The 112,283-nt window shown below is 61.4% G+C and carries 105 protein-coding genes and 1 riboswitch (2 of these 106 running past the window's edge); of the genes, 41 read left to right on the plus strand and 64 right to left on the minus strand.

Going from position 1 to position 112,283, the window contains the following annotated elements; all coding sequences use genetic code 11:
• From recJ to Q9295_RS04970, 7 genes are all read right to left on the minus strand, one after another.
• On the minus strand, positions 1–1,045 hold the 5' portion of the coding sequence (recJ, locus tag Q9295_RS04940) for a single-stranded-DNA-specific exonuclease RecJ (RefSeq protein ID WP_306679400.1). 716 nt of this gene lie to the left of the window's left edge; 1,045 of the gene's 1,761 nt are visible here — the first part of the coding sequence; its start codon is at positions 1,043–1,045; the stop codon falls past the left edge of the window.
• A 377-nt stretch (positions 1,046–1,422) separates the two neighbouring features.
• Positions 1,423–2,388 (minus strand): class II fructose-bisphosphatase, encoded by a 966-nt coding sequence (glpX, locus tag Q9295_RS04945; protein WP_306679401.1) that lies wholly within the window; start codon positions 2,386–2,388, stop codon positions 1,423–1,425.
• A 171-nt stretch (positions 2,389–2,559) separates the two neighbouring features.
• Positions 2,560–3,849, minus strand: a complete 1,290-nt coding sequence (locus Q9295_RS04950; RefSeq protein ID WP_306679402.1) for a homoserine dehydrogenase — start codon at positions 3,847–3,849, stop codon at positions 2,560–2,562.
• Between the two features lie 132 nt (positions 3,850–3,981).
• The gene (locus Q9295_RS04955) at positions 3,982–4,221 is read right to left on the minus strand and encodes a hypothetical protein (protein WP_306679403.1); all 240 of its coding nucleotides are present in this window, start codon (positions 4,219–4,221) and stop codon (positions 3,982–3,984) included.
• A 162-nt stretch (positions 4,222–4,383) separates the two neighbouring features.
• Complete coding sequence (locus Q9295_RS04960; protein WP_306679404.1) at positions 4,384–4,968, minus strand: TadE/TadG family type IV pilus assembly protein; 585 nt, start codon at positions 4,966–4,968, stop codon at positions 4,384–4,386.
• A 24-nt stretch (positions 4,969–4,992) separates the two neighbouring features.
• Positions 4,993–5,541: a TadE/TadG family type IV pilus assembly protein gene (locus Q9295_RS04965; RefSeq protein ID WP_306679405.1), complete on the minus strand. Its 549-nt coding sequence runs from the start codon at positions 5,539–5,541 to the stop codon at positions 4,993–4,995.
• Positions 5,538–7,328, minus strand: coding sequence for a TadE/TadG family type IV pilus assembly protein (locus Q9295_RS04970; protein ID WP_306679406.1), 1,791 nt, complete (start codon positions 7,326–7,328; stop codon positions 5,538–5,540). Before Q9295_RS04970 ends, Q9295_RS04965 begins: the two co-directional genes overlap by 4 nt.
• 397 nt (positions 7,329–7,725) lie before the next feature.
• Between Q9295_RS04970 and Q9295_RS04975 the strand changes: the two genes are divergently transcribed.
• From Q9295_RS04975 to Q9295_RS05000, 6 genes are all read left to right on the plus strand, one after another.
• The gene (locus Q9295_RS04975) at positions 7,726–9,159 is read left to right on the plus strand and encodes a Glu/Leu/Phe/Val family dehydrogenase (protein WP_306679407.1); all 1,434 of its coding nucleotides are present in this window, start codon (positions 7,726–7,728) and stop codon (positions 9,157–9,159) included.
• 283 nt (positions 9,160–9,442) lie between these two features.
• Positions 9,443–10,693, plus strand: a complete 1,251-nt coding sequence (locus tag Q9295_RS04980; RefSeq protein WP_306679408.1) for a sarcosine oxidase subunit beta family protein — start codon at positions 9,443–9,445, stop codon at positions 10,691–10,693.
• 191 nt (positions 10,694–10,884) lie between these two features.
• Positions 10,885–11,169 (plus strand): sarcosine oxidase subunit delta, encoded by a 285-nt coding sequence (locus tag Q9295_RS04985; protein ID WP_306679409.1) that lies wholly within the window; start codon positions 10,885–10,887, stop codon positions 11,167–11,169.
• Positions 11,166–14,078 (plus strand): sarcosine oxidase subunit alpha family protein, encoded by a 2,913-nt coding sequence (locus Q9295_RS04990; RefSeq protein WP_306679410.1) that lies wholly within the window; start codon positions 11,166–11,168, stop codon positions 14,076–14,078. Before Q9295_RS04985 ends, Q9295_RS04990 begins: the two co-directional genes overlap by 4 nt.
• On the plus strand, positions 14,071–14,616 hold the full coding sequence (locus Q9295_RS04995; RefSeq protein WP_306679411.1) for a sarcosine oxidase subunit gamma: 546 nt from the start codon (positions 14,071–14,073) through the stop codon (positions 14,614–14,616). Before Q9295_RS04990 ends, Q9295_RS04995 begins: the two co-directional genes overlap by 8 nt.
• Positions 14,617–14,792: 176 nt before the next feature.
• Positions 14,793–15,980, plus strand: coding sequence for a DegT/DnrJ/EryC1/StrS family aminotransferase (locus tag Q9295_RS05000; RefSeq protein ID WP_306679412.1), 1,188 nt, complete (start codon positions 14,793–14,795; stop codon positions 15,978–15,980).
• On the opposite strand, the gene Q9295_RS05005 is transcribed toward Q9295_RS05000, so the two are convergent.
• From Q9295_RS05005 to phaC, 4 genes are all read right to left on the minus strand, one after another.
• Positions 15,977–16,915, minus strand: coding sequence for a LysR family transcriptional regulator (locus tag Q9295_RS05005; RefSeq protein ID WP_306679413.1), 939 nt, complete (start codon positions 16,913–16,915; stop codon positions 15,977–15,979). The genes Q9295_RS05000 and Q9295_RS05005 overlap by 4 nt on opposite strands.
• A 3-nt stretch (positions 16,916–16,918) precedes the next feature.
• Complete coding sequence (gene phaR / locus Q9295_RS05010; protein WP_306679414.1) at positions 16,919–17,482, minus strand: polyhydroxyalkanoate synthesis repressor PhaR; 564 nt, start codon at positions 17,480–17,482, stop codon at positions 16,919–16,921.
• Positions 17,483–17,655: 173 nt separating this feature from the next.
• Complete coding sequence (locus Q9295_RS05015) at positions 17,656–18,084, minus strand: phasin family protein (RefSeq protein WP_306679415.1); 429 nt, start codon at positions 18,082–18,084, stop codon at positions 17,656–17,658.
• Positions 18,085–18,409: 325 nt separating this feature from the next.
• Positions 18,410–20,215 carry a class I poly(R)-hydroxyalkanoic acid synthase gene (gene phaC, locus Q9295_RS05020; RefSeq protein ID WP_306679416.1) on the minus strand — a complete coding sequence of 602 codons (1,806 nt, stop codon included), beginning with the start codon at positions 20,213–20,215 and terminating at the stop codon, positions 18,410–18,412.
• Between the two features lie 98 nt (positions 20,216–20,313).
• Here phaC and phaZ point away from each other — a divergent pair, with 98 nt between their 5' ends.
• The gene (gene phaZ / locus Q9295_RS05025) at positions 20,314–21,594 is read left to right on the plus strand and encodes a polyhydroxyalkanoate depolymerase (protein WP_306679417.1); all 1,281 of its coding nucleotides are present in this window, start codon (positions 20,314–20,316) and stop codon (positions 21,592–21,594) included.
• Positions 21,595–21,651: 57 nt separating this feature from the next.
• Here the strand turns inward: phaZ and Q9295_RS05030 are convergent, their stop codons facing one another.
• A complete protein-coding gene (locus Q9295_RS05030) occupies positions 21,652–22,410 on the minus strand; it encodes an alpha/beta hydrolase (RefSeq protein ID WP_306679418.1) in 759 nt (252 codons plus the stop codon).
• 194 nt (positions 22,411–22,604) lie between these two features.
• Here Q9295_RS05030 and thrS point away from each other — a divergent pair, with 194 nt between their 5' ends.
• The gene (gene thrS, locus Q9295_RS05035) at positions 22,605–24,551 is read left to right on the plus strand and encodes a threonine--tRNA ligase (RefSeq protein ID WP_306679419.1); all 1,947 of its coding nucleotides are present in this window, start codon (positions 22,605–22,607) and stop codon (positions 24,549–24,551) included.
• 302 nt (positions 24,552–24,853) lie between these two features.
• Positions 24,854–25,060, plus strand: a complete 207-nt coding sequence (locus Q9295_RS05040; protein ID WP_306679420.1) for a cold-shock protein — start codon at positions 24,854–24,856, stop codon at positions 25,058–25,060.
• Positions 25,061–25,159: 99 nt separating this feature from the next.
• On the opposite strand, the gene Q9295_RS05045 is transcribed toward Q9295_RS05040, so the two are convergent.
• Together Q9295_RS05045 and thyX are read right to left on the minus strand one after the other, a co-directional pair.
• Positions 25,160–25,480: an arsenate reductase family protein gene (locus Q9295_RS05045; protein WP_306679421.1), complete on the minus strand. Its 321-nt coding sequence runs from the start codon at positions 25,478–25,480 to the stop codon at positions 25,160–25,162.
• Between the two features lie 153 nt (positions 25,481–25,633).
• Positions 25,634–26,554 (minus strand): FAD-dependent thymidylate synthase, encoded by a 921-nt coding sequence (thyX, locus tag Q9295_RS05050; protein WP_306679422.1) that lies wholly within the window; start codon positions 26,552–26,554, stop codon positions 25,634–25,636.
• A 190-nt stretch (positions 26,555–26,744) separates the two neighbouring features.
• Here thyX and Q9295_RS05055 point away from each other — a divergent pair, with 190 nt between their 5' ends.
• The 3 genes from Q9295_RS05055 to Q9295_RS05065 all read left to right on the plus strand — a co-directional run bounded on the left by Q9295_RS05055 (position 26,745) and on the right by Q9295_RS05065 (position 29,499).
• Positions 26,745–27,617 (plus strand): hypothetical protein, encoded by an 873-nt coding sequence (locus Q9295_RS05055; protein ID WP_306679423.1) that lies wholly within the window; start codon positions 26,745–26,747, stop codon positions 27,615–27,617.
• 53 nt (positions 27,618–27,670) lie between these two features.
• Positions 27,671–28,996: a surface lipoprotein assembly modifier gene (locus Q9295_RS05060; protein ID WP_306679598.1), complete on the plus strand. Its 1,326-nt coding sequence runs from the start codon at positions 27,671–27,673 to the stop codon at positions 28,994–28,996.
• 74 nt (positions 28,997–29,070) lie between these two features.
• On the plus strand, positions 29,071–29,499 hold the full coding sequence (locus tag Q9295_RS05065) for a VOC family protein (protein WP_306679424.1): 429 nt from the start codon (positions 29,071–29,073) through the stop codon (positions 29,497–29,499).
• A gap of 114 nt (positions 29,500–29,613) precedes the next feature.
• On the opposite strand, the gene ribD is transcribed toward Q9295_RS05065, so the two are convergent.
• From ribD to rlmJ, 19 genes are all read right to left on the minus strand, one after another.
• Positions 29,614–30,699 (minus strand): bifunctional diaminohydroxyphosphoribosylaminopyrimidine deaminase/5-amino-6-(5-phosphoribosylamino)uracil reductase RibD, encoded by a 1,086-nt coding sequence (ribD, locus tag Q9295_RS05070; RefSeq protein WP_373457426.1) that lies wholly within the window; start codon positions 30,697–30,699, stop codon positions 29,614–29,616.
• Positions 30,696–31,163 (minus strand): transcriptional regulator NrdR, encoded by a 468-nt coding sequence (gene nrdR / locus Q9295_RS05075; RefSeq protein WP_306679425.1) that lies wholly within the window; start codon positions 31,161–31,163, stop codon positions 30,696–30,698. The genes ribD and nrdR overlap by 4 nt, the downstream gene beginning before the upstream one ends.
• 180 nt (positions 31,164–31,343) lie before the next feature.
• Positions 31,344–31,829 carry a hypothetical protein gene (locus tag Q9295_RS05080; protein WP_306679426.1) on the minus strand — a complete coding sequence of 162 codons (486 nt, stop codon included), beginning with the start codon at positions 31,827–31,829 and terminating at the stop codon, positions 31,344–31,346.
• Between the two features lie 69 nt (positions 31,830–31,898).
• Complete coding sequence (locus Q9295_RS05085; protein WP_306679427.1) at positions 31,899–32,168, minus strand: HlyU family transcriptional regulator; 270 nt, start codon at positions 32,166–32,168, stop codon at positions 31,899–31,901.
• Between the two features lie 8 nt (positions 32,169–32,176).
• Positions 32,177–32,536, minus strand: a complete 360-nt coding sequence (locus Q9295_RS05090) for a hypothetical protein (RefSeq protein WP_306679428.1) — start codon at positions 32,534–32,536, stop codon at positions 32,177–32,179.
• A gap of 8 nt (positions 32,537–32,544) precedes the next feature.
• Positions 32,545–34,545 (minus strand): RNA polymerase sigma factor RpoD, encoded by a 2,001-nt coding sequence (gene rpoD / locus Q9295_RS05095; RefSeq protein ID WP_306679429.1) that lies wholly within the window; start codon positions 34,543–34,545, stop codon positions 32,545–32,547.
• A 136-nt stretch (positions 34,546–34,681) separates the two neighbouring features.
• Positions 34,682–36,871, minus strand: a complete 2,190-nt coding sequence (gene dnaG, locus Q9295_RS05100; protein ID WP_306679430.1) for a DNA primase — start codon at positions 36,869–36,871, stop codon at positions 34,682–34,684.
• A gap of 230 nt (positions 36,872–37,101) precedes the next feature.
• Complete coding sequence (locus Q9295_RS05105) at positions 37,102–38,406, minus strand: NAD(P)/FAD-dependent oxidoreductase (RefSeq protein WP_306679600.1); 1,305 nt, start codon at positions 38,404–38,406, stop codon at positions 37,102–37,104.
• Positions 38,407–38,411: 5 nt separating this feature from the next.
• A complete protein-coding gene (locus Q9295_RS05110; protein WP_306679431.1) occupies positions 38,412–39,767 on the minus strand; it encodes a glutamine synthetase family protein in 1,356 nt (451 codons plus the stop codon).
• Between the two features lie 47 nt (positions 39,768–39,814).
• A complete protein-coding gene (locus tag Q9295_RS05115; protein WP_306679432.1) occupies positions 39,815–40,504 on the minus strand; it encodes a type 1 glutamine amidotransferase in 690 nt (229 codons plus the stop codon).
• 109 nt (positions 40,505–40,613) lie between these two features.
• Complete coding sequence (locus Q9295_RS05120; RefSeq protein ID WP_306679433.1) at positions 40,614–41,948, minus strand: glutamine synthetase family protein; 1,335 nt, start codon at positions 41,946–41,948, stop codon at positions 40,614–40,616.
• 188 nt (positions 41,949–42,136) lie between these two features.
• Positions 42,137–42,964: an ABC transporter permease gene (locus tag Q9295_RS05125; RefSeq protein WP_306679434.1), complete on the minus strand. Its 828-nt coding sequence runs from the start codon at positions 42,962–42,964 to the stop codon at positions 42,137–42,139.
• Positions 42,961–43,851, minus strand: a complete 891-nt coding sequence (locus tag Q9295_RS05130; protein WP_306679435.1) for an ABC transporter permease — start codon at positions 43,849–43,851, stop codon at positions 42,961–42,963. Before Q9295_RS05130 ends, Q9295_RS05125 begins: the two co-directional genes overlap by 4 nt.
• A gap of 44 nt (positions 43,852–43,895) precedes the next feature.
• Complete coding sequence (locus Q9295_RS05135; protein WP_306679436.1) at positions 43,896–44,627, minus strand: transporter substrate-binding domain-containing protein; 732 nt, start codon at positions 44,625–44,627, stop codon at positions 43,896–43,898.
• 55 nt (positions 44,628–44,682) lie between these two features.
• Entirely contained in the window at positions 44,683–45,393 is a 711-nt protein-coding gene (locus Q9295_RS05140) for an ABC transporter substrate-binding protein (RefSeq protein WP_306679437.1), read from the minus strand.
• A 9-nt stretch (positions 45,394–45,402) separates the two neighbouring features.
• Positions 45,403–46,173 carry an ABC transporter ATP-binding protein gene (locus Q9295_RS05145; RefSeq protein WP_306679438.1) on the minus strand — a complete coding sequence of 257 codons (771 nt, stop codon included), beginning with the start codon at positions 46,171–46,173 and terminating at the stop codon, positions 45,403–45,405.
• Between the two features lie 138 nt (positions 46,174–46,311).
• Positions 46,312–47,082 carry a phosphate/phosphite/phosphonate ABC transporter substrate-binding protein gene (locus tag Q9295_RS05150; RefSeq protein WP_306679439.1) on the minus strand — a complete coding sequence of 257 codons (771 nt, stop codon included), beginning with the start codon at positions 47,080–47,082 and terminating at the stop codon, positions 46,312–46,314.
• Complete coding sequence (locus Q9295_RS05155) at positions 47,079–47,528, minus strand: tellurite resistance TerB family protein (RefSeq protein WP_306679440.1); 450 nt, start codon at positions 47,526–47,528, stop codon at positions 47,079–47,081. The genes Q9295_RS05150 and Q9295_RS05155 overlap by 4 nt, the downstream gene beginning before the upstream one ends.
• A 107-nt stretch (positions 47,529–47,635) precedes the next feature.
• On the minus strand, positions 47,636–48,415 hold the full coding sequence (gene rlmJ / locus Q9295_RS05160; protein WP_306679441.1) for a 23S rRNA (adenine(2030)-N(6))-methyltransferase RlmJ: 780 nt from the start codon (positions 48,413–48,415) through the stop codon (positions 47,636–47,638).
• A gap of 148 nt (positions 48,416–48,563) precedes the next feature.
• On the opposite strand from rlmJ, the gene Q9295_RS05165 reads away from it, so the two are divergent.
• The gene (locus Q9295_RS05165) at positions 48,564–49,658 is read left to right on the plus strand and encodes a M24 family metallopeptidase (protein ID WP_306679442.1); all 1,095 of its coding nucleotides are present in this window, start codon (positions 48,564–48,566) and stop codon (positions 49,656–49,658) included.
• 72 nt (positions 49,659–49,730) lie between these two features.
• On the opposite strand, the gene Q9295_RS05170 is transcribed toward Q9295_RS05165, so the two are convergent.
• The 3 genes from Q9295_RS05170 to secG all read right to left on the minus strand — a co-directional run bounded on the left by Q9295_RS05170 (position 49,731) and on the right by secG (position 53,079).
• Entirely contained in the window at positions 49,731–50,690 is a 960-nt protein-coding gene (locus Q9295_RS05170; RefSeq protein WP_306679443.1) for a hypothetical protein, read from the minus strand.
• Between the two features lie 196 nt (positions 50,691–50,886).
• Entirely contained in the window at positions 50,887–52,530 is a 1,644-nt protein-coding gene (gene pyrG / locus Q9295_RS05175; protein ID WP_306679444.1) for a CTP synthase, read from the minus strand.
• A 153-nt stretch (positions 52,531–52,683) separates the two neighbouring features.
• Positions 52,684–53,079 (minus strand): preprotein translocase subunit SecG, encoded by a 396-nt coding sequence (gene secG / locus Q9295_RS05180; protein WP_306679445.1) that lies wholly within the window; start codon positions 53,077–53,079, stop codon positions 52,684–52,686.
• 342 nt (positions 53,080–53,421) lie between these two features.
• On the opposite strand from secG, the gene Q9295_RS05185 reads away from it, so the two are divergent.
• Complete coding sequence (locus Q9295_RS05185; RefSeq protein ID WP_306679446.1) at positions 53,422–54,414, plus strand: DMT family transporter; 993 nt, start codon at positions 53,422–53,424, stop codon at positions 54,412–54,414.
• Here Q9295_RS05185 and Q9295_RS05190 read toward each other — a convergent pair.
• Positions 54,350–55,057, minus strand: a complete 708-nt coding sequence (locus Q9295_RS05190) for a thiamine diphosphokinase (RefSeq protein ID WP_306679447.1) — start codon at positions 55,055–55,057, stop codon at positions 54,350–54,352. The two genes, Q9295_RS05185 and Q9295_RS05190, sit on opposite strands and share 65 nt — an antisense overlap.
• Before the next feature lie 138 nt (positions 55,058–55,195).
• On the opposite strand from Q9295_RS05190, the gene Q9295_RS05195 reads away from it, so the two are divergent.
• Positions 55,196–57,703 carry a hypothetical protein gene (locus Q9295_RS05195; RefSeq protein WP_306679448.1) on the plus strand — a complete coding sequence of 836 codons (2,508 nt, stop codon included), beginning with the start codon at positions 55,196–55,198 and terminating at the stop codon, positions 57,701–57,703.
• 57 nt (positions 57,704–57,760) lie between these two features.
• Here the strand turns inward: Q9295_RS05195 and Q9295_RS05200 are convergent, their stop codons facing one another.
• From Q9295_RS05200 to Q9295_RS05215, 4 genes are all read right to left on the minus strand, one after another.
• Positions 57,761–58,000: a DUF2842 domain-containing protein gene (locus Q9295_RS05200; protein ID WP_306679449.1), complete on the minus strand. Its 240-nt coding sequence runs from the start codon at positions 57,998–58,000 to the stop codon at positions 57,761–57,763.
• Positions 58,001–58,004: 4 nt separating this feature from the next.
• Complete coding sequence (locus Q9295_RS05205; protein WP_306679450.1) at positions 58,005–59,297, minus strand: adenylosuccinate synthase; 1,293 nt, start codon at positions 59,295–59,297, stop codon at positions 58,005–58,007.
• A 358-nt stretch (positions 59,298–59,655) separates the two neighbouring features.
• Positions 59,656–60,153, minus strand: coding sequence for a MarR family winged helix-turn-helix transcriptional regulator (locus Q9295_RS05210; RefSeq protein ID WP_306679451.1), 498 nt, complete (start codon positions 60,151–60,153; stop codon positions 59,656–59,658).
• Positions 60,154–60,271: 118 nt separating this feature from the next.
• A complete protein-coding gene (locus Q9295_RS05215) occupies positions 60,272–60,541 on the minus strand; it encodes an FAD assembly factor SdhE (RefSeq protein WP_306679452.1) in 270 nt (89 codons plus the stop codon).
• 87 nt (positions 60,542–60,628) lie between these two features.
• Between Q9295_RS05215 and Q9295_RS05220 the strand changes: the two genes are divergently transcribed.
• Positions 60,629–61,831: a pyridoxal phosphate-dependent aminotransferase gene (locus tag Q9295_RS05220; RefSeq protein WP_306679453.1), complete on the plus strand. Its 1,203-nt coding sequence runs from the start codon at positions 60,629–60,631 to the stop codon at positions 61,829–61,831.
• A gap of 77 nt (positions 61,832–61,908) precedes the next feature.
• Entirely contained in the window at positions 61,909–62,322 is a 414-nt protein-coding gene (locus Q9295_RS05225; protein WP_306679454.1) for a hypothetical protein, read from the plus strand.
• Positions 62,323–62,487: 165 nt separating this feature from the next.
• Here the strand turns inward: Q9295_RS05225 and Q9295_RS05230 are convergent, their stop codons facing one another.
• Complete coding sequence (locus Q9295_RS05230) at positions 62,488–62,811, minus strand: 2Fe-2S iron-sulfur cluster-binding protein (protein WP_306679455.1); 324 nt, start codon at positions 62,809–62,811, stop codon at positions 62,488–62,490.
• Positions 62,812–63,066: 255 nt separating this feature from the next.
• Between Q9295_RS05230 and Q9295_RS05235 the strand changes: the two genes are divergently transcribed.
• Positions 63,067–63,597 carry a peptidoglycan-binding domain-containing protein gene (locus Q9295_RS05235; protein WP_306679456.1) on the plus strand — a complete coding sequence of 177 codons (531 nt, stop codon included), beginning with the start codon at positions 63,067–63,069 and terminating at the stop codon, positions 63,595–63,597.
• Positions 63,594–64,235 (plus strand): HD domain-containing protein, encoded by a 642-nt coding sequence (locus tag Q9295_RS05240; RefSeq protein WP_306679457.1) that lies wholly within the window; start codon positions 63,594–63,596, stop codon positions 64,233–64,235. The genes Q9295_RS05235 and Q9295_RS05240 overlap by 4 nt, the downstream gene beginning before the upstream one ends.
• A gap of 91 nt (positions 64,236–64,326) precedes the next feature.
• Here Q9295_RS05240 and Q9295_RS05245 read toward each other — a convergent pair whose 3' ends face one another.
• Positions 64,327–65,781 carry a Do family serine endopeptidase gene (locus Q9295_RS05245; RefSeq protein WP_306679458.1) on the minus strand — a complete coding sequence of 485 codons (1,455 nt, stop codon included), beginning with the start codon at positions 65,779–65,781 and terminating at the stop codon, positions 64,327–64,329.
• A gap of 261 nt (positions 65,782–66,042) precedes the next feature.
• On the opposite strand from Q9295_RS05245, the gene Q9295_RS05250 reads away from it, so the two are divergent.
• The gene (locus tag Q9295_RS05250; protein WP_306679601.1) at positions 66,043–66,465 is read left to right on the plus strand and encodes a GFA family protein; all 423 of its coding nucleotides are present in this window, start codon (positions 66,043–66,045) and stop codon (positions 66,463–66,465) included.
• Positions 66,466–66,517: 52 nt separating this feature from the next.
• Here the strand turns inward: Q9295_RS05250 and Q9295_RS05255 are convergent, their stop codons facing one another.
• From Q9295_RS05255 to rpiA, 7 genes are all read right to left on the minus strand, one after another.
• On the minus strand, positions 66,518–66,718 hold the full coding sequence (locus Q9295_RS05255; protein WP_306679459.1) for a DUF2065 domain-containing protein: 201 nt from the start codon (positions 66,716–66,718) through the stop codon (positions 66,518–66,520).
• On the minus strand, positions 66,715–67,611 hold the full coding sequence (hflC, locus tag Q9295_RS05260; RefSeq protein ID WP_306679602.1) for a protease modulator HflC: 897 nt from the start codon (positions 67,609–67,611) through the stop codon (positions 66,715–66,717). Before hflC ends, Q9295_RS05255 begins: the two co-directional genes overlap by 4 nt.
• Positions 67,608–68,777, minus strand: coding sequence for an FtsH protease activity modulator HflK (hflK, locus tag Q9295_RS05265; protein WP_306679460.1), 1,170 nt, complete (start codon positions 68,775–68,777; stop codon positions 67,608–67,610). The genes hflC and hflK overlap by 4 nt, the downstream gene beginning before the upstream one ends.
• Positions 68,778–69,001: 224 nt before the next feature.
• Entirely contained in the window at positions 69,002–70,354 is a 1,353-nt protein-coding gene (gene gor, locus Q9295_RS05270) for a glutathione-disulfide reductase (protein WP_306679461.1), read from the minus strand.
• 105 nt (positions 70,355–70,459) lie between these two features.
• A complete protein-coding gene (locus Q9295_RS05275; protein ID WP_306679462.1) occupies positions 70,460–70,711 on the minus strand; it encodes a hypothetical protein in 252 nt (83 codons plus the stop codon).
• Positions 70,712–70,859: 148 nt separating this feature from the next.
• On the minus strand, positions 70,860–71,555 hold the full coding sequence (locus tag Q9295_RS05280) for an outer membrane protein (RefSeq protein ID WP_306679463.1): 696 nt from the start codon (positions 71,553–71,555) through the stop codon (positions 70,860–70,862).
• 236 nt (positions 71,556–71,791) lie between these two features.
• Positions 71,792–72,577 (minus strand): ribose-5-phosphate isomerase RpiA, encoded by a 786-nt coding sequence (rpiA, locus tag Q9295_RS05285; RefSeq protein ID WP_306679464.1) that lies wholly within the window; start codon positions 72,575–72,577, stop codon positions 71,792–71,794.
• A gap of 248 nt (positions 72,578–72,825) precedes the next feature.
• Between rpiA and Q9295_RS05290 the strand changes: the two genes are divergently transcribed.
• On the plus strand, positions 72,826–73,494 hold the full coding sequence (locus tag Q9295_RS05290) for a glutathione S-transferase family protein (protein ID WP_306679465.1): 669 nt from the start codon (positions 72,826–72,828) through the stop codon (positions 73,492–73,494).
• A 13-nt stretch (positions 73,495–73,507) separates the two neighbouring features.
• Positions 73,508–74,887 carry an L-serine ammonia-lyase gene (locus Q9295_RS05295; protein WP_306679466.1) on the plus strand — a complete coding sequence of 460 codons (1,380 nt, stop codon included), beginning with the start codon at positions 73,508–73,510 and terminating at the stop codon, positions 74,885–74,887.
• A 192-nt stretch (positions 74,888–75,079) separates the two neighbouring features.
• On the opposite strand, the gene Q9295_RS05300 is transcribed toward Q9295_RS05295, so the two are convergent.
• A complete protein-coding gene (locus Q9295_RS05300; RefSeq protein WP_306679467.1) occupies positions 75,080–75,532 on the minus strand; it encodes a DUF1178 family protein in 453 nt (150 codons plus the stop codon).
• A 126-nt stretch (positions 75,533–75,658) separates the two neighbouring features.
• Positions 75,659–76,087 carry an NUDIX hydrolase gene (locus Q9295_RS05305; RefSeq protein WP_306679468.1) on the minus strand — a complete coding sequence of 143 codons (429 nt, stop codon included), beginning with the start codon at positions 76,085–76,087 and terminating at the stop codon, positions 75,659–75,661.
• 312 nt (positions 76,088–76,399) lie between these two features.
• Here Q9295_RS05305 and Q9295_RS05310 point away from each other — a divergent pair, with 312 nt between their 5' ends.
• Together Q9295_RS05310 and Q9295_RS05315 are read left to right on the plus strand one after the other, a co-directional pair.
• Positions 76,400–77,440, plus strand: coding sequence for an N-acetylneuraminate synthase family protein (locus Q9295_RS05310; protein ID WP_306679469.1), 1,041 nt, complete (start codon positions 76,400–76,402; stop codon positions 77,438–77,440).
• Between the two features lie 366 nt (positions 77,441–77,806).
• Positions 77,807–78,580, plus strand: a complete 774-nt coding sequence (locus tag Q9295_RS05315; RefSeq protein ID WP_306679470.1) for a glycosyltransferase family protein — start codon at positions 77,807–77,809, stop codon at positions 78,578–78,580.
• Positions 78,581–78,844: 264 nt separating this feature from the next.
• Here Q9295_RS05315 and Q9295_RS05320 read toward each other — a convergent pair whose 3' ends face one another.
• Complete coding sequence (locus Q9295_RS05320) at positions 78,845–80,320, minus strand: sulfatase-like hydrolase/transferase (RefSeq protein WP_306679471.1); 1,476 nt, start codon at positions 80,318–80,320, stop codon at positions 78,845–78,847.
• Between the two features lie 304 nt (positions 80,321–80,624).
• Between Q9295_RS05320 and neuC the strand changes: the two genes are divergently transcribed.
• Genes neuC through Q9295_RS05335 form a run of 3 tightly spaced genes read left to right on the plus strand, consistent with a single transcriptional unit; the run spans position 80,625 to position 84,294 of the window.
• On the plus strand, positions 80,625–81,746 hold the full coding sequence (neuC, locus tag Q9295_RS05325) for a UDP-N-acetylglucosamine 2-epimerase (RefSeq protein ID WP_306679472.1): 1,122 nt from the start codon (positions 80,625–80,627) through the stop codon (positions 81,744–81,746).
• The gene (locus tag Q9295_RS05330; protein WP_306679473.1) at positions 81,746–83,002 is read left to right on the plus strand and encodes a 3-deoxy-D-manno-octulosonic acid transferase; all 1,257 of its coding nucleotides are present in this window, start codon (positions 81,746–81,748) and stop codon (positions 83,000–83,002) included. The genes neuC and Q9295_RS05330 overlap by 1 nt, the downstream gene beginning before the upstream one ends.
• On the plus strand, positions 82,999–84,294 hold the full coding sequence (locus Q9295_RS05335) for a 3-deoxy-D-manno-octulosonic acid transferase (RefSeq protein ID WP_306679474.1): 1,296 nt from the start codon (positions 82,999–83,001) through the stop codon (positions 84,292–84,294). Before Q9295_RS05330 ends, Q9295_RS05335 begins: the two co-directional genes overlap by 4 nt.
• Here Q9295_RS05335 and Q9295_RS05340 read toward each other — a convergent pair.
• The 9 genes from Q9295_RS05340 to Q9295_RS05380 form a co-directional block, all read right to left on the minus strand.
• Entirely contained in the window at positions 84,281–85,072 is a 792-nt protein-coding gene (locus Q9295_RS05340) for an SDR family NAD(P)-dependent oxidoreductase (RefSeq protein WP_306679475.1), read from the minus strand. The genes Q9295_RS05335 and Q9295_RS05340 overlap by 14 nt on opposite strands.
• The gene (locus Q9295_RS05345; protein WP_306679476.1) at positions 85,065–85,772 is read right to left on the minus strand and encodes an acylneuraminate cytidylyltransferase family protein; all 708 of its coding nucleotides are present in this window, start codon (positions 85,770–85,772) and stop codon (positions 85,065–85,067) included. The genes Q9295_RS05340 and Q9295_RS05345 overlap by 8 nt, the downstream gene beginning before the upstream one ends.
• Entirely contained in the window at positions 85,769–86,704 is a 936-nt protein-coding gene (locus Q9295_RS05350) for a Gfo/Idh/MocA family protein (protein ID WP_306679478.1), read from the minus strand. The genes Q9295_RS05345 and Q9295_RS05350 overlap by 4 nt, the downstream gene beginning before the upstream one ends.
• Before the next feature lie 22 nt (positions 86,705–86,726).
• Positions 86,727–88,163 carry an amidase gene (locus Q9295_RS05355; RefSeq protein ID WP_306679479.1) on the minus strand — a complete coding sequence of 479 codons (1,437 nt, stop codon included), beginning with the start codon at positions 88,161–88,163 and terminating at the stop codon, positions 86,727–86,729.
• A 108-nt stretch (positions 88,164–88,271) separates the two neighbouring features.
• Entirely contained in the window at positions 88,272–89,297 is a 1,026-nt protein-coding gene (locus tag Q9295_RS05360) for an extracellular solute-binding protein (RefSeq protein WP_306679480.1), read from the minus strand.
• Between the two features lie 48 nt (positions 89,298–89,345).
• Positions 89,346–90,149 carry an ABC transporter permease gene (locus Q9295_RS05365; RefSeq protein WP_306679481.1) on the minus strand — a complete coding sequence of 268 codons (804 nt, stop codon included), beginning with the start codon at positions 90,147–90,149 and terminating at the stop codon, positions 89,346–89,348.
• Positions 90,142–91,056: an ABC transporter permease gene (locus tag Q9295_RS05370; protein WP_306679482.1), complete on the minus strand. Its 915-nt coding sequence runs from the start codon at positions 91,054–91,056 to the stop codon at positions 90,142–90,144. The genes Q9295_RS05365 and Q9295_RS05370 overlap by 8 nt, the downstream gene beginning before the upstream one ends.
• Before the next feature lies 1 nt (position 91,057).
• Positions 91,058–92,125: an ABC transporter ATP-binding protein gene (locus tag Q9295_RS05375; protein WP_306679483.1), complete on the minus strand. Its 1,068-nt coding sequence runs from the start codon at positions 92,123–92,125 to the stop codon at positions 91,058–91,060.
• Between the two features lie 95 nt (positions 92,126–92,220).
• Entirely contained in the window at positions 92,221–93,729 is a 1,509-nt protein-coding gene (locus Q9295_RS05380; protein WP_306679484.1) for an amidase, read from the minus strand.
• Between the two features lie 161 nt (positions 93,730–93,890).
• Positions 93,891–94,076, plus strand: a riboswitch (cobalamin riboswitch).
• 113 nt (positions 94,077–94,189) lie between these two features.
• Between Q9295_RS05380 and Q9295_RS05385 the strand changes: the two genes are divergently transcribed.
• The 5 genes from Q9295_RS05385 (at position 94,190) to Q9295_RS05405 (ending at position 99,419) form a co-directional block, all read left to right on the plus strand.
• A complete protein-coding gene (locus tag Q9295_RS05385; RefSeq protein ID WP_306679485.1) occupies positions 94,190–96,076 on the plus strand; it encodes a TonB-dependent receptor plug domain-containing protein in 1,887 nt (628 codons plus the stop codon).
• Positions 96,077–96,227: 151 nt separating this feature from the next.
• Positions 96,228–97,055 carry an ABC transporter substrate-binding protein gene (locus tag Q9295_RS05390; protein ID WP_373457430.1) on the plus strand — a complete coding sequence of 276 codons (828 nt, stop codon included), beginning with the start codon at positions 96,228–96,230 and terminating at the stop codon, positions 97,053–97,055.
• Positions 97,052–98,035, plus strand: coding sequence for a FecCD family ABC transporter permease (locus Q9295_RS05395; RefSeq protein ID WP_306679487.1), 984 nt, complete (start codon positions 97,052–97,054; stop codon positions 98,033–98,035). The genes Q9295_RS05390 and Q9295_RS05395 overlap by 4 nt, the downstream gene beginning before the upstream one ends.
• The gene (locus Q9295_RS05400) at positions 98,032–98,766 is read left to right on the plus strand and encodes an ABC transporter ATP-binding protein (protein ID WP_306679488.1); all 735 of its coding nucleotides are present in this window, start codon (positions 98,032–98,034) and stop codon (positions 98,764–98,766) included. Before Q9295_RS05395 ends, Q9295_RS05400 begins: the two co-directional genes overlap by 4 nt.
• A complete protein-coding gene (locus Q9295_RS05405; protein WP_306679489.1) occupies positions 98,763–99,419 on the plus strand; it encodes an adenosylcobinamide amidohydrolase in 657 nt (218 codons plus the stop codon). The genes Q9295_RS05400 and Q9295_RS05405 overlap by 4 nt, the downstream gene beginning before the upstream one ends.
• Before the next feature lie 25 nt (positions 99,420–99,444).
• On the opposite strand, the gene Q9295_RS05410 is transcribed toward Q9295_RS05405, so the two are convergent.
• Positions 99,445–99,798 (minus strand): DUF6476 family protein, encoded by a 354-nt coding sequence (locus Q9295_RS05410; RefSeq protein ID WP_306679490.1) that lies wholly within the window; start codon positions 99,796–99,798, stop codon positions 99,445–99,447.
• On the opposite strand from Q9295_RS05410, the gene Q9295_RS05415 reads away from it, so the two are divergent.
• From Q9295_RS05415 to Q9295_RS05440, 6 genes are all read left to right on the plus strand, one after another.
• Positions 99,797–100,879, plus strand: a complete 1,083-nt coding sequence (locus Q9295_RS05415; protein ID WP_306679491.1) for an RluA family pseudouridine synthase — start codon at positions 99,797–99,799, stop codon at positions 100,877–100,879. The genes Q9295_RS05410 and Q9295_RS05415 overlap by 2 nt on opposite strands.
• A 362-nt stretch (positions 100,880–101,241) precedes the next feature.
• Positions 101,242–103,221: a potassium transporter Kup gene (locus Q9295_RS05420; protein ID WP_306679492.1), complete on the plus strand. Its 1,980-nt coding sequence runs from the start codon at positions 101,242–101,244 to the stop codon at positions 103,219–103,221.
• 232 nt (positions 103,222–103,453) lie between these two features.
• Positions 103,454–104,347 carry an RNA polymerase sigma factor RpoH gene (gene rpoH / locus Q9295_RS05425; RefSeq protein WP_306679493.1) on the plus strand — a complete coding sequence of 298 codons (894 nt, stop codon included), beginning with the start codon at positions 103,454–103,456 and terminating at the stop codon, positions 104,345–104,347.
• A gap of 169 nt (positions 104,348–104,516) precedes the next feature.
• Positions 104,517–105,209 (plus strand): phosphatidylserine decarboxylase, encoded by a 693-nt coding sequence (locus Q9295_RS05430; RefSeq protein ID WP_306679494.1) that lies wholly within the window; start codon positions 104,517–104,519, stop codon positions 105,207–105,209.
• Positions 105,209–105,988 carry a CDP-diacylglycerol--serine O-phosphatidyltransferase gene (pssA, locus tag Q9295_RS05435; protein WP_306679495.1) on the plus strand — a complete coding sequence of 260 codons (780 nt, stop codon included), beginning with the start codon at positions 105,209–105,211 and terminating at the stop codon, positions 105,986–105,988. Before Q9295_RS05430 ends, pssA begins: the two co-directional genes overlap by 1 nt.
• 62 nt (positions 105,989–106,050) lie before the next feature.
• A complete protein-coding gene (locus Q9295_RS05440) occupies positions 106,051–107,037 on the plus strand; it encodes a Gfo/Idh/MocA family protein (RefSeq protein WP_306679496.1) in 987 nt (328 codons plus the stop codon).
• 76 nt (positions 107,038–107,113) lie between these two features.
• Here Q9295_RS05440 and Q9295_RS05445 read toward each other — a convergent pair whose 3' ends face one another.
• Positions 107,114–108,946, minus strand: a complete 1,833-nt coding sequence (locus Q9295_RS05445) for a M3 family oligoendopeptidase (protein ID WP_306679497.1) — start codon at positions 108,944–108,946, stop codon at positions 107,114–107,116.
• Positions 108,947–109,366: 420 nt separating this feature from the next.
• On the opposite strand from Q9295_RS05445, the gene Q9295_RS05450 reads away from it, so the two are divergent.
• The 3 genes from Q9295_RS05450 to Q9295_RS05460 all read left to right on the plus strand — a co-directional run.
• On the plus strand, positions 109,367–110,761 hold the full coding sequence (locus Q9295_RS05450; RefSeq protein WP_306679603.1) for a circularly permuted type 2 ATP-grasp protein: 1,395 nt from the start codon (positions 109,367–109,369) through the stop codon (positions 110,759–110,761).
• A 76-nt stretch (positions 110,762–110,837) separates the two neighbouring features.
• Entirely contained in the window at positions 110,838–111,788 is a 951-nt protein-coding gene (locus Q9295_RS05455; RefSeq protein WP_306679498.1) for an alpha-E domain-containing protein, read from the plus strand.
• Positions 111,788–112,283: the 5' portion of a transglutaminase family protein gene (locus tag Q9295_RS05460; RefSeq protein ID WP_306679604.1), read on the plus strand. It continues 314 nt past the right edge of the window; 496 of the gene's 810 nt are visible here — the first part of the coding sequence; it begins with the start codon at positions 111,788–111,790; the stop codon falls past the right edge of the window. The genes Q9295_RS05455 and Q9295_RS05460 overlap by 1 nt, the downstream gene beginning before the upstream one ends.

Raw genomic sequence — 112,283 nt, forward strand, 5'->3', positions numbered from 1 at the left:
GGACGCGCTCGGTGATCTCCCGGCGTTCGGTGTTCAACTGATCAAGCCGTTGGGCCAGCTCTTGCGCTTCGCGGTCATCGGCGGTGGCAAGGAGGCGCGCGCCGAGGTCGGCTTGACCGATGCGGCCTCCGGCGTTGACGCGCGGGCCCAGGAGGAAGCCAAGCGCATAAGAGGTTGGGGCGGCATCCATGCGCGAGACATCTGCAAGCGCCCGCAATCCGGGGCGTTCGCGGCGGGCCATCACCTTTAGCCCTTGGCGCACAAGCGCGCGGTTGACGCCGATAAGGGGCGCCACATCGGCGACGGTGGCCAAAGCCACGAGATCCAAAAGCGCCATAAGATCAGGGGTTTGCTGGCGGTCTTCGCGCAACTGGCGGTTGGCCTCGACCAGCATCAGAAAGACCACCGAGGCCGCGCAAAGATGCGCCAGAGCGCCATCCTCATCCTGCCGATTGGGGTTCACCACGGCATGGGCCGCAGGCAGGGTCTCAAGCGCCAAATGGTGATCAAGGATGATCACATCGGCCGGGGTGGCCGCGGCGATCGGCTCATGCGAAAGCGTGCCACAATCGACGCAAATGATCAGTGAATGGGTTGCTGCAAGTGATTGAATTGCTAGGACATTTGGGCCGTAACCCTCATCTATACGGTCGGGGATATAAAGCGTTGCTTGCCGCCCCATCGCGCGGAGCCAGATGATCAAAAGCGCAGCTGATGAGCCGCCGTCCACGTCATAATCTGCGAAAATGGCGATCTTTTCATGGTTCGCCACGGCCCGCAGGAAGCGGCGCGCAGCCTTTTCCATATCATGCAGGCTGCGGGGATCGGGCAGCAGGTCCTTTAGCGTCGGTGCCAAAAAACTTGCGGCATCCAAAGGGGTTACGCCGCGCTGCGCCAGAATGCGGCACAGCGGCAAAGGCAGCCGAGCCGCCTGCGCAATCGCTTCGGCCAGACGGATCTGCGCCTCATCCGGACCCACCCAGCGGCGACCGGTGAGGGAGGCTTCAACGTTCAAGAAGGCGGGGGGCAGGGGGGCGCTGGTCATCTGTTAGGGGTGCCAGAGGTGGGCGCGTGTCGCAAGAGGTCGATTTTGGCTGGACCTCGGTCGAGCGGATAAGGCCCTGAAATGGCGAAAAAAAACGGGTATGGACAACATATGGTTTTCGTATGGCTGACGTATGGTTCACGTCATGACGCTGGACGAAGAGGTTTTAGGGGGGGCGCGCAGTTGAGCGGCCGGTTCTGCGTTAAGCTTTCGGGAAGGACTGCACGTTAAAGTTCTGATCAACCTTGGCCGGTTTTCGGGGGAGGGATCAGACGCTGAACACTTTTGTGATATGGTTGCTAAACGCAATGAGACGCCGATTTCCCGGCGTCTCACGTCATTCGGTGCGAATGCTCGCCTCGCGTCGCCTTCAGGGCCTATTTCACCGGGCTGCGATAGCTCATCCGGCGGACGGAGCCGGTTTTGGACCGCATCAGCAGGGTTTCGGTGGTGATCCAGCCTGGTTCACTTTTGATGCCGGCCAGAAGCGAGCCCGAGGTGACCCCGGTGGCAGCGAAGATCACATCGCCGCGCACAAGATCGTCACGGGTATAAACGCGGTCGAAATTGGTGATGCCGGCCTTGGCGGCGCGGCCACGCTCATCGTCGTTGCGGAAGAGGAGCTTGCCGAAGAATTCACCGCCCATGCATTTCAGCGCAGCCGCGGCCAAAACGCCCTCGGGCGCGCCGCCCGAACCCATATACATGTCGATCCCGGTGACTTCGGGCTCGGCGCAATGCATCACGCCGGCCACATCGCCGTCGGTGATCAGTCGGATCGCGGCGCCGGTCGAGCGGATCTCGCGGATCATCTCTTCATGGCGCAGGCGTTCCAGCACGCAAACGGTGATGTCCTTGGTCGAGACGCCCTTTGCGGCGGCAAGCGCCGAGACGCGCTCGGAGGGCGTCATGTTCATGGTGACGGTGCCGGGCTTGTAGCCGGGGCCGATCGCCAGCTTTTCCATATAGACATCAGGCGCATGCAGAAGCGTGCCGCGCGGCGCCATCGCAATCACGGTCAGCGCATTGGGCATGTCCTTGGCGGTAAGCGTGGTGCCCTCAAGCGGGTCCAGCGCGATATCGACGGCGGGGCCATTACCGGTGCCAACTTCTTCGCCGATGTAAAGCATCGGGGCTTCGTCGCGCTCGCCCTCGCCGATCACCACCACACCGGCGATGTCGAGCAGATTGAGCTGTTCGCGCATGGCGTTGACGGCGGCCTGATCGGCGGCCTTTTCATCACCGCGCCCGACGAGCCGGGCCGAGGCGAGTGCGGCGGCCTCGGACACGCGGGCAAGGCCCAGCGAAAGCAGGCGGTCCTGGAATTCCTTGGCATCGGCCATGATCTGTCCCCTCATTTTGGCTTTGGGAGACGCTTAGCGAGGCGGGGAATGCGCTGCAAGGATGGTGGCGCTAGCAGTAGGGCGCGCGGCGCTGATTTGCTTTGCGGTAAGGGGGCGGGCTGCATTTGCGGCCCGCCTGAGCCGAGGCTTGGGGCCAGACCGACGCCGGGTTTAGACCTCTTCGACGCGAATTGCCACGGGCTTGCCCACCAGCACGCCGGTGGTGGTGAAGCGGCTCAGCGCGTTCGTCAAATCATCGGGCGTGGCCTTGTGGGTGACGATCAGCACCTGGGCTTGGCCGTCGGGATGGCCGTATTGCCGCATTTGGTCGATGGAGACACCAGCCTCGCCCAAGCAGGTGGCGATTTTGGCCAGCGCGCCGGGCTTATCCAGCAGCGTCATGCGCAAGTAATAGGGGGCCGGAGTGGCGGCGCGGGCGGATTGGCAGGTCACCAGCTGGGCCGCCGGGATGCCAAACGTCGGCAAGCGGAAGCCGCGCGCGATGTCGATCACATCGCCCATGACCGCGCTGGCGGTCGGGCCCATGCCAGCGCCGGGACCGCGCAGCACGATTTGGCCGACAGAATCGCCCTCAAGCACCACCATATTGGTGCCGCCTTGCAGCTGGCCCAGCGGGCTGTCGGCGGGGACCAAGCAGGGGGTCATGCGCTGCTCAAGACCGCGGCCGGTCATTTGCGCAACGCCGAGAAGCTTGATGCGGTAGCCCATATCCTCGGCCAAGCGGATGTCGTCGATCGAGACATTGCCGATGCCCTCAAGCTCAACTTGATCAAAGGCGACCCGGGTGCCGAAGGCGATAGAAGCCAGGAGCGAGAGTTTGTGGCCAGCGTCAATGCCGCCGACATCAAGGTTGGGATCGGCTTCAAGGTAGCCCAGTGCGCGGGCCTCTTCGAAGACCGCTTCATAGGAGAGGTTGGCGGCTTGCATCCGGGTGAGGATGTAATTGCAGCTGCCGTTCATCACGCCCATCACCCGCTTGATGCGGTTGCCGGCCAGGCCCTCGGTCAGGGCTTTGATCACCGGGATGCCACCGGCGACGGCGGCTTCAAACCGCAAGGCAAGTCCATTGGCCTCGGCGGTCTCGGCCAAAGACTGGCCAGAATGGGCAAGGAGGGCCTTGTTGGCGGTGACGACATGCTTGCCGGCGGCGAGTGCGGCTTCGGTTGCGGCTTTTGCGGCGCCTTCATGGCCGCCCATCACCTCGACGAAAACGTCGATGTCGTCGCGTTGGGCCAAGGCGACGGGATCACTTTCCCAAGCATAGCCCGAGAGATCGGCATCGCGATTCTTCGAAGGATCACGGGCGGATACGGCGGTAATCACCACCGGGCGGCCGGCGCGGGCGGCGATCAACTCGGCCTCGGTTTGCATGATCCGCACCACGCCAATGCCCACGGTGCCAAGACCGGCCAGACCAAGACGAAGGGGAGCGACGGACATATGCGAGACCTTTCGGGGAGCGGCATTCGGCAGCGGTGTTAGCCCGAACCGACGCGTCTGGCAATGTCGGTGCGGGGGCTGGATGGCACCTTGCTGGAACGTAGGGGGAGTGAGAAGCGGCAGGCCTGCGGCTTAGCGCGGATCGGCGCTGGCGTTGCGCAGGGCGGCGGCGCGGCGCTGCAAAGCAGCAGCGCGGGCTGCAAGTGCTTCATTCTGCGCGGCCGAAGTGGAGGCAGCTTGGGACAAAAGCTGATCCAGCGGCAAAAGGTGCGGTGGGCTGCCCGCCGCGACGGGGGCGGGGGGCAGATCAGGCAGGGCGGTGCAGGCGCTAATCCCCAAAAGGATCGGCAGAAGGGGAAAACGAGACAGCATCAGCCGGAAAGCTCCTGTGGCGCGGAGCGGTAGGATAGACGCGAGGCCGCTCGGGCGAAAGGGCCGGCGAGGGCCAGTTGGCGAAAGGGGCGGCCCGAGCGCAAAGCGGGGCCGCAGCCGGTTCGCGATGTCAGAGGTGCGCGATGTCAGGGGTGCGCGATGTCAGAGTCGCACGATCGAGGGGCAGGAGACGCCGGTAAAGCAGACTTGCCTTTGTTCAAGTCGCGGACGCGTCACGATGAAATTCCTGAAATTCGTCAGAGGGATGCCGACATCAAAGGCTGGCTGGTAGCGCACCGATGTCTCTACGACGACAACGCTGTCTTGGTCGGCCATGATCGGGATCTTGGCCTTGAAAGCACTGTTGTTCACGGTGGTGTTGGTCAGCTGTGCCATCCGATTGCCGGGCGAGCGCGAAAAGAGCACGGCATAACGCTCGCTGTTCTCGTCATATTTCAACGAGGTGATGCGCATTTCAACATTGGTTGAGTTCTGCACCAGATAGGTCAGCAGGGTCTGCATGCCATTGATATAAGTGGTGTTCACCTCGCGTTGACGCGACAGCGTATCGGCAATCGCGTAAGAGCCCTTTTGCGCGTGGTTGAGCGTGCGGAAAGTGTCCCAATAGATAAACATGGCCATAAAGGTCCAGATCAGCAGCGGCAGCACGATCAGGAATTCGGTCATGACCAGACCATCTTCGCTGTCTTTGAAGCGGCGGATCTGGCGGGTGAGGGGGCGCATCATGGCAATACCTTGGTTCTCAAGCTCTTAGCGTGGCTCGTTCACGAAAATGGAGTTGGAGACCATCTGATAGCCACCGCCGCTGGCCGGCCGCAGCCGCAAGCCAAGCCCGGTCGAGGGGAAAATCGGATCCTGCACCACGCAAATGCGCACGATGATGATCTCATGCGCGCCGCCGGGCGTAAAAGTGGTCAGCGCCTCGGTCTCTTCGCCGCGATCGATACAGGTGGCCGGCATGGTCGGTAAAGCGAAAGTGGCGGTCGAGACAGGACGCATCTCGACCTTGAGCAGGCTGTTACAATCCACCAAAACCACGGTGCGCGCGCAGATCAAGCGGCGCAGTTCATTGTGGTCAAAGGTGCCAAGCCGACCCAGACGCACGTCGCGCATCACCAGATCCAAGCCGCGCTCCATCATCACATGGCGAACCATGTAAAGCCCGGCCTCAACCGAGGCCATGAAGATGGTGCACAGGATCGGCACAACGAAAATAAATTCGATCGTGGCGGTGCCTTCCTCATCGCGCGCCCGGTCTCGGGCGCGATGGAAGAGTTTTGACAGCAGGCGGCGCATCATTGGGTTAGCCTCAACTGACTGAGGTTCGAGGCAATGGCGCGGAAGGCGGTGCGGATCTCAAGGCCGCTTGCGTCGAAGTAATAGGTGCCTTCTTCCGCCGATTGGCCCTCACGGCCGGTGGCGCATCTGCGGATGGCGGTTGCGCCCCCCTGCGGCGCCTCAAAGGCGATGCCATAGATCCAGACGCCCTGAGCCTTGGCGGCAGAGCACATTTGGTTCAGGCGTGTGTTCATCTCAGCGGGCTGGGTGAAGCTGCGGAAGTTGGCTTTCCAAGTGTTGTAATGACTGGTGCGCGAACTGGAGCTGGTGCCGCCCAAAGCGCGGCCGTAAAGCTGCCATGCGACCCAATCCGAACGCGCCTCGGCCCAGACATCTTGCCAATTGAGCCGGTTGGCCCCGATCCGCGCTCTGGTGGCGAGATCGCTGGTGTCGGCGGTGCTGGTCGAGACCTGATAGCATTCCGAATTTGCCGGCGTGGTGCCGTTATAGGGCCGCGAATGCCAAGCGTTCAGGCTAGGCACATAATAGGGTTTGCTGCGGCACAGGTCGTCTGCGTCATCGTTCACACCGTTGTTCACCCGGCTGGCATGGAAGACGGACCAAGGGTTGCCGCGCGAGGTGCTGCGCCAGATCGGCGAAGGACCTGCGCGATAAAGATCGTTGGTCTCTTCCTTTTGGAAGTTTTCACCATCGGTCATCAGCACGATGATTTTCAGCGTCTCGGGGTCGCGGAATTGGGCCGGACGATCGGCGAAATAGGTCGGCACCGGGCCACCACCGCGCGCCATTTCTTCGGTGATCGAGCGGCTGCTGGGGTCAAGAAACAGCATGCCCCATTTCATGCCAAGGTCGATCGAGGTCGCGCCCACGGCGATCAAATTATTGATATGGGCTTTGAGCTTGGCGGGGTCATTCTCATGCACCATCACATAGGTGGCGGCATTGGGTTGGCACCACATATTAACATAGAGCCCGTCGTCATCCGGCTCGGGCTTGACGGCATCGGTGCTGCTATTGGGGCGATCAACGGAGCTCCAATGGTCGACAAAGGGGGTCTGTGGCAGCGGCGTTGTGCGCGACAGCTCGGTCGTGGCGAAGGTAGAGCTGGGCAGGTCAAGGCAATAGGAATTGGCACGGGTGCCAGTATTGCCGTGTCTTGCGACAACATTGAATTTGGAAAACAGCGTCGGGCCGATATTCACTTGACCATTATAAGGCACGATGGAGATCGAGATCTTATTTTCGTTGTCATTGGCCAAAACCGTGTCGATGAACTCGGAGGCGGCAGATTTCAGGTTGGCAATTTTGCTGCCCGTGTCCATCGAGCCGGAAATGTCCAAAACCAGCGAAATTTCGACATTGGTAATGCGCTGTTCCGCTTCAGAGCGGTTGTTGGCGTCAAGATGCGGGGTTTCCATCATCGACATGAAGTAGTTTTTCGACCGCACGGAGGCGCGGGCCTCAACGATGCGGGCGTTCATTGCGGTGACGACACGGACGTTGTCGAGCACGCCATCGACGCCAGAAGTGTCCATATAGCTGCGCACGACATCTTCGGGAGCCAAGGAGTTCTCAAGGCTGGCCGCAGCGAGGGTGGCGCGGTCCATCGTTTGCTGCAACGCGACGCGTTTGGTCTCAAACCGCATAAGGTCAACGGCGAGGCCGCCGATCAGCAGCATCAAGAAGAAAAAAACCAGCATAAGCGGCGCAACAACGCCGCTTTCATCGCGTGTGAAGGACTGGACCCGGCTTGCGCAGGTCGCTCTTAGGGTCTGGCGGTCGCTCATGTCTAAGGCCCTTTGTCGTGAAGTGGTTCGGCTGCTGCCTTACAGGGTTTCCCAAAGGGCAGATAGCCGGTCGCATCAGGCGGAATTGTGGCACCTTGTGGTCAGAGGCGGGAAATTAAGGGGGCAAGGAAACGGCGGCCGGTTTGGCGCAAGGATTGTTGCTAATTTATGAACGCAAGTTGCGGGGTTTTGCCGCAGCCTGGCGCCATCGGTTTTGCCCTGCGAATCGGGGTGGCAGTGCAGGGGCCGGCAGATTGCCGGAGGTTTCGTTAATAAATTGCTGATAACGGCTGTGTGTCCAGTCAAATCTAGCGGTGGCAAACGGGGGCGGACGGACTAGACTGTGGCTGCGCCGTGACCGGGGTTCACCTGGCGCGGGCGTTTGGAGGGATAGTGTATGCAAACCGCCGGCGAACCCAGCTTTCGGGATTCTGTAGATTTGATGTTCAATCGGGCGGTGCGCCTGATGGATCTGAGCCCCGGGCTTGAAGAGAAAATCCGCGTCTGCAACTCGACCTATACGGTGCGTTTCGGCGTACGGCTGCGCGGCAAGATGCAGACCTTCACCGGCTACCGCTCGGTGCATTCGGAACATATGGAGCCTGTGAAGGGCGGTATCCGCTATGCGATGAACGTCGATCAAGACGAGGTTGAGGCGCTGGCGGCGCTGATGACCTATAAATGCGCCTTGGTGGAGACGCCGTTTGGCGGCTCGAAAGGCGGGCTTTGCATCGATCCTCGGCAATGGGAAGAGCATGAGCTGGAGCTGATCACCCGCCGCTTCGCCTATGAGCTGATCAAGCGCGACCTGATCCATCCGGCGCAAAACGTGCCGGCGCCAGATATGGGCACCGGTGAGCGTGAGATGGCTTGGATCGCCGATCAATATGCGCGGATGAACACCACCGATATCAACGCCAAGGCTTGCGTCACCGGCAAGCCGCCGCATGCGGGGGGCATCCAAGGCCGGGTCGAGGCCACCGGGCGCGGCGTGCAATATGCGTTGCGCGAGTTTTTCCGCCATCCCGAAGATGTGGCGATCGCCAATCTTTCCGGCGGGCTTGCGGGCAAGCGCATCATCGTCCAAGGCCTTGGCAATGTGGGCTATCACGCCGCCAAATTCTTGGCCGAGGAAGATGGCGCCAAGATCATCGCGGTGATCGAGCGCGATGGCGCGGTGGTCAATCCCGATGGCGTGGATATTGACGATCTGAAGCAATGGCTTGTCGGCCATGACGGGCTGAGCGCGGGCTACCCGAACGGTACGCATGTGCCCGATGGCGCCTCGGTGCTGGAAGCGGAATGCGACATCCTGATCCCGGCGGCGATGGAAGGCGTGATCCACAAGGGCAATGCCGATCGGATCAAGGCGCCCTTGATCATCGAGGCGGCGAATGGCCCGGTCACCTATAGCGCCGATGAGATCCTGCGCAAAAAGGGCGTGGTGATCATCCCCGACATGTATGCCAATGCGGGCGGCGTGACGGTGTCTTACTTCGAATGGGTGAAGAACCTCAGCCATATCCGCTTTGGCCGAATGCAGCGGCGGGCCGAGGAATCGCGCTCGCGGCTTTTGGTCGAAGAGTTGGAGCGGCTGTCGGCAGATCGCGGCCTTGGCTGGACGCTGGCCGATGATTTCAAGCAGCGCTTCTTGCAAGGCTCGGATGAATTGGCGCTGGTGCGCTCGGGCCTCGATGACACGATGCGCACGGCGTATCAGTCGATGCGGGCCGTCTGGCACAGCCGCGACGATGTCGAGGATCTGCGGATGGCGGCCTATCTGGTGGCGATCGGCCGGGTGGCGCAAAGCTACCGCTCGAAAGGCTTGTAACAGGGGCTGCGCCCCCCATTTGCGGGGGCGCGCCCTATCGCCTGTGACTTGGGGCAGGGCGGGGCCTTGCCTTTCGTTCCTTAGGGTTGAGGCGCCGCTTGGCGGACCTTGCGTCAGGTTGCGCGCCTGAAGATTGAGCATTGCGACAATTTTTGTCGTCGCTGGGCATGGTTTTGCCGCGAAACCCTTGATAAGGGCTGCGAACCGGATCAGATGGGATCCCAGTAGCTGCGGGCGGCATGGGCTTTGTCCGCGGCGTAACAGGCCCAAAACGAGGCAGGCGATGCGTTATTCTGGCTTGAAGGTAATCACCGAAGGGCTGTTCGGGAACAAGGGTTGGAAGCCGGCATGGCGCAACCCCGCTCCCAAGGCCGAATATGATGCGATTATCATCGGCGGCGGCGGTCATGGTCTTTCGACCGCCTATTATTTGGCCAAGAACCACGGGATGACCAATATCGCCGTGCTGGAGAAGGGCTATCTCGGCGGCGGCAACGTCGGGCGCAACACCACGATCGTGCGCGCCAACTACTTCCTGCCGGGCAATACGGAATTCTACAGCCACAGCCTGAAGCTTTGGGAAGGGCTGGAATCCGAGTTGAATTACAACGTAATGCATTCGCAGCGCGGCTTGATCAACCTTTTCCACTCGGACGGTCAGCGCGACGCTTTCGCGCGGCGCGGCAATGCGATGATCAACCACGGCGATGATGCGGTGCTGTTGGACCGCGACGGCGTGCGCGAAATGCTGCCTTATCTCGATTTCGAGCAGACCCGCTTCCCGATCTATGGCGGGCTTTTGCACGCCCGTGGCGGCTCGGCCCGGCATGATGCGGTGGCTTGGGGCTATGCGCGCGGCGCCGATATGCGCGGCGTGGATTTGATCCAGAACTGCGAAGTTACTGGAATCGATATCGAAAACGGCAAGGTCGTGGGGGTGCAAACCACCCGCGGCGCGATCAAGGCCAAGAAGGTTGGCATGATCGCTGCGGGCCGTTCGGGCCAAGTGGCGGCGATGGCTGGGATGCGGCTGCCGATCGAAAGCCATGTCTTGCAAGCCTTCGTGACCGAGGGTCTGAAGCCGGTGATCGACCATGTGATCAGCTTCGGCATGGGCCATTTCTACATCAGCCAATCCGACAAGGGCGGCTTGGTCTTTGGTGGCGATCTCGATTTCTACGCCTCCTATGCGGCGCGCGGCAACCTGCCGATGGTCGAGCATGTGATGGAAGCCGGCATGACGCTGATGCCGATGATCGGCCGCGCCAAGGTTCTGCGCAGCTGGGGCGGCATCATGGATATGACGCCCGATGGCTCTCCGATCATCGATAAGACCCATATCGAAGGGCTCTATATCGACTGCGGTTGGAACTATGGCGGCTTCAAAGCCGTGCCGGCCTCGGGCTGGTGCATGTCGCATCTGATGGCGACCGACACCACACATGAGCTGGCCAAGCGCTTCCGTCTGGACCGTTTCGCCACCGGCCATCTTCTCGATGAAGAGGGCACCGGCTCTCAGCACAACCAGCATTGATGTGGCTGCACTGATATGTCGCTGATGCTGCGCAACTTTTGCCCCGCCGTGCCACCCTCGGCTACTGGCGGGGAGAGCTTCAGACCGATGATACGCTCTGCGTTATTTTCTGTCGTCAAATATCCCGGGGTGAGGCCGCAGGCCGAGGGGCAGCGCCCCTTCGCCTCCCCCGCCGAGAAGGAGACCGCCCGATGCGTCTGACTTGCCCCCTTTGCGGATCCCGCGACCGGCGCGAATTTTATTATTACGGCGCCGACACTTACCTTAACCGCCCCGCACCCGATGCGCCGATGGCGGCTTGGGATGATTACCTCCACTTGCGCGACAACCCCGCCGGGGTGACGCGCGATTTGTGGTATCACGAACAGGGCTGCGCTCAGTGGCTGAAGGTCACACGCAACACCGTCACGCATGAGATTTCGGCTGTTGAGCTGGTGGCGGGTCCGGCAGCTGGCGGGAAAGGAGCCTCGGAATGAGGATCGACGGCAAAGGCATTATCGACCGCACGCGCCCGGTCAGCTTCCGCTTCGATGGCCGCGAATATGGCGGCTATAAGGGCGACACTTTGGCCTCGGCACTGCTGGCCAATGACGTGCGTCTGGTCGGCCGCAGCTTCAAATATCACCGCCCGCGCGGGATTTTGACCGCTGGTTCGGAAGAGCCGAATGCGATGGTGGAAATCCACGGCCGCACCAACCAGACCCCGAACGTCCGCGCCACGGTGCAAGAGATCTTCGACGGGATGGACGCACGCAGCCAAAACCGCATGGGCACATTGCGCCATGACCTGTTGGCGGTGAACGATTATGTCTCGCCCTTCCTGTCGGCGGGCTTCTATTACAAGACCTTCATGTGGCCGCGCGCCTTCTGGGAGCGGGTCTATGAGCCGATCATCCGCCGTGCGGCGGGGCTTGGCAGCCTTTCGGGCAAGCATGATGATGGCAGCTATGAGAAGGCCTTTGCCTTCTGCGATCTGTTGGTCATCGGCGCTGGGCCGACGGGCCTGATGGCCGCTTTGGTTGCAGCGCGCTCGGGCGCGGATGTGATCTTGGCGGAAGAAAACCCGCATCTGGGCGGGCGTTTGATCGATGACGCGGGCCAGATCGATGGCGAGCCGGCGGCGCTTTGGGTGGCACGGGTCGAGGCCGAGCTGCGGTCCTTGCCGAATGTGCGGATCATGACCCGCACCGCGGTGACCGGCGCTTATGACAATGGCACCTTTGGTGCTTTGGAGCGGGTGGGCCTGCACAAGTCGGCGCGTCCGAACCTGCCGCGCGAATGCTTCTGGCGCATCGTCGCCAAACGCTCGGTGCTGGCGGCAGGCGCTTTGGAGCGGCCGATTGCCTTCCCGATGAACGACCGTCCGGGCATCATGATGGCAAGCGCCGTGCGCAGCTATATGAACCGTTACGGCGTCGTGCCGGGCAAGCGCGTGACGCTCTTTGCCAATACCGATGCTGCCCGCGACACCGCGCGCCAGCTGATTGCGGCAGGCGTTTCGGTGGCCGCGATCATCGATCCGCGCGCCGATGCCTCCAGCGTCGAAGACTGCCCGGTCTATACCGGGGCCGAGGTGATCGACACCCGTGGCCGTCTTGGCCTGCGCGAAATCACCATCCGTCAGGGCGGTGAAGAGAAGCGGATCGAAACCGATTGCCTGGCGATGTCAGGCGGTTGGAACCCGACGATCCACCTCACCTGCCATATGAATGGCCGCCCGCAATGGAACGAAGAGCTTGCCGCCTTCGTGCCGGTTGAGGGCGCTGTGCCGGGGCTCAGCGCTGCCGGTGCGGCCAATGGCACCATGTCCACCCACGGCGCCTTGGCCGCGGGCAAGGCAGCGGCCGAGGCGGCCTTGCGTCATCTGGAGCGCAACGTCGCTGAGGTGGCTGTGCCGGGGGCGGAAGATGCACCCTATGCGGTCCGCGCGACTTGGGCCGTGGAGGGCAAGGGCCGGGCTTGGCTCGACTTCGCCAATGACGTGACCGTCAAGGACGTGCGCCTTGCCGCGCATGAAAACTATGCCTCGGTCGAGCATATGAAGCGCTACACCACGCAAGGGATGGCGCCGGATCAAGGCAAAAACTCGAACGTTGGCGCTTTGGCCGTGCTGGCCGATGCGACGGGGCGCGGCATCCCGGAGACCGGGACCACCACCTTCCGTCCGCCTTATGTGCCGGTTTCGATCGCTTCGATGGGCGCTGGTGGGCGTGGCATGGGCTTTGCGCCGCAGCGCTTCCTGACCTCGGACCAAGCCAGCCGCGACCGCGGCGCGCCGATGGTTGAGGCGGGGCTTTGGTATCGCCCGAGCTACTTCCCCAAACCGGGTGAGACCACCTGGAAGGAAGCTTGCGACCGCGAGACCACGATGGTGCGGACCTCGGTCGGCGTTTGCGACGTGTCGACTTTGGGCAAAGTGGATATTCAAGGCAAGGATGCCGCGCGCTTCCTCGACTTCGTTTATACCAATATGTTCAGCACCTTGGGTCTTGGTAAGGTCCGCTACGGTCTGATGCTGCGCGAAGATGGAACTGTCTTGGACGATGGCACCACCGCGCGTCTGGGCGAGAACCACTATCTGATGACCACCACCACCGCCGGGGCTGGCGTGGTGATGCGGCACCTTGATTTCGTGCAGCAAGCCTTCTGTGCCGATTGGGATGTGCGGTTCATCTCGGTGACCGAATCTTGGGCGCAGTTTGCGGTTGCGGGGCCAATGGCGCGGCAATTGTTGGCGGGCTACCTTGGCCAGCCGGTGGAGCTGCCGTTCATGGGCGTTGCTCCGGTGCAAATCGGTGATGTGCAGGGACGTCTTTTCCGGATCTCGTTCTCGGGCGAAGAAGGCTACGAGATTGCAGTGCCGACCCGCTATGGTGAAGCGCTCTTCCGTGACCTGCTGGCGCGGGCCGAGACGATGGGCGGCGGTGCTTACGGTATGGAAGCGCTGAACGTGCTGCGGATCGAGAAAGGGTTCATCACCCATGCCGAGATCCACGGCCGCACCAATGCTTTCGACATTGGCATGGTCAAAATGATCTCGGCCAAGAAAGATTGCATCGGCAAAGCGGCAGCGCAGCGCCCGGGCCTGCTGGGGCCAGAGCGTGAGCAACTGGTCGGTCTGCGCGCAGCTGCGCCGATCACCGCTGGCGCGCATCTCTTCCGCCCGAATGACAAGGTCGAGCTGAAGAATGACCAAGGCTATGTCACCAGCGTGGGCTATTCGCCGACGCTCTCGGCTTGGCTGGGGATGGGCTTTGTGGTGAACGGGCGTGCCCGCCACGGCGAGACCATTCGCTTGGTCGATCATTTGCGCGGCATCGATGTGCTGTGTGAAATCTGTGACCCGGTCTTCTTTGACCCGGAGGGAGGGAAGCTCCGTGCCTGAACTGATTGCAAAATCCGCGATTGATGCTGGTCCTGTGACCAAGGGCGGGGCCAGCTTGGCCCTCATGGAGCCGGGCCCGATCTCCTCGATTGCGCTTTATGCGCATGGGGCGGAAGCGGGGGCTAAGGGTTTGGAAACGCTTGGCCTGTCCTTCCCTGCTCCGGGCCAGTCGCAAGAAAATGGCGCGGCACGCATCCTGTGGACGGGCCGCGATCAGGCCTTTCTGATCGGGGCCGAGGCGCCTGCAATGGAAGGCGCTGCCATCACCGATCAAAGCGATGGTTGGGCTGCCTTCAGCCTCTCGGGCGCTGGGGTCGAGGATGTGCTGTCGCGACTGGTCGCCGTCGATGTACGGCTGTCGGCCTTCGCGCCGGGGCAGGTTGTCCGCACCGGGCTGAACCACATGCCGATGATCCTGCGCCGCGCTTCGGCTGAGGCGTTTGAGATTTACACCTTCCGCTCGATGGCGCGCAGCGCTTGGCATGAGTTGGAAGAGGTGATGGGCCAACTGGCCGCACGCGGGACGCTGAAAAGCTAAGGCCAGCGCTGCCAAAACTCAGCAGATAAAGTGGATCCTGTGGCGAAAGTCACAGGATCTTGTCATTTTACGCAACGAAAACCGGCGGATTTCTGTCTAGAGAATATTTTACCACTGGAACGGGAGCAAAGGGAAGATTACACCCTTCCTGAAGCATAGTTTCAGGAAAGCTGAATATGGCACCCGATGGTCAGGTTCTTGCCCCCAATCTCCACGAGTCTGAATCCATCCCCGAAGCCGCAAGGGCCGAGATTGATCGGCTGCTAAGCTCGGGCGATTTGTTCCGTTACACCGCGCCTTCGGATGCGCCGGTGGCCTTGTTGGAAAAAGAGTTCGCCGAACTTTTGGGCGCGCGCTTTGCGCTGGCGGTTTCGTCCTGCTCGGCGGCTTTGTTCTTGTGTCTCAAGGCTTTGGATCTGCCGAAAGGCGCCAAAGTGCTGATCCCGGCCTTCACCTTTGCCGCGGTGCCGTCCTCGGTTGTCCATGCGGAATGTGAGCCGGTCTTGGTTGAGGTTGGTGCGAATTACCGCGTGGATATGGCTGATTTTGCAGCGAAATTGCCGCAAGCCTCGGCCGTTTTGATCAGCCATATGCGCGGCCATACCTCGGATATGGATGCGATCATGGCGCTTTGCGATGCTGCTGGCGTGCCGGTGATCGAAGATGCGGCGCATTCTTTGGGCACGTTGTGGAGCGGTCGCCAGATCGGCACGATCGGCAAGGCGGGCTGTTTCAGCTTCCAATCCTATAAGCTGGTGAATGCCGGTGAGGGCGGGATCATGGTCACCGATGATCCTGAGATCGCGGCGCGGGCCATCATCATGTCCGGCGCTTATGAGGAAAACTGGAAGAAACATCCGGGGCTTAGCAATTCCTGCGCGCATTGGCAGAATAAGCTGCCGCTTTATAATTTGCGGATGCAGAACCTTTCGGCGGCGGTGATCCGGCCGCAGCTGCCCTTGGTGGCGGACCGCGTGACCAAGGGCCGGGCGAATTACGACCATGTCGCGGCGCAGCTGAATGATTGCCCGCATCTGGTGGTGCCGCCGGCCTTGCCGGGCGAAGAGCGCGCGCCGGATTCGATCCAGTTCAACCTGAAGGGCGAATGGAGCGATGATGAGGCGCGGGCGTTGCAGGCGGCGGCCAAGGCGCGTGGCGTGACGGTGCAGGTCTTTGGCCTCAGCGACGGCAATGCGCGGGCGTTTTGGAACTGGCAGTTCCTTGGCGATGTGCCCGAGCTGCCGCAGACCCGTGCGATGCTGATGCGGGCTTGCGATGTGCGGCTGCCGACGCGGCTTTCGCAAGCCGAGCTCGACTTTGTGGCAGGGGTGATCTTGGACGCTGTGGCCGAAGTTAAGGGCTAAAGCACCCGCAGCTCGGACCCAAGGAAGGGCAGAGCTGCGCACATCGGGTCGATCACGTCGCTTTGGATAAGTCCCTTGAGGCGTTGCGAAATCTGCGCGGGAACCCCGCGCAGAACCCCATTGCGCGCTGAAAGTGACAGCGTGCGCGACATCGGCGCGAAGGGCAGGGGGGTGACCTCAACCTCGGCCCGGAAGCGGCGGGCTTGATGCAAAGCCAGCGGCGTCAGGATCGCCCAACCCTCTCCAGCCGCGACCATGGCAAGGATGGCGTGATAGCTGTCGAGTTCGAACCGCGAGGCGGGGTTCAGGCCAAGCTGCGCCAGATGCGCGGCGATTTGGCGGCCCATCAGATGGCGCGCGGTGTAGCGGATCAGCGGTAGATCGGCGGGCGTACGGCCCTTGGGGCAGACGGCAAGGAAGGGCTCACGCAGGATCGGATGCAGCTCACGCCCTTCGCCTTCGCTGCCGCTGTCGGCGGCGACGACCACGTCTAAGGCACGGGAATCCAGAAGGTCGAGCAGGCGATGCGAGGGGCCGGTTTCCAGAAGGAAGCGGCAGGATTTCAGCTCTTGCGACAAAGCCGAGAGCAGCCGCGGCGTCACGTCCGCGTCAAAATCCTCAATCATTCCAAGGCGTAGCGTAGTGAGGCCCGCAAGGTCGGCCTGAGCCAGCTCGGCCCGCGCCTCTTCTGCGGCATTAAGCATGGTCTGGGCATGACGACGGAACATCGCCCCCGCTGGCGTGATCGCCATCGGCCTTGTGCTGCGGTCCAGCAAAGCCGCGCCAAGGGCCTGCTCCAGCCCGCTTAATTGCTGCGAGACGGCCGAGGGGCTGACGCCCAGACGCCGCGCCGCAGCAGAGATTGCGCCCTCTTCTGCAGCGGCGAGAAAGATCTCAATGCCCCAAAGAGTGACGCGGCCCTCCGGCTCGGGCATGGCTTAAAGCTTCGACAGTTTGGACTGCAATTCAGCCAACTGACGCTTGATATCGGCGATATCATCTTCCTTTGCCGGGGCTTCGCCCTCAGGCTCTGCCGCAGTGCCGGGCCAGCCGGGCATTGCACCGGCACCGCCCATCATCGACTTTAGGAAGGCTTCTTGCTGCTTGCGCAGCGCCTCAAACCCCGGGATCGACGCCATCGGGTTTTGGATTTTCGTGAGGTTTTCCATAACCTTGGACTGTTTGCCGCGCAGCATCTCAAAAGAGGCTGCAAGGAATTGCGGCATCACCGACTGCATGCCGGACGCATAGCTGCGCACAAGATCGGTGAGCACATCGACGGGCAGAACGTTCTCGCCCTTCGATTCATGTTCCGCCACGATCTGCAACAGATATTGGCGCGTCAGGTCATCGCCGGTCTTGAGGTCGATGATCTGCACCTCACGCCCCTGACGGATGAAACCGGCAATATCCTCAAGCGTGACGTAATCCGAGGTCTCGGTGTTGTAGAGCCGCCGACTGGCGTAGCGCTTGATCAAAAGCGGCTTGTCGGTCTCAGCCATCGCGGGTCCCCCAGAGCATTATGCGCATGCAGAGAAGCTTAGGGCGGGTGGGGGCCAAAAAGCAAGGGCGGGCCGCAATGGACCCGCCCGCCAGATGATATTCTTTGGTCTACTTGCCGGGATGCGGCATAAAAGACCTTGATCGCAAAGGCTTACTTCGCGGCCGAAGCGGCTTACTTGGCGGCAGCGGTCACCTCGGCGGTGGCTTTCTGCACAACAGCGGAAGCGTCTTGCGAGGCTTCTTTGCCAGCAGCCAACATCAGCTCAACCGTTTCAGCTTGGACTTTTTTCGCAACTTCAGCGAAGGCGGCAAAGTTCTCAGCGGCGATTTCGGCCGAGGCGGAAGCGAAGTCGCTCACCGATTTCGAATAATCGGTCGGCTCGGTCTTGGCTTTGGCAACATCGCCCAAACGTGCCAGAGCGTCTTTGGCCCATTTGGCGCTGATCTCGGTCGATTTTTCAGCGGCATCCAGAGCAACTTTGGCCAGCTTCTCGCCAAAAGCAGCTTGGGTTTTGAAGGCGGTTTGCAGCGCCGAGGAGTCAACCGGGAACTGAGCCAGCATGTCCTGGAAGACCTTGGTGTAGTCCTGAGTCTTGTTCATGTCATCATCTCCTGTGTCCGGGTGCCATCGGTCCAGCCGCGGGGCCCGTTTCATGAACAGAGATATAGATGCTGCAGTGCAGCAATGCAAGGCTCTTTCTGCATTGCAGCAATCGTCTGGGTGCATGGCTGGCGCTAACGCACACGTCACGGGGGAGTTGGGGCGCGACTAAGAACCGATTGATCTGCTTCACGAAAGCTGCGGGTCGGGGTGGATTTGGCGGTGTTGCGGGCCAAATCCACCGATCAACCTCGCTGCAATGGCAGCGAGGTTATTTGGGCTTCTTGGGGGAAGGCGCCGAATCGCTGCGCTGCGGCGGAGGCGTTTAGCTGGCCTCGTTTTGCAGCTGCAGCGGCAGCACATAGGTGCCAGGGGCTGGGGCAAGTGTGCCGTCTTTGCCGCCGGGCGGACGTGCCTTCACCATGCCGCCTGACCGCTCGGCCAGCCAAGCGCCCCAGCGCGGCCACCAGCTGGCATGGGTTTTCTCGGCCCCAGCGCGCCAGTCTTCAGGACTGCCCTCGATGGGGGCAGGGCTGCTGTAATGGCCGTATTTGCCCTTGGAGGGCGGGTTGATGATCCCGGCGATATGGCCAGATTCGGCAAGGATAAAGGTTTTATCCTTTGATCCCATTTGCTTGATGCCGTTGAACGAGCCTTTCCAATGGGCGATGTGGTCGGTCTCGCAAGCCACGGCGCAGAGCGGCAGTTGGATGTCCGCAAGCGAGACCGGCTCACCGAAGACCGGGAATTGGCCGGTGGCGAAGCCATTTTTTTGGCACAGGGCACGCAGATATTCGACGGCCATCGCGGCGGGCAGGTTGGTGCCGTCGCCGTTCCAATAGAGCAGATCGAAGGCGGGCGGGCGCTCTCCCATCATATAGCTTTTGATCGCCGGGGCGTAGATCAGGTCGTTTGAACGCAGGAAAGAGAAGGTGCGCGACATGAAAAAGGAGGAGAGAATCCCGTCTTGCGCGGTCTGACGCTCGATCCCGTCGACGAAGTCGTTGGCAAGAAAGACGCCCACCTCGCCCGGGTCGGAGAAATCGGTGAGGGTGGTGAAGAAGGTCGCGCTTTTGGCCGAGGTATCTCCCGCTTTTTGCAGATGCGCGAGGGTGAGGCCCAAGGTGGTGCCGGCGATGCAATAGCCAACGACGTTGATCTGTTTCTCGCCGGTGATGCGGCGCGTTTCGGCCATCGCGCGGATGAAACCGTCGCGGATATAATCATCCATGCCGACGCCCGCGTAAGAAGCATCGGGGTTGACCCAAGAGACCACGAAGACGGTGAAGCCCTGATCCACGATCCATTTGATCAGGGAATTCTGCGGCTTAAGGTCCATGATGTAGAATTTGTTGATCCAAGGCGGGAAGATCAGCAGCGGGGTTTTGTGCACCTTTTCGGTGCTGGGCGCATATTGGATAAGCTCCAACATACGGTTGCGGTAGACGACCGCGCCGGGGGTGGTGGCGAGGTTGCGCCCGACTTGGAAGGCAGATTTATCGGCAAGGTTGACCAGAAGATCGCCCTGATTTGCCTCAATATCGCGGATCAGGTTCTCAAGGCCTTGGACCAAGCTTTCGCCATCGGTCTGCATCGCCTTTTCCAAAGCATCGGGGTTGGTGCCAAGAAAATTGGTGGGGGCGAAGAGGTCGATGATTTGACGGATGAAGTAATCGGCGCGGCGGTGGTCCACCGGATCAAGGCCTTCCTGTCCGGCGACTGCCGTCGTCAAAGCCTCGGAGTTAAAGAGGTATTGCTGCTTTAAGTAGTTGAAGAACGGGTGGTTGTCCCAAAGCGGATTGGCAAAGCGGCGGTCAGTGGGGCCTTTGTCGGCGGGGGCTTCAAAGGTTCCCTTGGCCAAGGTGGCTTGGGCATCGGCGTAATGTTTCAGCGTTTTGCCCCAATAACCGACCTGCTGCTCAATCACCTTGCCGGGATTTTGCATCATTTCCGCAAGATAGGCGGCGGTGGCTTTGACGTAGACCTCTTGGCTGGGGCCGGCGAGGGCGGGGTCGGAGGTGCGGCGGTTGGCAAGGGCTGTGGTCAGGCGGGTCGAAAGCTCTTCCATACGGGCCAAATTGGCGCTGAGGCGGTCTTGCCGGGCGGTGATTTCGTCGGATTCTGTTGCCATGCTTCTCGATCCCCCCTATCTTTGCTGCTGTGCAGCATAAGTCGCCGACCTTGGGAGGGGTCGCGGCACCGATGCCAGACCCTTCCTTAGGAGACGTCATGAAGTATATGGCCACCTACGACCTTATGGAAAGTGCGCGAAACACCCATGAATGGTTGGGAGCCTCGGCCCGAGCTTTTGCGAGTTATCCGCTTTTTGCAATGTCTATGAACCCGATGCTGCCGATGATGGCGGCTTGGGGCGATGTGGCAGAGCGCAGTTTCAGCCGGATGATTGCCAAGCCCGATTGGGGCATCCGCTCGATCGCGATGCCGGATGGGCAGGACCATTTGGTTGATGAAAAGATCGTGGTGGAACGGCCCTTTGGCAATCTGGTGCAGTTCTTCGTGCGCCGCCGGGCGCCGATGGCGCGGCGGGTGCTGCTGGTGGCGCCGATGTCGGGGCATTATGCGACATTGCTGCGCTCGACTGTGGCGAGCTTGCTGCCGGATGCTGATGTTTTCGTCACCGATTGGCACAATGCGCGCGACATTCCGGTGAGTGCCGGCAAGTTCGACGTGGAAGATTACACGCTTTATCTTGTTGATTTTATGCGGGAGCTCGGGCCGGACACCCATGTGATCGCCATTTGCCAGCCGGTGCCTTTGGCGCTTGCCGCAACGGCCTATCTCGCGGCGGAAGCGCCCGAAGCGCAGCCTCGGTCTTTGACCTTGATCGGTGGCCCGGTCGATCCCGATGCCGCCCCGACCGAGGTGACGGATTTTGGCCACCGGGTCACCATGGGCCAGCTGGAGCATATGGCGATCCAGCGCGTCGGCTTTAAGCACAAGGGCGCGGGGCGGTTGGTCTATCCGGGCCTGCTGCAACTCGCCGGCTTCATCTCGATGAATGCCGAGCGGCATTCGCGGGCTTTTGCCGAGCAAATTCTGCGCGTCGCCCAAGGTGAGGCGGGCGATCATGATGCGCATAATCGCTTCTATGATGAATATTTGGCCGTGATGGATATGACGGCCGAGTTCTATCTGACCACGGTCGAGCGGATTTTTAAGAATCGCGAGATTGCGCGCAATGTCTTCACCGTGGCGGGCAAGCGGGTGGATATTGGCGCGATCAGTGATGTTGCGGTGATGGTGGTCGAGGGCGAGAAGGATGACATCTCGGCCCCTGGGCAATGTATCGCGGCTTTGGATCTTTTGACCGGGGTGGATGAGGGCAAGAAGGCCAGCCATCTGGAGCCCGGCGCGGGGCATTACGGGATTTTCGCGGGCAAGAGCTGGCGGTTGAACATTCGGCCCTTGGTGCTGAACTTCATCGATGCCAATGCGGGCGGGCCGAAGGCGGGCAAAAAGCCTGCAGTGCGGTTGGCGGCCTCGAAATAAGGTTTTGGCTTTGTGCGAGCGGCCCCCTTTTCCGGGGGCCGTTTGCATTTCAAGGGGTTAGGATGCGGATTGGCGCTGCAGAACCTCATCAATCGCGGTGGCGATGAGGGCAAGGCAATCGGGCGTTGAGAAGCGGTGATCGGCGCCTTTGACCAAGGTCAGACGGATGTCGGACCCGCTGGCATGGTTGAGGAGCCGGGTCGCCACCTGCGGCAGCACATCTTTGTCAGCGGTGCCTTGCAGAAGGCGGGTCGGCATCGGCAGCGGCAGGGGCTGGTCGAAGACCCGCTGCTTGGCCCCATCATCGAAAAGCTTCTCGGTGAAGATATAGGGGTTATCGGCATATTCCGAAGGGATCTCAACCCGGCCCTTGGCGCGAACCTCGGTGCGCTGCGCCTCGGTCAGTTCTTCGTCCCAAGTGGTGGTGGTGAAATCAGGCGCGGCGGCAATGGTGACAAGGCCCGCGACACGCTGGGGCATTTCACGCGCAAGAAGAAGCGAGATCCAGCCGCCCATGGAAGAGCCGACCAGCACTTGCGGGCCTGTGGTCAAAGCGGTGATGACAGCGCGGGCATCGTCGCGCCAATCGCCGATGGAGCCGTCTTCGAAGGCGCCGTCCGAGACGCCATGACCGGAATAATCAAAGCGCAGGAAGCTGAGGCCTTTGCCGCGCGCCCAGTCCTCCAAGAACAGGGCCTTTGAGCCCTGCATGTCGGATTTAAAGCCGCCAAGGAAGACGACGCCGGGCGCTCCGGCTTGGGGGCTATGGTTATAGGCCAGACGGCGGCCCTGCGGCGAGGTGAGGTATTGGGTCATGGCTGGTTTCCTCTCTTGGTCCAAACCTAGCGGGGCGCGCTGCATTCTACCAGCGGGCAAGACTGGGGGCGCAGCGGGCGAGGTTTACCAAGCAGGGCAGGGGCTTGACGGCGCGTTACAGGCATCGCAAGACAGGTGCACATAACCCGCAACCGGGCGTTCAGTGGGCGCCAAACCGACGAGGATCCAGGCATATGGCCCAGATTTCCCTTACATTCCCCGATGGTAATATCCGCCACTATGAGGCGGGCGTCACCGCTGCTGAGGTGGCCGCTTCCATCGCGCCCTCTTTGGCCAAAGCCGCGATCTCGGCCCAGTTGAATGGCCAGCATTACGATCTGCAATGGCCGATCACGGCGGATGCCACGCTGTCGATCAATACGATGAAAGACGAAGGCCCGGCTTTGGAGCTGATCCGGCATGACTGCGCCCATATCATGGCGCGCGCCGTGCAAGAGATTTGGCCGGACGTGAAAGTCACCATCGGGCCGGTGCGCGATTACGGCTGGTTTTATGACTTTGACCGGGCGGAGCCTTTCACCCCGGAAGACCTTGGCCAGATTGAAGCCAAGATGAAGCAGATCATCAATGCCCGTGACCCGGTCCGCACCGAGGTTTGGGACCGCGCCCGCGCCATCGCCTATTACGAAGAGCGCGGCGAGCCCTATAAGGTTGAGCTGATCAACAAGATCCCCGAGGGCGAGGATCTGCGGATGTATTGGCATGGCGACTGGCAAGACCTTTGCCGGGGCCCGCATTTCCAGCACACCGGGCAAGTGCCGGCAGATGGGTTCAAGCTGACCCATGTCGCCGGGGCCTATTGGCTGGGCGATGCCTCGCGTCCGATGTTGCAACGGATCTATGGTCTGGCCTTCAAGAACCGCGAGGATCTTAAGGCGCATATGCATATGCTGGAAGAGGCCGCCAAGCGCGACCACCGCAGGCTGGGCCGGGAGATGAACCTCTTCCATATGCAAGAAGAGGCGCCGGGCCAGATCTTCTGGCATCCGAATGGCTGGACCATCTACACCACGCTGCAAGACTATATGCGCCGTCGCCAGCGCGCCGACGGCTATGTTGAGGTCAATACGCCTCAGGTGGTGAACCGGGTGCTGTGGGAGAAATCCGGGCATTGGGACAACTACCAAGACCATATGTTCATCGTCGAAGTGGATGAGGAGCATGCCCGCGAGAAGACGGTTAACGCGCTGAAGCCGATGAACTGCCCCTGCCATGTGCAGGTCTTCAACGTCGGCCTGAAGTCTTATCGCGATCTGCCGCTGCGGATGGCCGAGTTCGGCTCGTGCAGCCGTTATGAGCCTTCGGGCGCGCTGCATGGCATCATGCGGGTGCGCGGCTTCACGCAAGATGACGCGCATATCTTCTGCACCGAGGCGCAGATTGAGGCGGAATCGCTGAAGTTCATCACCTTCCTGTCGAAGGTCTATGCCGATCTGGGCTTCACCAAATGGCGCATCAAGCTTTCGACCCGGCCGGAAAAGCGGATCGGCAGCGATGAGTCTTGGGATTATGTCGAGGCCGCTTTGGCCAAGGCCGTCACGGCGGCGGGGCATAGCTATGAGATCTTCGAAGGCGAGGGCGCATTCTACGGGCCGAAGCTTGAGTTCGTGCTGACGGATGCGATCGGCCGGGATTGGCAATGCGGCACCTTGCAGGTGGACCCCAACCTGCCGGAGCGTCTCGACGCAAGTTACATCGGCGAGGATGGTGCCAAGCACCGCCCGGTCATGCTGCACCGCGCCTGCCTTGGCTCGTTTGAGCGCTTCATCGGCATCTTGATCGAAGATCACGCCGGCAAGCTGCCCTTCTGGCTGGCCCCGCGTCAGGTTGTGGTCGCCTCGATCGTCTCGGACGCTGATCCCTTCGTGGAAGAAGTGGTGACCGCGCTGACGCTGGCGGGCGTGCGGGCCGAGGCCGATATGCGCAACGAGAAGATCAACTACAAAGTGCGCGAGCATTCGGTCGGCAAAGTGCCGGTGATCTTGGCGATCGGCATGAAGGAAGTTGAAGAGCGCACGGTTTCCGTCCGTCGTCTGGGCGAGACCCGCACCGAGACGATGACTTTGGAGCAAGCCGTGGCCGAGTTTGGCCAATTGGCGCTGGCGCCTGATCTGGCCTAAGCTTTGGCGACGAAAGGTTAAGGATTGGCCGGGAAGGGTTTACCCTCTCCCGGCCTTTCTATGGAAACTTCTTTGAAGCCCGGGCGTTTGGCGCGAATTTTCTTCTGTGCTGTAGGGCTGGATAGGGCGTTTTGGGCGTTTTTCTCCAAACATCTTGATTTTGTTCTACGTTGCGGCATCATCTGTGGGTGAACCAGAGCTTAAAGCGGTGCCTTTCCTTGATCCGAAAGGCCCTGACCGGCCTGGGGGCTTTGACCTTGCGGTATGGTGCGGCAAGGCGTTCGGATGAGGGAGAAGGCGGAATGCCAACGGGCACCGTGAAGTGGTTCAACGCGACCAAAGGCTTTGGCTTTATTGCGCCGGATGACGGCGGCAACGATATCTTCGTGCATATCTCGGCGGTTGAGCGGGCCGGGCTGAAAGGCCTGAACGACAATCAGAAAATCAAATATGAGCTGTTGTCGGGCCGCGATGGTCGATCTTCGGCGGGTGATTTGGTGCTGCTTTAACCTTATACGCCCTTTGGCTGGCCATTGGGCAACAGGATAAGCAAACGGCGCGCAAGGGTTTTGCGCGCCGTTTTTCATTGGGGATCTGGGGGAGGGGCCTTAGCTGAGCGCTGCCTCGACCGAGGCGTCCCAGCCGAGATACCAGCGATCCGCCTTGATCACCGGGCGCTTCATCACGGTGGGCTGCGCCTTGATCTGATCCTCGGGGTCCGAGGCTTTCAGGAAATCACTGAAGGCGCGATAGGTGGTGGATTGCTTGTTCACGGCCTTGTCGCCGAATTCGCCGACGATCTCGGCAATCTCCGCCTCGGAGAGCGGATCTTTGCGGATGTCACGGAAGGTAACCTCCTTGCCCGCCGCCTCAAGGGTTTTGAGCGCACGCTTGCAGGTGTCACAGGTGGGGATGCCGTAGAGGATCATAGGTTTACTCGTGCTCTTGCAATTAACTTTGAGATCGCTTGCCCGTTCCGGACGTGTAATCGCGATTGATCAGTTCATCAGTTGAACGTGCATCAACAACGGTTCCCGCTGCACAATCTTAGATACGCTTGTATCCAAGGTTTGGGCCAACCATCAGCCCCATATCCCCTCAAATTCCCGCCATTCCCCTTTGGACATGCCGGAATCTTCCTGAGACACGGTCTCACCTTTAAGGCGACGCTTCAGCACTGCAATCGCCTTGGCCGAAAGCGTGGTGCCGCCCATGCGGTAATCCTCGAAGGCGGCAAAGGCCAAAGGCACCCAATCTTTCACCGTCGCCGCAATCGCATCGGCATAGACGCGGATTTCATATTGGGCATGGGCATCGGCGCGCAGGCGCAGGAAATGGAAGAGGTTGTGCAGATCGGTCTTCCAATACCATTGGGTGTAAATATTCATCGGCAGGTTCATTCGCGCCAATTCGCGCGCAAGCCCTTGTTGCGGCTCACCATCCGGGCCCTCTTGGCCCAGCATTTGCGCGTAATTGTCGTAAGAACTCGCCGCATCACGTTTGAGGGTTTCCAGCACCCGCGCCGCCTCGGCGCCTTCCAGCACCGCGCCGCGGCCTTGGTTGTTTACCGTGGATTGCGCGGCAAGCTGCGCCGGTTCGGGGATGTAGAACTCGCGATCAAGGATCGAATAGCGCGCGGAATATTCGTTCACATTGGCGGTGCGGTGGCGGATCCATTGCCGCGCCACGAAGACCGGGAGTTTGACGTGGAGCTTGACCTCGCACATCTCGAACGGGGTCGAGTGCCAGTGCCGCATCAGGTAGCGGATGAGGCCCTCGTCGTTCGACACATGTTTGGTGCCAGCGCCGTAAGAGACGCGGGCGGCCTGCACGATGGCGCTGTCGTCGCCCATATAGTCGATGACCCGGATGAAGCCGTGGTCGAGCACCGGATGGGCGCGGTAGAGATGTGCTTCCATGCCGGGCGAGGTGGCGCGCAGGGTTTGGCGCGGGTTGGCGCGGGCGGCCTCGATCTCGGCCAGCTGGTCAGGGGTAAGGGACATGGGCTTGGCCTTTCGATGGAACACGAGTCGGAGGCGACTGTATATGGGGGGAGCGGTTAGGGAAACCAGGTGGTGATGCCGACGGGGCACGCAGCGGCAAGGAAAATTGTAAACGCCTTCTTACCTTTGACTTTTGCTGCGCCGCGCCGCAAGTTTTGCCGACATTCAATTGATCGGGTGAGGATTTCTCGTGCACCGCATTTTATCTGCTATCTTTTGCGCGGGCCTGCTGGCTGGATGTGGCGGTAATCCTCTGGCCGATGGCGGCGGCGGTGGAGGCGGTGGTGGGGGCGGCGGTACCTCAACTATCCCGTTGGCGATCCGTGGCAATCTGCAAAGCGTGAACTATGATCCGGCGGGCGGTGGAGGTGCTGGGACGCTGACTGCGGTGATCGTGCCCTTGGACGCCAGCCCGATCACGGCGACTTTCACCCGTAATCCAAGTTTAGATACTCCCGGATTTAGGGCTTTTACATTCCGTGAGACCACTGCAAATCGCTATTTCGTCGCACTGCTGGCGCGTTCCGTTGATGGCGGGACGACTGCAGGGGTGGTCGGAAGCGCACAGTTCGCTGAGGTGGTCTGGGGCGCTAACTACACGGGCAGCAACTTCACGAAGCCCGTCAGCGGTGGACTTGCGACCTACCACGGCAATTACGCAGGCGTTCTGAATAAAGGTGTGGTGGCACCCGGTGGTGGCGGGGGCCAATTTGATGCAGTTCAAAATGACCGCGTGCAGGGCAAAGTCGTCGTGAACGCGGATTTCACCGACAACGCACTGGAAGGCGCGATCTACGAGCGGCAAAATGTCGATACGGGTGACACATATAATGACCTGTTGATGACAATCACAACGATCAAAGCGGACGGCACCTTCGAGGGTGATCTTGTTCATGAGCCAAGGGGACCCAATTTAGGCAGTTTTGCAGGTGCATTCGGGGGAGCAGGCGGATCGTCGGTAGCTGGTGGCGTTGACGCTAGTCTCGGTCCTGACTTGATAGAACGGGGTGTCTTCTTGGCTGAGAAATGCGTCATGGGCGATCCGCTGCCCTGTCCGCAGTGATCCGCCGGTTTCTTCGCGCCGCAGCTTTCGCCTGCCTTTGTCAGCCGTTGCCGGTGTTTCCGGCGGCGGCTGAGGCGCGAAGTGGGGCGGGTGAGCGGGCCGCTTTAGCGGCGGAGGCGGAGGCGGCTCTAGCGGCCGGTGAGATTGAGCTGGCACGGCTTTTGGCGCTGGCCGTGGTCGAGGATGAACCGAGAAACAGCCGCGCCTTAGCCGTCTTGGCAGCGGTTGGTCTGAGCCAGCAAGAGGCTGAGGCCGCGCGGGTTGTGGCCAAGCGCGCCTTCCGCTTTGGCAAAACCGAGCTGGAGCGCTTCACCGCGGCGCGGCTTGCGGCTAAGGCTTCGGCGGATCTCGACCAGTTTACCGCCTCGAAATATTGGCTCCGCCGGGCGCTGCACCTGGTCCCGAGTGAAGAGGCGCGCTCCGCCACCTTGCGCGATTATCAGACCTTGCGGCAAGGGAGCCGGGTGGTCGTCGATCTGGGCTTTAGCATCAAACCCTCGAGCAATGTGAACAGCGGGGCCGAGGATGCGCTTTTGACCGTGGATGGCGTGCCGACTTGGTTCTATTTCGACCGCAGTTCGATGGCTTTGTCGGGGGGCGAAGCGACGGCTAAGGTCGCGCTGCGCTACCGCTTGAAAGAGAGTGCCACGGCGCTGACCACGCTTGGCTTCAGCATCAGCGCCCGTGGGGTGGTTTTGTCGGATGAGGCGCGGGCGGCGGCCCCCGCGGCGCGCGGTTTGGATTTCGCGCATATGGCGGTGGATGGGCTTTTGACCCAGCAATGGCGGCTGGATGAGGGACAAGTGTTGAGCGCGGGCCTTACGGCCGGATCCATCTGGTTCGGAGGTGAGCCCTATGCCGACCGGCTGCGCGCGGAATTGGCGCTCTCGTCGCAGCATGGGCCTGCATTGCAGTCACGCATCGGCTTTTCTGTCGAGCAACAATGGCGTGCCTCGGGCGGTGCCGCCGATCGCGCCTTGGCGCTGGATCTGGGGCTGCAGAAGGCCTTGGCCTCGGGCGATGCGGTGGCATTGCGTTTGGAGCTTGGCCGGACCCTCTCGGAGGATCCCAATCAGCAAAGCCGGATGCTGGGCGCGAGCCTGCGCTATCGCCGGGGCGAGCCGGTCGCCGGGATGCGGCTTTCGGGCGGGCTGGATCTGAAGACGCGGGACTATCCGGTGTTTTTCAACGCGATCTTCAATGACAGCGGGCGGCAGGACCGCTCGGTCTCAGTCTCGGCGGATCTGGCGCTGCCGAAATGGGAGGTCTTTGGCTTTGAGCCGGTGCTTTCCTTGCAAGCAAGCCGGACGAAATCCAACGTCAGCCGCTACTCCGGTGATGGGGTCGGGATCGGTTTCGGGATCCAATCCTCTTTCTGAGGCTTTGTTACCATGGGCGGCGGCTTTCCCTTGTCGGGTTGGCAGGCTAGTCAGGGCAAAAAAGGAGTTCGCACATGACTTTACGCTATTTGCACACGATGGTTCGGGTGAAGGATCTGGAGGCCTCGATGGCCTTTTATCGGCTCTTGGGTTTGGAAGAGACCCGGCGGATGGACAATGAGAAGGGGCGATTTTCGCTGATCTTTATGGCGCCTCCCGGGCAGCCGGACTGCCCGGTTGAGTTGACCTATAACTGGGATGGCGATGATAAATTGCCGAGCGACAGCCGGCATTTTGGCCATTTGGCCTATGAGGTCGATGACATATACGCGGTTTGCGCGCATTTGCAGGCCAATGGCGTGGTGATCAACCGCCCGCCGCGCGACGGCTATATGGCTTTTGTGCGCTCTCCCGACAATGTCTCGATTGAGCTGTTGCAAAAGGGTGAGACTTTGGCACCGGCGGAGCCTTGGGCTTCGATGGAAAACACCGGGCATTGGTGAGGTAAGCGGCTGCTCTCGATGGGAGCAGCTCTCAACTGACAAGGAGGCCGGGGGGCAGCCCCCCGGACCCCCCGGAGTATTTGCCTCAAGATGAAAGGGGACGGGTGCTTTGGGTTAGAGCGACCAGAGAGTGAATTGGTCGGGGCCGAGGCTTTGGGTTTCGAGCCGCTTTAGTCTTGGGGCCTCGGATAGGGCGGTAAGGCCGAGGCGGCCCAGCGCTGCGGTGCCTTCGGCGCCGATCAGGCAACCGGCTTGGTAGAGAGCCAGTTCATCAACGAGATTGAGTGCGATGAGGCGGGCGGCGAGGGTGCCGCCGCCTTCGCAGAGGATACGGGTGACGCCTTCGGCGGCAAGGCGACGCAGCGCCTCGGTCAGGTTGAGATGGCCGTCAGCCTCGGGGCATTCGATCAGGCGGGCACCGGTGTCTGCCCAAGATTTGCGGGCAGCGTCAGGGGCTTGTGGGCCATGCAGCAGCCAGACGGGGTGGTCTTTGGCGCTGCGGCCAAGGCGGCTGTCGGCATTGTGGCGCAACTGGCTGTCGATCAGCAGGCGCAACGGCTGGTGGCGGGCGCCAAGGCCGCGGATGGTGAGGTCAGGGTCATCGGCGCAAGCGGTGCCGGAGCCCACGAGCACCGCATCATGCGTCATCCGCAGCATATGCACATGGGCGCGGGCCAGCGGGCCGGTAATCCAGCGGGAGTCGCCGGTGGCGGTGGCGATGCGGCCATCAAGCGTGGTGGCGAGCTTCAGCGTGACCAAGGGCAGGCCTTGGGTGACGCGTTTCAAAAAGCCCGCGTTAAGGCGTTGGGCTTCGGCGCTCAGGACGCCTTCGGCGACAGTGATCCCGGCGGCGCGCAACATGGCATGGCCGCGGCCGGCGACGCGCGCGTCAGGATCGGTGAGGGCGGTGACAACGCGGGCGACGCGGGCGCCGATCAAGCCTTTGGCGCAAGGAGGGGTTTTGCCGTGATGGGCGCAGGGCTCCAGCGTGACATAGGCGGTGGCGCCGCTCGCGTCTCCGGCTTGCGCCAAGGCCATGCGTTCGGCATGTGGGCGGCCGCCTTTTTGGGTGGTGCCACGGCCCAAAATCTGGCCGTCCTTCACGATCACGCAGCCCACCGAAGGGTTGGGCCAAGTCGTGCCCAAGCCCCGCGCGGCAAGGCGCAGGGCATGGGCCATATGGGTGATGTCGTCGCTCACTCTTCCGGCTTTTCCCCGGGGCGCAGCTCACTCACAAAGCGGTCAAAATCGTCGGCCGCCTGGAAGTTCTTGTAAACGCTAGCAAAGCGCACATAGGCCACGGTGTCGATCCGCGCGAGGCTTTCCATCACGATATCGCCGATTTGCTTCGAGGGGATATCGGTCTCGCCCAAGGATTCCAGCCGGCGCACGATGCCAGAGATCATCTGGTCGATCCGCTCGGGGTCAATCGGGCGTTTTTGCATGGCGATGCGAATGGCGCGCTCCAGCTTGTCGCGGTCAAAATCTTCGCGCTTGTTGGAGGATTTGATCACGACGAGATCGCGCAGTTGGACCCGTTCGTAGGTGGTGAAGCGTCCCCCGCAGGCCGGGCAGAAGCGCCGGCGCCGAATGGAGACATGATCCTCGGCCGGCCGAGAATCCTTCACCTGGGTGTCGATGTTGCCACAAAATGGGCAGCGCATTCGCCCCCTCCTCGCTTGTTGTAATTGGCCTGCCTCTAAGTCCGGGTGTGCCCCCGGTTCTTTGCACTGACTATAGAGGCGTGACAAGGATATGGGGAAGAAGGAAGTTGAGCCCCCAGCATATAGAGGCACAACTGTGGCGATAGAGACTCACGCCTGAGGGGGAGAGGGCCTTGCAGCCTAGTCGCAGCTCCAGGCCCAGGCTTGGTCAGCAAAGCTCCAGCATTGCCCATAAGCAACTTTGACGTCGTAGATAACGTCCAAAGATTGGCTGGCGCTGCCGGGATTGCAGGTGAGCGTGGTGAGCGTGGTCTCGCCCTGCCGCACGGTGACGCCAGCGGAAAGACCGCTTTGATCTTCGGGGTCGCGTTGGACCGAGGTCCAGACCTCGTAGCTGTGGCCATCATTGTAGAAGGTGACGTTCTCCCAAATCGCGCTGCCGACGCCGGGCCAGGGCTGGAAGTCCAGATCGGGGGTCGTCTCCCAAAGCGACAGGTCGGGTTTGCCTTTGCGGCCAAAGGTATAGGCAAAGACATCCGCGCGGTCATCGAAGCAGATTTGCAGCTGCTTTTTGCCGATCTGGCAGCTGAAAATCTCGGTATCGGCGCCGCAATCGGCAAGGGCGGCCGAGGGGAGAAGGGCCAAGGTCAGAAGCAAGGCGCGCATAAAAATGCCTGATATTCGAAGAAATGTTGAAAAAGGCCGCCCACGAGAGGCGGCCTTTGAAATGCGGATCTAGCCGAAGAGGCGGTCGCCCTGCTCGTCGATGAGCTGCTTGGCTTTGGATTGCGAGATTGCGACGGCTTGATTCAAAGAGGCCATCGTGTCGGCGCGGATCAGCTCGTGGGTTTTGCCGTCTTTTTCGATCTTGGCGGCGACGCGGAAATGGCCGCCTTCCTTGATTGGGTTCGGGGTGATGGAAAAGTCTTTGTAGGTCTCGGCCGCTGTGGCAGGGGCCGAAGCCGCAGAGGATTTTGAACCGAAAAGCCATGAAAACAGAGACATGCGGCCTCCTATGTCTCTTGCAGAACGAAAGCCAACCAGCGGTCGGCCATGTCGGCGTCGCTCAGGCGCAGGGTGACTTCGCCCGCTTTGGTCAGGCGGGCTTGGGCGAATTCTGCCATCGCAGCTTCCACGGTCAGCTTGCCGCGGCGCAGCTCGGGCTTGCGGATATAGGCCAGCACCCATTCGTCATTCGGCACGGCCGCGAAGCAGAACTCCTCACCGCGCAGAATGCGCAGGCTGTTGAGAAAGCCCTGCTCATGGGCGAGCAGCTCATAATCGGGATGGGCAGAGAAACGTTCGACCAAAACATCGAAGGCCGCTTGGGCCTTCGATGAAATGATTTCGTCACGCAATTCAGCGATTTGCATGGCCACGCTTACTGATCAAGGAAGCTGCGCAGCTTGCGCGAGCGGGACGGGTGTTTGAGCTTGCGCAAAGCCTTGGCTTCGATCTGGCGGATCCGTTCGCGGGTGACCGAGAACTGCTGGCCGACTTCTTCCAAAGTGTGATCGGTGTTCATGCCGATGCCGAAACGCATCCGCAGAACCCGCTCTTCGCGCGGCGTCAGCGAGGCCAGAACGCGGGTCGTGGTTTCCTTCAGGTTCTCCTGAATGGCGGAATCCAGCGGCAGGATCGCGTTTTTGTCTTCGATGAAGTCGCCGAGTTGGCTGTCTTCTTCGTCGCCGATCGGAGTTTCCAGCGAGATCGGTTCCTTGGCGATCTTCATCACCTTGCGAACCTTCTCCAGCGGCATTTGCAGCTTTTCGGCCAGTTCTTCCGGGGTCGGCTCGCGGCCGATCTCGTGCAGCATCTGGCGACCGGTACGCACCAGCTTGTTGATCGTCTCGATCATATGCACCGGAATCCGGATGGTGCGGGCCTGATCGGCGATCGAGCGGGTGATGGCCTGACGGATCCACCATGTTGCATAAGTGCTAAACTTATAGCCGCGACGATATTCGAACTTATCCACGGCCTTCATCAGGCCGATGTTACCTTCCTGAATAAGATCAAGGAATTGCAGGCCGCGGTTCGTGTATTTCTTGGCGATGGAGATCACGAGCCGGAGGTTCGCTTCTACCATTTCCTTCTTGGCCTGACGGGCTTCTTTCTCGCCCTTCTGGACCTGATTCACGATGCGGCGGAATTCGCCGATATCCACGCCGATATATTGGCCGACCTGCGCCATCTCATTGCGCAGCTCTTCAATCGCGGGGCGCGATTTTTCCATCAGCACTTGCCAGCCGCGGCCCGATTTATCGGCCATACGGTCCAGCCAGGACGGATCCAGCTCATAGCCCTGATAGGCGTCGATGAATTCGCGGCGGTTGATGCGGGCGTTATCGGCCAGCTTCACCATGCCCGAGTTGATCGACATGATCCGCTTGTTGATGCCGTAGAGCTGGTCGATCAGCGCCTCGATCCGGCTGTTGTTCAGGTGCAACTCGTTCACCAGCAACACGATTTCCGAACGCAGCTTTTGGTAAGCCGCCTCTTCCGTGGTGCTGAACCGGCTGGACGAAGACAAAGCGGCATTCATCCGGCTTTGCTGCATCTCGGCCAGATTGGCATAGTCGCGCGCGATGATTTCCAAGGTTTCCAGAACCTTGGGCTTCAGCGCCGCTTCCATCGCAGCCAGCGACATGTTCGAGGCTTCATCATCCTCGTCATCGCTTTCTTCGCGCATCAAAGGATTGCCGTCGGCATCCATCTCCGGCTCATCGCCGCTGGACGAGGGCCGCGGGGCAGGGCCGCCCACTGCCATCTCGTCGAGATTGGGGCCGTCCATATCTTCTTCGCCGTCCAAGGAGCGGCCGAAGGTCGCTTCCAAGTCGATGACGTCGCGCAGAAGGATGTCTTCCGACAAAAGTTCGTCGCGCCAAATGGTGATGGCTTGGAAGGTCAGCGGGCTTTCGCAAAGCCCGGCGATCATCGTATTGCGGCCGGCCTCGATCCGCTTGGCGATGGCGATCTCGCCCTCGCGGCTGAGAAGCTCAACCGAGCCCATCTCACGCAGATACATCCGCACCGGGTCATCGGTGCGGTCGAGCGTCTCGGTCGTGGCGCCAGCCAATGCGACCTCACGAGAGCCAGAGCCGGTCTCGACCAGATCGCCGGTCAGAGCGGGTTCACCCTCTTCGACCTCTTCGTCTTCGATGACGTTGATGCCCATTTCCGAGAGCATCGACATGACATCCTCGATCTGTTCCGAGGACACCTGTTCAGGCGGCATATGCTGGTTCAGCTGGTCGTAAGTGATGTAGCCGCGCTCTTTGGCGTCGGCGATCATCTTCTTAACGGCTGCCTGGCTCATATCCAGCGAGACATCCGCTTCGTCGGTGTCAGGCTTGGAATCGTCGGCGTCCTTGAGGGCCATGCTTGCTCCTGCAGGTGCGAATCAGTTCGGGCTTTGGGATCAATACCGCGAATCATGGACGAGGGCATCCCGAATCACCCCCGATTACGCGGCATTCTGTTGGCTAAATGACGGAAAACTCGCGAATCATACGTTCTCAGTCCCTTGAGCGGCCTCCGCGGGTGAAGTCGATCTCCGCGTCCATCTTGCGTTTGCGTTCCAACTCTTCACGATCCAGCTCAATTCCATTGGAGGCGAGAATCGCCTCGGTCTTTTGTTCCTGCGGGCCGCGGGCGGCCGAGAGGCGTGCTTCGGCGGCCTTGCCAAGGCGCCAAGTCAGGCCCTCATCGACCAGACCTTCTACGTCTTTTTCGGCCTCGGCCAGTTCGGCCTGATGCGCGCGATCAGCTTGCAGCCGCGCCAGCGCCTCTTCGACGCAGGCGGCGGCGAATTCTTCATCGGCCTGGGGGTCCGGGCGCGGTCGCAAGGCGGGGCTGATCCGGACATGGGGATTTTGCAAGAGCCGGTCAAGGGCCTCTGGACTGTCGGCACGCACAAGGTCCGAGCAATCAGGGGCATGGCCGTGGGTCAAAACAAGGCTCAGCAGACGGTTGCGGTCGTCCGAGCTGAATTCGATCCGCTCAAGGGCGGTCTCAAAACGGGGGATCAGCTGCGGCAAGCGCAAAAGCGTGGCCAGAATGACCGCCTCGCGCAGGGCATTGGCGGGCTCGGTGGCGGTGGTGATGTAAGAGGCGCGGGCACTTTCGGTGGGCATCGGCTCGGGCGCCGCGCGCTTTTGGCCCGGCTTCCAAGGGCGCTCTTGCCGCGGCGGGCGGGCCGGGCGCTCTTGCCGCGCGGGGCGTGCAGGCTTTGCCGGCTCAAAGGACGGCATCTCAATTTCGATGTCGCGCGGATCATAGCCCCAGTCTGGGCCTTCGGCCTGCCATGCGCGGTCGTCTTCAGGATAGCTGGACGGTGGCGGCGCCCAGTCGCGATCGTCCATCGGGGCGCTGTATGGCGCATTGCGCGGAGCGGCTTGCCCCCAGCGCGGCGCATCGCCACGACGGCCAATCGTCTGATCGAGCAGGGTGGAAAGCTCGTCTGCGTAATAGCCGCGGATGACCGGATCCTTGATCTTGTCGATCGATTGGCCAAGGGCGACTTCCAAAGCCGCCTTCCGCTCGGGGCTGTCGAAGACCTTGGCTTCGGTCTCGCGCTGCCAAATCAGCCGCACCATCGGCTGTGCGGCATCCAAGACCTGCTGCATGGCGGCGGGGCCTTGGGCTTGCAAAAGGTCATCTGGGTCTTGGCCGTCGGGCAGCAAAGCAAAGCGCAAAGCCTTGCCGGCTTCAAGCAGCGGCAGGGCCAGATCGACCACGCGGAGCCCGGCGCGAATACCGGCCTTATCGCCGTCCAAAGCGATCACGGGTTCATTCGAGATCCGCCAAATCAGCCGCAGCTGATCTTCCGTGACGGCCGTGCCCAAAGGCGCGACGGCGGCGGTGAAACCGGCCTCGGAAAGCGCGATCACATCCATATAGCCTTCGGCCACGATGAGCCGCTGGCCCTTGCCCGCCGCTTCCCGCGCGGGGGAGAGGTTAAAGAGGTTGCGGCCCTTGTCGAAAAGCTCGGTCTCGGGGCCGTTGAGGTATTTCGCCCGGGCATTGGGATCGAGACTGCGGCCGCCAAGGCTGATCGCCCGGCCCCGCGCATCGCGGATCGGAAAGATGATGCGGCTGTGGAAGCGGTCGTAAAACCGGCCAGAGTCGGTCTTGGCCACGACGCCCGAGGCGACCATGAGCTCATGGCTGATCCCCTTTGCCGCCAAAGCCTCGATCACCGCTTGTGCGTTGTCCGGGGCCCAGCCAATGCCCCAACGCTCCCAAGCGGGCTCGCCCAAGCGGCGTTTTTCGGTCAGGTATTTTCGCGCTGCCGCCCCGGCACCGGTCTTCAGCTGGAGGCGGTAGAATTTGATCGCCTCTTCGACGACCTCGGCCAGCTGCGTGCGCCGATCGGCTTTTTCCGCCGCGCGCGGATCGCGGGCGGGCATGGTCATGCCAGCCTCACGGGCCAGCTCTTCCACGGCCTCCATGAAGGAAAGGTTGCCGTTTTCCTTGATGAAGGTCAGCGCATCGCCTTTGGCCTGACAGCCAAAACAATAGTAAAACCCCTTGCGGTCATCGACATGGAAAGAGGCGGATTTTTCCTGATGGAACGGGCAGGGTGACCACCAATCGCCTTTGGCCATATTGGATTTGCGCATGTCCCACGTGACCTTCCGACCAACAACGGCGGAAAGCGAAACGCGGCTGCGCAGCTCGTCAAGGAATCCCGGTGGCAAAGACATGGGTCAGATATGGGCTTTTGCGGCGCCTCTGTCGAGAGTTGACGCAAGGGGCCGTGAAGGTGGTGGCTGTGGATAGTTATGAGATGAAAGATGAGTATTTAGATCAAGATGAAGGGGCTTTCATCTTGACCCAAATACTCCGGGGGGCGTCCATTGAGTTCGCCATTGGTTCGAGAACCAATGGACGACGGGGCTGGCCCCCGCTCTTCGTTCCGGCCCTCGCCCCTTGCTTAAAAACCAAGCCGGTCGCGCATGGAATACCAGCTCATCGCGGCGACGAGGAGCGGCCAGCGCAAGAGGGCGCCGCCGGGGAAGCGGCTTTGCGGCAGTTGTGCCATCACATCGAACCCGGCCGAGCGGCCAGCGGCGGCTTCGGCCATCAGCTTGCCGGCAAGGCTTGCCAGCGCCACGCCGTGCCCCGAATAGCCCGAGGCGGAAAGCACATTGGGCTGAGGGCTGGTGAAGCAGGGCATGCGGTTCAGCGTGATCGCCAAAGTGCCGCCCCAAGCATAGTCGATCTTGGTGTCTTTGAGTTGAGGATAGACCTCAAGCATCGGTTTCGACACGGTTTTCACCAAGTCAGGGAAGCGGTAGCCATAGCTTTCGCCGCCGCCGAAAAGGAGGCGATTGTCGGAAGAGAGCCGCCAGTAATTCACCACGAATTTGGTGTCATGCACCGCGATCGGGCGGGACAGCACATCTTTCGCGCGATCCCCCAAAGGCTCGGTCGCAAGGATGAAGTTGTTGATCGGCATGACATTTGCCGCGATCTTCGGCTCTAGCCCGCCGAGATAGCCATTGCCCGCCAAAAGCACGGTGCCGCAGGTGACCACGCCCGAGGCGGTGACGACTTGCGGCTTTGGACCTTGGCGGATCTCGAGCACCTCACTGCCTTCATGGAGCCGCGCGCCCGCGGCGCTGGCCGCTTTGGCAAGGCCGATCGCATAGTTCAGCGGATGGATATGGGCCCCGCCGTGATCGATCTCGCCGCCTTTGTAGACGGGCGAGCCGATCAGGGCGCGGATGCCGTTTTGATCCAAAGGCTCAATCTGGTCATAGCCGTAATCACGCTGAAGTTTCTCAGCATAATCATGGGTATGGCGGACCTCGGCCTCACTCCAGCAGGCATGCGCGATGCCGGGTTTCCAATCGGTGCCGGGCATAGCGTGGCGCTGGATAAGGTCATGCACCAAGGCTTTGGCGTCTTGCGCAAGGGTCCAAAGCTGCTGCGCCGCCTCGCGCCCCACGGCCTTTTCGACCCAGATCTGGTCCTGCCGCTGGCCCGATCCGACCTGCCCGCCATTGCGCCCCGAGGCGCCAAAGCCGACGCGATGCGCCTCGAGCAGGATCACCGACAGGCCCTTTTCGGCGGCATGTAACGCCGCCGAAAGCCCGGTGTAACCGCCGCCGACGATGCAGATATCGGCCGTAGCCTCGCCCTGCAAAGGGGCGAAGCGGTGCAGCGGCTCGGCAGTCGCGGCATAGTAGCTGGGCGGGTATTCCCCCGCCCGGTCATTGGCGTGCAAAAGGTTCAATGCCATCAGACGTTCAAGAGCAGATGCTCACGCTCCCAAGGTGAGATGACTTGCAGGAACTCTTTGTATTCGTTCCGTTTTACCGAGTCGTAGACCTTGCAGAAATCGACGCCCACCACTTCTTGCAGCGCGACATCTTCTTCCAAAAGATCCAAAGCATCGCCCAAAGTCGCGGGGATATCTTCGGAGTCGATATAGGCCGATCCGGTGAACTCGGCACGCGGTTGGGTCTTATTGATCAGCCCCAAATAGCCGCAAGCCAGGGTCGAGGCGATGCCGAGATAGGGGTTGCAATCCATCCCCGGCAAGCGGTTTTCGACCCGCCGTGCGGCCGAGCCTGAGATCGGGATGCGCAGGCCGGTGGTGCGGTTGTCGCGGCCCCATTCAAGGTTAATGGGGGCGGCAAAATCCGGCACATAGCGGCGGTAGCTGTTCACGTAAGGCGCGAAGAGCGCCACGGCGGCGCCAAGGTGCTTTTGCATCCCGCCGATGAAATGGAAGAACTCTTCCGTTTCAACGCCTTTCGGCCCGGCAAAGATGTTCTTGCCAGTCTTCAGATCCACCACCGATGTATGGATATGCATGGCCGAGCCCGGCTCATCCGCGATCGGCTTGGCCATGAAGGTGGCAAAGCAATCGTGGCGCAAAGCGGCCTCGCGGATCAGACGTTTGAAGAAGAAGACCTCATCGGCCAGACGGATCGGATCGCCATGGGCAAGGTTCAGCTCAATCTGACCGGCACCGCCTTCTTGCAAGATGCCATCGATTTCAAGGCCTTGCGCCTCGGCAAAGTCGTAGATGTCGTCGATGACCTTGCCATATTCATCCACTGCGGAAAGCGAATAGGCCTGTTTGCCCGCCGCGCGGCGGCCCGAACGGCCCATCGGCGGGATCACCGGCTGGTTAGGGTCGATGTTGCGCGCGGTCAGGAAAAACTCCATCTCGGGCGCGACCACTGGCTTCCAGCCTTGTGCGGCGTAAAGGTCAACGATCTTGCGCAGCACGTTGCGCGGCGAGAAGGGCACCAGATTGCCCCTTTGATCCTTGGCATCATGGATCACCTGCAAGGTGATATCGGCGGTCCAAGGGGCGGCGGTGGCGGTGGTCCAATCCGGCTCAAGGATCATATCCGGTTCGGTGAACGCATCGAAGGGGCTGTCGGCCCATTCCCCGGTGATGGTTTGCAAAAAGATCGAGTTGGGCAGGAAGTAGTTGGTTTGCTTGGCAAACTTCGCGGCCGGCATCGCCTTGCCGCGGGCCACACCGGCAATGTCGCCGATGACGCATTCCACTTCATCCACGCGGCGATCGCCGATGTAATTGCGCGCTGCCTCGGGCAGCTTGTCGGTCCATTTGGACATGTGTCACACGTTGGTTTGGGCTGGCCCCCGGCGCTTCATGCGCGGAGCTACGCGGCCCGTTTCTGGTGGGTCTTAAAGAAATCGGCAATGCGGTCGGCCATCTTCGCGCGGTCCAAAGTGGCGTCAAGGCGCTGGGTTGCGGCATCCAGAATGGGCGCGGGTACAAGACCGGGGCCGCGATGGGTGATCAGGCCTTCAATGAACTCGCGCGGGAATTCGGGATGCGGTTGGACGGTGAACATCCGGTTGTCATAAAGCAGGGCGGCATTGTCGCAAAACCCTGTAGAGGCAACCACTTGGGCCGCTTCGGGCTTCACCACGACTTGATCTTGGTGCCAAGCGTTAAGAGTGATCTTCTCGCCGTCAAAATCATATTCGGTCGGCCCCACGGACCAGCCCCCGGCGTATTTCTCGACCTTGCCGCCCATGGCTTGGGCGATGATCTGATGGCCAAAGCAGATGCCGACCATCGGAACATGCGCGGCGTAAGAGGCGCGGATGAAATCTTCCAGCGGCGGGATGAAGGCGTGATCCTCATAAGCGCCAAAGCGCGAGCCGGTGATCAGCCAGCCGTCACATTCGGTCACGCTTTGCGGCATCTCATTGCGCAGCACGGCGTAGCGCCGGAAGGTCAGCCCCTTATCCGCCAGCAGGCTTTCAAAGAAATCGGGGTAATCGCCCATATCGGCGCGCAGAGCGTCGGGGGATTCGCCGGTTTGAAGGATACCGATCTGCATCTGATACATCCTAAGCTTAGCCTTAAGGTGGAAGCGGTTGGGGGCGGCGGTCAAGGGGGAACTGTGATTGCTCCCGGTGAACACCGCCCTCTAGCAAACCTATCTGCGATCAAACAGTGTCGAGATAGAGTTCAAGCCGTTCCTCAGGCGTCAGCTCGGCGATGTAGTACAGCTCTTGCCGTTTGGTCTGCACCAAGTTGCGGATGATCTCACGCGGCAAGAAGCGGTAGAGCACGTCCGAATGCTCAAACGCCTCAATCGCCTCCTCCCAAGAGGAGGGGATCTGCGGCAAATCCACCGCATAGGCATTGCCGGTGATCGGCGGCGGCGGTTCAACCGCGTCCTCGATCCCGGTGAGGGCGGCGCCAAGGATGGCAGCCAGCATGAGATAGGGGTTCACATCGCCGCCCGCGACGCGGTGCTCAATCCGGCGTGCGGCCGGGTTGCCGGCGGGAATCCGGATCGCGGTGGTGCGGTTCTCATAGCCCCAAGAGATGGCGGTGGGGGCGTGTTTGTCGGGGACCAAACGCTCATAGCTGTTGAAATGCGGCGCAAAAACCAAGGCGGAATCATGCATCGCATTCAGGCAACCGGCGACGGCATGGCGCAGCGCCGCCGTGCCCTTGGGGCCACCGGAATCAAAGATATTGTCGCCTTTCTGGTCCAGCACCGAGAAATGCGTGTGCAGGCCCGAGCCGGAATAATCGGCATAGGGTTTGGCCATGAAGCTCGCGGCAAAGCCGTGGCGGCGGGCAAGGCCCTTCACCAACATCTTGAAAAGCCAAGCATCATCGGCGGCGCGCAAAGCGTCATCGCAATGCATCAGGTTCACTTCGAATTGGCCAAGCCCGGTTTCGGAGGTGGTGGTATCGGCCGGGATATCCATCGCCTCACAGGCGTCATAGAGGTCTGTGAAGAAGGTGTCGAAGGCGTCGAGGGCGCGGATCGACAAGGTCTCGGCCGCTTTGCGGCGCTTGCCCGAGCGCGGGCTGGCCGGCACCTGCATGGTCTTTCCGGAATCGTCGATCAGGAAGAATTCCAGCTCCATCGCGCAGACCGGAGTGAGGCCTTTTTCCTTGTAGCGATCGACCACAGCGCGCAAGGCGTGGCGGGGGTCGCCTTCGTAAGGCTGGCCGTTTTCTCGGAACATCCAGATCGGCAAAAGCGCGGTTGGCGCTTCCAGCCAAGGCATCGGCATGAAGCCACGCTCGGTGGGTTTCAACACGCCATCTTGGTCGCCCATCTCGAAAACGAGTGGGCTGTCGTCGATATCCTCGCCCCAAATGTCGAGGTTCAGTACAGAAAAGGGGAAACGCGTGCCGTCTTTTACCACTTTATCGGCAAAACGAGCCGGGACGCGCTTGCCGCGCGCTTGACCGTTCAGGTCAGCGGCTGCGACGCGGATGGTCCGCACATGCGGATGCTTTCGCAAATAATCTTTCATCGTCATGTCAATTCAGGAAGAGCACGGACCCGGCGCCCCGGCCTCCAACTTCAGAGGCCGCCTGATGCGCAAGTTCGGACCATGCCCTTGGTCCTTCCCTTGGTTTGATCGCCTTCCCGCAGGGCCCGCGCGATAGCGCTGCCGCAGGTCCGGACGGGTGTCCGAATAATTTGATCAAAAGAAGCCTACTATCGGATCAGGTTCGGGCGCAAGCGAATTCTCTGCCGTTGGTTTGAGGGCAAATGCCGGTTCAAATAGCGGTTCACCACGCCGTATAGCCCGGTCACCGCAAGGGTCAGCAGCACGAAATAGAAGGCCACGATCGGATAGGGCACAAAGGGGTTAAAGGTCTTATCGGCGAAGTAATTGGCGTAGTAGAGCGCGTCGCCCTTCTGCGCGAAGGCCGGAAAACCCGAGAAATAAACCAAAGTGGTGGCGTGAAAGAGGAAGATCGCCTCGTTGGTATAGGCGGGCCAGCCCAACCGCAGCATGGTGGGCCATTCGATGCGACGGAACTTGGCCCAGCCCGAAAGCCCGTAAGCATCAGCGGCCTCAAGATCGCCGCGCGGGATGGTTTTCAACGCGCCATAGAAGATCTCGGCCGAATAGGCGGCGGTGTTGAGAAAGAGCGTGAGAAGCGCCCCGGCCCAAGCCCTTGTGGTCCAAGAGGTCTCAATATGCAGCCCAAAGATCTCGATCCCGGCTTTGGGCAACAGGACAAGCAGCTCATAGGCCAGAAAGAACTGGATGAAGAGCGGCGAGCCGCGGAAGAGGAAGATGTACCACTCCGCCGGTTTGCGCAGGACCGCATGGCGTGAGGCTTTTGCCAAAGCCACGGCATTGGCCAGGAAGAAGCCAAAGAACAACGCCAAAGTGCCGAAGTAGATGTTCCAGATCAGCCCCGAGCCGATCAGGGTGAATTGTTGGCAAAGGTCAAAGCCCTCCTTCGGGAGCAGCCTTTCACCGTAGCCCAATGATCGAAAAGCATAAGCTTGTATCGTCTCCCAGCAGCTCATGCCTGGCCCCCCGCTTTGCGCATTTCCTCACCGCTGCGGGTGGCTTGCCCGCGCGACAGCCGGCGGGTGATCTTGCCAAGTCCGATCTCAGAGAGCCGGGTGGCCATAAGGTAGAAGACCAAAAGGGCTAGGAAGTAAAAGAGCCGCCAATCGCCATGCGGATAGGGGTTGTTGCCCGAGGTCTTGGCCGAACCCAACTCGCGCGCCCAATAGACCGCGTCTTTGATGCCCAGCAAGAACAGGAGAGGCGTGGATTTGATCAAGATGATCCAAAGGTTCGACAGGCCAGGCAGGGCGTAGATCCACATCTGCGGCACCAGCACCCGGCGGAAGACTTGGGACTGCGACATGCCGTAAGCCTCGGCCGTCTCAAGCTGGGCGCGCGGCACGGCATTCATCGCACCGTAAAGCACATTCGCCGCGAAGGCCCCGAAAACAATGGCAAATGTGGTGACGGCAAGTGCAAAGGAATAGGCGGTGACCATGAAGGGCGAGGCATTGCCCAGCGGCACCTTCGCCGCGGGGCAGACACGAAACTCGCCATTGCTCCACACCGGCTGCGACAGGTCTTCGCAGACGAAGAGATGCTTGAACCATTCAAGCCCCTGATCCAAAGCGATGACGAAAAACAGAAAGAACACGATGTCCGGCACACCGCGCACGCCCGCGATATAAATCCGCCCCAGCCAGCTGAGCGGCAGGAAATGCGATCGCGCCGAGGCAGCACCGGCAAAGCCAAAGGCCAGCGCCAGCGGTGCGGTGACAAGCAGCAGCAAGAGCACGGTGACGAAGGACCAGTAAAAGCTGAAATGCGTTGCTGTCGTCAGATAGCAACTTAGCCATTGCAGGCCTTCTAGCGCGCGCGGGTCATTGCAATATTCGAACATCTGAACCTGAAAATTGGGGGGCAGCAGCGCTGCCCCCTGTCAAATTAGAACTTTTCAGCTTCCGGGCCGAAATACTTCTCGATCAAGGCGTTCAGACTGCCATCGGCTTTCATCGACTGGATGGCGCCGTCCAATTTCGCCTTCAGTTCAGTGTCCGACTGGCGCAGGCCAATGCCGATACCGCCGCCCAAGGCCACGTCGTTGTTCAGCATCACCAACTCACCGCCCGAGTCACCTGCGATCGGCACCAGATAGTCGAGATCGGCAAAAACGGCATCGGCTTCGCCGTTCTTCACCGCCGCAACCGTCTCATCGGGGCTGGCGAATTCCAGCAAAGTGACGCCGGCCTGTTCGGCGATATAGCCCGCCTGAATGGTTGAGACCTGCGCTGCGATCACCGCGCCATCGCCGATATTGGCTTCGGGCGAGGCGGCCATATAGGCGGACTTCGACGGCGGCGTGTAGTTTTCCGAGAAGGTGATGACCTTCTGGCGCTCTTCGGTGATCGACATGCCGGCCATGATGGCGTCGTAATTGCCCGACTGCAGGTTCGGAATGATCGAATCCCATTCGTTTTGAATGACTTCGCAGCTCAGCGCTGCGCGGGCGCAGATCTCTGCCGCCAGATCGACCTCAAACCCAACCAGCGCACCGGTGGCCTGATCGATGTAGTTATAGGGCTCATAAGCGCCTTCGGTTGCGATTTTGATCGCGTCTTGCGCCTGAGCCGCGGCACCAAAGGCCATGAGGGCCGTGGCTAGAACCAGTTTTTTCATGATTATCTCCCGTTGGTTATTCGTCACTTAGGTAAAGTTTTACTGGCCCCTTCCGTCAGAACCAGCGCAGTTCTAATGCGGCAATCGTGCCATCGGCCTGCATCTGCCGGATCGCCTCGTTCAGCTGAGCCAGCAGGGGCGCGTTGCCCTTGCAAACCGCCATCGCCGTGCCCTCATCGCCGATCGGCACCTCATAGAGCAGTTCGGTGCCGGTCTCAGAGAAATACGCGGCCAGATCCGCACGTCGCTCAAAAGGGCCAAAGGCCAAATCCGCTGCTCCCTGGCGAAGGGCAGAGAGCACATCGGCCTCGGTGCGGTAGGCGCGGAAGTCGAACCCGTTCTGGCGCAGCCAAGCCTCGTGCAAAGTGCCCGATTGCACCGCGATGCGCGCCACTTCGGGCAGGGGGGCGCTGGGCGGGCCGATGAACCATTCGGTGTCATCGGTTTGCTGGTAAGGCATTGAGAAGTCGACAAGAGCGCGGCGTTCTGGCGTGATCGCCATCCCCCCGAGAACCACGTCAAATCGGCCGTCCATTACCCCCGGCACCAGCTCTTCAAAGGCCGTGCTCTCCCAGTCGCAGCGAAACTGCTTTCGCTGGCAGATCTCTTGCATGAGCTGATATTCGAAGCCGGTCAGTGCCCCGCTGGCATCGGTCATAATATAGGGCGGAAAGGGCGCCTCGGTGCCGATGGTCAGGCGCTGATCGCCGCCCGCTGCCAGAAACAGCGACGCGCCCAGAGCTGCAACCGTGGCGAAGCAGCCCATCTTAGCCCCCTAAGCTGCCGTAGCGGACAGGAAACCGCGCAACCGCTCGGTCTGCGGATTGCCAAAGAGCTGCGCGGGCGGCCCTTGCTCTTCGATCCGGCCTTGATGCAGAAAAATGACGTGATCGCTGCAATCGGCGGCCAGTTTCATATCATGGGTGACCAGCAGCATCGTGCGCCCCTCATCGGCCAAAGCCTTGATCACGCGCACGACTTCTTGCTCAAGCTCAGGGTCTAAGGCCGAGGTCGGCTCATCGAAAAGCAAAGCGCGCGGCTCCATGCACAAAGCGCGCGCAATGGCGGCGCGCTGTTGCTGGCCACCTGAAAGCTGCGCAGGCCAAGCATCAGCCTTTTCGGCAATGCCGACCTTGGCCAAATAATGCCGGGCTTTTTCTTCAACTTCTTTCGGATCGCGCTTCAGCACCGTCACCGGCGCCTCCATCACATTTTGCAGCACGGTCATATGTGACCAAAGGTTAAACTGCTGAAAAACCATCGAAAGGTTGGTGCGAATTCTGGTCACTTGCGCACGATCTGCCGGGTGACGGTCAAGGCCCGAGCCCTTCCATTGCACCGCCTCACCCTCAAAGCGGATCACGCCCTGCTGGCTGTCTTCCAGCAGATTGCAGCAGCGCAACAGCGTGGATTTACCTGAGCCGGAAGAGCCGATCAGCGAGATCACATTGCCGCGTTTTGCAACCAGATCAACGCCCTTAAGCACCTCAAGTTGGCCATAGGATTTATGCAGATCGTGGATTTCGATAACCGGGGTGTCCGTCATGCGCCCCTATACTTTCCCTGAGATCCGGCGGCGTTCTATGCACCTGTCCGGGTGTTCAATTTGGTTCAGTAGGGCGCAATTTTTGGGACATTGCAACGCAGATTCACCGCTGAAAGGGCGGTTGCGCTGGCAATTTGATCAATTTTTCATCCCAAAGTGCTGCGGCGGTGGCGGTGTGGGCACGGCGAGATAGGCGGCCTTTGGGATCACCACAATGCCGCGCAGCTGCAGGGCAGCCGCATCGGCAGGCGCAAGGGCGGCAATGGCCGCGCTGAGCGCCTCACGCAAAGGCTCGGGCGGGTTTGTCTTCGCGGTGATGAAGGGAAGCACAGGGGTGGGGGCGGTTTCGGCCACCACCTTCAGCTGTGTGGCGGATGGGTCAAATCCTTGCATCAGCCGCCATGTCAGGGCGTCGAGCCCGGCCAGATCGGCGGCGCCTGCCGCAACGGCCCTGGCGGAAGCGCGGTGGCTTTCGCTGCGCAACCGCGGGCAGGGTGTCAGGCCTAGATCCAGCAAATGCTGCGCCGGAGCGGCCCAGCCCGATTGCGACAGATCCTCATTATAAGCCATTGGCGCGCCAGAGAAATCGTGGAGATTTTGCCGGCGATCATCGGCACGGGCGACGAAAATCGTTTTGTAATGGCCGGGCGGGCAGCCCGGCAGGCCGTAATCCGGGCTTGCCACCAAGGTCACATGCTCATGCAGGCGCGAGCGATAAGGGTAGCCGCAGGTTTGCGCCAAGATCAGATCGGGGCTTTGCCATGCTGGCCAATAGGCTGCCGCACCGCGGGTCAGATCCGCCGGCGCAGCTATGCCTCGCGCGGCCAGAGCGCGACGAATCAGCTGCCACAGACGATCATTGGCGGCTTCAGCCGGGCCAAAATCATACATGGCAAGGCTGGCAATCATTCCTGCTGCAACCCCTGCCAAGCGGCCTGTCGGCTTTGCGCATTCTCCACATCGGAGAGACCAAGAAGATTTGCCACCAGCCGCATCAGCCGATCTTCCTCGGCATCGCGGAGCCCATCGACCAATGCGACCGACCACAAAGCCTGCATCATACCAAGACGCTCATCGAGTTCGGTTGCGTCTTTCAGCGCGCGGGTAAAGCGCACCGTATCAGGGGCTTCGGTCTCCAATTCTTCGGCCTCGGCGCGCAGTTTGGCGGCGGCGAAAGCGTCGTTGTCCATCCGGGCCATCAGCACCCGGTCGATACGCTCTACCTCTTCGGCGGCGTAAAGGCCGTCGGTACGGGCAGCGCGCACCATCAGCGCGGCAAGGGCAAGATTGGCATCCGCCTGCGGAAGGCGGGCGGGGGCGGGGGCCAGAAGGGCGCGGAGGAAGGTTTCAAACATGGACGAAGGATAGCGGCCTTACAAAGCTAGCGCCAGATGCGGCGCAAGCGTCTTGCGGGCTTGTGAAGGCGCCGCAAGAATTCGCTCGTCTGTGCCGGAAAGCTTTGTCAGCTTAAGGTCTTGAAAAGCGCGGTCAGCCTCGCGGCCTCGGCCTCAAGGCCCCAAGGTGGGTTGACGAAGAACATGCCCGAGCCAAGCATCCGGTGGCCTTCGCGCGCGGGCGGGAAGCGGACCTCATGCGTCAGATGGTCAGGATGCTGCGCCTCAAGCGCGCGCAGCATTGGGCCATGCGCGCCCCCCGTGAGGATCGGATACCACAGGATCAGCGTGCCCACGTTCCACTTGCGCGCAAGCTGTGCGAAGACCCGCGGGATACGCTCATAATCCTCTTTCACTTCATATGAGGGATCGCAGAGCAAGACCCCACGGCGCGGGGTCGGGGGCGCGATGGCCAGGGCCAGATCCAGCCCATCGGCCTTGTGCAGATGCGCGCCCCAAGAGCCAAGATTTTCCGCCAGAGCCGCATGTTCTTGCGGATGCAGCTCGGCCAGATGGATCGTGTCGGTCTCGCGCAGACCCAAAGCGGCGATGAGCGGTGAGCCGGGATAGGCGGTGTCGCCATACATCGATTGGGTCTCGGCCAACCTTTGGCTGTAGGGATGCTCGGGCGCAAACCAATCGGCATGGGCCAAGATGCCCTTCGCGGCCTCACCGGTCTTTTGCGCCTCATCCGCGGTCAGGTTGTACAGTCCCCGTCCGGCATGGGTTTCGATATAGGAGAGCGGTTTGTCCTTCTGGGTCAGATAGTCAAAGACCCAAGCCAGAAGCGCGTGCTTCTGCAGATCGGCCAGATTCCCGGCGTGAAAGGCATGTTGATAAGAGAGCATGACTTTGGCCTAGCAGGCGCCGAGGGGCAGGCGCAAGGGCCAGCGAGGGGGGAGGGGAGGCGCTGGGGTGGTTGAACATCTGTTAAGTAATTGACGTTGAGTTCACTTTCGCCCAACACCGGCCGTGAGGATTGTAGGAGACCCGACCATGTCCACGCCCACCAACCGCCTGCCGTTGCTACAAGCCAAGATGCGCGAAAACAGCATCGACCTTGTGGCCTTGGCACCCACGGCCAATATGACTTGGGCCGTGGGTCTGCGTCCGATGTATATGGAGCGCACCTGTATCTTGTTGGTTGGCCAAGACAATGTTGTGGCCCTGATGCCTGAGCTGGACCTGACGACCTTCCAAGAGCATCTCGATATCCCCGCGGTCACCTTGCGCGATGAGTTGGATCCAGCGGTACTTTTGGCCGAGGCGGTGGCACTGCTGGGAGCTAAAAACGTGGCGCGAGTCAGCATCGATGAAACCATGCGGGCCGATCACGCGCTTTTGGTGGTCAAAGCCTTCCCGGGCGCAGATTTCGAAAGCAGTGAAAAGCTGATGTCGCAGGTCCGGACCTGCAAAGACGCCGTCGAGCTGGCAGCTTTGGCAGCGATTGCCGAGATCAATGACAAAGCGATGGAAGCGGCCTTTGCTGCAATCGCTGTGGGCAAGTCCGAGTTCGAAGTGCTGAACGAGGTGAAGGCCGCCTTCGCCGCCGAAGGCGCTGAGCTGAACTATTACGTCGTTGGCACCGGCGCGAATGGCGCCAAGCCGCATCACCACACCGGCACCGATCTCATCCAAGAGGGCGATGCGATCGTGATCGATATCGCGGGCAATAAGGGCGATTACTACTCGGATATGACCCGGATGGCCGTGGTCGGAACCGCGCCCGAAGGCTACGCCGAGATCCACGGCATCGTTGAGCAAGCGGTTCAGGCGGCTTTGGCGGCAGCAAAGCCGGGTGCCAAGGCGCATGAGGTGGATGATGCGGCGCGCGGCGTGATCACGGCAGCGGGCTATGGCGAATATTTCACCCATCGCACAGGCCACGGCATCGGCCTTGACGTGCATGAGGGCCCGTTCATCACCGCAAGCTCGCAAGTGGTCTTGCAGCCCGGCATGGCCTTCACCATCGAGCCGGGGATCTATCTGCCCGGCCGCTTTGGCGTGCGGCTTGAAGAGATTGCCGTCATCACCGAAACCGGCTGCCGCATCCTGTCGCGCCTGCCGCGGGATACCTATTGGGTCTCGTGATCCGACCTGAGGTCTGAAATGCGAAAAGGGGGCGAATGGACCGCCCCCTTTTCGTTTGAGACCAGCCTAAGCTTAGAAGCTGAGGTGAGCTTGCGAAAAGGCCGAGCGCGACGGGTTCAGAATCGCATCAGCAGTGCTGTTCAGCGGCGCCTTGATCTTGCCCTTACCCAGCGGGATCGAAAGGCCGAAGCGAACCGCCTCGGTACCATAACCGGAATGGACGGAGGAGGAACTCCGAGCCAATTCGAGCGATGCAATCATGGGTACGCCGATATTGTCGGTCAAATCATAGGATGCGCCAAGACTTATGGTCCGATCTTGGTAAGTGTCAGTCCTCCACATAATGGACTCAGCGCCTGTAAGCTCGACCAGACCAGCGAAGATATTGATCTTATCGGTAGCGCTGTAGACCGCTGCAATTCCCTTGGTCGTCATCTGCTTGAGATCGGAGCCGAAAATGTCCCAGTCTGTTTTCACGACCGACACGCCGATTGTTAGCTTTTCGCCGATGCTATAGCTGGCACGGATGCCTGAACTTCTCAGACTATAGTCACTGCCAACGTCGCCGCCGGGGCCGCCCATTTTGCTTTTGGCTGCAAAGACGGCTACATCGATACCGTCGGCTTCATAACCGATTTCGATACCCGTCGTGTCCATGGTCGAATAGTCCTTCTCCACATCCCCTTCGTCTTCGTAGTCTAGTGAGAAGCTTTCGTAGAAGGCCGCAGCTTTCATATTATTGGAGAAGGTATAGCCGAGGTCGAAGGACTTCAAATCACCCGGGGTGCTTGTTTCGGAGTAGCCGTCCTCTTTGTCGAGTTTATTAAAGCGGGCGCCAAAGGTGAGGCCATTCTCAAATGCGAATTTGATGCGCCCGTCGAAGGTGACAGTCTTGGTGGGCACCGAATACACCGAATCCCATCCGGTCTCGCTATAGCCAAGGGTCAATGCGCCGGAATAGTCCTGAGCAAAGGCGGCGAACGGAGAGGCCAAAGCAACTGTGAAGGCAAGGGCGCCAAATTTGGTACTCATCAGGGGAAGGCTCCATAGTAAATGCCCGGTGTGGTAAACAACCTCAGAGGGTGTATGCAACAGGTTAAATAATTAATCGGCTAGTCATATTTAAGGAATTTCAGTGTATTAGCCGTGGATCGCCTCAACTTTCCGTGAGGTGAAAAAAGCCCCCGCGAGGGCGGGGGCTTTGGTGTATTTTCGGGCTGCGGTCCGTTTAGACCAGACGGCTGTTCTCAATCGCGGCGCGGATGAAATCGGCAAAAAGCGGATGCGGCGCGAAGGGCTTTGACTTCAGCTCGGGGTGGAATTGCACGCCGATGAACCACGGGTGATCTTTCACCTCGACGATCTCGGGCAGCTTGCCATCGGGCGACATGCCCGAGAACACCAGCCCCGACTTTTCCAACTGGTCGCGATACTGCGTGTCCACCTCATAGCGGTGACGGTGGCGCTCTTCGATCGTCGTCGCGCCATAGATCCGCGCGACAGCCGAGCCATCCTTGAGATGCGCGGTATAAGCGCCCAAACGCATGGTGCCGCCCTTGGCGTCATCGGCCTTGCGGCGCACGGTGTGATTGCCCTGCACCCATTCTTTCAGGTGATAGACAACCGGGGTGAAGCGGCGCTCGCCCTTTTCATGGTCGAACTCTTCCGAGCCGGCATTGGCCAACCCCACCATGTTCCGCGCGGCTTCGACGACCGCCATTTGCATGCCAAGGCAGATGCCAAGGTAAGGAATCTTACGCTCACGCGCGAAGCGGGCGGCGTTGATCTTGCCCTCGGTGCCGCGCTCGCCAAAGCCGCCGGGCACCAGAATCGCGTGGAAATTGCCCAAAACCGCAGCCGGATCTTCGCGCTCAAAGATCTCGGCATCGATCCATTCCGAACGCACCTTGGTGCGATTGGCCATGCCGCCATGGGTCAGCGCCTCGGCGATGGATTTATAGGCGTCTTCCAGTTGGGTGTATTTGCCAACAATGGCCACACGCACCTCGCCCTCGGGATGCGAGAGGCGGTCCATCACATCTTCCCAACGCCCCAGATTGGGCTTCGGTGCCGGGTTGATGCCAAAAGCGTCAAGCACGGCTTGGTCCAGACCGGCGCGGTGATAGGCCAGCGGTGCTTCATAGATGGTTTTCAGGTCATAGGCCGGAATCACCGCCTCTTTGCGGACATTGCAGAAAAGGGCGATCTTTTCGCGCTCACGCTCGGGGATCGGATGCTCTGAGCGGCAGACCAGCACATCCGGCGCCAGACCAATGGATTGCAACTCTTTGACCGAGTGCTGCGTGGGTTTGGTCTTCAACTCACCCGATGCCGCCAAATAGGGCAGGAGGGTAAGGTGCATCAGAATCGACTGGCCACGCGGCCGTTCGTGAATGAATTGGCGGATGGCTTCGAAGAAGGGCAGGCCTTCGATATCGCCAACGGTGCCGCCGATCTCGCACAGCATGAAATCAACCTCTTCATCGCCGACGCGAAGGAAGTCTTTGATCTCATTGGTGACATGCGGGATGACTTGGATGGTCTTGCCCAGATAATCGCCGCGGCGCTCGCGCTCGAGCACGTTGGAATAGATCCGGCCCGAGGAAATAGAATCGGTCATCCGCGCATGCACGCCGGTGAAGCGTTCATAATGTCCAAGGTCGAGGTCGGTCTCCGCGCCGTCATCGGTCACGAAGACCTCACCATGCTCGAAGGGGGACATCGTGCCGGGGTCGACGTTGAGGTAGGGATCGAGCTTGCGCAGCCGAACCGTATAGCCGCGCGCCTGCAGCAAGGCCCCCAGAGCGGCCGAGGCCAAGCCCTTGCCAAGAGAGGATACGACGCCACCGGTGATGAAAATATAACGCGCCACGCCGGGCCCCCCGTGTTCAGTTCAACATGCGATTCGGGCAGGTGGAATCGCAGCACCACGGGAGATGGGATATACCCTCTCCCGGTCATGTTCACAACCCGCTCCCCGCAACATGATGTTTGCGGGGCGGGTAGAAAGTCAAAAGCTAGTGGATCAGTTGCTGCCGGTCGCCGGAGCGGCGGTTTCGTCAGCTGCCGGAGCGGTCACAGCAGGCGGGATCAAGGCCTCATCCGCGGGGGCCGGGGGCAGCAGGCTGTCGATTTCAGCCGGTGCGCTGGTGCCATCAGCCGGCGCAGCGGGCGGCGGGACCAGATCCAGAACCGAGCCGCCGCCAGCATCGCGTGCCGCCATGACCGCAAGGGTCATCGAGGTGCAGATGAAGGCGATCGCGAAGACCCAAGTCAGCTTGGTCAGGCCGGTCGCTTTGCCACGGGCTTGCGTGCTGCCGCCGCCAGAGAGAAGCGCGCCACCTTCATTGCGCTGCAAAAGCACGACGCCAATCAACAGAAGGGCGAGGATCAGGTGGACGGTAAGGACGACGGTTTCCATGGAGGCGTTATTCCCGGGGCCAAGTCTTGCGGGGCCATTTAGGACTATGGAGCGCGCGGCGCAAGTGAGGATGCAGTCCCCGCGCCTTTTGGATTGCATTGCGCTGCGTCGGAGCCGCGGGTTTTGCACATCTTGCACCGATCAAACCTGGCCAAAATGCCTATGCGGATGGATGATCTGGGGGGGGGTGCGGCAGGGAGATATTTATTCTGCAAGCGGGCTTGGGCCTAGGAGGCTTTGATCGAATTGCCAAAGTCTGGGGGGTGTTCGCGACACCCAGCGTCGCTTTCGACGGGGCAGGGGGCAGCGATGCCGCCTAGTTTTCGGGGCATGAGTAAGCCCATGCCGAACCCTCCCGCCGCTTTTGCCCATTCCACTGTTGCGCCGGAGTTGGCCGTGCCCACCCATGCTGCGGGCGACCGGATTTTGCCGGGCATCTTGTTGATGCTGGCCTTTTGTGTGCTGGCACCCTTGCTTGATGTCAGTTCCAAATTGGCGGCCGAGGGCGGCATCCCGGTGGGCCAGATCACCGCAGCGCGGTTCGTTGTGCAATGCGCGCTGATCCTGCCGGTGGCTTGGCTCATGCGGGTGCCCATGCGTGTAAGCCCGCGCGCCTTGGCCCTTAGCGCTTTGCGGGCGGCCCTTTTGGTCTTCTCAACTTTTGCCTTCGTCTCGGGTGTGGCGGTGATGCCCTTGGCCGACGCCTTGGCCATTGTCTTCGTCGAGCCCTTCATCTTGTTGATCTTGGGCTATATCCTCTTTGGCGAACAGGTCGGGCCGCGTCGGATTGTTGCCTGCCTTGTTGGCTTTGGTGGCGCGCTCTTTGTCATCCAGCCTTCGCTGACCGCCTTTGGCTTGATCGCGCTTTGGCCCTTGGCCACGGCTTTTTCCTTTGCTTTCTATATGTTGGTGACACGAGAGCTTTCAAAGGTCATGCATCCTGTGGCCATGCAGGCTCATACCAGCTGGATTGGTGTGCTGATCTCTGTGCCCGTGCTTTGGTTCATGCAAGAAGGGCCGATCCCGGCCCTGCACAGTGTGATGCCCGAGGGCTGGCAATGGCTCTGGCTCTTTGGTGTCGGTTTTTGGGCCGCTGCCAGCCACGGTTGCATGACGCAAGCTTTGGCTTGGGCCCCGGCCGCAACATTGGCACCGCTGCACTATTTTGAAATCGTGATCGCGGTGATCTTGGGCTATCTGATCTTCGATGATCTGCCGAATGAGATGACCTTCACCGGCATCGCCATCGTGGTCGGCTCCGGCCTATATATCATCTATCGTGAGCGGCTGACCCATCGGACTCAGGCCAAAACGGCGCTGCCGCCAACGCTTTGATCGCAGCATCCAGCCGCTTGCGCGGCAGGATCGTCAGCATGCCGGGGCGGTTGAACGACATCCGCACCTCAGGGCGTGCCACCTTGTTCGAGGTGCCAATCATCGCATCCGGGGCGAACTCCAGCCCCTGTAGCGGCCAGTGCAGGCCTTCACTGCTGCCCTCCAGCCTGGTCATCGGGAAAAGCGACAGCGGATCGTCAGGGCAGAGCCGCAAGGCCAATTCTGGCGGGGCGGCAAAGGCGATATCCTTAGGGCCAATCACAATGCAGCGGTGATTGGGCAGCAGCACCAGCCCGTTCATCACCGCCAAACCATGATCCATGCGCGCGCCGGTGAAGCCGACTGCCAGCACCAGCGGCGCTTTGATCCTCTGCAAGGCTTTGACAAAATCGGTTCGATCTTGGGCCGGGGCAGGATGAAGACGGTCGGCAGGCAGTTTTCGCATCGTCTCGGACGAGATCGAATCGAAATCTCCAATCACCGCATCGGGCAGGATTCCAGCGGCCAGCAATCGGTCCGCGCCGCTGTCGGCGGCCACGGCCATCGGCGCCCGCGCCAGCGCCAAGCGCAGGTCGCGCCCCCCCAAAGCACCGCCGCCCACCAGCGTCACACCTTGGCTGTGTTGGACATTTGGCGCGATCACAAGGATACTATTCGAATTAAGGCAATCTGCGCGTGGTAGAACACAATCAATCCTTCAAATTACCCCGGTCTGTCCACGGATTCGGACAACGGCCGGGCCAGTATGGCCGGAATGAGTAGTGCGAAAGGCAAGCATCATATGCAAGGTGCAAGCAAGATCCTGACGGTTTCCTACGGCACTTTCAGCTGCACGCTGGAAGGCTTTGATGATCCGTTCAACACGATGCGTGCGATTGCTGAATACTTCCGGGATTTGGCTGCTGGAGACCGTTATTTCGGCGCAGAACCGCCGACGCCGGATGCCGCGATGCTGCACCGGATCGCCGAGCGCGAAGTGCAGCGCCGGGTCGAAGCGCGGGTCGAAGACAACAATGTGATTCTGCGCGCGGCCGAAGAGCCGGCGGCTGCCGCGATTGCAGCGCCAATTGTGGCAGAAAATGTGGCAAAGCCCGGCGCGGCTGAGACGCCCGTGGCAGAAGCCCCCGTGGCACAAGACCCCGTGGTTGAGCCGGCGGCTGAAACCGTTGCTGTTGAGCCGCTTGCGCCCGTAGATATTGCCGACGAGCTGCCCGAAGTGCCTGCCGCACCGGTCGAGCCTTTGGTTGCCGATGCGCCAGAGCCAGTCGAGCCGCCTGCGCGTCCCGCCTTGGCTGAGGTGATGCCAGAAGGCGTTGCGGTTAAGCTGGCACGGCTTCGTCATGCTGTGGCCCTCTCGGGCGCTGCGGCGGCGCCTGTTGCCGCAAACGGTGCGCTCCCGGTCGAGGATGCCGCCTCGGCCTTTGCGCCCAGCTTTGGCTCGGACGGCTTTGATGAAGAAGACGATGCTGATATTGGCGGCACTGCCGGCCTCGCGGAAGCTTTTGACGTTGCGAATGTTAAGCCTGAAGCTGCTTTCGTCGCGAAGGCCAGTGATGACGTGCAGGGCGATGCGGATGCGCAGGTTCTTGCACGGCTGGGCGGCTTGATGGTGGATGAGGATGAGGTGCTGGAAAGCACTGATTCCCTCGACGAAGACGATGAAATTGCTTTGCAGGATCGGGCTGAGCCTCCGACCGCTTCACCGCTGACCTTGGGCGATGAGGGCGTTGAGCTTGCTGATCTGATCGCAGAGTTGACGGGCAAGCCCGCTGCCGCCGCAGCCGGGGCTGAACCGGCCGCGCCAGAGGTGGAGACCGCCCCGTCGCAAGCGGCTGAATTGCAAGAAGACTGGGCCAGCGAGGCCTTTGCCGAGGATATTGAGCAAGAAGACGAAGAGCTCTTCGGTCTTGCTGCAGCGCCTGCGCCGGCTTGGCAGCATGAAGGCTCGCCCGATGTCGCCGATCTGGGCGATGACCTCGAAAGCGAGCTTTCCGCCGCGCTGTTTGACGATGCGGATGACGCCGCGCCAGAAGTCGTGACGCCCGTCGAAGAAGCTGAGGAGCCGCTGGCTGCGGCTTGGTCCGATGATGCGCAAGACATCGATCTGCAAGAAGTTGCTGGCGATGATACGGCGAATGAGGTTGATGCCGAACCCCTTGCGGCGGCTCAAGTTGAACCCCAATTTGCCGAACCGGTTGAGGCTGAAGAGACCGCTACCGTTGCACCAGCTCCCCATGATGCCGCCTTGGAAAAGGCGCAGCGGGCGCGGGCGCGGGTCATCAAGATCCGCCGTGCTGATGCGATGTTGCCGGAAACCGCTGATGAGCCAACCGCCTTCGTGGCGCCTGTGGCGGATCAGCCGGTCGAAGCTGACACCACCACCACGGCGCCCGATGAGGATATGACCCGGCTTCTGCGCCAAGCGGATGACGAGATGTCTGAGCCAAGCAACCGTCGCCGCCTTTCGGCGATCCAGCATCTGAAAGCCGCCGTCGCCGCGACCGTGGCCGAGCGTTTGGCTGGCGTGAAAGAGCCCTCGGACGCCGAGCGTGCCGATCCTTATCGGGCCGATCTGGCGCGTGCGGTGCGTCCGGTGCGTCCGCGCTCGAATGAGAGCGAGCGGACCCCGCGACTTGCGGCGACCAGCGAGCAACGTCTGATGTCCAGCACCAACCGGCCAGCGCCGCTGGTTTTGGTTTCAGAACAGCGCATTGACCGGAGCGCGGCCCCGTCGACGCCCGTGCATGTCGCCCCCGTGCATGTTGCCCCCGTGCGTCCGCGCCGGGTGGGCCGCGGTGGCGCTGTGGCGGCAGCCAGCGGTGGTGAGGCGTTGCAGGACGATTACGCTTTGGAGGCCGAACTCAGTGCGGCTTTGCTGGCGGATGAGCCCGCATTGCCCGAGCAAGCCGGCTCGGTGATGCAGGCCGATCTGGACCTCAACGCTTCGGAAGATGACGTTGAGCCTGCGCTGAATGCCGGCAATATCTTCGACGACAGCCGCGGTTTTGCCGAGTTTGCTGAACGGCTTGGCACCTCGAACCTGACGCAGATGCTTGAGGCCGCTGCCGCTTATGCAACCTGCTTTGGCAAGCGCGATCACTTCACCCGGCCCTATCTGATGCGTCAGGTCGAAGCCGGTCGGTTTGGTGACGGCTTCACCCGCGAAGATGGGTTGCGCGGTTTCGGCACTTTGTTGCGCGAGGGCCGCTTTGCCAAGGTTGGGCGCGGGCATTTCGTGCTGACCGATGATTCGACCTATCTGGCCGAGGCGCGGAAGATGGCGCGCTAAGTCGCCGCGACGGGCGATAAGAAAAAAGGCGGGCCCGAGTGGCCCGCCTTTTTCGTTTCATTCTTTCGAAGCCTCATCAGGATCGGCCTGACCGATCCCTGTGAAAATCTTGCGGAAGGGCAGGATCCAGATCAGCCCAAGCCCGACATAGACGACCAGCTCAGCCCAGATCGGCAGCCGCCCAAAGCTGCTGCCAAGCCAGTTCATCAAGCTGACCGCTGCGACGATATAGAGCGGCATGCCGACCAAAAGGATCAGCAATGCCAGTCGCTTGCGGGTCTTGTAGCGCAATGCCATCGGCTCAGTCAGCGAAAGGGTCGGTGACAAGGATGGTGTCGTCGCGCTCGGGGCTCGTCGACAGCATCGCCACCGGGCATTGGATCAGCTCTTCGATGCGGCGGACATATTTGATCGCAGCACCCGGCAGATCGGCCCAAGAACGCGCGCCTTCCGTCGATTCGCTCCAGCCTTCCATCTCTTCATAGATCGGCTTGCAGCGTGCCTGCTGATCGGCAGCGGTCGGCAGATAATCGATCCGCGCACCGTCGAGCTCATAGCCAACGCAGATCTTCAGGGTTTTGAACCCGTCCAAAACGTCCAGCTTGGTCAGCGCAATGCCCGAAACGCCCGAGGTGGCACAGGTCTGGCGCACCAGCACCGCGTCGAACCAGCCGCAGCGGCGCTTACGCCCGGTCACGGTGCCAAACTCATGGCCGCGCTCGCCCAAGCGCTGACCGTCTTCGTCGTGCAACTCGGCGGCGAAGGGGCCTTCACCAACGCGGGTGGTATAGGCTTTGACGATGCCAAGGACGAAATCGATCGCAGTCGGCCCAAGGCCAACGCCGGTGGCGGCTTGGCCGGCCAAGGTGTTGGACGACGTCACGAAAGGATAGGTGCCGAAGTCGACATCCAAAAGCGCACCTTGTGCACCTTCGAAAAGAATACGTTTTCCGGCCCGGCGCGCATCGGTCAGAACCTTCCAGACCGGCTTGGCATAGGGCAGAACTTTCGGAGCGATTTCCTTCAGTTGCGCGATCAGCGCATCCCGGTCGATCGGCTCCAGCCCAAGGCCACGACGCAAAGCATCGTGATGCGCCAGCAGGCGGTCCACGCGCAGCTCAACCGTCGCCTCATCGGCCAGATCAGCCACGCGGATGGCGCGACGGCCGACTTTATCTTCATAGGCCGGGCCGATGCCGCGGCCGGTGGTGCCGATCTTGGCCACACCGACAGCACCCTCACGCGCACGGTCCAATTCGCCGTGCAGCGGCAGGATCAGCGAGGTGTTTTCGGCGATCAACAGGTTGTCTTCGTTGATCTCAACACCCTGCGCGCGCAGCTTTTCGACCTCGGTGACAAGGTGCCAAGGGTCCAAGACCACACCATTGCCGATGACCGAAAGCTTGCCACCGCGCACGATGCCCGAGGGCAGCAGCGACAGCTTATAGACGGCGCCATCGATGACCAAAGTATGGCCAGCGTTATGGCCACCTTGGAAACGGGCAACGATATCGGCGCGCTCCGACAGCCAATCGACAATCTTGCCCTTGCCCTCATCGCCCCATTGGGCGCCCACGACGACTACGTTGGCCATTCGGGTCCGGTCCTTCGGTCTGGAAAATGCGTGGGGGGTATAGCCCCACCTGCGACCGGGGGAAACAAGAAAAACCGTCGCAGCTGAAAGCCGCCGCCCCGAGCCCTTGCGGTCAAGGCTCAGAACGTTCCGACAGCATCGCTCTGGCCTTTGTAATCGGCAGTCTCAGCGCAGTGCCCGCGCCCAAACGTCGCGCCGATTGGCTCAGCTAAAAGGCGTTTGCCGGAGCTGATTCCGGACCTCGCCTCCGCTATCTGCGACTTTCCCGTCTTTCAGACCAATAGATCCCCGCATGAGGCTCCCACAGTCAGACGAAGGCGCTGACGCCCTAGCCCAGCCCATCACCGCGCGCGAAAACCTAATAAATATACCGGATCTGCTCGGTCCAGAACCGCTCCATCCGCTTTAGGGCAGAGTTGATTTCATCCATCCCATTGATGCCGACCAAGGCGCGCTTTTCGATGATCTCGGCTTGGCGGGTGAACAGTTCGCCCAGTTGCCTGCGCACCGATGCGCCTTTATCGGTCAGCCGCACCCGCACCGAACGGCGGTCAATGTCTGAGCGTTGGTGGTGCATATAGCCCAAATCCACCAGCTTTTTCAGATTATAGCTGACGTTTGAGCCTTGATAGTAACCGCGGGTTTTCAGCTCCCCGGCCGTCACCTCATTCTCGCCAATGTTGAACAGCAAAAGCGCCTGCACCGAGTTGATCTCAAGGATATGCAGCCGCTCAAACTCATCCTTGATCACATCAAGCAACAGCCGGTGCAGCCGTTCGACCAGCGACAGGTTTTCCAAGTAACATGACAGGAACGCTTTTTGCGATCCGTCCAGAATGGTTTGATGAAGCGACATCCTCTTTCTCCGCCAGTTGGGAACAAAGAGAGAATCAGCACAAACCACCAATATTCGGTAAACTCGCACCGGATTTGCGGCAATTTCGCAGAAACTTCCGCAGCTCTGGCGGCCAGATTTAGCCGCGCAAACGCTTCACCGCGAAAGCCCCTAGATCGGCCAAAAGCCCAGTCGCCCAGCCGGGTGGGGTGCTTTGGCCCACAAGCCAGGCCATCAGATCTTGGTCATTCTCGTCCAAAAGCCGGTCGTAAAGTGCCAGTTGCTCCTCGGAAAGCCCGGCCAGATGCGCATCGGCCCAAGGGCCCATCACCAAATCCATCTCTTTGGTGCCGCGCCGCCAGCTGCGCATCCGCATCCGCTTAAGGCGCGCTTCAGCCGTTTCCTGCATATCCGATGTCCTTCGCGCTTGCCGCTGTGCTGGGGCGCTTCTAGAACGACAAGGCCCATATTTCCACCCATCCAAAGGATGCCCTCGATGGCGCTGCTCTCTGATACGCTGGCCCGTGTGAAACCCTCGCCGACCATTGCGGTCACCACCAAGGCGCAAGCGCTGAAGGCCGAAGGCAAGGATGTGATCGGCCTTGGCGCTGGCGAGCCCGATTTCGACACGCCCGAACATATCCGCGAGGCTGCCAAGCGCGCGATCGACGCGGGCAAGACCCGCTATACGGCGGTGGATGGTATCCCCGAGCTGAAGGCCGCGATCTGCGCCAAATTCCTGCGCGAGAATGGTCTGACCTATACACCTGCCCAAGTCTCGGTCGGCACTGGCGGCAAGCAGATCCTGTACAATGCGCTGATGGCGACCTGTAACCCGGGTGATGAGGTGATCGTGCCCGCGCCCTATTGGGTGAGCTATCCTGACATGGTGCTGCTGGCGGGTGGCACGCCGGTCGCGGTGGAATGCGGCATTGAGAGCAATTTCAAGTTGACCCCGGAAAAGCTGGAAGCCGCGATCACGCCGAAGACCAAGTGGTTCATCTTCAACTCGCCCTCGAACCCGACCGGGGCAGGCTATACCCGTGATGAGCTGAAGGCGCTGACGGATGTGCTGCTGCGCCATCCGCAGGTCTGGATCATGTCGGATGACATGTATGAACATCTGGTCTTCGATGATTTCGAATTCTGCACCCCGGCGCAGGTCGAACCCGCGCTTTATGACCGCACTTTGACCTGCAATGGTGTGTCGAAGGCCTATGCCATGACCGGCTGGCGGATCGGCTATGCCGCGGGCCCGGTGGCGCTGATCAAGGCGATGGCGGTGATCCAATCACAATCAACCTCGAACCCGTCTTCCGTCAGCCAATATGCCGCCTTGGAGGCTTTGACCGGCCCGCAAGACTTCCTTGGCGAATGGCGCAAGGTCTTCCAAGGCCGCCGCGATCTGGTGGTCTCGATGCTGAATGAGGCCAAGGGCATCACCTGCCCGAAACCCGAGGGCGCCTTCTACGTCTACCCCGATATCTCGGGCTGCATCGGCAAAGCCACCGCCTCGGGCACCGTCATCACCAATGATGAGGTCTTCGCGACGGCCCTTCTTGAAGAAACCGGCGTCGCCGTGGTCTTCGGCGCGGCCTTCGGGGTATCGCCAAACTTCCGCGTCAGCTACGCTACCTCGGATGAGGTTTTGCGCGAGGCCTGCGCCCGGATCCAAAGCTTCTGCGCAAGCTTGGTCTAAGCGCGGCGCGCGCGCCCCGCGTGGCTACGGGTCAGCGCGGGGCACAGCGTAAGGCGGTGAAGAGGCAATGAGGCATAATGGCTGACGATCTGCCGAACTACTATTTCCGCATCCGCGAAAACGGCGCGGCGGTGTTCAAGGTGGATACCGAGAACCGCCAGCGCCGGATCGAGCTGGATGAGATTGCGGTGGTCAACACCCGCAACGGCAATATCAAGCCGCATGGCGATGTGGCCCTAAGTCCCGAAGACCTTGCGGTGATCGGTGACTGGCTCACTGAACGCCGCGCCCAGCTTGAAGCGCGGGATGTCGATGACATCCTGCGCGCGGTGGATCATCTCAACCTCACGGCGCATTGGGCGCAGTCGCGCGCCACCGAGGCGCAGCTTGAGGCGATCACCGATAAGCTTCTCTTGGCGATGCATGATCTGCGCTCGGTTCTGGTGCGCAAAAAGGCCGAGCGTTTGATGAAGGGCGATGCCGAGGGCTGACCGCCGCGCCCTTGGCCGGCTGTGGATGCCTCCGGCGGGGATAATTAAGTTCTGAAAGAGAGGGCAGGGCAGTGCCCCATCTTTTGACCACGCCCCATCTCTGGCCATGAATGCAAAACGCGCGCCGGTCGGGGCGCGCGCTTTGGTCTTCGCAAGCCTTTAGGCTCAGATCTGCTTTTCTGGCAGCTGGACAACCAGACCATCCAAAGCCGGGGTGACCTTGATCTGGCAGGTCAGGCGCGAGCGCGCGGGATCGGGGTTCCAAGCGAAGTCGAGCATGTCTTCTTCCATGCTGTCCTTGGCCGGCAGCTTCTCGACCCAGGAAGGGTCGATATAGACATGACAAGTCGAGCAGGCGCAGGCGCCGCCGCAATCGGCTTCGATGCCGGGAATGCCATTGTCGCGCGCGCCTTCCATCACGGTCAGCCCATTGGCGACCTCGACCTCATGCCGTTTGCCGCTGTGTTCGATATAGGTAATCTTTGCCATAGCCTTGCGTCTGGGCCTCTTGCTGACTTGCCTGCCTGTTCCCTCTCGACTTAGGGCATATGATAGGCCTTTGCCAGAGGCAGGACGGCCTTACGGTGCGGCGCATCCTGCAAGAGGGGCGGCGCGTGCCCGGAATGCCACGCGGTCCGCTTCGCAAGGGCGGTGGGGCTATCGTCCTTTGCGGGTTGGCGGTAGGATGGAGGCCATTGGTCTGGCAAACGCTTGGCCCCCCTTAAAGAGCCCGGCACGCGGCAGATGTTCAAATCACTCCTGACCGCAAGCGTGCTGGCTTTGGCCTTGGCTGGTTGCATCGACACCGCCGGACCTTTGCCGGTGGCCGATTTCTCGGCCGAGATGATAAGTCGCAAAGACCCCGGGCCCCCGCCTGGCCCCAAAGGGGCTTGCTGGCAGGCAGACATCCGCCCTGCGGTGATCGAAACCGTGACCGAGCAGGTCATGGTCAAGCCCGAGAGGGTGCTTGCGGATGGCCGCATCGAACCTGCCGTCTATGGCAGCTCAACCCGCCAGCGCATCGTCTCGGACCGCGGCACGGTCTGGTTCCGCGCGCCCTGCGCGGCCGAAATGACGCCCGAGTTCATTGCGACGCTGCAACGGGCGCTCAAGGCGCGTGGCTTCTATCTTCTGCCTTTGACCGGCGTGATGGACCGGCCCACGCGCGACGCTTTGGGCCGCTATCAGCGCAGCCGCGGCCTCGACAGCGACCACCTCTCCTTGGCAGGGGCGCGCGAATTGGGGCTGATCGCGGTGGATCGGAGCAGCCTGTGAGCCTTGCACTCCAGCAGGCGGGCTATGAGACCGCGATCACGCAGCTTTGGGCGGGTCAGGCCGATGCCGCTCATGACATGGGGCATCTGCGTCGGGTCTGGGCCAATGCCCAAGCCATTGCCGCCTCCGAGCCGGGCGCCGATCTTGAGGTGCTTTTGGCCGCCGCCTATTTCCATGATGCGGTGAACCTGCCGAAGAATGCGCCCAACCGCGCCGCAGCCTCGCAACTTTCGGCCGATTGGGCGCGGGAGTATCTGAGCGGCACCGATTTCCCGGCCAAAAAGCTCGATGCTGTGGCGCATACCATTGCCGCACATAGCTTTTCCGCTGGGATCACACCCGAAACGCTTGAGGCGCAGATCTTGCAAGATGCCGACCGGCTTGAGGCTTTGGGCGCGATTGGCATGGCCCGGATGTTCGCGGTGACCGGCCAAATGGGCGGCGCGCTCTTTGACGCGGAAGACCCTTTGGCGACTGCCCGGCCCTTGGATGACAAGGCCTTTGCCTTGGACCATCTGGAGGTCAAACTTTTTCCCGTCGCCGCAGCCATGCAGACGGAAACGGGGCGGCGCATGGCTGCCGAGCGGGCTGATTTTATGCGCGGCTTTCGCGATCAACTTCTGACCGAAATCGGCTAGGGGCCGAGGGCCAGTCGCCCCCCGCGTTAGACCATGAAAAAAGGGCGGTCAGAATGCCCTGCCGCCCTTTATAACGCCCTGAACTCAGGCCTTATTTCGCAATCGACAAGGCCACGAAGCGCGGATCGCCATCACGGCGGATCAGCAGCAGGAGCGATTTGCGCCCGGCGGCGCGGGCCTCTTCCACCCGATCCTCAAGATCCTTCAGCCGCGCCACCTTTTGCTGGCCAGCTTCGGTGATGACATCGCCCTCGCGCAGGCCTTTGACAAAAGCCTCCGAGGCCGGATCGACCTTGCCAACCACCAAGCCGCTGTCACCGGCTTGCAGGCCCAATTGCCGGCGCAGCTGGTCATTCAAGGGCTGCAAGGTCAGCCCCAACAGCTCAAGCGAGCGTTTTTCTTCGCTGGGCTGGCCCGAGACCGGCCGGGGCTGGGCTTCGGCCTCTTCGCGGCGGCCAAGGGTAACTTGCAGCGTCTCGGACTTGCCATCGCGCAGCACGACCACCGGCACCGCCTCACCGATCGGGGCATCGCCGACGCGGCGCGTGAGATCTCCCGCATCGCCGACCGACTGGCCGTTGAAGGTGGTGATCACATCACCCGCCACAATCCCGGCATCCTTCGAGGGGCCGTCGGGCACATCGGTGACCAGCGCGCCTTTGGCCTCGCTCAGCCCCATCGATTCGGCGATATCCGGGGTGACATCTTGGATCCGCACACCAAGCCAGCCGCGCCGCGTCTCGCCAAATTCCTTCAGCTGATCCACGACCTTGGTGACCACATTCGAGGCCATCGAGAAGCCAATCCCGATTGAGCCGCCATTGGGCGACAGGATCGCGGTGTTCACGCCGACCACTTGCCCGTCCATATTGAACAAAGGCCCGCCCGAGTTGCCGCGGTTGATGGCGGCATCGGTCTGCAGATAATCGTCGTAAGTGCCTGTCAGTTCACGGTTGCGGGCCGAGACGATCCCGGCCGAAACCGAGAAGCCCTGACCCAAGGGGTTGCCCATCGCCACCACCCAATCGCCCACGCGGGCCAGATCCGAGTTGCCGAAGGTGACGAAAGCCAAGGGCTTTTCCGCTTCGACCTTCAAAAGTGCGATATCGGTCTTGGGGTCGGTGCCGATCAAAGTGGCGGGGAGTTTCTCACCGCCGAAGAACTCGATCAGGATCTCATCGGCGCCTTCGATGACGTGGTTGTTGGTGACGATATAGCCGTCCTCGCTGATCACGAAACCCGAGCCCAAGGCCTCGGACCGTTGCGGCTCGCCATTCGGGGCTTGGAATTGCTCGAAGAAATCTTCAAACGGGCTGCCTTCGGGCACCATCGGACCGCCCGAGGCGGGGCCGGAGACCATCGAAGAGGTGGTGATATTCACCACTGCCGGGCTGATCTTTTCGGCCAGTTCGGCAAAGCTTTCGGGGGCTGCGAAGGCGTAAGCCGGCGCGGTCGGGATTGCCAAAGCCAGCCCGGCGGCCAGCGCAAGGGCAGAGGCCAAAGAGGCGGTTCTGCGGCGGCGGGGAAGGGAAAGGGCTGCGGGCACGGGAAAAACTCCTCTTACATCCGTTGAGGCGGTTGCTCTGTCTGACAAAATTCAGCGCAGGAGTCGCCGTTGGCTGACAGAACAATTGGGCATTGAAAGAGGCAATGCAAACCCCCTCGCGCAGAATCAAGGCCTTGTGAAGGCATTTGTCATCTGGGGGAGGGGGATTGCCTCTAAGATCAAGGGCGACGGCGGTTGGTCCGTTGCAGGCGGTCAGAGGCCAAGTTCTAAATCGGGAAAGATAAAAAAGGGGCTGACGTGATGAATACCTTGCCACAGCACCATAAGGCAGCTTGCCATTGCGGCGCAGTGCAGTTTGAAATCCGCCTGACGGATGGGTTCAACACGATCCGGCGGTGCACATGCTCTTATTGCCGGATGCGCGGCGCCATTGCCGCCTCGGTGCAACTGGCAGATATCACCTTCGTAAAAGGTGAAGACAATCTGACGCTTTATCAGTTCAATACGAGAACCGCTCAGCATTACTTCTGCAAGACATGCGGGATCTATACCCACCATCAGCGGCGCTCAAACCCCAACCAATTTGGGGTTAACGTTGCCTGTATTGAAGGTGTCAGCCCGTTTGATTTTCCTGAAGTTCCGGTGATGGATGGCGTCTCGCACCCTTCAGATAGCACGGCTGGGCCTAAGATCGCTGGGGTCTTAAGGTTCAGCCCATCTTGATGGCAAGGGCTCCACGGCCTTCGGTCGATGGCCCGCCGGGGGCAGAAGCGCTCTAGATTGGCGTTCCAAAACTCCGCGCGGCCCAGATCAGGGCCACCCCGATCGCCAAGGAAACCAAGCCCAGCACCCGGCGGCGGTCGCGCGAGAGCGAAGCGAAGAAGCGCAGCACCTCTTCCATACGCGAAGGGGCCAGCGCAAGCGCCAGCCCCTCCACCACTAAGACCAGCCCAAAGGCCAGGATGACCCAAGTCACGGCGCGGTTGCCGGGGCAGGGGCGGCGCGGCCGCTTTCGCTGTTCAGATAGTCAAAGAACTCGCTGTCGGGCTGCATGACCATCGTCGAATTGCTGCCATTCAGCGACCGGCGATAAGCGTCGAGCGAGCGCATGAAGGCAAAGAACTCAGGGTCTTGGCCAAAGGCTTCCGCCAGCACCCGGTTGCGCTCTGCATCCGCCTCACCGCGCACCACTTCCGCGGTCCGACGGGCTTTCGAGGTTTCTTCCACCACGGTCCGGTCTGCCGCAGCGCGGACACGTTGCGCCGCTTCGCCACCGCGCGCCACTTCGTCTGCGGCTTCGCGTTCACGCTCGGCGCGCATCCGTGCATAGGTCGCGTTCAAGTTCTGCTCGGGCAAATCGGTGCGGGTCAGGCGCACGTCGATCACCGTCACACCCAGAGCCTCGGCCTCGCGGCGGGCGATGTCGCGGATCTGGTTGGTGAGGCCGGCACGGTCTTGGCTCAGCACGCGGTCTTGCGTGGTGTTGCCCAAAACCTCGGGGATGGCCTGCTGCAAGATGTTGCCCAAAAGCGTCTGCGCGCGTTCTTCGCCGCCCGAGCCGGTGGCCTGACGGAAGGCCTTCAGATCGGTGATGCGCCAGCGCGCAAAAGCGTCAACCACCAAGCGACGCTCACCCAGAAGAGTAACCTCGATCGGCGCGGTTTGCAGGCCCAAGATGCGGTCTTCGTAATAGACAACCTCTTGGATGAACGGGATTTTCCACCCCAGACCGGGGGTTTCTTTCTCCTGCACAATCTCACCGAATTGCAGCACGAGGCCCTTTTTCCGCTCATCCACGATGAAGACGGAGGACAGGAACAGCACCAAGACCACGAAGAGGGCCGGAAGAATATAGAACGCGCGCATCAGTTGCCCCCTTCGCTGGCCGAGCCACTGCCGCGGTTGCCCAGACGGTCAAGCGGCAGATAGGGCAGCACGCCGCCTTCGCCGGTCACCCCGTCCAAAATCACCTTGTCGACGCCGCTCAGCACCGTCTCCATCGCCTCAAGATACAGCCGCTTGCGGGTGATCTCGGGGGCTTTGACATATTCGGCATAGACCGAGTTGAAGCGGGCCGCTTCACCCTCGGCCGAGTTGATGGCTTGGGCGCGATAGGCTTCAGCCTCTTCCACCAGACGCGCGGCTTCACCGCGGGCGCCTGCGGTCACACGGTTGGCATAGCCATCCGCTTCTTTCTCAAGCCGGTCGCGCTCTTGCTGCGCATCTTGCACGGCGCGGAAGGCGGCGGCCACATCGGCCGGGGGCTGCGCACGGCGCAAGTTGACCCGGATCACTTGGATGCCAGCATTATACTGGTCCAAAGTGGTCTGCACTTGGGCGCGCAGATCGGCGGCAATCGTGCCGCGGTCCCGGTTCAAAATCGGCGAAAGCTCCGAGCGCGCGATGATGTCGCGCATCGCGCTTTCGCTGACCGCGCGGATGGTTTCCTCGGGGTCGGCGATGTTGAAGAGATAGGCTTCAGGATCGGCCACGTTCCAGACCACTTGGAAGCCGATATCCACGATGTTTTGATCGCGGGTCAGCATCAAAGCGCCGGTATTGCCATCGGCCGAGCCGATGTCGGTGGTCCGCTCGCCGGTGACTTGCACCTTTTCATAAGACACAACCGGCCAAGGCGCGAAGTTCAGACCCGGCTCACCCATGCCCGAGGCGCGGCCAAGCGTCAGCTCAACGCTGCGCTCTTCCGGGCGGACCGAGTAGAAGGACATGAACGCCCAACCGGCGATCAAAGCCAGCGCTGCCAGACCAAGGCCTTGCTTGGTGAACATCGGCCCCGGAGCCGGGCCGCGCCCGCCACCATTGCCACCGCCGTTGCGGTCGCGTCCGCCCATCAGCACGCGCAGCTGCTCTTGGCCCTTGCGCACCAGCTGATCGATCTCGGGGATCTGCGGATTGTCGCCCGGACGCCGAGTGCCATTGCGTCGATCGGCATCGTCGCGCCGACCTGTCTCATCACGCCGGTCATCGTCGCCGGGCCCTTGCCCGCCGCCGCTTCCCCAGGGACCTCCTGCCATGTGGCCAATTCCTCTCTGACTTTGGTTGCGTCTAACCTGTGCATCTGCACGGCAAATTCAAGCGCAACGCCGCCGAAACCTGCGCGATTGCGGGCGGCGAGCGGCTTTGTCGCAGCTTATTCTTCCTTAAGGTGGTTCCGGCGGTCCCGCAACCTTGGCAAAGCCCAAGCGCGGGCATGAAAACCCGCTCCTATAGGCCAAACCGATGACACCGCCGTGAGGTCTTAGCGCACCGGCTTGCGCATCGTCACCAATTCCTCGGCGGCGGTGGGGTGGACGGCGACGGTGCGGTCGAAATCCTCCTTGGTCGCGCCCATCTTAATGGCGATCGCGGCCAACTGGATCATCTCGCCCGCGCCTTCGCCAACGATATGGCAACCCAAGACTTTGCGGCTTTCCTTCGCCACCACCAGCTTCATCAGCATCCGGTCTTGCCGGCCGGCAAAGAGCGTCTTCATGGGCCGGAAGCTGGCGCTGTAGATCTCGATCTCACCGGCCTTGCGGGCCTCTTCCTCGGTCTGCCCAATCGCTGCAAGCTCGGGCTGGGTGAAGACGGCACTGGCCACCAGCTCGTGATCGGCCTTGCTGGGACGGGCGTTAAAGATCGTATCGGCGAAAGCATGGCCCTCGCGGATGGCCACCGGCGTCAGATTGATCCGGTCGGTCACATCGCCCACCGCAAAGATCGAGGGCACAGCCGTCTGGCTGTAGTCATCGACCTTGATTTCGCCCTTGGCTCCGATCTCAACGCCCAAAGCCTCAAGCCCAAGCCCTTCGCTATTGGGCAGCCGGCCGGTGGCGAAAAGCACCAGATCGACATCCTCAAATGCGCCCGAGGTGTCATAGGCGCGAATGCCTTGGGCGGTCTTTTCCAACCGGGCCACGTCTTTATGGCAGCGCACGTCGACGCCATTGGCCTGCATGGCCGAGGCCACATGGCTCCGCGCCTCATCATCAAAGCCGCGCAAGATCTGCTCGCCGCGGTAATACTGCGCAACCTCGACACCCAAATTGTTCAGAAGGCACGCAAATTCTGATGCGATATAACCGCCGCCGACCACCAAAGCGCGCTGGGGCAGGGCGTCCAACTTGAACATCTCATTCGAGGTGACACCCAGATTTGCGCCGGGGATATCCGGCACAAAGGCCCGCCCGCCGGTTGCGATCAGGATATGCTTTGCGCGGATCACCTCGCCGGTCGACAGCTCCACCCTATGCGCATCTTTCACCACGGCGCGGGCGTCATAGATCGTGACGCCGGCATTGGTCAGCGTGCCGCGATAGGCCGCTTCCAACCGGTTCAGCTCTACATCCAAAGTGGCGCGGAAATGCGACCAGTCAAAGCCGTGATGGTGCACATTCCAGCCATAAGCCTGCGCATCCGCCAAGATCGGCGCAAAAGCCGAGGCATTGACCATCAGCTTTTTCGGCACGCAGCCGCGGATCACGCAGGTGCCGCCCATCCGGTATTCCTCGGCCAGGGCGACTTTTGCCCCGCCTTCGGCCGAGGCAATCCGTGCCGCCCGAACCCCGCCCGAGCCGCCACCGATGACAAAAAGATCAACGTCGAATGCCATGCGCAGCTCCTGGGAAAAGATCAAAAAAGATATTCCACAGAGCCAAGCGAAAGGCCAGAGGCCGAGCGGTCAGCCTGCCCCCAAAGCAGGGGCAGGCCGCTTACATCACTTGCGCAAGATCTGCTCCAAAAGCACGTTGGTTTGCTGGGTGTTGCGGTAGATGCCGAAGAACAGATACAGCATCCCGCCCATGATCACGGCATAGATCAAGCCGCCGACCAACACCAAGAGCCCCTGAAAGAAGCCGCCTTGCGGGGCGAACATCATGCCAAAGCCAGCGATCACCACGGCCAAAACCATCAGCCCGACAAAAACGCCAATCAGCTTCTCGGACCAGTTGATAAAGAAATCACGCATTTATTTTAACTCCGTTGAAAAGAACCGGTCATTTAGCTGGACCGTAAAACCGCCCGGCAAGCAAGCGTGAACATGGCCGGCGGATCCCGCTGGCTTTCGTCCCTCGGGCCAAATGCAGAGTTTTGGCCCGAAGACGGCGTGGCAGAGCTTAGAAGCGGATGTTCATCCCCATCGCGATCTCGCTGTAATCATGATCGAAATCATAGGTCCATTGCGTCGTCTCTGAGGGCGGCGGGTAATGGAAGGTTGCGCTGCCGGTAACAAAACGGGTCATGTTGACCTCGGTGAAGGCCGAAAGACGCTCGGTCAGCCGATATTCCGCGCCAAGGCCCAGCGTCACCCCGACGCGATTGGCTTTCTCGCTGAAATCCACCTGATCCCATTCGAAATCGACGCTGCAATAGTCAAACCGGCCGTATGTGGCACCGGCGTTGGCGTAGACCATCAGTTTCGGCTGCACCGCATAGCCAATGGTCGCCGAAAGCGAGGTGACCGAGGTCATCTTAGTCGACAGGGTCTCATCGGTTTGCAGGTAGCTGTCGCCCGCCGAGCCGGTCTTCTGGTGGCGCAAGCGCAGGCCCAGAACCCGTGCGCCCGATTGTTGGCGCAGCTCGGTTTGGATGAAGCCATGGCGATGGCCGCCACCATAAATCCCGGACAGATAGAAGGGGGCAGCGCCTTGGGCCAGCGAGTATTGCGTCGTCTCAAGATCAAGATAGCTCGCCCCAAGGCCCAGATACATGCCGGACCAATCGCTCTCTTCGGCAAAGGCGGCAGTGGGGGATAGGGCAGGCGAGAGGGCGCAAACCGTCACGAGCGCCAAGCGAAGGCAGGGGTTGGGCACGGCGAAATCCTGTTAAGCTAAAGCTTGCAAATAAGATGCTGTGCAAAAGCGTTAACAAGTTAAGAGGGGCGCAATCAGCCAAGGATTGCGCGGGCCTGCATTTTTCGCGCGTGCATGTCGCGTGCCTGTCATGGGCCGCCGGGGTTCTGCCTGCATTTAAGGCAGAAAGGGGCGCTTTGGCCCCGTCCTTTCGGATCAATCGCGCCGCGGGCCTTCACCCGCAGCGCCCGCCGCACTTAGTCCAGATCGGTGAAGATATTGTCCGAGGGGGCGAATTCTACCCGATCCTCTTCCACAGTGCGGGTGTTAATATCGCGCACCACAGCGCGGCCATCAGCATGGCCAATGATGACGATATCGCAGATGTCGATGAAAAGCCCGTTCTCCACCACACCCGGGATCTGGTTCAAAACCAGCGCCAATTGGCGCGGATTGCCAATACGGTTCAGGTGCAAATCAAGGATGTAATTCGACTCGTCCGTGACCAAAGGCCGATCGCCCGTCATCCGCAAGGTGACATCGCGGCCCAGCACATCCATCGAGACCAAGGTCTCTTCCACCAAAGCCTTGGTGGTCTGCCAGCCAAAGGGGATCACCTCGACCGGCAGCGGGAAGGCGCCCAGCTGCACCACCTCTTTGGCGGCATCGGTGATCACGATCATCTGATCCGAAGCGGTGGCGACGATCTTCTCTTGCAGCAAAGCCGCACCGCCGCCCTTGATCAAGTTCAGGCTCGGGTCAAACTCATCCGCGCCGTCGATGGTCAGATCGAGCCATTTCACCTCATCCAACGTCGACAAAGGCACGCCAAGGCTGACCGCCAGCTCTGCGGTGCGGGTTGAGGTTGGCACGCCCACGACGCGCAAACCCTCTTCGCGGATCCGCTCGGCCAAGCAGCGCACCATCCATGCGGCGGTGGAGCCGGTGCCAAGGCCCAGCTTCATCCCATCTTGCACAAATCCAACCGCACGTTTCGCGGCAATGAATTTGGCTTTGTCGATAGGGTTAAGATCGGCGGGCATCGGCGCTTCCTTTCCGGCCTTGGACGGGTATGGCTCTCGATTAGCGCAAAGCCCGGCAGGGTGAAAGTTGCAATCGGTCCGTTGAGGGCATCGGCGCGCAACGACACAAAGCGCCACAGTCACGCATCGCCGGCCTGCGCGCGTCAGTCTCGACACCGCTTATGTCGGTTTCCACCTGTTTTGCCGCTGCGAGAGGGGCCATATACGCAGCATGGACCTGCGCATGCGGGCTCAGGGAAGGAGGCCGGATGCTGACGTTGCACTATACGCCCGACACTGCGGCTTTGCCGGTGCATATCATGCTCGAGGCGCTGGGCCTGGCCTACAAGCTGCGCCTGATCGACCGCGAGGGCGGTGAGCTGGCCAGCCCCAGTTACCGCGCGCTGCACCCCCTGGGCAAAGTGCCGCTCCTCGAGACCCCTGACGGCCCGCTCTTCGAGACCGCCGCCATCCTTTTGTGGTTGGCCGATCGCCATGCCCCCGGCACCTATGCCCCTGCGCCCGATGACATAGGGCGCGGTGACTTCCTCAAATGGCTCTTCTTCACCAGCTCAAACCTGCATCCGGCGGTGATGGAGCTTTTCTACCCCGAACGCATCGCCGGTGCGGCGGCGGTGGACGCTCTGCTGCCCCTTGCCAGCGCAAGGGCCAAAGCCGCGCTAAAGGCGCTTGAACAGGCCGCCCGCGCTGAGCCTGCGCTTTTCCCGCAGGACCGTCTGGCGCTCTTGCCGCTTTATGCCGGCACGCTGATGCGCTGGCTTGGCCAATTGCCACCAGACCACCCGGCACGGCTGCAAATCCAAGACTATCCCGCTTTGCGCGCCAGCCTTGCGGCCAGCGAGAGCAGCGCTGCCGCCCTCACAGTGGCCAAGGAGCAAGACCTTGGCGCGACACTCTTCACCCATCCCGACTGCTGAAAGTTTTAGCCAAATGTTCCTTTCCGTCTTCGATATGTTCAAAGTGGGGATCGGCCCCTCTTCCTCGCATACGATGGGTCCGATGGTGGCCGCCGCGCGGTTCTTGGACCAGCTGCGCGCCAGCCCGTTCCATCCCAAAGGGCTGAAGGCGTCTTTGCATGGCTCCTTGGCCTTCACCGGGGTCGGCCATGCCACCGACCGCGCCACCATCCTCGGCCTCGCCGGTTTCGCGCCCGAGACCTATGATGCGACCAAGGCCGATGCCGCGCTGGCCCGCATCCATGAGACGCAAACCATCGAAGTCGAAGGCCTGCCGCCGTTGCATTTCGACCCCAAGGCCGATCTGCTCTTCGACTACGGCCCCGCTTTGCCCGGCCATGCCAATGGCATGATCCTGAAGGCGACCGACGGCGAAGGCGATGTGATCTTCCAAGAGACCTATTACTCGATCGGCGGCGGCTTCGTGCTGACCGCAGCCGAGATGGCCGAGGCTGGTGGCACCAAGACGCGCGTCAAAGCCGATGTGCCTTATCCTTTCTCCACCGCCAATGAGATGATGGAAATGGCCCGCGCCTCGGGCCTTAGCGTTGCGGCGATGAAACGCGCCAATGAGTTGAAATTCCGCACTGCGGCCGAGCTGGACCAAGGCATGGCGCGGATTTGGGAGGTGATGAACGCCTGCATCTCGCGCGGGATGGAAGGCACTGGGATCCTGCCCGGAGGCCTCAAAGTCCGCCGCCGCGCCAAGGGCATCCATGATGCGCTGATGGCCGAACGCGGTCTGAACCTTGTCGCGCCGCATACGATCAATGACTGGATGAGCCTTTATGCCATGGCGGTGAATGAAGAAAACGCCGCCGGGGGCCAAGTGGTCACCGCGCCCACCAATGGCGCCGCTGGGGTGGTTCCGGCGGTGATCCGCTATTGGCTTGACCATGTGCCGGGGGCCTCGCCCTCGCGGGTGGGGGAGTTTCTTCTGACCGCCGCTGCCATCGGGGGCTTGTGCAAATACAATGCCTCGATCTCGGGCGCCGAATGCGGCTGTCAGGCCGAGGTCGGCTCGGCCTCTGCCATGGCCTCGGCGGGTCTTGCGGCGGTGCTGGGGGGCACGGTGGAGCAGGTGGAAAACGCCGCCGAGATCGCGCTGGAGCATCACCTTGGGATGACCTGCGATCCGATCAAGGGCCTCGTGCAGGTGCCCTGCATCGAGCGCAACGGTTTGGGTGCGATCAAGGCGGTCTCCGCCGCCTCGCTTTCCTTGCGCGGCGATGGTCAGCATCTCGTCAGCCTTGATGCTTGCATCGAGACCATGCGCCAGACCGGCCATGACATGCATGAGAAGTATAAAGAAACCAGCCTTGGTGGCTTGGCCGTCAACGTGCCGAACTGCTGATCCAAATGCGCGCCTTTCAGGCGCAAGCTTTTGTCTCGCCTCTGGCGCGTCCGCGCCAACCGGCTCGTCTCGCCTTCGGCTCGGTTTGCCTCCGGCGGGGATATTTAAGGTCTGAAAGAGAGCGGACTGCTGCCTCTTTCAGAATGAAAATATCCTCGGGAGGGGCGGCGAAAGCCGCGGCCAAGCGCCGCCTTAATTGGTTTTGCGCCGCGGCAGGAAGGGCAGGGGCGTGACCGCAATGCCGTCATCGAGCAGCTTGCGGGCCTCTTCGGGTTTGGCCTCGCCATAGATCGAGCGGCCGGGGGTCTCGCCCTCATGCATCGCGCGAGCTTCGGATACGAAATTGCCGCCGACATATTCGGAATTGGTCTCGATATGGCGGCGCATCTCGGCCAGCGCCTTTTCCAGTTCAGATTGCGCGGCCAAGGGGGCAGCTTCGCTGGGCGCCTCGGCCCGCGCTTTGGCGGCCTCTGCCCGGCGCGAGGGAGAGACGGCAGGCGCCATCAGCCCTTTGCTGACCTTGGCATCGCCGCAGATCGGGCAAGAAAGTTGGCCCGCGCGCAACAGCGCATCAAAGGCATCTGCGTTTTGAAACCAGCTTTCAAAGCTGTGGTCTTGCGCGCAGGAGAGGGCGTAGCGGATCATCTGGTCTTTCCCCCCAAGGCGAAAAGGTCGGGGTCAAGAGAATCTAGTCGATGGCGCGGCAGGTGCAAGGGTGTGATCACGCGAGCGTCGGTCACCTTCACGGCGCGGCTCTTTGGGCAAGTGGCATTAGCCCTCTGCCGCGTCGTCCTGCGGCATGAAGGAGAGGATCAACTGCCGCAGATCCGGCTCATCCACCTTTTTGGCGGCCTTTTCTGGCGCAAACCATTTGCGGCGGCGCTGGCCCTTTTCGGGATAGGCGCTGGCCAAGCGGTCCACCTTCAGCGGGAAGACCTTGACCACGCAAGGCACGCTTTTGCCGCCGTCGAGCACTTTGCGATAGGCAAAGAAGCCCACCGCATCGTCATTGGGCTCGCCCTTGATGCCCGCCTCTTCCCAAGCTTCTTGCGCAGCAGCACGGGAATCGGTCAGGCCCTGCATCCGCCAGCCTTTGGGGATCACCCAGCGCCCAGTGTCGCGGCTGGTGATCAGCAAAACCTCATGCCCCTTACCCTGAGGGCGCCAGCACAAGGCGCCGATCTGGTCACGGGTGGACATCGCGCAGGGGCCCTCGGCGGCTGCCGCGCGCATAATCTGTTTTTGAAGCTTTCCCACGTTTCTGCCTGCCACATTTGGCCCCTGCTGACGGGGGCTTCTTCATTGCGCCCAGCTAAGCATGATTAAATGTGAAGCAACAGCGCTCTTGGCGGATTTTCGCCAAATGTCGCATTTCGGCGACGTATTTTGCCGGTTTTTGCGGCGCAACCCGCAGTGACAGCCCCGCCAAGGCCGCTCCCAAGCGCTGCCCCGTCCGCTTTCTTGACAAGGCCCCCCGCCTTTGCGACCACGGGGGCCGAAGGAGCCCCATCCATGTCCAATGAAATCACCATCGCCGGCCGTAAAATCGGCGCCGCTCATCCGCCCTTGGTGATTGCCGAGATTGGCATCAATCACGGCGGTGATCTGAACGTTGCCAAAGAGATGGTGCGCCTCGCCGCCGCTGCGGGCTGCGAGATGATCAAGCATCAGACCCATATCTTGGAAGATGAGATGACGGATGAGGCGAAGTCGATCTTCCCGCCCAATGCCGATGTCTCGATCTGGCATGTGATGGAGCGTTGCGCGCTGAGCTTGGACGAAGAGGCAGAGCTGAAGCGCTATTCCGAAGAGCTTGGCATGATCTGGATCTCGACGCCCTTCAGCCGGGCGGCGGCGGATTACCTCGAAAGCTTGGATGTGCCGGCCTATAAGATCGGCTCGGGTGAGGCAGACAATCTGCCGCTCATTCGCCACATCGCCCGCAAGGGCAAGCCGGTGATCCTGTCCACGGGCATGCAAACCATTGAAACCCTTCGCGCCTCGGTCGAGATCCTTGAGGCATCGGGCGTGCCTTACGCGCTTTTGGAATGCACCAACCTTTATCCCAGCCCGGCTGAGATCGTGTCCTTGCGCGGCGTGACCGACCTCAAAGAAGCCTTCCCGAACGCGGTTGTCGGCTTTTCAGACCATTCGATCGGGCCGGAGATGGCCTTGGCCTCGGTGGCTCTGGGGGCCTCGATCCTTGAGCGGCACTATACCGACACGCGCTATCGCAAGGGCCCTGATATCATCAATTCGATGGACCCGGCCGAGTTGCGCCTTTTGATCGACCGCTCGAAAGAGATCTGGATCGCGGCCAATAACCCCAAAGAGCGCTCGGCCCCGGAAGAAGACGTCTACCGCTTCGCCCGCGGCTCGGTCGTGGCCGATGCCGATCTGCCCGAGGGCCATGTCATCACCGAAGCCGACATCTGGGCCCGCCGCCCCGGCTCGGGCGAGATCGCGGCCTATGACTTCGACAAAGTGGTCGGCAAACGCCTGAACCGCGCGGTGACGCGGAATACGCAGTTGAAGTGGGAGTATCTTGGGTGATGACTGCTCCGTTCGATAGCGAGGCCGTTTCGTTTCACGGCCTTGATCCGGTGAGGAAAAGGCGAACAAACGTGGAGCTGCTGCTCAATCGACTGGGAGTGGTAACTTGGTAGGGGACGTCTTCCTTGTACCCATTACAAGTGGTGGGGGAGGGGATTTTACATCAACGCGGCGACTTCAATTGAACCTTTACTTCACAAGGACACTCAATGTTCTGGGTCATAAGATGAAGCGAAGATCGGTGACGGCTTGCTCGGTGTCGAAATATGAGAGCGACATCCGCAGAAATCTGAATGAAGATCGAACTGCATTAAATTTTTTGGAGAGGCTTCCATTATATATCTCAAATGGTTCTAGGGATTCACAATGAAGCTGGTTTTTCAACACTTGCGAGAGACTCGCAATATTGGCGATCGTTGGTGTAGCCCATTCGACTACTTTAATTGGCCGGGGGCTGAAGCTCGAGATCTAAGGAAGGCTGGCGCCGCCTACGACATCGGAATTTATGGTGGGGGGAAGATCTTCGGATCTTTAAGTAAAGAGGCGGGAGTGATCCGTGGGCAAACCACCCGACATATCGCATGGGGTGTAAGTACCGTTCAGACTTTTCCGATTTCTTTCAGATATAGCGCGTCACGACGTCTTTGCGAATTGATTGGTAGTCGTGATTTTGGAGATAAACGATATGATTTTGCGCCATGCGTGAGCTGCATGTCGCCACTGTTCGATATTGTAAAGCCTCCGGAGCATGATGTGGTGTTTTACTATCATGCCGGAAAGACCGCTGGTCAGGGCATTAATATTCCAAGCTGGATGCCTTCGCTCTCCAATAATTGCTCTAGCCTTGAGGAGGCGCTGGCCTTCATCGCAAGTGGACGAACGGTCGTTTCAAACTCGTATCACGGTGTCTATTGGTCTTTGTTAATGGGGCGGCGTGTAATTTGTATTCCGTTCTCTGGAAAGTTTTCGTCCTACAGATATCCGCCGTTTTACAGTTCAGCGAAGCGGTGGGCAGATGATTTGAGGAAGGGGCTCGCGCAGCCTCAGATGCTCCAAGTTTGCCGAGAGGCTACATTGAGATTTAAGTACCGGGTCGATGCAGTTATAGATGAGGTTAACGCTGCGCATAGTAGACTATGATGATCTGTTCAGTCTTTTCCTCACCGGGACCATGGCCAAGTTCGCTGAGGCGAGCTGCTGAGTAATAATGACGCCAGCTCGACCAGCCAAGTCCAAGCGCTCTATGAGCCCAACTTCGTGCCTGCTGGCCTTAGCCTCGATCTGCCAAAGGCTTGATTCACTTTTCCTGCGAAAACGTTATGCCGCGAAGCCTATGCGATTGCGCGGCCGCAATAGTTTTTTTGCGCAGTGCCTTTTCTCGCCCTCTGCGCTCGGGCACCAGCGCTAGCGCGGGGTCCAGACGCTGCGTCGGATTTCTTGGTTGCCAAAGAGCGCGCGGTCCAAGACATTCAATCCTAACGTCTCGGCCAAGGTCGCCTCGTTTGAGAAAAGCGACCGGCCCAGATTGGCAGCGCCGTCTTTCAGCTGAAAGCCCAAAGCCTCAAGTAAGGTTGGATAGATATCCAGCATGGTGGCGGGGCGATCGACCACCACCGGCTCTGACGCGCGAGGGCTGTTCAGGATGGTAAAGTAATTGCGCCGCGCCTCGCCAACAGCATTCAACTCTTTCACCATCGTGTTGGGCATCGCCAGATGGTCGCTCATCACCGCAACCACGGTGTTGTCTGCCAAGCCGCGCTCTTCCAAATCGTCCAAGAACCCTTCGATCAGCTTTCCAGTACAATGGATCGTCGCCGGCATAAGACTGTCGGACCGCCGCGGTTTGATCGGGGGCACATAGTCACAACCGGGGTCCAGATAGCCCGCTGGCCCGTGGGTCGAGGCGGTAAAGATCATCAGATAGAAAGGTTTATCGCCTGCGGCCAGCCGGTCCAACTCTTCGCGCCCGGCCTCAAACAAAGTTGTATCCGGTACGCCCCAGGTGTTGGTGCCGGGGATATTGGCATAGGCGGGCTCATTCTTCAGCCCACGCACCCGGCCGACACCATGACCCTTCAAGAAATCGGCAATCGCAAAAATCTCGGTGTCCGAGCCGTTCACATAGGCCCCTTCATAGCCCTGTGCCTGCAACACATCGCTCAGGCAATCGACCCCCGGCAGAAACTGCGCCATGCCATGTGTCGCCACATCATCCGCCGATTTCAACTCCTTGGGGTCTGTCAAGCCGCGCGGCAGCAGCGGGATGCCACATTGCGAGGCGACAAGGCCTGCCGCGCTGAAATGCGTGCCTTTGACCTGACCAAGATTGCGGGCCGAAAATCCCCGATCCTCCATTGCTGCCAATGCTTTAAACGCATCGGCCGAAGCCGGGATGTCGCGGTAACTGCGCTCAAGCGATTCCAGATAGATGATCACCAGATTGGGCTTTTGCGCCGGGACCGAAGTCACCACCGGCGGGCGCAGATCGTCCAATCCCACCATGTTCAGCGCCGGATCAGGAAAAGCCTGCCGCCAGAGATAGGCAACCGGATGGCTGACGGCGATGCCAAATATCGAAAGTGCCAGCAGGAGCGGCGCAAAATAGGGCAGGCTTCGCAGCAGATACCAACCGCAGAATAGCAAAAGCGCGGTGATTACAGCGGATTCCAACAATGGCTTGGCAAAGTCTTTCATCGCGACGTTCATCATATCGACCGGATTGTTGTCCGCGATCGCAATCAAAACTGTCTCAAGGTCAACATAGCCAAAATTGGTGGCAAGGAAGGTGAAGGGCACTGTCAGTGCCAAAGCCAGCAGTCCCGCCGCCCCGGCCAGACGTGTAAGACGATCCGGTTGCCGCCAGATCAGCGGTAAAATCAAAGAGATAGCGCTAATGACTAAGACGGTTACCGTAAGCGATGTCGTCACAGGCGATAGCGAAAAACCCATCAGCCGGGTCGAGAGGTCAAATCTCTCGATCGCGTGCTGAATTAAACCAGCGCCGAATAGCATTGAGACGAATGCGCGAAAAACGCGCAAGGCAAGACTTTTAGCCAAAGCTTATACTCCGCAACACGGGCGGCAGGGTTTCGCTAAACTGCGGGCCTGTCAACTGCTCTCGCTCGGCAAGGCTTACCCGCCCGCTTCCCTAGACGCGCGGCCGATTTCGCGCCATACACTCGGGATGACCCGTTCGATCCTCTTCCTCACCGGCACCCGCGCCGATTTCGGCAAGCTTGAACCGCTCGCGGCTGCTGCGCGGGATGCGGGGCATCGCGTCGGCTTTTTCGTCACCGGCATGCATATGCTGGACCGCTATGGGCTCACCAAGCTTGAAGTGTCGCGCATGCCCGGCGTCGCGGTGCATGATTTCGTCAACCAGCGCCCCGGCGATCCGCAAGACATCGTGCTGGCCAAAACCGTGACCGGCTTTTCCGATTATGTCGCCGAGCATCGCCCCGATCTCATCGTGCTGCACGGCGATCGGGTTGAGGCTCTGGCCGGCGCTTTGGTTTCGGCGATGAACTATGTCCGCTCGGCGCATGTTGAGGGGGGAGAGGTCTCTGGCACCATTGATGAGGTGTTCCGCCACTGCAACACCAAGCTCTGCACGCATCACTTCGTCTCCTCCGAGGCGGCGGCGACTCGCGTCAAAGCCTTGGGAGAGCCGGCGCAGAACATCCATGTCATCGGCTCGCCCGAGCTTGATTTTCACGCCCGGCCCTCGGGCGTCAGCCTGGAAGAGGTGAAGGCCCGCTATGCCATCCCCTTCGACGATTACGGCATCGCCACTTTCCATCCGGTGACCTCGGAACAAGCGACGATGGGCCAGCAGGCGGCCGATCTTTTCGCTGGCCTTGAAGCCTCGGGCCGCAATTTTGTGGTGATCGCGCCCAACAATGACCCCGGCTCCGAGGCGATCTTCGCCGTGCTCGACCAACTGCCGAATGACCGTTTCCGCGTGCTGCCCTCGATGCGTTTCGCGCATTTCTCTGAACTGATGAAAAGCGCGGCCTGCATGGTCGGCAATTCCTCTGCAGGTGTTCGCGAAGCACCCTTCATCGGCTTGGCCTCGCTCGACATCGGCACCAGACAAGCCAACCGCTCGGACGCGAACTCTGTCACCGCCTGCGAGGCCGCTGACAGCGCCTGCATCGCCCGCTTCTTGGCCGAGGAATGGGGCCGTCGCCACGCCCCCGATGCGGGATTCGGGCAGGGTGGAGCGGCAGGACGCTTCGTGCAAACCCTTGCAGATCCAGCCTTTTGGGAACGGCCGCTGCAAAAGGCCTTTCAGGACGCCGAGTGATGGCGGCCAAGGGCTCGGGCCAACTTGCCTTCTACCTCGGCCTTGTGCGGGCTTTGCCGCTGATCGCCCCCGCGGTGCTGCGCCGTCGGGTGAAACGCGGCAAGGAAGACCCCAAACGCTGGCGCGAAAAGCTGGGTGAGGCCTCGGTCCCGCGCCCCGAAGGCCGGCTCATCTGGCTTCACGCCGTTGGTTTGGGCGAGGTGCTGGCCCTGCGCGGCCTTATTGGCGCGCTTGCGGCTGAAGCGCCCGACCTCAGCTTCCTTGTCACCTCAACCGCGCGCTCCTCGGGGCAGGTGATGGGCGCCAACCTGCCGCCCCGCACCACGCATCAATTCCTGCCCCTCGACGCGCCGCGCTACCTGCGCCGCTTCCTTGCCCATTGGCGCCCCGATCTCTCAATCTGGGCCGAGCAAGACCTCTGGCCCGCCGCCGTGGTCGAGGCCGACCGCGCCGGCATCCCGTTGGCATTGGTCAACGCAAGGATGAACGACCGCGCCTTTGCCAGCCGCGCCCGCGCCAAATCGCTTTATGGCAATCTTTTCCGCCGCTTCCGCTTGATCGCGGCGCAAGATGCCACCACCGCGCGCAACCTCACCGCCCTTGGGGCAAAGGATCCTCAGGTGACTGGCTCGCTCAAAGCCGCCGCCCCCGCGCTTGGCGTCGACCCCGCCGCCCTTGCGGCGATGACCAAGGCGCTTGCGGGCCGCCCGCTTTGGCTCTTGGCCTCCTCCCACCCCGAGGATGAGGCCGTGGCCCTTGCGGCCCATCGCAACCATCTGAAAACCCAAGCCAATGCGCTGCTGGTGATCGTCCCCCGCGATCCCCCGCGCGGCCCCCAAATCGCTGAGACTGGCGGCAGTTTAGGCCTCAGCACCACCCTGCAAAGCCAAACCCCAAAACCCTCCGCCTCAACTCAAGTCCATATCGCCGACGCCTTTGGCCAGCTCGGCCTTTGGTATCGCCTCGCGCCAACTGCCCTTATCGGCGGCAGCTTCAGCGCGATCGAGGGCCACAACCCGTGGGAGGCTGCCGCTTTGAACACAGCCATCCTGCACGGTCCGCACACCGCCAATTTCTCCGCCGATTACAGCAGCTTAGACGGGGCAGGGGCCGCGCTTGCGGTCAGCGCAGAAAGCCTCCCCGCCGCCCTTGCCGCCGATCACTCCAACATGGTCGCCAAAGCCCGCGCGCTTTCCGATGCCGCCAAAGGCAGCCTCGCGCCCTTGGCCTCCGATCTCCTTAGGCTCATGAAATGAGGCTCTTTCTCGCCCTATGGTCCGCGCTTTGGAGCCTCGCCCTCCCGGCGATCCTGCTCTACCTGCGCCGGCGCGGCCGCAAAGACCCGCTCTACGCCCAGCACCTTGGTGAGCGCTTTGGCCGCTACGCCATGCCCATGCCCGGCGCGGTCTGGGTCCATGCCGTCAGCCTTGGCGAATTGCGCTCTGCCGTCCCGCTCATCCGCGCGCTCCTGAACCGGGGCGAGCGCGTCGTCATCACCCATTTCACCCCCGCCGGACGGCGCGAAGCCGCCCGCGTTTTCGCCACCGAGATCAAAGCAGGCCAACTGCAACCCGTCTGGATCCCGCTTGAATTAAACTGGTGTTTCAAAGGCTTCTTCCGCAGCTTCCGCCCGAAACTGGGGTTGGTGATGGAGGTGGAAATCTGGCCCCGCCTTACCTTCGCCGCCCGCGACGCCGGCGTGCCACTCTATATGTGCAACGCGGGCTACCCGTCGAAATCGGTTGCCCGCGACGCCAAATTCCCGCTGCGCCCCGCCGTGATGCGCGGCTTTGCGGGCGCCTTGGTCAAATCCCAGATGCAGGCCGAGCGTTTTGCCGCCGTGGGCGTGCAAAACATCCATGTCACCGGCGAGCTGCGCTTTGACCAGCCGATCCCCGAGGCCCTTTTAGAAGCCGCACCCGCCGCCCGCGCCGCCCTTGCGCAAAGCCGCCCCGTTATCACCTTCGCCTCGGTGGTCGAGGGCGAGGATGACACCTATCTCACCGCAATCGAGGCTGCCCTAAAAGCCCCGAACCCGCCCTTCATCATCTATGTCCCGCGCAAGCCCGAACGCTTTGATGAGACTGCAGAAATCATCGCCGCAAGGGGCCTCAAAGCGATCCGACGGAGCCAGATCTTCACCGAAAGCCTGACCCTACGCCCTGAAGCCGCGCCCGCGCTGCAAGGTCCCGACATCCTGATCGGCGACTCTCTGGGCGAGATGTATTTCTACCTTGCCATGGCCGATCGCACCGTCACCGGCGGCGGTTTCACCCCGCATGGCGCGCATAATATCATCGAGCCTTTGGCGCTTGGCCGCCCCGTGATCGTCGGTCCCGCGATCCATACGATCGAATATCCGGCGGTTGAGGCGATCGCGGCGGGCGTCTGTTTCCACGCAAAAGGCGCGGAGGATCTCCCCCGCGCCCTTGATCCGACCCTCTGGCCGGGGCCGTCATCGGCTGAAATTGAGGCCTTCTTGCAGGCCCATTCCGGCGCCACCGCCCGCAGTCTGGCGGTGCTGGAGCCGCTTCTTACCAGCCGCTGAACCCGCCATCGACGTTCAGCAATTGCCCGGTCATATAGCCCGCCGCAGAAGATGCCAAAAACAGCATCGCATCGGCGATCTCATCGGGTTTGGCCATGCGGTCCAGCATGATCAACTCACCGACCCGGCGCTGGAACTCCTCGGAATGATTGTTGAAAACCGCACCGGGGGCGATGGTGTTGACCGTCGCACCGCGCTTGGCCCAATAGCCCGCCAGCCAAACCGTCAGCCCGTGAATCCCCGCTTTTGACACGCCGTAAGCCGAGAAATTCTTGAAGGGCATGCCCTCATAAATCCGGTGATGCGCGCCGTTTAGCGCATACATCGAGGCCACGTTGATCAGCGTGCAGGGATATTTGCCCACGATATCGCGGTCCATCTGCCGCGCGACCATGAAGGGCGCGGTCAGGTTCGTGCGCATGGTCTTTTCCCAATCTGAGACCTCAAGGTCGCAGAAATCCGGAAAACCCTTGCCGGCCCCCATCAACAACTCGCCGGTGATGGCGGCATTGTTAAGGACCACATTCGGCTCCCAGCCGTCTTTCAGGATGCGCGTAAAGATCTGGGTGACCTCATCTTCATTCGCAACATCAAGGGGATAGAAGCGGAAGTTCGGGTTCTTGCCATGCGCTTCCACCAAAGCATCGGCGCGATGTCCCGGCAGATCCGAGCCAATGACTCGCGCGCCCTGCGCCAGCATCCGCCGCACATAGGTAGAGCCCAAAACCCCGCCCGAGCCGGTGATGAAAATGGTGCGGTCTTTCAACTGTTCAGTCATTGCGGGCCTCATTCAGGGCATCGTTAAGCAGGAATTCGACAAGGCGGAAGTCAAACGGGCTGTCGATATCAACGCAGCGCTCGGCGGGCATCAGGAAGGGGATTACACGCCCCTCCCATAGCCCCTTAGAGCGCTTCAGATAATCGGGCGAGACCACATAGGTGGAAGCCGCATGCTCATAGACCACCGGTGCTTGTTGGCGCGCAACCACACCGCCGGGCAGGGGTTTTGAGACATGCAGCGCGCCCGAGGCATCAGGCTCAACAAGGTTGAAATATGGATTCTTTCGGGCCTCGCAGCAGCTCATCACAAGGTCAGGATGTTCGATATTGTAAAGTTGTAGCGCACCGGTGATGTCTTCCGGCAGCCGCAAAGGCGAGGTGCAGTCAAGGTCCAAGAAGGCATCCACCTTGCCAATCAGCGCCTCGGAGGCCTCCAGCGCATGTTGCCAAACGCCAAACTTGCCCGCCGCATCGGTGGCCAAATGCGCCGGCCGCAGGCCGATCTTCAGCGCGCCCTTTGCCACCGCATGCTCATAGATTTCTTCGTCATCGGTCGAGACCACCACGGCATCGACCTGCGGATGTGCGAACAACTGATCCAGCGACCAGTCGATCAGCGGCTTACCGCAGATCGGGCGAAAGTTCTTGCGCGGCACGCCCTTGCTGCCCTTGCGGGCGCCGATATGACCCAAGATCATGGGATCTCCTTCGTGATCTCACCGATAAATTGCCGCGCGCCCCAGGCCTGCGCCACGATCCGCGCCGAGCCCAGCGCCTGATCCAAGCGTGGCATCAAGGGGTTAACGGATACCTCACCGCCAAAGGCCAGCCCAAGGAAATCGCGCGCGGCCTCCATAAACATCGCATTGCGCTCCAGCGGCAGATCCAACAGCCGCGAGCCCGCGCCATCCGTCACCCGATAGATCTGCTGGGCAAAATCGAAGTCCAGCATCTGCTCAGAACCGCGCAGAAGGGTGCGGCGGTGCAAGCCCGGCGTCAGATAATCCATCGAAACCTCGCCCACCAAGCGCCCCGCTTGCAGCGAAATTCGGCTGGCGAAATCCACCCCCTCAAACCGAGGATGCCCCAGCGACTGCACCCCCGTGACCTGCAAATCGGGGAAGAGACACAAGGCCAAATCCAGCTCATGGCAAAGATCCAAGAGCACGCCGCCGCCCTCAGCCCGCGCGGCATAACTTTCACTAAACAGCCAATTTTGCCGCCATTGAGTGACATCATGCCCGATGGATATGGAGAATTGGAACATATCGGCCAAATCCATCGCAGCCATAGCCCGCAAGGCCGGATGGTAGCGCATCATATACCCGAGCATCGAGCGATCGGCGACCGGGGCCGCCGCCGCAGCAATCGCTTCAACCTCCGAAGGCGCGAAAGCCAAGGGTTTTTCGATATACAAAGGTAGACCGCGCAACGCCGCCGCCTCGATCAAAGGCAGCCGCACATCGGTGGCGGTCGCCACCACCACCGCATCCGCGCCATCCATCGCCGCCAAAGCGCCGTCCAGACCCGCCTCGCGCCATGACAGCAGATGCGCCTCGGCCCCCAAAGCGTTGAAATTGTCATGATGCCGGCGTCCAATCGACCCGGCCCCGATCACCAGAACCCGCATGTGGCCCCCTTTTCGGCTATGGCTAGCGCGAAACGGCCCCCGCCGCCAGAGCCGGCTGGCGCTGCGGCCAAAGCGTTGCGCGGTGATAGGCCTGCCCGATCGCCAAAACCCCGGCATCATCGCCCGAACGGCCAATGATCTGCATCCCCGAAGGCAGGCCCTGCGGCCCAAAGCCCAAAGGCACCGACAGAGCTGGCAGTCCGATCAGGCTTGCCGGCACCACCACCTCCATCCAGCGGTGATACGTGTCCATCCGCACACCCGCGATCTCCTCGGGCCAACGCCATTCCGCCGGGAAGGGCCAAACCTGGGCCGAGGGCAGCACCACCGCATCGAACCGGTCAAACATCCGCGCGGCGTCGCGATACCAGCGGCTGCGGATCTCACTCGCGGCATAGACCTCCGCCGCCGTCAGCCCGGCCCCGCGTTCAATCTCCCAGATCGTCTCGGCCTTGGTCAGCGCCCGTTTCGCCGGATCCCGCGCCAGATCACTCTTGCCTCCCGCATTCAGCATCGCCCGAAGCGCAATCCAAGCTTGCCACAACTCCTGGGCAGGGAAGGGCGGCGGCAGGGTCTCCACCTCAGCCCCCAAATCCTCCAGCACCCGCAAGCCCGCCTCGCAGGCCGCCAGAATTCCCGGCTCCATCGGATAGGCGCCACCCCAATCGCCCAGCCAGCCGATCTTTTTGCCCTTCACCCCCGCCTCAAGCCCCGACAACAGGTCCGGCAAAGCCCGAGGGAAGGGCGTCTCCCGGTTCTCCCCGGCCATCACGCCCAAGAACCGCGCCAGATCCTCAACCGTCCGCGCCATCGGCCCTTCGGTTGCCAAAGTCGCCAGATGCGTCTCGCCGCCAGCATCCCCCGGCACCAGCCCCCATGTCGGCCGCAGCCCGTAAACGTTGCAAAACCCTGCCGGATTGCGCAACGACCCCATCATATCCGAGCCATCCGCGACCCAAGCCATCCCGCTTGCCAAAGCCGCCGCCGCCCCGCCCGAAGACCCGCCCGCCGAGCGCGCCAGATCATAAGGGTTCCGCGTCACCCCATGCACCGGGTTGAACGAATGCGAGCCTTGCCCCCATTCCGGCGTATTGGTCTTGCCCGCAATCACCGCGCCCGAGGTCCGGATCCGCGCCACCACAAGGTCATCCGCCTCCGGCAAAAAATCGGCGTAAAGCGGAGAGCCATAGGTGGTCCGCAACCCCTTCGTCGCCAGCAAATCTTTGATCGCTAAGGGAATCCCATGCAGCCACCCCACAGGCGCCACATCATCCAATGCCCGCGCCTCGGCCATCAAGTCATCCGGATCGCGCAGGCTCACAATGGCATTCACCGCGCCATTGACCGAAGCCACCCGCTCCAGCCAAGCCGCCATCACCTCCGAAGGCGCCACTTTCCGCGCATGGATCAACCGCGACAATTCCGTTGCCGACAGCCCAAGAAGCTCTGCTGATTTCATCTTGACCCAAATACTCCAGGGGGGCCCGGGGGGAGGATCCCCCCGGCGGCCGGCCAAAAGAAATGCCGGGGCCCTTTCAGACCCCGGCACAAGCTCAGCCCAAAGGGCTTACTTCATCAACTCGGTCCAGATCGCAGTGATATATTCCTGCGATTTCGGCGAGCAGGTCTCCAAGAAGATCCCGGCCGCTTTATGCTCTTCGGGGATCTCCACCTCAGGCGCACCCTTCATGTCCTCGGGCATGAACTCAGACGAGCCTGCAATGCCATTGGCATAGCGCGCATAGGCCGAGATCAGCGCGGCATTCTCCGGCAACATGATGAAATCGAGGAACTTATAGGCTTCCTCGACATTCTTGGCATCTTTCAAGATCGCCACCGAATCCATGAACAGCGGATAGCCTTCTTTCGGATAGCCATAGGCCACCGGCGGGTTGTTGATGCGCGAGCGCAAAGCCGCACCGTTCCAATAGACCGAAGCCGCCCATTCATTGTTCGACATGCGCTCAGTCATGCCATAATCCATCGCGATCCAGTCGGGCTTGGCCGCAATCAGTGCATCGCGGGCCTTTTTCAGCACTTCAGGATCTTCCGAGCAGGTCTCGCCGCCGAAATACCAAACCGTCATATTGACGATATCGTTCATCTCGGGCGTGACGTTGATCTTACCCTTCAGCTCTTCCGGCACGTCCAAGAAGATCGCCGAGGTGTTGATGTCGCCCTTATAAACATCGGTGTTCACAACCATACCGGTCGAACCCCATTGCCACGGAACCGAGTGTTTGCGGCCCTCATCCCAGCTCACATTCACCCATTGCGGGTCGATGTTGCCGATATTGGCCAGCTTGGAGTGGTCAAGCTCTTGCAGCAGACCCTCTTCCACGAAGACCGGCATATAGTTGGCCGAAGGCACCACAAGGTCAAAGCCATGCCCGCCAGCGCGGATCTTGGCCAAGGCGGTGTCATTGCTGTCGTAATCGGTGACGGTGACTTTGATGCCGGTCTCGGCCTCAAACTTGGTCAAAAGCTCGGGGTTGGTGTAATCGCCCCAGTTGAAAAGCTGCAATGTGCCCTCGGCCGAAGCCAGCGAGGTGCTCGCGCAGAGTAGCGCCGCAGCGCTCAGCATTTTCTTCATCTCATACTCCCTATTGTCTATTGCGCGGGCTGTTGTGCCCATCGTGGTTTAGGATTTCTTCCGATTGACCAGTGAAAAGGCGATCAACAACAACACCGTAACCGCCAGAAGCCCGGTCGAGATGGCATTAACCTCGGGCGTCATCTCGCGCCGCAATTGGCCCAGCATATAGGTGGGTAGGGTCTCTTGCCCGGCGGTTTTCACAAATTCCGTGATCACCACATCGTCGAGTGAGATTACGAAGGCCAGCATTGCCCCCGCCGCAATGCCCGGTCCCAACAGCGGCAAGGTCACCCGGCGGAAGGTCTGCCAAGGCGTTGCGTAAAGATCCGCCGCCGCGGTCTCCAGCGACAGATCCATGCCTTCAAGCCGCGCCCGGATCGGCAGATAGGCAAAGGGGATGCAAAAGGCCGAGTGCGCCAAGATCAAATAGCCCATGCCCTGATAGCCGGTCCAAGATTTCAGCACGCCAAAGAAGATCAAAAGCGCCACCGCCGTCACGATCTCGGGCACCATCAAGGGCTGGTTGATCGCCACAAAGATCACCGATTGCCCCTTGAACGCCCGCCGCCGCGTCGTCGCCAGCGCCGCCATCGTCGCGACCGAGGTCGAGATCACCGCCGCCGCCGAGGCCAGCACCAACGATCGCACCGCCGCCTCTTTGATCGCCACATTGGCCCAAGCGTCGTAATACCATTTCACCGACCAGCCCTGCCAATGGGTGATCGTGGTGCCTGCGTTGAAGCTATAGATCACCAGCGTGAAGATCGGCACATAAAGCACCAAGAACACCACCACCGCGATCGCGCCAAAGCCCGGCAGGCGCGAGACCTCAAAGCTTTTGTCAGCCATGCGGATTGCTCCCCTTGCCAGCCACCCGGACATAGAAGAGCAGCGCCACCATCACCAAGAGCAAGAGCGCCACCGAGAGCGAAGCCCCCAAAGGCCAGTTCCGCCCTTGGCCAAATTGCAGCTCAATGAAGTTGCCGATCATCATATTCTTGCCGCCGCCCAAGATGCGCGGCGTGACGTAAGCCCCCAGCGAGGGCACGAAAACAAGGATCGAGCCTGCAATGATCCCCGGCTTCACAATCGGCAAGATCACCCGACGCAAGACCTGCATCCGGCTGGCGTAAAGGTCATAGCCCGCCTCCAAAAGCCGCATGTCAAAGCGGTCAATCGCGGCGAAAAGCGGCAAAACCATCAGCGGCAGATAGACATAGGCCATGCCAATCAGCACCGCGGTATCGGTGTTCATCATCCGGATCGGCTCGGAGATCAGCCCCAGCCCCATCAAAGCCGTATTCATCAACCCTTCGGCCCGGATCACCTCGGTGATCGCAAAGGTGCGGATCAACAGGTTGGTCCAGAACGGGATGGTGATGAGGAAAAGCCAAAACGCCCGCGCTTTGGCGGGTCTTGTGGCGATGAACCACGCCGTCGGAAAGCCCACCGCAAAGGTGATCAGCGTCGTTAGGATCGAGATTTTCAGCGAGCGCCAGAAAATCGTCAAATGCGCATCGGCCAGCTTCAGCGTGTCATCAAAAATGTCGCGCGTATAAAGCAGGCTCACCCAAGCATCGGTGGAAAACTCCCATTTCACCCCGCCGGTGGCCCCTTTGGTCAGGAAGGAATAGACCACCACGATCAGCAAAGGCCCACAGGCGCCGATCAGCAAAAGGAACAGGGCAGGGGCGGAAAGCGCCCAAGCATTGCGGGCAGAGGCGCGGATCTGCCGGTCTTCAGCGGCGCTGGACATGTCAGTCCTCCACCCGTTGCACGGCCCCATCGGCAAAGCGGATGCCCACGGCGTCACCGGCCCGCAGCCCCGCCTCGCCATTGGCCGGGCTTTGCAGCCGCGCCACCACTTCGGTGCCGTCCGACAGCGCCAGATGGCAATGGGTGTCGGTGCCGAAATAGACGAGGCTCTTGACCACCGCCGACAGCCCACCCGCCTCAGCCGCCCCAAGCCGCAACTGCTCGGGCCGCACCGAAACCGTGGTGGTGCCCGAGGCCGCGCGCAAGCCCGCCACCTCAATCCGCTCACCCGTGCCCAGCCGCAAAGCACCATCTTCCGCGGTGCCGGTCAGGAAATTGGTCTCGCCAATAAAGCTTGCGACAAAGCGGTTGCGCGGCGAGATATAGATCTCCCGCGCCGAGCCCACCTGCTGGATCTTGCCCGCCGACATCACCGCAATGCGGTCTGACATCGTCAGCGCTTCTTCTTGGTCATGGGTGACAAAGACAAAGGTGATCCCGGTCTCGGTCTGCAACCGCTTCAGCTCGATCTGCATCTCTTTGCGCAGCTTCAGATCCAAAGCCGACAAAGGCTCATCCAACAAGAGAACCTTCGGCTGCGGTGCCAAAGCCCGCGCCAAAGCCACCCTTTGCTGCTGCCCCCCCGAAAGCTGCGAGGTTTTGCGCTCGGCCATCGCCTCAAGCTTCACCAAAGCCAGCATCTCGGCGACCCGCGCCTGCACTTCGGCTTTCGGCTTGCCCAGCATCTCCAGCCCGAAGGCGATATTCTCGGCCACGGTCAGATGCGGGAACAAAGCATAGCTTTGAAACACCGTGTTCACCGGCCGCTTATTGGGCGGCAAAGTGGTGATATCCGTGCCATCGAGCAGGATCGTCCCGCCCGAGGGCATCTCAAACCCTGCGATCAGCCGCAACAGCGTGGTCTTGCCGCAGCCCGAGGGGCCAAGCAGCGTGAAAAACTCGCCCCGGCGGATATCCACCGAGACATCATCCAGCGCCCGCACCGCGACAGCGCCCTGTCCAAAAGCCTTGATCACGCCTTTGGCCGAGATCGTTACGTCATCGGTCAATCCGCGTTCTCCCCGAAGTTGGTCGTTTATTATCGTTATCGTTCTTATCGTTTGATCATATTGGGCAGCCGCTCTCCGGTCTGACAAGCGATTCCTTAGCCAAGCCCCGCCAAAGCCGCTCGGCGCTGGGCCCAAGGTGCGGCCTGCTCAATCTCTGCACAAAGCGATATCAAAAGCTCATCTTTGCCAAAGGCCGCCGCGAGGTGGACACCAATCGGCAGCCCCGACTGTGACCATCCAAGCGGCAGATTGGCCGCAGGTTGCCCGCTGGCATTGAAGACCGCACAGAAGGGCGAATAGGCGAAAATCCCTTGCGGACCCGTGCGATAGGCGACGTAATCTTCCGTCTCATGCGCAAAGCGCCCCACCTTGGCGGGCGGCTCGGCCAAAGTGGCCGACAGGATGATATCCGGGCCGGATGCCCTTGCCGCAAGGCTCACGGGTTCGGCCCCTGAAGGCCCGCCCATCCGCCCGCCGGGGCTTGGGCCGAAAACCGCCGCCATCTCGCGGCCAAAGGCATGGATTTGCCCAACCGCTTCCAGATAACGCGCCGGATGCAGGCTTTCGGCATGGGCCACAGCACCGCGCCCGACGCCTTCGACCAGATCCGGCGTGAGCGCACGCCCTTTCAGCGCGCGGCGAATGCCCAATGCCGTGCCCACCGCGACAATATCCGTCCAAGCCCGCATCATCCCCGCCACATCAGCCTTCAGCGTCAGCGGCTCGACATGATGCCCAAGGCTCTCCAACAGCCGCCCGGTCGCCCGCACCGCCTCGGCCACCTCCGGGTCAATCGGCGCGCCGGTAAAGGTGCCTTCCACAATGCCGATCCGCAGCCGGGCAGGGGGGCGCGAGATCGCGTCGCTATGGCCCCGCTCCAAGGGCGGCGCCCAATAGGGCGCGCCCAAGTCAGCCCCTTCGCAAGCATCCAGCATCACAGCCGTGTCACGGACCGATCGGGTCAGGAACCCATCAATCGCCATCCCCGCCCAGCCTTCGCCAACGAAAGGACCATCCGGCAGCCGCGCCCGCGTTGGCTTGAACCCAAAAAGCCCGCAAGAGGCCGCCGGGATCCGGACCGAGCCGCCCCCGTCCGAGCCATGCGCGATTGAGACAATTCCCGCCGCCACAGCCGCCGCCGCGCCGCCCGAAGAACCGCCGGACGTATGCTCCAAATGCCAAGGGTTGCGCGTCGGCCCGCCGTAAACCGCTGCCTCGGTCGCAGCGCCGATCCCGCCCTCGGGGCTGGTGGTGCGGCCAAAGCAAACCACCCCCGTTGCGCGAATCCGCTGCCAAATCGCCGAATCTTTGCTCCAGACCGTATCGCGCAGCAGCCGACTGCCATTGTGGCTGGGGTAATCCACCGCCTCGGTGCCCAGATCCTTCAGCAAAAACGGCACGCCCCGGAACGGCCCTTCAGGCAAGCCCTTGGCAATCGCCCGCCGCGCCGCGCCCTCTTGGATTTGCACCACGGCATTCACGCTTGGATTGCGCAGCTCCACCGCCGCCAAAGCCGCATCCAAAAGCTCCTCCGGGCTCACCTCGCGCCGCGCCACCATCGCGGCCAAAGCCGTCGCATCCAGCGCCCCCAAATCCCCGATCATCGCCGTATCCCTCTCCCCCAACTCCCCCGATGCTGCCCGCAGCGCCGCCCTCCTGTCCAGCGCCGCGACAATTCCCGCCCCGCCTTTTCGGTTTGCGACAGATCCCGCCATGGCCGCGACATCCGCCTTTCGAAAGGCTTGACAGCTTGCTTTCCCCGCATCATGCAGAGCCCACCTTAGGTTCTGGGCGTCACACCCCGGATGAAAAGGGAATGCGGTGCAATTCCGCAGCTGCCCCCGCAACTGTAAGCGGCGAGCTTGGATGGACAAAAGCCACTGGGAAACCGGGAAGGCCCATCCGCGCCCCGACCCGCAAGCCAGGAGACCTGCCAGGGTGATCACCCTTACTTCCGTGCGAGGGGCGCGGAGGCAGGCGGATACCGCCAGTGGTGACGTTCACCCCGGGCGGAAAGTCACCTTTCCCACGGATATTGTTGACGTTTGGGCTGAAGAAGGCCCAATGAGGGAAAGGGAAAACCCGATGCAGGGCATTTCCAAACTGGCCATCCTGGCCGCAAGCACGGCGCTTTTGGCACCCGTGACGGCTTTCGCGCAAGAGACCGACGAGAACACCTATCTGGGTAAAATCTCCCTCACCGCCTCGTCTGAGGCGGTGGATGTCAGCCGCACAGGCGCCTCCGTCACCGTGGTGACCGAGGAAGAACTCGACACCGCTCCACTGCCCTTCGCTACCTATCTCGCCACCCTGCCGGGCGTCTCGACCAATGCCAATGGCGGCCTTGGCGCCACCACCTCGGTGCGCCTGCGCGGTCTGCCCGCCTATTACATCGGCACCAAGATCGACGGCATCGATGTGACCGATCCGGCGGGCCCGCAGCTCTACTTCGACTTCGCTGGCCTCACCACCGGGGGCCTGTCGCGGATCGAAGTGCTGCGCGGTGCCCAATCGGCGCTTTACGGCTCCGAGGCCGCTGCTGGCGTGATCGACATCAGCTCATGGCGACCCGAGAAAGATGGTCTTTCGGGCCAGATCGGCACCGAGGCCGGCTCCAATCAAACCTATGTCGGCACCGCCTCCGTCGGCTACCGCGACGACCGGACCGAGCTTGCCTTCACCCTCAACCGGACCATCACCGATGGCATCTCGGCCCATATCAACGGCACCGAGAAGGACGGCTACCAAGGCACCAACCTCTCGGCCTATGCCAGCCATGATGTGACCGAGAGCCTCACCTTGGGCGCCAGCCTCCTCATCCGCGACAATTACACCGAGTTCGATGCCTCCGGAGGCGATGCAGACAACACCTCTGACGGCATCCTGCGCGGCGGCCGGGTCTTTGCCCAAATCAACACCGGCGCGGTCGAACATGAGCTGTCCTTCTCGCGCATGACCATGCGCCGGGAAGTCATCGAATTCGCCACCCCGACCGATTTCTTCGGCGACCGCGACCAGATCGGCTATACCGGGGCTTGGGATGCCAATGACCAGCTCTCGATCAACTGGGGGCTTGAGCGCCGGGCCGAGGATTTCGTCCTTCTCAACCCCTACGGCGATAGCGCTGGCAAGCAATGGACCGCTTCGGCCTATGCCGAGCTGCTCTATGCGCCGAATGATCAGCTCGATCTCTCCTTCGCGCTGCGCCAAGATGAGCACAGCCGCTTCGGCGGTTACACTTCGGGCCGCGCCGCTGTCGCTTACCGGCCAACCGAGGATTGGATCATCCGCGCCGTCGCCGCCACCGGCTTCCGCGCGCCTTCGCCCTATGAGCTTTGGAGCAGCTACGGCAATCCGGCCTTCCAACCGGAAGAAAGCCGCAGCTTTGAACTTGGCCTCGAGCGGCTCTTGGCGGAAGGCTCGCTCAAAGCCACGCTCTTCGACATCAAGGTAGACAATCAGATCATCTATGATCCCAACATGGGCTGGGGTGCCTATACCCAAGTCGATGGCGAGGCCACGACCCGCGGGGTTGAGCTGGAAGCCAGCCAACAGCTCTCGGCCAATTGGAAGCTGACCGGCAGCTACACCTATAACGATGTCACCGTTGAAGAGGGCGGCAGCAGCCGTCGCGGCGCCCGCGCGCCGCGCCACAGCCTTGCCATCGGGCTTGATGGTCACATCTCCGACCGTCTGGCGGCCAATCTCACCGTGACCCATGTTGCCGGGGTGCTGGATGAAAGCGTCGACTATTCGACCACGCCCTATGTGGTCAGCCAAGTCGCGCTGGAAGATTACACCTTGGCCAATCTCGCTTTGGCCTATGATGTGAACGATCAGACCACCGCTTACATCCGGGTGGAAAACCTCTTTGATGAGACCTACCAAACCGTCAGCAATTTCGGTCAGCCGGGGCGGCAGGTCTATCTCGGCCTGCAAGCCAAATTCTGATCTGGTGCTGGGCCGGGGCAACTGCCTCGGCCCGTCACCCACGGCCATTTGACGATCCAATTTCAACGAAAGTTCGGGCATGGCGCAGAGAAACGGAGGTCATGACGTAAGCCAGACGTTTTCCATACGTCTGCCATACGTTTTCCATAGGCTGATTTCGGCGTTGCGGCGCGGTGCGCTGACCGCTTTGGCGCTGGGCGTCGCACTGCCCGCCGCCGCCGAGCCGCCGGCCCGTGTCGTCTCGATGAACCTCTGCACCGATCAGATCGCGCTGATGCTTGCCGCCCCCGGCCAGCTCATCTCTGTCAGCCGTTTGGCGGTCGATCCCCTGTCTTCCTCGATGGCCGCCGAGGCCGCCGCTTATCCGCCCAATCGCGGTCAGGCTGAGCAGATTTTCCTTATGAAACCAGACCTTGTGTTGGCCAGCACCTATAGCTCGATCTCCTCGGTTGCGCTGCTGCGCGACCTTGGCGTCACCGTGGTGCAGGTCGAGCCGGTCAATGCCCTCTCCCAAGTCGAGGCGCAAATTCTGACGATCGGCCAAGCCCTTGGCCGTGAAACCCAAGCCGAGGCCCTAGCGGCCGAGTTCCGCGAAGGGCTGAAGGGCCTGACATGGCAGGGCGAGTTGGCCACCGCCGCAATGTATTACCCAAATGGCTATACATCGGGCGCTGGATCTTTGGCAGATGATGTGCTCCGCACCGCAGGGTTCCACAACATCGGGGCCGAGTTGGGCCTCACCGGCGGCGGCACCTTGCCTTTGGAACGGCTGGTGATGGCCCAGCCCGATGTCATCGTGACCTCCACCCCCTATCCCGGCGGCTCCCGGTCCGAGGAGCTGCTGAACCACCCCGCCTTGGCCGAATTGCGCCAAGAAGCCGGGCTGGCCACCACCACAGATGCCGATTGGGTCTGCGGAACCCCCCATATCTTGCGTGCCTTGCGCAGCATGCGCGACGCGCGGGAGGCGCTGGAATGAAATATACCCTGCCAGTTTTGGCGCTTTTGGTGGCGCTTCTCTTCGCCGCCTCCCTGTTGATCGGCCCCGCCGGTCTTGGCCTTGGCGAAAGCCTGCATGCGCTTATCACCGGCCAAGGCGGCCCGGTCGTTCTCGTCATGCAAGAGATCCGTCTGCCCCGTGCCATCTTGGGCCTCCTGGCCGGCGCCGCCTTTGGTTTGGCGGGGGCGGCGATGCAGGGTTACCTCAGAAATCCGCTTGCAGAACCGGGGCTTATCGGCGTCTCCTCGGCTGCGGCGCTGGGCGCAGTGCTCTCCTTGCAGACCGGACTTGCCGCCGCTTTCGCCCTTGCCTTGCCGCTTTCGGCACTGGCCGGGGCGGGGCTTTCGGTCCTGTTGATCCTTCTTCTGGCCGGTCCCCGAGGTGGTGCCTTGGCCCTGATCCTCGCCGGTATCGCCATCTCGGCCTTGGCGGCGGCGCTGACCTCACTGGCGCTCAACCTTTCGTCTAACCCCTTCGCCGCAATGGAAATTGTCTATTGGATGATGGGTTCGCTTGCTGATCGCTCGATGACCCATGTCTGGCTTGCCGCCCCCTTCATCGCCCTCGGCCTTGCCGCGCTTCTCTCCATCGGACGCGGTCTGGACGCCCTTACCCTCGGGGAAGATGCGGCGCAAAGCATGGGCATCAACATGGCCCGGCTGCGCTGGACGCTGATCCTTGGCACCGCCGCCGCCATTGGCGCCTCGGTCGCCGTGGCGGGCGCGGTCGGTTTCGTCGGCCTTGTCGTGCCGCATATCCTGCGCCCCCTCGTCGCCGCCCGCCCTTCGCATCTTCTGCCCGCCGCCGCCTTGGGCGGGGCCGCCATGCTTCTTGCCGCCGATATCGCGACCCGGCTGATCGCCCCCGATCAGGACCTGAAACTGGGCGTTCTGACCGCCATTGTCGGCGCGCCATTCTTCCTTCATCTCATTTGGCGGATGCGGAGGGTCGAGGCATGAGCTTGCTTTCCTTGGACAAATTGACGGTGCGCCGAGGCGTCTGCCCGGTGGTGGATGGGGTCTCCTTTACCGTCCAGCCGGGCGAATTTGTCGGTTTGATCGGCCCCAACGGCGCCGGAAAGACCAGCCTTTTGCGCGGCGCTTTGGGGCTTTTGCCGCATGAGGGGCGCTCGTCGCTCAGCGCATTGCCTGCCGCCGCCCGCGCCCGCGCGGCCGCTTTCATGCCGCAAGGGCGCGAGATCGCTTGGCCGGTGACGGTGGAAACCTTGGTCGCTCTGGGCCGCTCTGGCCAGCCCGAGGACGGTACGGCGGTGGAAGAGGCCCTGCGCCGCATGGCCCTGCAAGGCTACCGAGGCCGCAAAGCCACGGCCCTTTCGGGGGGCGAGCAAGCCCGTGTGCTCATCGCCCGTGTGCTGGCCCAAGAGACCCCGCTGGTGCTGGCCGATGAGCCGGTCGCGGGCCTCGACCCCGAGGCGCAGATCCGCACCATGCAGGTCTTTGCGGGTCTTGCCGCCGAGGGCCGCAGCGTGATCGCCTCGATCCATGACCTTGGCCTTGCCGCCCGCCATTGCTCGCGGCTTTTGCTCTTGCACCGGGGCCAGCTGATTGCCGATGGCACGCCGGCTGAGGTGCTGACCGATCAACTCCTTGCTGATGCCTTTGGGATCAAAGGCTTCCATGCCATGACCCCCGAAGGCCCCGTCTTCCAACCGACCGAGGTTTTGCGGTGATCCACGTCTCGCTTGAGCGGCCTTGGCTGCGGGCCACGCTCTCTCAGCCGATGCGCCTGCTGTCGCATGCCCCGCATAACGCGGGCTATTGCACCACGGATGAGGTGCTTTGGCGCGAGGTGCGCAATGCCGATCTGACGCCGGATTTCCCGGTCGAAGACTGGTTCGCCGCCGAGATGCGCCGCGCGCCGCAAGCGGTGGGGATGATCACCTCGCGCGATGTTGGCAGCTATAATGAGGCCCGCGCGACGGTTGAGGGGATCACTGCGCAATGCGTGATCACTTTGGGGCTTTCCAATGCCGAAGCCGTGGGCAAGCGGTTGCCGTGGCACCCGGCCGATTTCGGCACGATCAACATTCTCGTCGCCACCGACGCCGCTTTGACCGAAACTGCGCAGCTTGAGGCGCTGACCATCGCCGTGCAGGCCCGCACTGCGGGGCTCATGAGCGCTGGACTTATGCTTGAGACGGGCCTTGCCACTGGCACCGGCACCGATTGCATCGCACTCGCCTGTCATCCGGGTCAGACGCGATATGCCGGGCTGCACACGGCGGTGGGAGAGGCGATTGGCGCTTGCGTGCGTGAGGGGATTGAGACCGCCGCGCAGGCTTGGATCGCTTGGCGTGATGCCAAGCGCGCGGGGCGGATCTGAGGGAAACCCTTGCGGTCTTAGCGCCTTAGGGCGCTGAACTGGCCTCTGGCAGCGGGGCGAGTTGCAGCTCTTGTTGCAGCGCGCCGTCTTCGGTGAAGACCAAGATCCGATCGTCTTGCGTCACCACCGCGATCCAGCCTTTGCCAAAGGTCACCGCCTCGGGCTGCGCGCCCTGAGGCATCTGCAAGGCCGCAGGCAGCGCGGAGAGGCCCGCATGGGCCGCTGGCGGGGCATCCTCCTTTGCCGCCGGCAGGCGGGTGACAATCAGCCCGACGATGGTTATGACACCGCCAATCATCACCAGCATCAGCACGATGACCAAAAGTTTCAACAGACGCAGTGAGGGCGGTAGGCCTTCCCCCGACGGAGCATCAGTCATGCAAGAGCCTTTCTTGGACGGGGACGAAGGCGAGGAATCCTTGGCCGGCGCGGAAGTGCTGCGCGTCACCTATGAGGGCGAGGCAGTTGAGCGCCTTGATAAGGCTCTTGCGGCTTCAGTGCCAGAGGAGGCGTCGCTGTCGCGCTCACGCCTGATGCGGATGATCGGCGATGGGGCGGTGCGTCGCGGCGGCGTTGCGCTGACCAACCCCAAGGAAAAGGTCCAGCCGGGCGAGGTGTTTGAGATCGAGATTGTGGCTTCGGTCACTGCAGATCTTCTGGCCGAGGATATCCCGCTTGAGGTGATCTATGAGGATGCCGAGCTGATCGTGGTGAACAAACCCGCGGGCATGGTGGTGCATCCGGCACCCGGCAGCCCGCGCGGCACGCTTGCCAACGCCTTGATGCACCACTGCGGTGACAGCCTGTCAGGCATCGGTGGCGAGCGGCGGCCGGGGATCGTGCACCGGATCGATAAGGACACCACCGGGCTTTTGGTGGCGGCCAAAACCGACCGCGCGCATCAGGGGCTTGCGGCGCAATTTGCCGCCCATACGGTGACGCGGCGCTATATTGCGCTGGTCAATGGCGTGCCCGAAGGGGCCGATCCGCGCTTGCGCGGCCATCGCGGGGTGAGCTTTGAGCCGGGTGGGGTGATCCGCATCGCCACGGGGCTGGCGCGGCACAAGACTGACCGTCAGCGTCAGGCTGTGGTTTGGGATGGTGAAGGCCGTCCGGCGGTGACGCGCACGCGGGTGATTGAGACCTTTGCCGAGCAAGCCGCGCTGGTGGAATGCTGGCTTGAGACCGGGCGCACGCATCAGATCCGGGTGCATATGACCTATGTGGGGCATGGGCTCTTGGGCGACCAAACCTATGGCGGCAAACGCAAAATCTCGGAGAAAGCTTTGGGAGAGGGCGCGGTGGCGGGCAATGCCTTCCCGCGTCAAGCGTTGCATGCCGCCACTTTGGGCTTTGAGCATCCGGTCACGGGTGAGCGGATGGAGTTTGCCGCCGATCTGCCGGCGGATCTTGCCGCTTTGCTCGAGGCTTTGCGCCAAGGCGCGTCCGGATCCCATTGAGCGCCTTGCGGCGCAAGTTTTTTGAGCTGCCCCACCGCGCAGGGCGCGGAGGGCCAGCGCGTGCCTCCGGCGGGGATGTTCTGTTTTAAAAGAGCGGCAGGCTCGGCGCTTTTTGGCCGCTTGTTGCGCGTTCGGGTGATCGTGCAGTTGCAGCATATTGTGCAGTTCGTGTCTCGGGTGTAGCGTTCAGCTTCAGCCGGCGATGCCGGTGTGGCTTTGGAGCTATGCTCAGCCCGCCTGCCAGGCGGGATTTCTCGGCGGAATGCGGGCGCGGATCTATGCGCTTGCCCTTGGTTGGCCGCCTCGCGCAATCCTGACTCTTATCCCCTTTTCTCATATGGCGCTGAGCGCCCGGTGTCGTGATGACCGACGAATCCGCCCTATTCTTAGGGCCAAAGCCTGTGGCGCATCTCAGTGAAGATGCCCTTGATATTGCAGACTATTTGCGGGCTGAGGCGGATGCTGATGCCGATATCCACAACCATACCCTGCATCGGCAGGGCATCGGCGCCTTGGCGCTTGGCGCTTTGGGGGTGGTTTACGGCGATATCGGCACCTCGCCCCTCTATGCCTTCCGCGAGGCTTTGCGGGCCACCGGCGTGGCCCAGCCTGCGGCGCCTGAGGTTTTGGGGCTCTTGTCCTTGCTGATCTGGACGCTGCTGCTGATCGTGACGGTGAAATATGTCTTCGTGCTGTTGCGCGCCGACAACCGGGGCGAGGGCGGGATCCTGTCGCTTTACACGCTTGTGCGCTTGGCGATTGGCCGCCGCTCGATCCCGATCTTGCTTTTGGCGATGGCGGGGGCAGCGCTTTTTGCTGGGGATGCGGCGATCACCCCGGCGATCTCGGTCTTGTCTGCGGTCGAGGGCATGGGGCTGATCTTGCCGCAGCTTGAGGCCTATGTCTTGCCGGTGACTTTGGGCATCTTGGTGGCGCTTTTTATGGTGCAGCGCCAAGGCACCGCGCGGGTGGCGCAATTCTTTGGCCCGGTGATGCTCTTGTGGTTTGCGGTGCTGGCGGGCATGGGGCTTTGGCACCTTGCCGAGGCGCCGATGGTGCTGTGGGCCGTCAATCCGGCCTGGGGAATTTCCTTCCTGATCGGCCATCCGGGCGTGGCCTTTGTGGTACTCGGCGCGATCTTTCTGGCCGTCACGGGCGGCGAGGCGCTTTACGCCGATCTGGGGCATTTTGGCCGTAAACCAATCAGCTGGGCTTGGTTTGGTCTGGTGCTGCCGGCTTTGGTGCTGAATTACCTTGGGCAAGGTGCTTTGGTGCTGAGCCACCCCGAGACCGCCGAGAATCCGTTCTACAGCCTTGCCTCGGCGGCGTTTTTACCGGTGTTGGTGGGGCTGGCCACCGCCGCCACCGTGATCGCTGCGCAGGCCGTGATCACCGGGGCTTTTTCGATGGCGCGGGCGGCGGTGCAGTTGGGCTTTTTGCCGCGACTGCGCATCGTTCACACCGCCGAGGGGCAAAGCGGGCAAATCTACATTGGTGCGGTGAACTGGCTTTTGTTGGCAGGCGTGATCTGGCTGGTGGTGGGCTTTGGCACATCCACTGCGCTGGCCTCGGCTTATGGGATCGCGGTCACCGGCACGATGGTGCTGACCACGGTTTTGGGGCTGTTCTATCTGACCCGCGTGCGCGGGATGCCGCTGGCTTTTGCCGTTCTGCTGACAAGTCCTATCCTTTTGATCGAGATGGTTTTCCTTGCCTCCAACCTGACCAAAATTCACGAGGGTGGCTATGTTCCGGTGCTGGTGGCGCTGGTCATTTGTGGGCTGATGTGGATCTGGTGGCGCGGCACGCAGGCGGTGAAGATGCGGGTGCATCGGTTGGCGGTGACGGTGCCATCCTTTGTGCAGATCATGCGACGCAGTTCGGTGCATCGGATTCCGGGCACAGCCTTCTTCCTGACCGGCGATCCGGAGATCGTGCCCTCGGCGCTGTTGCATAACATGAAGCACAATCGTGTCTTGCATGAGCAGACCGTGTTCTTGACGGTTGAAACCCTGCGCGTGCCCTATGCCACCGCTGAAGAACGCGCCTTTGTCGAGGATTTGGGTGGGGCTTTCACACGGGTCATCTTGCGCTTTGGCTTTATGGAGACGCCCAATATCAGCCGGGCGATGGCGCATGCGCGGCGGGCGGGGCTGAGGTTCGATGTGATGACCTCGACCTTCTTCTTGGGGCGGCGTCGCGCGGTGGCCACAGGGCAGGGGCTCGAGCTGAGTTTGGACCGGGCTTATGTGGCGATGAGCCGATTTGCCGCCGATCCCAGTGATTTTTATCACCTGCCGCGCGATCGGGTGGTGGAATTGGGGGAACGGGTTGCGATCTGATGCGTTGGCGCGGGCAGAGATAGGAAACGGCTTTGCAAATGCCATCCTCTCTCTGCTGACATTCCCGTGACTGGAATGTCACAAATCTGGCAGAGCGACGGAACCCGACACATATTTCGTTAACCTAAGGATGATAGTCGGCGCGGCGCGGGTTCTTGAAACCCAAGAGCGCGCTCCTTAGATAACGCGATCCCCGGGGGCTGATGGCACCGGGTAACAATAGGGGGCAGACATGAGCACCTACGCAAATCTTCCGGCACCCAGCCCCGAGCAGGGTCTGAACCGGTATCTGCAAGAAATTCGCAAATTCCCGCTCTTGGAGCCGGAAGAAGAATATATGTTGGCCAAGGCTTGGGTCGACCGGCAAGACAGTGAAGCGGCGCACCGGATGGTTACCTCGCATCTGCGTTTGGCGGCCAAGATCGCTATGGGCTACCGCGGCTACGGCCTGCCGCAGGCCGAGGTGATCTCGGAAGCGAACGTTGGCCTGATGCAGGCGGTGAAGCGGTTTGACCCCGAAAAGGGCTTCCGTTTGGCCACTTATGCGATGTGGTGGATCCGCGCCTCGATCCAGGAATACATCCTGCGGTCGTGGAGCTTGGTGAAGCTGGGCACCACCTCTGCGCAGAAAAAGCTGTTCTTCAATCTGCGCAAAGCCAAGGCCAAGGTCGGTGCTTTGGAAGAGGGCGATTTGCGGCCTGAGAACCTTGCCAAGATCGCGCAGGATCTGTCGGTCTCGGAAGCCGAAGTGATCTCGATGAACCGGCGTTTGTCGGGCGGCGACGCTTCGTTGAATGCGATGGTCGGCTCGGAAGAGGGCGGGGCGCAGTGGCAAGATTGGCTGGAAGACGAAGACAGCGATCAGGCCGGCGCTTATGCCGAGCAAGACGAACTTGACACCCGTCGCGCACTTTTGGCCGAGGCGATGTCGGTGCTGAACGACCGCGAAAAGGACGTCTTGGTGCAGCGCCGTCTGGCGGATGAGCCGAAAACGCTTGAGGAGCTGTCGGAGAACTACGGCGTCAGCCGTGAACGGATCCGTCAGATCGAAGTGCGGGCCTTTGAAAAGCTGCAAGCCCGGATGCGGGATCTTGCGCGCGGCAAGGGCTTGGCTGTTCCGGCCTGATCCGCGTGATGGGCCAAAGCGCTTGGCGCAAAGGGCTGCGTTGGCCGGGCTTGGAAAGGCCCGGCCTTTTGCCATTCCAACGGGGCAAAGCGGCTTTGCCTGAAGCGTTGCCGCGCCGCTCCCACCGTTTTTATTTGCTCCTAAGAGCCGGTAAGGGTAGAGCCAGCGCATGAAAATGACCGATACATTCTTGAAGCCGATGCACCCCGAGGGGTGGAAATTCGTTCCCGTATTCGCGCTGGTGACGCTGGCGCTGTTCTGGCTCTGGCAGCCTTTGGGCTGGATCGGGCTGGGGTTGACGGTTTGGTGCTATTATTTCTTCCGCGACCCCAAGCGCGCGGTGCCGCAAAACCGTGGTCTGCTTGTCAGCCCCGCCGATGGCGTGGTCAGCCTGATGGGCCCGGCCGTGCCGCCGCCTGAACTGGGGCTTGGCCCTGCACCGATGATGCGTGTTTCGGTCTTCATGTCGGTCTTCAACTGCCATGTGAACCGCGCGCCGATCGCCGGTGAGGTGACGGCCGTCTCCTATCGCTCGGGCAAGTTCTTGAACGCTTCGCTCGATAAAGCCTCGGTCGATAATGAGCGCAACGCTGTGGCAATCCGGATGGATGATGGCCGCCAGATCGCGGTGGTGCAGATCGCTGGATTGGTGGCACGGCGCATCCTGTGCTGGACCGCGCCGGGGCAGAGCCTGCGCACCGGCGAGCGTTTCGGCCTGATCCGTTTTGGCAGCCGCTTGGATGTCTATCTGCCCGAAGGTGTTGAGCCGCAGGTGGCCCTTGGCCAAACGATGGTCGCGGGTGAGACGGTGATCGCCTATGTCGGTCAGGATATGCCGGCCCTTGCGGCAAGGATTGAGTGATGGCACCGCAGCCCGAGGATCCCCAAGCTGACGCTTGGCTGCCACAAAAGAAAGGGGCCAAGGAGCCTCAGCTGCATTTGCTGAAACTGCTGCCGAACCTTGTGTCGATTCTGGCGCTTTGTGCCGGTCTGACTGCGATCCGTTTTGCCATTTCTGGCAGGATCTCTGAGGCGGTGTTCCTGATCGCCCTAGCGGCGGCTTTGGATGGGCTGGACGGTCGGCTGGCCCGGATGCTGAAAAGCGAAAGCGACATTGGTGCCGAACTCGACAGTCTGTGTGACTTTGTCAATTTCGGCGTCGTTCCGGGCATTGTGCTTTACCTTTGGGGGTTGAGCAGTGAAATCCAGATCGGCTGGATCGCCGTTCTGGTCTATGCCGTTTGCTGCATGCTGCGCTTGGCGCGGTTCAACGTGGGCAACCGCCTTGCGGCCCCGGCCGAGACCTCAGCTTTCATCGGCGTGCCCTCACCGGCGGGGGCGATGCTGGCCTTGCTGCCGATTTATCTGAGCCATGTGACCGATTACCGCCTGCCGGCTTTGTTCGTTGCGGCATGGATGGTGGCGATTGGCGCGCTGATGATCAGCCGCTTGCCCACGCCAAGCATGAAACGCGCCACAGTGGCGGCCTCTTGGGCGCGCTATGTGCTGGTCTTCGGTGTGGTGGTGATCGCATCGCTCTTCACCTATCCTTGGGTCACCTTGCTGGTGCTGTCGCTGTGCTATCTGGGCGCGATCCTTTCGCTGGCTTTGGCCGGGCTGCGCAGGAAGCGGCGGAACTGAATGGCTTGCGGCGGGCTGCCCCGCCGCCTAGCCTCTCCCTTTGAGCGATGGGGGGGGGTAGAATGAAGACAATCCGTTGGGGAATTCTGGGCGCCGCAAGGTTTGCGCAGAACCATATGGCTCCGGCGATCCATGCCGCACATGGCGCCGAACTGGTGGCGCTGGCCACCTCGGATCCCGGCAAGGCTGCCGGATTTCAGGCCTTCTGCCCATCTTTGCGCCTGCATGAAAGCTACGAGGCATTGCTGGCCGACCCCGAGATCGACGCGGTCTATGTGCCCTTGCCCAACCATCTGCATGTCGCATGGACGCTAAAGGCGTTGCGGGCGGGCAAACATGTGCTGACCGAAAAGCCGATTGCGCTGCACGCGGGTGAGATTGACGAACTCATTGCCGAGCGCGACCGCAGCGGATTGCTGGCGGCCGAGGCCTTTATGGTCGTGCATCACCCGCAATGGCAGCGGGCCAAGGAATGGCTTGCGGCGGGCGAGATTGGCACCCTGCGCCATGTCGATGCGGTCTTCAGCTTCAACCTGACCGACGCCGGCAATATCCGGAACCGCCCCGAGACTGGTGGCGGCTCGCTGCGCGACATTGGCGTTTATACCTTTGGCGCGGCACGCTTTGTGACGGGTGCCGAGCCGGTGGCACTAGAGGCGCGGGTGCAGCGCGAGAATGGCATCGACGCTTTGGCGCATGTCTTTGGCCGGATGGAGGGGGGCGGCCACGCCTTCACCTACCATTCGACCACCGGCATGCGGCTTTACAACCGCCAATGCGTGACCTTCCAAGGCGATAAGGGCATGATCCGGCTGGAGGGCGGCTGTTTCAACGCCAATGTCAACGATATGGCCGAAGTTGAACTGCATCAGCAGGGCAATCGGGTGATCTCCGAGCGCTTCCCGGCAGCGCCTCAGTATAAGTTGCAAGTTGAGGCCTTTGGCCGCGCGATCCGCGAAGGGGGGGCCTATCCCTGGCCGCTGGAAGCCGCGCAAGGCACGCAAAGGATGATGGACCGCGCCTATGCGGCGGCGGTGGAGTTCCCCTGAACTGACGACATCATCCAACGGAAAAGCCCTGCTCAGATGAGCAGGGCTTTGTTGTTTTTGCTGAGAGAGGAAAGGCTTAGTCCTCCATCGCCTCCAGCTCATCGATGAAGCCCGAGATCATGTTCAGACCCTTGTCCCAGAAGGCCGGATCCGACAAATCAAGGCCGAAGGGGGCCAGCAGCTCTTTGTGGTGTTTGGAGCCGCCAGCTTTCAGCAGATCGAAATACTTCGCCTCAAAGTCGGGCAAACCACCCTCATAGGCGGCATAAAGCGCGTTCACCAAACCATCGCCGAAAGCATAGGCATAGACGTAGAAGGGCGAGTGCACGAAATGCGGGATATAGGCCCAGAAGGTCTCATATCCGTCCATGAAGTCAAAGGCATCGCCAAGGCTTTGCGCCTGCACCGACATCCACAAAGCGTTGATGTCATCGGGCGTCAGCTCGCCTTCCGCGCGGGCGGCGTGCAGCTTGCATTCGAAGTCGTAGAAGGCGATCTGGCGGACCACCGTGTTGATCATATCCTCAACCTTGCCCGCCAGCAGCGTCTTACGCTCGGCCGGGGTTTTGACCTGCGACAGCAGTTGGCGGAAGGTCAGCATCTCACCGAAAACCGAAGCGGTCTCGGCCAAGGTCAAAGGCGTGGCCGAGAGCAATTCGCCCTGACCGGCCGCCAGAACTTGGTGCACACCGTGGCCCAGCTCATGCGCCAAGGTCATGACATCGCGGGGTTTTCCAAGGTAGTTCAGCATCACATAGGGATGCACCGTGGTCACCGTCGGATGGGCAAAGGCGCCCGGAGCCTTGCCGGCTTTGACGCCCGCATCGATCCAGCCCTTGTCGAAGAAGGGCTTGGCCAAAGCTGCCATCTCAGGCGAGAAGGCGCCGTAAGCTTCCATCACCGTCTTCTCGGCGGTGGCCCAATCGACGGTCTTCGGCTGCTCGATCGGCAAGGGCGCGTTGCGGTCCCAGACTTGCAGCGTCTCAAGCCCCAGCCATTTCGCCTTCAGCCGGTAATAGCGGTGCGACAGCTTGGGGTAGGCCGCGACCACGGCATTGCGCAGGGCTTCCACCACCTCAGGCTCGACATGGTTCGACAGATGCCGGCCATGCTGCGGCGAGGGCATCTTGCGCCAGCGGTCATGGATCTCTTTTTCCTTGGCCAGCGTGTTGTGGACGCGGGAGAAGAGCTTGATCTGCTTGCCAAACCCTTCCGCCAAGGCGCGCGCGGCGGCCTCACGGCGGGGGCGGGCGGTATCGGTCAAAAGGTTCAGCGTCGCCTCAAGGTTCAGCGACTCATCCTCACCTGCTACGGCGAACATCATCCCGGCGAGCGTCTCATCAAAGAGCTTGTTCCAAGCCGAGGCACCGACAACGGATTCGTCATGCAAGAAGCGCTCCAACTCATCCGAGAGCTGGTGTGGGCGCATGGCGCGCAGACGCTCAAACACCGGTTTGTAGCGCGCAAGGTCGGCATTCTCGGCCAGAAGACGATCCAGATGGGCATCTTCCAAGCGGTTGAATTCAAGGCTCCAAAACACCAAAGGCGTGGTCGCATCGGTGACGCGGCCCTCGGCATCGGCCATGAATTTGGCGCGCTCGGAATCCATGGTGTTTTGGTAGTAGCGCAGGCCCGCATAGGACATCAGACGCCCGGCGGTGATGTCGATCTGCTCATAGGCCTGCACGGCGGCTAGAAGGCCCACTGCATCCAAACCGGCCAGCTTGCCCTCATAGGAGGCGGAAAAATCGGCGCAAGCTTGGTCAAGCCAATCCATATCGCGGGCAAATTCCGGCGCATCTGGCGAGGCGTAGAGATCGGTCAGATCCCATTCCGGCAGACGACCGAACTCATCGCCCTTGGCAAAGGCTGAGGCGCCGAAAGTCCGGCGGGGCAGGGGCAGGGTCATGATGCATCCTTTGCTATGGGGCCGTGAGATCGGCCTTGCCCGGTGTCATCTGGGCTTATGGCCCATCTAGGCGCGGCCGGGGGGGCGCTTCAACCCCAGCTGCCGCGTCAAAAGCGTCAAATCCATCCCAGATGGAGCCAGATGGCCGCGGCGGCGTTACGGATAGGCATTTGGCGTGCCTGCGCCCATCCGCGCGGGTTTTGCTTGCCGGATCGGTGGATTTGCCGAAAAACTGTGCAAGTGGTTGCATGTTAGACGGGGATTTCGACGGTTTTCTGCGCGCGGGGGCTTTACCGGGGCTGGGCAGAGACGTTGGATGGAGCTTAGCGTAAAGGGAGTGGCAGAGTGGCAGCACAGAGCAGCGGCATTCGATCAGTCGGTCCATTGCAAGGCGGCGCAGGGCCAAACATCTTTGACGAGATGACTGGCACCGGCAGTGAGCTGCGCCCGCCCTATGCGCGGTTGCAAGACTGGGTCCAATCGATGCCGCGCGAGTTGCGCAACCTCAAACAGGCCGAGGCGGAGGAGTTGTTTCGTCGCATCGGGATCACCTTTGCGGTTTACGGCGAGGGCGGCGATCCCGATCGGCTGATCCCGTTCGACATGTTCCCTCGGGTGTTCTCGGCGCTTGAATGGTCGAAACTGTCACGCGGAATCAAGCAGCGCGCGCGGGCGCTGAACGCGTTTTTGGTCGATGTCTACGGGCGCGGTGAGATCATTCGAGCGGGTCGCATTCCGGGCCGCTTGGTCTATCACAATGCGGCCTATGAGAAGGAAGTGGCGGGCTTCGTGCCGCCAAAAGGCATTTATTCTCATGTCGTTGGCATTGATATTGTCCGCACCGGGCCGGACCAATTCTATGTGCTTGAGGACAATTGCCGCACGCCCTCGGGGGTGAGCTATATGCTGGAATCCCGCGAGATTATGATGCGGATGTTCCCCGAGCTTTTCCGCGGCAATCGGATTGAGCCGGTCGATAATTATTCCGAAGTGTTGCGCCGCACCTTGGCCTCGGTCGCGCCCGCGAAATGCAAGGGCGAGCCGAATATCGTTATTCTCACCCCCGGCCATTTCAACTCGGCCTATTACGAACATTCGCTTTTGGCCGATTTGATGGGGGTGGATCTGGTCGAGGGGCAAGATCTCTTCGTTGATGGCGAGTTTGTCTATGCCCGCACCACCCAAGGTCCAAAGCGCGTTGATGTGATCTATCGGCGCATCGATGACAGCTTTTTGGACCCTTTGTGCTTCCGCCCCGACAGTATGGTGGGCGTGGCGGGGCTGATGGATGTTTACCGCGCGGGCGGGGTTTCGATCTGTTCGGCTCCCGGTGCGGGCGTGGCGGATGACAAAGCCGTTTATACCTATGTGCCGGAAATGGTACGATTTTATCTGGGTGAAGAGCCGCTTTTGGACAATGTGCCCACTTGGCAATGCGGCAAGGCCGACGATCTGGCCTATGTGTTGGATAAGCTGCCAGAACTGGTGGTGAAAGAGGTGCATGGCTCGGGCGGCTATGGGATGTTGGTGGGCCCGAAAGCCTCGAAAGCTGAGATCGAGGTGTTTCGCAACCTGATCCAAGCCAAGCCGCATAATTACATCGCCCAGCCGACGCTGGCTCTGTCGACGGTGCCGACCTTTGTTGAAGAGGGCGTGGCGCCGCGCCATGTGGACCTGCGCCCCTATTGCTTGGTGGGCGAGAGGATTGAGCTGGTGCCGGGCGGGCTGACCCGTGTGGCGCTGAAAGAGGGCTCATTGGTGGTGAACTCAAGCCAAGGCGGCGGGGTCAAAGACACGTGGGTGCTGGCCGAATGATCCAAGCCCCTCGTTTCTCCGCCATGGCCGTTTTGCGGGCCAAAGGCGCCACCCTGTCTGCAGCTAAGGGGGATGCATGCTAAGCCGCACCGCCGAAAATCTTTACTGGATCGCCCGCTATATGGAGCGCGCCGATACCTCGGCCCGACTTTTGGAAGTCGGCAGCCGGATCAGCCTTTTGCCCTCGGCGCATGGCTATCGCAGCGAATGGGACAGCCTCTTGCAGGCCTGCGGCATGGCGCCCGGCTTTGCCGCGAAATACGGCGATCCGGTGCAGCGCAACTTGGAAAGTTGGCTGTTCTTTGACCGCGACAACCCCTCATCGGTGGCAAGCTGCATCACGGCGGCGCGCGAGAACGGGCGGATCGTACGCACGGCTTTGACCTCACAGGTTTGGGATGCGCTCAACACCGCTTTCCAAGAGCTGAAACGGCTGGAGAGAGAAGAACGTTCCTCGCTGGAACTGTCGCAGATGACCGATTGGGTGATGCGCCATGCCGCCATGCTGCGCGGCGCGATCGATGCCACGCTTTTGCGCGACGATGGGTTCAACTTCTTGAATATCGGCTATTATCTGGAGCGTTGCGACAACACCGCCCGGCTGATGGATGTGAAATATTACGTCCTGCTGCCGCGGGTGGATTTCGTCGGCTCTGGCCTTGATAACTATCAATGGACCACGCTTTTGCGCGCGATGGGGGCGCATCGGGCCTTTCATTGGGCTTACGGCGGCGAGGTGACGGCCAGCAAGATCGCGCATTTTCTGATCCTGAACCCGCAAAGCCCGCGCGCGCTGATCACCTGCATTGCGGGCACCGCCAACCATTTGAACCGGCTGAGCAAAGCCTATGGCCGCGCGTCGCAATCCCAAGCCATGGCGGCGGAAATGCTGGCGCGGCTGGAAGAGGAAACCGTGGACCGGATCATGGATGAGGGCTTGCATGAATATCTGACCGGCTGCATCCGCGAGACCGCCGCTTTGGGGCAGGCGGTGCATGAGGACTTTTTCAGCGGGGAGGCGCGGTGATGCTTTTGGATGTCGATCATCTGTCGCTCTACCGCTACGCGGCCCCGGTGCGCTCGGTGGTGCAGAGCCATCGGCTGACACCCTCGCGTTGCGCGTCCCAAAAGGTCGTGCAATGGGAGGTGCAGGTCTCTGGCGCGACCAAAGGTGCCGGGTTCACTGATGGTGCGGGCGATGCCATTCAAGCTTGGACCGTCTCGGGCCCGGTGACCGAGGTGGCGGTGACGGTACGCGGGCGGGTTGAAACCAGCGACACAGCTGGTGTGCTGCGCAGCCACCGCGAAAGCGCGCCGCCCGAGGTTTATCTGCGCGATACACCGGCCACGGCCTTGGATGGGGCCTTGCGCGACTTGGCGGCCGGGGTTCCCGGTGGCGAGACGCTGTCGATGTGCCATGATTTGTCGCATGCGGTGGCCGAGGCGATCGCCTATCGCCCCGGCACCACCACCGGGCGGACCACGGCCGCCGAAGCTTTGGCGCAAGGCATGGGGGTTTGTC

The organism is Pseudogemmobacter lacusdianii (assembly GCF_030848395.1).
Taxonomy (GTDB): domain Bacteria; phylum Pseudomonadota; class Alphaproteobacteria; order Rhodobacterales; family Rhodobacteraceae; genus Pseudogemmobacter; species Pseudogemmobacter lacusdianii.

Excerpts from the sequence above, each read along its gene's own strand:
- secG (WP_306679445.1), bottom strand. The coding sequence starts at position 53,079 with ATGGAAACCGTCGTCCTTACCGTCCACCTGATCCTCGCCCTTCTGTTG.
- Q9295_RS05365 (WP_306679481.1), bottom strand. The coding sequence starts at position 90,149 with ATGGCTGACAAAAGCTTTGAGGTCTCGCGCCTGCCGGGCTTTGGCGCG.
- Q9295_RS05370 (WP_306679482.1), bottom strand. The coding sequence starts at position 91,056 with ATGTCCAGCGCCGCTGAAGACCGGCAGATCCGCGCCTCTGCCCGCAAT.
- Q9295_RS05015 (WP_306679415.1), bottom strand. The coding sequence starts at position 18,084 with ATGAACAAGACTCAGGACTACACCAAGGTCTTCCAGGACATGCTGGCT.
- Q9295_RS05385 (WP_306679485.1), top strand. The coding sequence starts at position 94,190 with ATGAGGGAAAGGGAAAACCCGATGCAGGGCATTTCCAAACTGGCCATC.
- Q9295_RS05090 (WP_306679428.1), bottom strand. The coding sequence starts at position 32,536 with ATGCAAATCGCTGAATTGCGTGACGAAATCATTTCATCGAAGGCCCAA.
- Q9295_RS05420 (WP_306679492.1), top strand. The coding sequence starts at position 101,242 with ATGACCGACGAATCCGCCCTATTCTTAGGGCCAAAGCCTGTGGCGCAT.
- Q9295_RS04975 (WP_306679407.1), top strand. The coding sequence starts at position 7,726 with ATGCAAACCGCCGGCGAACCCAGCTTTCGGGATTCTGTAGATTTGATG.
- Q9295_RS05415 (WP_306679491.1), top strand. The coding sequence starts at position 99,797 with ATGCAAGAGCCTTTCTTGGACGGGGACGAAGGCGAGGAATCCTTGGCC.
- Q9295_RS04965 (WP_306679405.1), bottom strand. The coding sequence starts at position 5,541 with ATGATGCGCCGCCTGCTGTCAAAACTCTTCCATCGCGCCCGAGACCGG.
- Q9295_RS05455 (WP_306679498.1), top strand. The coding sequence starts at position 110,838 with ATGCTAAGCCGCACCGCCGAAAATCTTTACTGGATCGCCCGCTATATG.
- Q9295_RS04955 (WP_306679403.1), bottom strand. The coding sequence starts at position 4,221 with ATGCTGTCTCGTTTTCCCCTTCTGCCGATCCTTTTGGGGATTAGCGCC.
- Q9295_RS05125 (WP_306679434.1), bottom strand. The coding sequence starts at position 42,964 with ATGAGCTGCTGGGAGACGATACAAGCTTATGCTTTTCGATCATTGGGC.
- Q9295_RS05215 (WP_306679452.1), bottom strand. The coding sequence starts at position 60,541 with ATGCAGGAAACGGCTGAAGCGCGCCTTAAGCGGATGCGGATGCGCAGC.
- Q9295_RS04990 (WP_306679410.1), top strand. The coding sequence starts at position 11,166 with ATGAGGATCGACGGCAAAGGCATTATCGACCGCACGCGCCCGGTCAGC.
- Q9295_RS05400 (WP_306679488.1), top strand. The coding sequence starts at position 98,032 with ATGAGCTTGCTTTCCTTGGACAAATTGACGGTGCGCCGAGGCGTCTGC.
- Q9295_RS05345 (WP_306679476.1), bottom strand. The coding sequence starts at position 85,772 with ATGATCTTGGGTCATATCGGCGCCCGCAAGGGCAGCAAGGGCGTGCCG.
- Q9295_RS05445 (WP_306679497.1), bottom strand. The coding sequence starts at position 108,946 with ATGACCCTGCCCCTGCCCCGCCGGACTTTCGGCGCCTCAGCCTTTGCC.
- thrS (WP_306679419.1), top strand. The coding sequence starts at position 22,605 with ATGGCCCAGATTTCCCTTACATTCCCCGATGGTAATATCCGCCACTAT.
- Q9295_RS05080 (WP_306679426.1), bottom strand. The coding sequence starts at position 31,829 with ATGCGCGCCTTGCTTCTGACCTTGGCCCTTCTCCCCTCGGCCGCCCTT.
- rpiA (WP_306679464.1), bottom strand. The coding sequence starts at position 72,577 with ATGCCCGCCGATCTTAACCCTATCGACAAAGCCAAATTCATTGCCGCG.
- rpoH (WP_306679493.1), top strand. The coding sequence starts at position 103,454 with ATGAGCACCTACGCAAATCTTCCGGCACCCAGCCCCGAGCAGGGTCTG.
- phaC (WP_306679416.1), bottom strand. The coding sequence starts at position 20,215 with ATGGCAACAGAATCCGACGAAATCACCGCCCGGCAAGACCGCCTCAGC.
- Q9295_RS05225 (WP_306679454.1), top strand. The coding sequence starts at position 61,909 with ATGGCTGACGATCTGCCGAACTACTATTTCCGCATCCGCGAAAACGGC.
- Q9295_RS05155 (WP_306679440.1), bottom strand. The coding sequence starts at position 47,528 with ATGTTTGAAACCTTCCTCCGCGCCCTTCTGGCCCCCGCCCCCGCCCGC.
- Q9295_RS05140 (WP_306679437.1), bottom strand. The coding sequence starts at position 45,393 with ATGGGCTGCTTCGCCACGGTTGCAGCTCTGGGCGCGTCGCTGTTTCTG.
- nrdR (WP_306679425.1), bottom strand. The coding sequence starts at position 31,163 with ATGCGCTGCCCATTTTGTGGCAACATCGACACCCAGGTGAAGGATTCT.
- Q9295_RS05185 (WP_306679446.1), top strand. The coding sequence starts at position 53,422 with ATGCCGAACCCTCCCGCCGCTTTTGCCCATTCCACTGTTGCGCCGGAG.
- Q9295_RS05250 (WP_306679601.1), top strand. The coding sequence starts at position 66,043 with ATGAATACCTTGCCACAGCACCATAAGGCAGCTTGCCATTGCGGCGCA.
- Q9295_RS05120 (WP_306679433.1), bottom strand. The coding sequence starts at position 41,948 with ATGAAAGATTATTTGCGAAAGCATCCGCATGTGCGGACCATCCGCGTC.
- thyX (WP_306679422.1), bottom strand. The coding sequence starts at position 26,554 with ATGTCCCTTACCCCTGACCAGCTGGCCGAGATCGAGGCCGCCCGCGCC.
- Q9295_RS05135 (WP_306679436.1), bottom strand. The coding sequence starts at position 44,627 with ATGAAAAAACTGGTTCTAGCCACGGCCCTCATGGCCTTTGGTGCCGCG.
- Q9295_RS05315 (WP_306679470.1), top strand. The coding sequence starts at position 77,807 with ATGAAGCTGGTTTTTCAACACTTGCGAGAGACTCGCAATATTGGCGAT.
- Q9295_RS05115 (WP_306679432.1), bottom strand. The coding sequence starts at position 40,504 with ATGCAGATCGGTATCCTTCAAACCGGCGAATCCCCCGACGCTCTGCGC.
- Q9295_RS05145 (WP_306679438.1), bottom strand. The coding sequence starts at position 46,173 with ATGACGGACACCCCGGTTATCGAAATCCACGATCTGCATAAATCCTAT.
- gor (WP_306679461.1), bottom strand. The coding sequence starts at position 70,354 with ATGGCATTCGACGTTGATCTTTTTGTCATCGGTGGCGGCTCGGGCGGG.
- dnaG (WP_306679430.1), bottom strand. The coding sequence starts at position 36,871 with ATGTCTTTGCCACCGGGATTCCTTGACGAGCTGCGCAGCCGCGTTTCG.
- Q9295_RS05205 (WP_306679450.1), bottom strand. The coding sequence starts at position 59,297 with ATGGCCAACGTAGTCGTCGTGGGCGCCCAATGGGGCGATGAGGGCAAG.
- glpX (WP_306679401.1), bottom strand. The coding sequence starts at position 2,388 with ATGGCCGATGCCAAGGAATTCCAGGACCGCCTGCTTTCGCTGGGCCTT.
- Q9295_RS05305 (WP_306679468.1), bottom strand. The coding sequence starts at position 76,087 with ATGTCCACCCGTGACCAGATCGGCGCCTTGTGCTGGCGCCCTCAGGGT.
- Q9295_RS05170 (WP_306679443.1), bottom strand. The coding sequence starts at position 50,690 with ATGAGTACCAAATTTGGCGCCCTTGCCTTCACAGTTGCTTTGGCCTCT.
- Q9295_RS04960 (WP_306679404.1), bottom strand. The coding sequence starts at position 4,968 with ATGATGCGCCCCCTCACCCGCCAGATCCGCCGCTTCAAAGACAGCGAA.
- Q9295_RS05300 (WP_306679467.1), bottom strand. The coding sequence starts at position 75,532 with ATGATCCGCTACGCCCTCTCCTGCGCGCAAGACCACAGCTTTGAAAGC.
- Q9295_RS05310 (WP_306679469.1), top strand. The coding sequence starts at position 76,400 with ATGTCCAATGAAATCACCATCGCCGGCCGTAAAATCGGCGCCGCTCAT.
- Q9295_RS05350 (WP_306679478.1), bottom strand. The coding sequence starts at position 86,704 with ATGCGGGTTCTGGTGATCGGGGCCGGGTCGATTGGACGCCGGCATCAT.
- Q9295_RS05335 (WP_306679474.1), top strand. The coding sequence starts at position 82,999 with ATGAGGCTCTTTCTCGCCCTATGGTCCGCGCTTTGGAGCCTCGCCCTC.
- Q9295_RS05395 (WP_306679487.1), top strand. The coding sequence starts at position 97,052 with ATGAAATATACCCTGCCAGTTTTGGCGCTTTTGGTGGCGCTTCTCTTC.
- Q9295_RS05045 (WP_306679421.1), bottom strand. The coding sequence starts at position 25,480 with ATGATCCTCTACGGCATCCCCACCTGTGACACCTGCAAGCGTGCGCTC.
- phaZ (WP_306679417.1), top strand. The coding sequence starts at position 20,314 with ATGAAGTATATGGCCACCTACGACCTTATGGAAAGTGCGCGAAACACC.
- Q9295_RS05360 (WP_306679480.1), bottom strand. The coding sequence starts at position 89,297 with ATGAAGAAAATGCTGAGCGCTGCGGCGCTACTCTGCGCGAGCACCTCG.
- Q9295_RS05450 (WP_306679603.1), top strand. The coding sequence starts at position 109,367 with ATGACTGGCACCGGCAGTGAGCTGCGCCCGCCCTATGCGCGGTTGCAA.
- Q9295_RS05340 (WP_306679475.1), bottom strand. The coding sequence starts at position 85,072 with ATGACTGAACAGTTGAAAGACCGCACCATTTTCATCACCGGCTCGGGC.
- neuC (WP_306679472.1), top strand. The coding sequence starts at position 80,625 with ATGACCCGTTCGATCCTCTTCCTCACCGGCACCCGCGCCGATTTCGGC.
- Q9295_RS05030 (WP_306679418.1), bottom strand. The coding sequence starts at position 22,410 with ATGACCCAATACCTCACCTCGCCGCAGGGCCGCCGTCTGGCCTATAAC.
- Q9295_RS05005 (WP_306679413.1), bottom strand. The coding sequence starts at position 16,915 with ATGCCCGAGCCGGAGGGCCGCGTCACTCTTTGGGGCATTGAGATCTTT.
- phaR (WP_306679414.1), bottom strand. The coding sequence starts at position 17,482 with ATGGCTGAGACCGACAAGCCGCTTTTGATCAAGCGCTACGCCAGTCGG.
- Q9295_RS05275 (WP_306679462.1), bottom strand. The coding sequence starts at position 70,711 with ATGCGTGATTTCTTTATCAACTGGTCCGAGAAGCTGATTGGCGTTTTT.
- Q9295_RS05440 (WP_306679496.1), top strand. The coding sequence starts at position 106,051 with ATGAAGACAATCCGTTGGGGAATTCTGGGCGCCGCAAGGTTTGCGCAG.
- Q9295_RS05430 (WP_306679494.1), top strand. The coding sequence starts at position 104,517 with ATGAAAATGACCGATACATTCTTGAAGCCGATGCACCCCGAGGGGTGG.
- Q9295_RS04980 (WP_306679408.1), top strand. The coding sequence starts at position 9,443 with ATGCGTTATTCTGGCTTGAAGGTAATCACCGAAGGGCTGTTCGGGAAC.
- Q9295_RS05165 (WP_306679442.1), top strand. The coding sequence starts at position 48,564 with ATGTCCACGCCCACCAACCGCCTGCCGTTGCTACAAGCCAAGATGCGC.
- Q9295_RS04970 (WP_306679406.1), bottom strand. The coding sequence starts at position 7,328 with ATGAGCGACCGCCAGACCCTAAGAGCGACCTGCGCAAGCCGGGTCCAG.
- Q9295_RS05290 (WP_306679465.1), top strand. The coding sequence starts at position 72,826 with ATGCTGACGTTGCACTATACGCCCGACACTGCGGCTTTGCCGGTGCAT.
- Q9295_RS04950 (WP_306679402.1), bottom strand. The coding sequence starts at position 3,849 with ATGTCCGTCGCTCCCCTTCGTCTTGGTCTGGCCGGTCTTGGCACCGTG.
- Q9295_RS05330 (WP_306679473.1), top strand. The coding sequence starts at position 81,746 with ATGGCGGCCAAGGGCTCGGGCCAACTTGCCTTCTACCTCGGCCTTGTG.
- Q9295_RS05040 (WP_306679420.1), top strand. The coding sequence starts at position 24,854 with ATGCCAACGGGCACCGTGAAGTGGTTCAACGCGACCAAAGGCTTTGGC.
- Q9295_RS05110 (WP_306679431.1), bottom strand. The coding sequence starts at position 39,767 with ATGTCCAAATGGACCGACAAGCTGCCCGAGGCAGCGCGCAATTACATC.
- rpoD (WP_306679429.1), bottom strand. The coding sequence starts at position 34,545 with ATGGCCCTCAAGGACGCCGACGATTCCAAGCCTGACACCGACGAAGCG.
- Q9295_RS05200 (WP_306679449.1), bottom strand. The coding sequence starts at position 58,000 with ATGGCATTGCGCTACAAGACCCGCAAGCGACTGGCATTGCTGATCCTT.
- Q9295_RS05380 (WP_306679484.1), bottom strand. The coding sequence starts at position 93,729 with ATGATCGGGGATTTGGGGGCGCTGGATGCGACGGCTTTGGCCGCGATG.
- Q9295_RS05355 (WP_306679479.1), bottom strand. The coding sequence starts at position 88,163 with ATGAAATCAGCAGAGCTTCTTGGGCTGTCGGCAACGGAATTGTCGCGG.
- Q9295_RS05210 (WP_306679451.1), bottom strand. The coding sequence starts at position 60,153 with ATGTCGCTTCATCAAACCATTCTGGACGGATCGCAAAAAGCGTTCCTG.
- Q9295_RS05195 (WP_306679448.1), top strand. The coding sequence starts at position 55,196 with ATGCAAGGTGCAAGCAAGATCCTGACGGTTTCCTACGGCACTTTCAGC.
- Q9295_RS05220 (WP_306679453.1), top strand. The coding sequence starts at position 60,629 with ATGGCGCTGCTCTCTGATACGCTGGCCCGTGTGAAACCCTCGCCGACC.
- Q9295_RS05150 (WP_306679439.1), bottom strand. The coding sequence starts at position 47,082 with ATGATTGCCAGCCTTGCCATGTATGATTTTGGCCCGGCTGAAGCCGCC.
- Q9295_RS05130 (WP_306679435.1), bottom strand. The coding sequence starts at position 43,851 with ATGTTCGAATATTGCAATGACCCGCGCGCGCTAGAAGGCCTGCAATGG.
- Q9295_RS05065 (WP_306679424.1), top strand. The coding sequence starts at position 29,071 with ATGACTTTACGCTATTTGCACACGATGGTTCGGGTGAAGGATCTGGAG.
- Q9295_RS04985 (WP_306679409.1), top strand. The coding sequence starts at position 10,885 with ATGCGTCTGACTTGCCCCCTTTGCGGATCCCGCGACCGGCGCGAATTT.
- Q9295_RS05235 (WP_306679456.1), top strand. The coding sequence starts at position 63,067 with ATGTTCAAATCACTCCTGACCGCAAGCGTGCTGGCTTTGGCCTTGGCT.
- Q9295_RS05410 (WP_306679490.1), bottom strand. The coding sequence starts at position 99,798 with ATGACTGATGCTCCGTCGGGGGAAGGCCTACCGCCCTCACTGCGTCTG.
- Q9295_RS05085 (WP_306679427.1), bottom strand. The coding sequence starts at position 32,168 with ATGTCTCTGTTTTCATGGCTTTTCGGTTCAAAATCCTCTGCGGCTTCG.
- rlmJ (WP_306679441.1), bottom strand. The coding sequence starts at position 48,415 with ATGCTCTCTTATCAACATGCCTTTCACGCCGGGAATCTGGCCGATCTG.
- Q9295_RS05295 (WP_306679466.1), top strand. The coding sequence starts at position 73,508 with ATGTTCCTTTCCGTCTTCGATATGTTCAAAGTGGGGATCGGCCCCTCT.
- pssA (WP_306679495.1), top strand. The coding sequence starts at position 105,209 with ATGGCACCGCAGCCCGAGGATCCCCAAGCTGACGCTTGGCTGCCACAA.
- Q9295_RS05230 (WP_306679455.1), bottom strand. The coding sequence starts at position 62,811 with ATGGCAAAGATTACCTATATCGAACACAGCGGCAAACGGCATGAGGTC.
- Q9295_RS05000 (WP_306679412.1), top strand. The coding sequence starts at position 14,793 with ATGGCACCCGATGGTCAGGTTCTTGCCCCCAATCTCCACGAGTCTGAA.
- hflK (WP_306679460.1), bottom strand. The coding sequence starts at position 68,777 with ATGGCAGGAGGTCCCTGGGGAAGCGGCGGCGGGCAAGGGCCCGGCGAC.